At 47.3% G+C, this 115324-nt stretch carries 98 protein-coding genes and 9 tRNA genes; 51 read left to right on the plus strand and 56 right to left on the minus strand.

Going from position 1 to position 115324, the window contains the following annotated elements:
- Positions 1-459: hypothetical protein (locus SP90_RS16800; RefSeq protein ID WP_231895544.1), on the plus strand; the 459-nt coding region annotated here is incomplete at its 5' end.
- A 326-nt stretch (positions 460-785) separates the two neighbouring features.
- Here the strand turns inward: SP90_RS16800 and ald are convergent.
- From ald to SP90_RS07245, 4 genes are all read right to left on the minus strand, one after another.
- Positions 786-1898, minus strand: coding sequence for an alanine dehydrogenase (gene ald, locus SP90_RS07230; RefSeq protein WP_066854084.1), 1113 nt, complete (start codon positions 1896-1898; stop codon positions 786-788).
- Between the two features lie 34 nt (positions 1899-1932).
- Positions 1933-3309 carry an aminotransferase family protein gene (locus SP90_RS07235; protein WP_066854086.1) on the minus strand — a complete coding sequence of 459 codons (1377 nt, stop codon included), beginning with the start codon at positions 3307-3309 and terminating at the stop codon, positions 1933-1935.
- A 123-nt stretch (positions 3310-3432) separates the two neighbouring features.
- Positions 3433-4584, minus strand: coding sequence for a sulfoacetaldehyde reductase (gene sarD / locus SP90_RS07240; RefSeq protein ID WP_066854088.1), 1152 nt, complete (start codon positions 4582-4584; stop codon positions 3433-3435).
- A gap of 48 nt (positions 4585-4632) precedes the next feature.
- Complete coding sequence (locus SP90_RS07245; RefSeq protein ID WP_066854265.1) at positions 4633-6078, minus strand: APC family permease; 1446 nt, start codon at positions 6076-6078, stop codon at positions 4633-4635.
- A gap of 335 nt (positions 6079-6413) precedes the next feature.
- Here SP90_RS07245 and SP90_RS07250 point away from each other — a divergent pair, with 335 nt between their 5' ends.
- The 4 genes from SP90_RS07250 (at position 6414) to SP90_RS07265 (ending at position 12096) form a co-directional block, all read left to right on the plus strand.
- Complete coding sequence (locus SP90_RS07250) at positions 6414-8153, plus strand: sigma-54 interaction domain-containing protein (protein ID WP_066854090.1); 1740 nt, start codon at positions 6414-6416, stop codon at positions 8151-8153.
- A gap of 332 nt (positions 8154-8485) precedes the next feature.
- Positions 8486-9574, plus strand: a complete 1089-nt coding sequence (locus SP90_RS07255; RefSeq protein WP_066854092.1) for a S1 family peptidase — start codon at positions 8486-8488, stop codon at positions 9572-9574.
- 19 nt (positions 9575-9593) lie between these two features.
- Complete coding sequence (locus SP90_RS07260; protein WP_066854094.1) at positions 9594-10406, plus strand: HAD-IIA family hydrolase; 813 nt, start codon at positions 9594-9596, stop codon at positions 10404-10406.
- Between the two features lie 124 nt (positions 10407-10530).
- The gene (locus SP90_RS07265; RefSeq protein ID WP_066854096.1) at positions 10531-12096 is read left to right on the plus strand and encodes an NAD(P)/FAD-dependent oxidoreductase; all 1566 of its coding nucleotides are present in this window, start codon (positions 10531-10533) and stop codon (positions 12094-12096) included.
- Positions 12097-12573: 477 nt separating this feature from the next.
- Here SP90_RS07265 and SP90_RS07270 read toward each other — a convergent pair whose 3' ends face one another.
- Complete coding sequence (locus SP90_RS07270) at positions 12574-12912, minus strand: PilZ domain-containing protein (protein ID WP_066854098.1); 339 nt, start codon at positions 12910-12912, stop codon at positions 12574-12576.
- A gap of 41 nt (positions 12913-12953) precedes the next feature.
- Between SP90_RS07270 and SP90_RS16875 the strand changes: the two genes are divergently transcribed.
- Positions 12954-13076: a hypothetical protein gene (locus SP90_RS16875; protein ID WP_269449354.1), complete on the plus strand. Its 123-nt coding sequence runs from the start codon at positions 12954-12956 to the stop codon at positions 13074-13076.
- A gap of 432 nt (positions 13077-13508) precedes the next feature.
- Here SP90_RS16875 and alr read toward each other — a convergent pair whose 3' ends face one another.
- The 3 genes from alr to SP90_RS07290 form a co-directional block, all read right to left on the minus strand.
- Positions 13509-14648, minus strand: coding sequence for an alanine racemase (gene alr, locus SP90_RS07275; protein WP_066854100.1), 1140 nt, complete (start codon positions 14646-14648; stop codon positions 13509-13511).
- A 295-nt stretch (positions 14649-14943) separates the two neighbouring features.
- Positions 14944-16767 carry a glutamine--fructose-6-phosphate transaminase (isomerizing) gene (gene glmS, locus SP90_RS07285; RefSeq protein WP_066854104.1) on the minus strand — a complete coding sequence of 608 codons (1824 nt, stop codon included), beginning with the start codon at positions 16765-16767 and terminating at the stop codon, positions 14944-14946.
- Positions 16768-16854: 87 nt separating this feature from the next.
- On the minus strand, positions 16855-17244 hold the full coding sequence (locus SP90_RS07290) for a rhodanese-like domain-containing protein (RefSeq protein WP_066854106.1): 390 nt from the start codon (positions 17242-17244) through the stop codon (positions 16855-16857).
- 130 nt (positions 17245-17374) lie between these two features.
- Here SP90_RS07290 and SP90_RS07295 point away from each other — a divergent pair, with 130 nt between their 5' ends.
- The 5 genes from SP90_RS07295 to SP90_RS07315 all read left to right on the plus strand — a co-directional run bounded on the left by SP90_RS07295 (position 17375) and on the right by SP90_RS07315 (position 21118).
- On the plus strand, positions 17375-17680 hold the full coding sequence (locus SP90_RS07295) for a hypothetical protein (protein WP_066854108.1): 306 nt from the start codon (positions 17375-17377) through the stop codon (positions 17678-17680).
- 252 nt (positions 17681-17932) lie between these two features.
- The gene (gene ilvN / locus SP90_RS07300; RefSeq protein WP_066854110.1) at positions 17933-18412 is read left to right on the plus strand and encodes an acetolactate synthase small subunit; all 480 of its coding nucleotides are present in this window, start codon (positions 17933-17935) and stop codon (positions 18410-18412) included.
- Positions 18413-18430: 18 nt separating this feature from the next.
- Positions 18431-19351: a bifunctional enoyl-CoA hydratase/phosphate acetyltransferase gene (locus SP90_RS07305; protein WP_066854112.1), complete on the plus strand. Its 921-nt coding sequence runs from the start codon at positions 18431-18433 to the stop codon at positions 19349-19351.
- 5 nt (positions 19352-19356) lie between these two features.
- On the plus strand, positions 19357-20475 hold the full coding sequence (gene buk / locus SP90_RS07310) for a butyrate kinase (RefSeq protein ID WP_066854114.1): 1119 nt from the start codon (positions 19357-19359) through the stop codon (positions 20473-20475).
- A gap of 79 nt (positions 20476-20554) precedes the next feature.
- Positions 20555-21118 carry a TetR/AcrR family transcriptional regulator gene (locus tag SP90_RS07315; RefSeq protein ID WP_066854116.1) on the plus strand — a complete coding sequence of 188 codons (564 nt, stop codon included), beginning with the start codon at positions 20555-20557 and terminating at the stop codon, positions 21116-21118.
- Between the two features lie 294 nt (positions 21119-21412).
- On the opposite strand, the gene SP90_RS07320 is transcribed toward SP90_RS07315, so the two are convergent.
- A complete protein-coding gene (locus SP90_RS07320; RefSeq protein WP_066854118.1) occupies positions 21413-21796 on the minus strand; it encodes a Spy/CpxP family protein refolding chaperone in 384 nt (127 codons plus the stop codon).
- A 103-nt stretch (positions 21797-21899) separates the two neighbouring features.
- Positions 21900-22955, minus strand: coding sequence for a glycosyltransferase family 9 protein (locus SP90_RS07325; RefSeq protein ID WP_082936343.1), 1056 nt, complete (start codon positions 22953-22955; stop codon positions 21900-21902).
- A 382-nt stretch (positions 22956-23337) separates the two neighbouring features.
- On the opposite strand from SP90_RS07325, the gene SP90_RS07330 reads away from it, so the two are divergent.
- Genes SP90_RS07330 through SP90_RS07340 form a run of 3 tightly spaced genes read left to right on the plus strand, consistent with a single transcriptional unit; the run spans position 23338 to position 29222 of the window.
- Positions 23338-24780 (plus strand): efflux transporter outer membrane subunit, encoded by a 1443-nt coding sequence (locus SP90_RS07330; protein ID WP_066854119.1) that lies wholly within the window; start codon positions 23338-23340, stop codon positions 24778-24780.
- Between the two features lie 5 nt (positions 24781-24785).
- Positions 24786-26054, plus strand: a complete 1269-nt coding sequence (locus SP90_RS07335; RefSeq protein ID WP_066854120.1) for an efflux RND transporter periplasmic adaptor subunit — start codon at positions 24786-24788, stop codon at positions 26052-26054.
- Between the two features lie 3 nt (positions 26055-26057).
- Complete coding sequence (locus SP90_RS07340) at positions 26058-29222, plus strand: efflux RND transporter permease subunit (protein ID WP_066854122.1); 3165 nt, start codon at positions 26058-26060, stop codon at positions 29220-29222.
- Between the two features lie 508 nt (positions 29223-29730).
- Here the strand turns inward: SP90_RS07340 and SP90_RS07345 are convergent.
- Positions 29731-30537, minus strand: a complete 807-nt coding sequence (locus SP90_RS07345; RefSeq protein WP_157471217.1) for a sugar phosphate isomerase/epimerase family protein — start codon at positions 30535-30537, stop codon at positions 29731-29733.
- A 541-nt stretch (positions 30538-31078) separates the two neighbouring features.
- Here SP90_RS07345 and hmcA point away from each other — a divergent pair.
- From hmcA to SP90_RS07425, 18 genes are all read left to right on the plus strand, one after another.
- The gene (gene hmcA / locus SP90_RS07350) at positions 31079-32635 is read left to right on the plus strand and encodes a sulfate respiration complex hexadecaheme cytochrome HmcA (protein ID WP_066854124.1); all 1557 of its coding nucleotides are present in this window, start codon (positions 31079-31081) and stop codon (positions 32633-32635) included.
- Positions 32636-32651: 16 nt separating this feature from the next.
- Entirely contained in the window at positions 32652-33758 is a 1107-nt protein-coding gene (hmcB, locus tag SP90_RS07355) for a sulfate respiration complex iron-sulfur protein HmcB (RefSeq protein ID WP_066854126.1), read from the plus strand.
- On the plus strand, positions 33758-34918 hold the full coding sequence (gene hmcC / locus SP90_RS07360) for a sulfate respiration complex protein HmcC (RefSeq protein WP_066854131.1): 1161 nt from the start codon (positions 33758-33760) through the stop codon (positions 34916-34918). The genes hmcB and hmcC overlap by 1 nt, the downstream gene beginning before the upstream one ends.
- A gap of 16 nt (positions 34919-34934) precedes the next feature.
- Entirely contained in the window at positions 34935-35078 is a 144-nt protein-coding gene (hmcD, locus tag SP90_RS16710) for a sulfate respiration complex protein HmcD (protein WP_197498777.1), read from the plus strand.
- Positions 35079-35120: 42 nt separating this feature from the next.
- Positions 35121-35801 (plus strand): sulfate respiration complex protein HmcE, encoded by a 681-nt coding sequence (hmcE, locus tag SP90_RS07365; protein ID WP_066854133.1) that lies wholly within the window; start codon positions 35121-35123, stop codon positions 35799-35801.
- Between the two features lie 23 nt (positions 35802-35824).
- The gene (gene hmcF / locus SP90_RS07370; RefSeq protein ID WP_066854135.1) at positions 35825-37210 is read left to right on the plus strand and encodes a sulfate respiration complex iron-sulfur protein HmcF; all 1386 of its coding nucleotides are present in this window, start codon (positions 35825-35827) and stop codon (positions 37208-37210) included.
- Between the two features lie 169 nt (positions 37211-37379).
- Positions 37380-37736, plus strand: a complete 357-nt coding sequence (locus tag SP90_RS07375; RefSeq protein WP_066854137.1) for a response regulator — start codon at positions 37380-37382, stop codon at positions 37734-37736.
- A gap of 20 nt (positions 37737-37756) precedes the next feature.
- Positions 37757-38206, plus strand: coding sequence for an RrF2 family transcriptional regulator (locus tag SP90_RS07380; RefSeq protein WP_066854139.1), 450 nt, complete (start codon positions 37757-37759; stop codon positions 38204-38206).
- A 337-nt stretch (positions 38207-38543) separates the two neighbouring features.
- Positions 38544-39047, plus strand: coding sequence for an LSm family protein (locus tag SP90_RS07385; protein WP_066854141.1), 504 nt, complete (start codon positions 38544-38546; stop codon positions 39045-39047).
- A gap of 36 nt (positions 39048-39083) precedes the next feature.
- Positions 39084-40475, plus strand: a complete 1392-nt coding sequence (gene nusA / locus SP90_RS07390) for a transcription termination factor NusA (RefSeq protein ID WP_066854143.1) — start codon at positions 39084-39086, stop codon at positions 40473-40475.
- Positions 40476-40481: 6 nt separating this feature from the next.
- A complete protein-coding gene (locus SP90_RS16475; protein WP_082936344.1) occupies positions 40482-40709 on the plus strand; it encodes a YlxR family protein in 228 nt (75 codons plus the stop codon).
- Positions 40710-40725: 16 nt separating this feature from the next.
- Positions 40726-43728, plus strand: a complete 3003-nt coding sequence (gene infB, locus SP90_RS07395; RefSeq protein WP_066854149.1) for a translation initiation factor IF-2 — start codon at positions 40726-40728, stop codon at positions 43726-43728.
- Between the two features lie 112 nt (positions 43729-43840).
- Positions 43841-44131, plus strand: coding sequence for a DUF503 domain-containing protein (locus tag SP90_RS07400; protein ID WP_066854271.1), 291 nt, complete (start codon positions 43841-43843; stop codon positions 44129-44131).
- 179 nt (positions 44132-44310) lie between these two features.
- Positions 44311-45297, plus strand: coding sequence for a DHH family phosphoesterase (locus SP90_RS07405; RefSeq protein WP_066854151.1), 987 nt, complete (start codon positions 44311-44313; stop codon positions 45295-45297).
- Between the two features lie 6 nt (positions 45298-45303).
- Entirely contained in the window at positions 45304-46227 is a 924-nt protein-coding gene (gene truB, locus SP90_RS07410; protein WP_066854153.1) for a tRNA pseudouridine(55) synthase TruB, read from the plus strand.
- 30 nt (positions 46228-46257) lie between these two features.
- Positions 46258-46527 (plus strand): 30S ribosomal protein S15, encoded by a 270-nt coding sequence (gene rpsO, locus SP90_RS07415; RefSeq protein WP_066854159.1) that lies wholly within the window; start codon positions 46258-46260, stop codon positions 46525-46527.
- Positions 46528-46782: 255 nt separating this feature from the next.
- Positions 46783-49026 (plus strand): polyribonucleotide nucleotidyltransferase, encoded by a 2244-nt coding sequence (gene pnp / locus SP90_RS07420; RefSeq protein WP_066854161.1) that lies wholly within the window; start codon positions 46783-46785, stop codon positions 49024-49026.
- A 329-nt stretch (positions 49027-49355) separates the two neighbouring features.
- Positions 49356-49586, plus strand: a complete 231-nt coding sequence (locus SP90_RS07425) for a hypothetical protein (RefSeq protein WP_066854163.1) — start codon at positions 49356-49358, stop codon at positions 49584-49586.
- A gap of 141 nt (positions 49587-49727) precedes the next feature.
- Here SP90_RS07425 and SP90_RS07430 read toward each other — a convergent pair whose 3' ends face one another.
- The 6 genes from SP90_RS07430 to SP90_RS07455 form a co-directional block, all read right to left on the minus strand.
- Positions 49728-50309: a hypothetical protein gene (locus SP90_RS07430; protein ID WP_066854165.1), complete on the minus strand. Its 582-nt coding sequence runs from the start codon at positions 50307-50309 to the stop codon at positions 49728-49730.
- 81 nt (positions 50310-50390) lie between these two features.
- A complete protein-coding gene (locus SP90_RS07435; protein ID WP_066854167.1) occupies positions 50391-51026 on the minus strand; it encodes a hypothetical protein in 636 nt (211 codons plus the stop codon).
- Between the two features lie 77 nt (positions 51027-51103).
- A complete protein-coding gene (locus SP90_RS07440) occupies positions 51104-51697 on the minus strand; it encodes a hypothetical protein (RefSeq protein WP_066854169.1) in 594 nt (197 codons plus the stop codon).
- A 618-nt stretch (positions 51698-52315) separates the two neighbouring features.
- Positions 52316-52669 carry a hypothetical protein gene (locus tag SP90_RS07445; protein ID WP_066854171.1) on the minus strand — a complete coding sequence of 118 codons (354 nt, stop codon included), beginning with the start codon at positions 52667-52669 and terminating at the stop codon, positions 52316-52318.
- Between the two features lie 5 nt (positions 52670-52674).
- The gene (locus tag SP90_RS07450; protein WP_066854172.1) at positions 52675-53277 is read right to left on the minus strand and encodes a hypothetical protein; all 603 of its coding nucleotides are present in this window, start codon (positions 53275-53277) and stop codon (positions 52675-52677) included.
- 426 nt (positions 53278-53703) lie between these two features.
- Complete coding sequence (locus SP90_RS07455) at positions 53704-55035, minus strand: TrkH family potassium uptake protein (protein ID WP_066854173.1); 1332 nt, start codon at positions 55033-55035, stop codon at positions 53704-53706.
- Positions 55036-55299: 264 nt separating this feature from the next.
- Here SP90_RS07455 and SP90_RS07460 point away from each other — a divergent pair, with 264 nt between their 5' ends.
- The 7 genes from SP90_RS07460 (at position 55300) to speB (ending at position 64889) form a co-directional block, all read left to right on the plus strand.
- Positions 55300-56619 carry a malic enzyme-like NAD(P)-binding protein gene (locus SP90_RS07460; protein WP_066854174.1) on the plus strand — a complete coding sequence of 440 codons (1320 nt, stop codon included), beginning with the start codon at positions 55300-55302 and terminating at the stop codon, positions 56617-56619.
- A 153-nt stretch (positions 56620-56772) separates the two neighbouring features.
- Positions 56773-58257, plus strand: a complete 1485-nt coding sequence (locus SP90_RS07465; RefSeq protein ID WP_066854175.1) for a leucyl aminopeptidase — start codon at positions 56773-56775, stop codon at positions 58255-58257.
- 164 nt (positions 58258-58421) lie between these two features.
- Positions 58422-58829: a VOC family protein gene (locus SP90_RS07470; RefSeq protein ID WP_066854177.1), complete on the plus strand. Its 408-nt coding sequence runs from the start codon at positions 58422-58424 to the stop codon at positions 58827-58829.
- Positions 58830-59028: 199 nt separating this feature from the next.
- Positions 59029-60966 carry a biosynthetic arginine decarboxylase gene (gene speA, locus SP90_RS07475; RefSeq protein ID WP_066854179.1) on the plus strand — a complete coding sequence of 646 codons (1938 nt, stop codon included), beginning with the start codon at positions 59029-59031 and terminating at the stop codon, positions 60964-60966.
- Positions 60967-61104: 138 nt separating this feature from the next.
- Entirely contained in the window at positions 61105-62301 is a 1197-nt protein-coding gene (locus SP90_RS07480) for a saccharopine dehydrogenase family protein (RefSeq protein WP_066854181.1), read from the plus strand.
- On the plus strand, positions 62274-63431 hold the full coding sequence (nspC, locus tag SP90_RS07485; RefSeq protein WP_066854183.1) for a carboxynorspermidine decarboxylase: 1158 nt from the start codon (positions 62274-62276) through the stop codon (positions 63429-63431). The genes SP90_RS07480 and nspC overlap by 28 nt, the downstream gene beginning before the upstream one ends.
- A 588-nt stretch (positions 63432-64019) precedes the next feature.
- A complete protein-coding gene (gene speB / locus SP90_RS07490) occupies positions 64020-64889 on the plus strand; it encodes an agmatinase (protein ID WP_066854273.1) in 870 nt (289 codons plus the stop codon).
- A 158-nt stretch (positions 64890-65047) separates the two neighbouring features.
- Here speB and leuB read toward each other — a convergent pair whose 3' ends face one another.
- From leuB to SP90_RS07525, 7 genes are all read right to left on the minus strand, one after another.
- Positions 65048-66121: a 3-isopropylmalate dehydrogenase gene (leuB, locus tag SP90_RS07495; protein WP_066854185.1), complete on the minus strand. Its 1074-nt coding sequence runs from the start codon at positions 66119-66121 to the stop codon at positions 65048-65050.
- 194 nt (positions 66122-66315) lie between these two features.
- Positions 66316-66813 (minus strand): 3-isopropylmalate dehydratase small subunit, encoded by a 498-nt coding sequence (locus tag SP90_RS07500; RefSeq protein WP_066854275.1) that lies wholly within the window; start codon positions 66811-66813, stop codon positions 66316-66318.
- A gap of 179 nt (positions 66814-66992) precedes the next feature.
- Positions 66993-68249 carry a 3-isopropylmalate dehydratase large subunit gene (gene leuC / locus SP90_RS07505; RefSeq protein WP_066854187.1) on the minus strand — a complete coding sequence of 419 codons (1257 nt, stop codon included), beginning with the start codon at positions 68247-68249 and terminating at the stop codon, positions 66993-66995.
- 5 nt (positions 68250-68254) lie between these two features.
- Positions 68255-69775, minus strand: a complete 1521-nt coding sequence (locus tag SP90_RS07510; protein WP_066854189.1) for a 2-isopropylmalate synthase — start codon at positions 69773-69775, stop codon at positions 68255-68257.
- Positions 69776-70089: 314 nt separating this feature from the next.
- Positions 70090-70839 (minus strand): CDP-diacylglycerol--serine O-phosphatidyltransferase, encoded by a 750-nt coding sequence (pssA, locus tag SP90_RS07515; RefSeq protein WP_066854191.1) that lies wholly within the window; start codon positions 70837-70839, stop codon positions 70090-70092.
- Positions 70840-70886: 47 nt separating this feature from the next.
- Positions 70887-71546 carry a phosphatidylserine decarboxylase family protein gene (locus tag SP90_RS07520; protein ID WP_066854277.1) on the minus strand — a complete coding sequence of 220 codons (660 nt, stop codon included), beginning with the start codon at positions 71544-71546 and terminating at the stop codon, positions 70887-70889.
- Positions 71547-71682: 136 nt separating this feature from the next.
- The gene (locus SP90_RS07525) at positions 71683-72321 is read right to left on the minus strand and encodes an HAD family hydrolase (RefSeq protein ID WP_066854193.1); all 639 of its coding nucleotides are present in this window, start codon (positions 72319-72321) and stop codon (positions 71683-71685) included.
- A 122-nt stretch (positions 72322-72443) separates the two neighbouring features.
- Here SP90_RS07525 and SP90_RS07530 point away from each other — a divergent pair, with 122 nt between their 5' ends.
- Positions 72444-73424, plus strand: coding sequence for a YbgA family protein (locus SP90_RS07530; protein ID WP_066854195.1), 981 nt, complete (start codon positions 72444-72446; stop codon positions 73422-73424).
- A 297-nt stretch (positions 73425-73721) separates the two neighbouring features.
- The gene (locus SP90_RS07535; RefSeq protein ID WP_066854197.1) at positions 73722-73997 is read left to right on the plus strand and encodes an HU family DNA-binding protein; all 276 of its coding nucleotides are present in this window, start codon (positions 73722-73724) and stop codon (positions 73995-73997) included.
- Between the two features lie 253 nt (positions 73998-74250).
- On the opposite strand, the gene SP90_RS07540 is transcribed toward SP90_RS07535, so the two are convergent.
- Positions 74251-76983 carry a bifunctional acetate--CoA ligase family protein/GNAT family N-acetyltransferase gene (locus SP90_RS07540; protein ID WP_066854200.1) on the minus strand — a complete coding sequence of 911 codons (2733 nt, stop codon included), beginning with the start codon at positions 76981-76983 and terminating at the stop codon, positions 74251-74253.
- 462 nt (positions 76984-77445) lie between these two features.
- On the opposite strand from SP90_RS07540, the gene acs reads away from it, so the two are divergent.
- The gene (acs, locus tag SP90_RS07545) at positions 77446-79443 is read left to right on the plus strand and encodes an acetate--CoA ligase (protein WP_066854202.1); all 1998 of its coding nucleotides are present in this window, start codon (positions 77446-77448) and stop codon (positions 79441-79443) included.
- Positions 79444-80427: 984 nt separating this feature from the next.
- Here the strand turns inward: acs and SP90_RS07550 are convergent.
- Entirely contained in the window at positions 80428-82479 is a 2052-nt protein-coding gene (locus SP90_RS07550; RefSeq protein WP_066854204.1) for a sigma-54 interaction domain-containing protein, read from the minus strand.
- A 157-nt stretch (positions 82480-82636) separates the two neighbouring features.
- Entirely contained in the window at positions 82637-83899 is a 1263-nt protein-coding gene (locus tag SP90_RS07555) for an HDOD domain-containing protein (protein WP_066854206.1), read from the minus strand.
- Between the two features lie 204 nt (positions 83900-84103).
- Here SP90_RS07555 and SP90_RS07560 point away from each other — a divergent pair, with 204 nt between their 5' ends.
- Both SP90_RS07560 and SP90_RS07565 read left to right on the plus strand, forming a co-directional pair.
- Positions 84104-85459 (plus strand): NAD(P)/FAD-dependent oxidoreductase, encoded by a 1356-nt coding sequence (locus tag SP90_RS07560; protein WP_066854208.1) that lies wholly within the window; start codon positions 84104-84106, stop codon positions 85457-85459.
- Between the two features lie 247 nt (positions 85460-85706).
- A complete protein-coding gene (locus SP90_RS07565; protein WP_066854210.1) occupies positions 85707-85925 on the plus strand; it encodes a hypothetical protein in 219 nt (72 codons plus the stop codon).
- 53 nt (positions 85926-85978) lie between these two features.
- Here SP90_RS07565 and SP90_RS07570 read toward each other — a convergent pair whose 3' ends face one another.
- The 20 genes from SP90_RS07570 to SP90_RS07665 form a co-directional block, all read right to left on the minus strand.
- On the minus strand, positions 85979-86215 hold the full coding sequence (locus SP90_RS07570) for a hypothetical protein (protein WP_066854211.1): 237 nt from the start codon (positions 86213-86215) through the stop codon (positions 85979-85981).
- A 64-nt stretch (positions 86216-86279) separates the two neighbouring features.
- Complete coding sequence (locus tag SP90_RS07575) at positions 86280-86939, minus strand: RluA family pseudouridine synthase (RefSeq protein WP_066854213.1); 660 nt, start codon at positions 86937-86939, stop codon at positions 86280-86282.
- Between the two features lie 3 nt (positions 86940-86942).
- Positions 86943-87776 carry a hypothetical protein gene (locus SP90_RS07580; protein WP_082936345.1) on the minus strand — a complete coding sequence of 278 codons (834 nt, stop codon included), beginning with the start codon at positions 87774-87776 and terminating at the stop codon, positions 86943-86945.
- A gap of 454 nt (positions 87777-88230) precedes the next feature.
- Entirely contained in the window at positions 88231-88629 is a 399-nt protein-coding gene (locus tag SP90_RS07585) for a NifB/NifX family molybdenum-iron cluster-binding protein (RefSeq protein WP_066854215.1), read from the minus strand.
- A gap of 44 nt (positions 88630-88673) precedes the next feature.
- Positions 88674-89537: an ATP-binding protein gene (locus tag SP90_RS07590; RefSeq protein ID WP_066854217.1), complete on the minus strand. Its 864-nt coding sequence runs from the start codon at positions 89535-89537 to the stop codon at positions 88674-88676.
- Positions 89530-90384: a nucleotide-binding protein gene (locus SP90_RS07595; RefSeq protein ID WP_066854219.1), complete on the minus strand. Its 855-nt coding sequence runs from the start codon at positions 90382-90384 to the stop codon at positions 89530-89532. Before SP90_RS07595 ends, SP90_RS07590 begins: the two co-directional genes overlap by 8 nt.
- A complete protein-coding gene (locus SP90_RS07600) occupies positions 90384-90962 on the minus strand; it encodes a NifB/NifX family molybdenum-iron cluster-binding protein (protein WP_066854221.1) in 579 nt (192 codons plus the stop codon). Before SP90_RS07600 ends, SP90_RS07595 begins: the two co-directional genes overlap by 1 nt.
- Before the next feature lie 75 nt (positions 90963-91037).
- Positions 91038-91397 (minus strand): DUF134 domain-containing protein, encoded by a 360-nt coding sequence (locus SP90_RS07605; RefSeq protein ID WP_066854223.1) that lies wholly within the window; start codon positions 91395-91397, stop codon positions 91038-91040.
- Between the two features lie 260 nt (positions 91398-91657).
- Positions 91658-91993: a zinc ribbon domain-containing protein YjdM gene (locus SP90_RS07610; RefSeq protein ID WP_066854225.1), complete on the minus strand. Its 336-nt coding sequence runs from the start codon at positions 91991-91993 to the stop codon at positions 91658-91660.
- A 260-nt stretch (positions 91994-92253) separates the two neighbouring features.
- Complete coding sequence (locus SP90_RS07615) at positions 92254-93582, minus strand: sensor domain-containing diguanylate cyclase (protein ID WP_197498778.1); 1329 nt, start codon at positions 93580-93582, stop codon at positions 92254-92256.
- A 408-nt stretch (positions 93583-93990) separates the two neighbouring features.
- Positions 93991-94067 (minus strand) — tRNA-Asp (locus tag SP90_RS07620).
- Between the two features lie 5 nt (positions 94068-94072).
- A tRNA-Val gene (locus tag SP90_RS07625) sits at positions 94073-94148 on the minus strand.
- A gap of 255 nt (positions 94149-94403) precedes the next feature.
- Positions 94404-94479, minus strand: a tRNA-Val gene (locus SP90_RS07630).
- 255 nt (positions 94480-94734) lie between these two features.
- Positions 94735-94810, minus strand: a tRNA-Val gene (locus tag SP90_RS07635).
- A gap of 47 nt (positions 94811-94857) precedes the next feature.
- A tRNA-Asp gene (locus SP90_RS07640) sits at positions 94858-94934 on the minus strand.
- Positions 94935-94996: 62 nt separating this feature from the next.
- Positions 94997-95073, minus strand: a tRNA-Asp gene (locus tag SP90_RS07645).
- Between the two features lie 12 nt (positions 95074-95085).
- Positions 95086-95161 (minus strand) — tRNA-Val (locus tag SP90_RS07650).
- A gap of 183 nt (positions 95162-95344) precedes the next feature.
- Positions 95345-95974 carry an RluA family pseudouridine synthase gene (locus tag SP90_RS07655; protein ID WP_066854229.1) on the minus strand — a complete coding sequence of 210 codons (630 nt, stop codon included), beginning with the start codon at positions 95972-95974 and terminating at the stop codon, positions 95345-95347.
- 369 nt (positions 95975-96343) lie between these two features.
- A tRNA-Asp gene (locus tag SP90_RS07660) sits at positions 96344-96420 on the minus strand.
- Between the two features lie 6 nt (positions 96421-96426).
- Positions 96427-96502, minus strand: a tRNA-Val gene (locus SP90_RS07665).
- Between the two features lie 455 nt (positions 96503-96957).
- Here SP90_RS07665 and SP90_RS07670 point away from each other — a divergent pair.
- A complete protein-coding gene (locus SP90_RS07670; protein WP_066854231.1) occupies positions 96958-98295 on the plus strand; it encodes an outer membrane homotrimeric porin in 1338 nt (445 codons plus the stop codon).
- Between the two features lie 155 nt (positions 98296-98450).
- Here SP90_RS07670 and SP90_RS07675 read toward each other — a convergent pair whose 3' ends face one another.
- Positions 98451-99461 carry an elongator complex protein 3 gene (locus tag SP90_RS07675; protein WP_066854233.1) on the minus strand — a complete coding sequence of 337 codons (1011 nt, stop codon included), beginning with the start codon at positions 99459-99461 and terminating at the stop codon, positions 98451-98453.
- A 288-nt stretch (positions 99462-99749) separates the two neighbouring features.
- On the opposite strand from SP90_RS07675, the gene SP90_RS07680 reads away from it, so the two are divergent.
- Both SP90_RS07680 and SP90_RS07685 read left to right on the plus strand, forming a co-directional pair.
- A complete protein-coding gene (locus SP90_RS07680) occupies positions 99750-100166 on the plus strand; it encodes an HIT family protein (protein ID WP_066854236.1) in 417 nt (138 codons plus the stop codon).
- Positions 100167-100198: 32 nt separating this feature from the next.
- A complete protein-coding gene (locus tag SP90_RS07685; RefSeq protein ID WP_020000871.1) occupies positions 100199-100489 on the plus strand; it encodes an integration host factor subunit alpha in 291 nt (96 codons plus the stop codon).
- Between the two features lie 74 nt (positions 100490-100563).
- On the opposite strand, the gene SP90_RS07690 is transcribed toward SP90_RS07685, so the two are convergent.
- From SP90_RS07690 to SP90_RS07710, 4 genes are all read right to left on the minus strand, one after another.
- A complete protein-coding gene (locus tag SP90_RS07690; RefSeq protein WP_066854238.1) occupies positions 100564-101292 on the minus strand; it encodes a septal ring lytic transglycosylase RlpA family protein in 729 nt (242 codons plus the stop codon).
- A gap of 111 nt (positions 101293-101403) precedes the next feature.
- Positions 101404-103227 (minus strand): triose-phosphate isomerase, encoded by a 1824-nt coding sequence (locus tag SP90_RS07695; protein ID WP_066854240.1) that lies wholly within the window; start codon positions 103225-103227, stop codon positions 101404-101406.
- Positions 103187-104011 (minus strand): hypothetical protein, encoded by an 825-nt coding sequence (locus SP90_RS07700; RefSeq protein WP_066854245.1) that lies wholly within the window; start codon positions 104009-104011, stop codon positions 103187-103189. The genes SP90_RS07695 and SP90_RS07700 overlap by 41 nt, the downstream gene beginning before the upstream one ends.
- Before the next feature lie 338 nt (positions 104012-104349).
- Positions 104350-104607 carry a hypothetical protein gene (locus SP90_RS07710; RefSeq protein ID WP_066854249.1) on the minus strand — a complete coding sequence of 86 codons (258 nt, stop codon included), beginning with the start codon at positions 104605-104607 and terminating at the stop codon, positions 104350-104352.
- Between the two features lie 524 nt (positions 104608-105131).
- On the opposite strand from SP90_RS07710, the gene dsrA reads away from it, so the two are divergent.
- The 4 genes from dsrA (at position 105132) to SP90_RS07730 (ending at position 109503) form a co-directional block, all read left to right on the plus strand.
- Positions 105132-106445, plus strand: coding sequence for a dissimilatory-type sulfite reductase subunit alpha (gene dsrA / locus SP90_RS07715; protein WP_066854251.1), 1314 nt, complete (start codon positions 105132-105134; stop codon positions 106443-106445).
- An 18-nt stretch (positions 106446-106463) separates the two neighbouring features.
- Positions 106464-107609 (plus strand): dissimilatory-type sulfite reductase subunit beta, encoded by a 1146-nt coding sequence (gene dsrB, locus SP90_RS07720; RefSeq protein ID WP_066854252.1) that lies wholly within the window; start codon positions 106464-106466, stop codon positions 107607-107609.
- A gap of 80 nt (positions 107610-107689) precedes the next feature.
- Positions 107690-107926, plus strand: coding sequence for a dissimilatory sulfite reductase D family protein (locus tag SP90_RS07725; RefSeq protein ID WP_066854254.1), 237 nt, complete (start codon positions 107690-107692; stop codon positions 107924-107926).
- A 95-nt stretch (positions 107927-108021) separates the two neighbouring features.
- Positions 108022-109503 carry a cobyrinate a,c-diamide synthase gene (locus SP90_RS07730; protein ID WP_066854256.1) on the plus strand — a complete coding sequence of 494 codons (1482 nt, stop codon included), beginning with the start codon at positions 108022-108024 and terminating at the stop codon, positions 109501-109503.
- 181 nt (positions 109504-109684) lie between these two features.
- Here the strand turns inward: SP90_RS07730 and SP90_RS07735 are convergent, their stop codons facing one another.
- From SP90_RS07735 to SP90_RS07750, 4 genes are all read right to left on the minus strand, one after another.
- Positions 109685-110155, minus strand: a complete 471-nt coding sequence (locus SP90_RS07735; protein WP_066854257.1) for a DUF721 domain-containing protein — start codon at positions 110153-110155, stop codon at positions 109685-109687.
- A 183-nt stretch (positions 110156-110338) separates the two neighbouring features.
- Positions 110339-111385, minus strand: a complete 1047-nt coding sequence (locus tag SP90_RS07740) for an FUSC family protein (protein WP_066854259.1) — start codon at positions 111383-111385, stop codon at positions 110339-110341.
- Between the two features lie 226 nt (positions 111386-111611).
- The gene (locus tag SP90_RS07745) at positions 111612-113174 is read right to left on the minus strand and encodes a flavin-containing monooxygenase (protein WP_066854261.1); all 1563 of its coding nucleotides are present in this window, start codon (positions 113172-113174) and stop codon (positions 111612-111614) included.
- On the minus strand, positions 113161-114765 hold the full coding sequence (locus SP90_RS07750; RefSeq protein WP_066854263.1) for a flavin-containing monooxygenase: 1605 nt from the start codon (positions 114763-114765) through the stop codon (positions 113161-113163). Before SP90_RS07750 ends, SP90_RS07745 begins: the two co-directional genes overlap by 14 nt.
- Between the last annotated feature and the right edge of the window lie 559 nt (positions 114766-115324).

Raw genomic sequence — 115324 nt, forward strand, 5'->3', positions numbered from 1 at the left:
CAAAGCATGCAGGGGGCTTATATATGGAAAACAATGAAGGGAGTAGAAACGCCCTTCTACTCCCTTCCACAAGGATATGCAGTCCAACCCAGCGGACGCATCAGCGATACAGGTACAGCCCACACTGTACCAACCAACCCTACCCAGAGTGGCTACAAAAGCACCCTACATGCCTTTGCCGCTTCCTTATCTTGTTTACCATTGCGACAACGATGCAAAGCATCTCATCACGTGGTTCCCGGCTGCCCTATGCTAAAAGCAGGCGGTTTGAAATATACTATTCTGCGAAATCAAAAAAACTGTAGTAGCCAAAGGACTATTTCACATTCCTCGCAGCAATACACTAGAACAGAAAAAAACTCACCCTCGAATCAAGCGTGCTTTTATGCAAAAATAAAAACAAAAAATCAACATGTTAGACAAGTAAAAACTCACTTAAAAAACAAAAAACAGCAATAGGTTTTTACCCAAAAACACTCTTTTCCTCGCTCGTGAGCGCTCACAGTAACATGCTAATTTCTTTTGAAAACGTTTTATAAAATGTAACTATTTGCTTATCTATAGCAGGGAGCCTTGCAGTTCGTCCAGCTTCAATTTCTAATAGTGTCAATCATTACAGTGCATAACTAAAAAAGCAGCAGCATGAAATCATGCTGCTGCTTATATGACCCAAATAGCTTGTGCTACTTAGACGCGTATATACGCTTGCAAGGAGTTATCCTTACTTGTCATTCACTTCCGGATATAAGAGTTATGCTGAGCCGAAAGCGGATTGACAATCAAACTTATAATACGTCTTCAACAGGGGTGTATTCAAGGCCGAATGCGTCGCAAACAGCTTTGTATGTGAGTTTGCCTTCGTGAACGTTAAGACCGAGTTTGATCTCTTCGTTTTCCTGACAAGCTTTTTTCCAGCCTTTGTCAGCGATTTCGAGAGCGTAAGGAAGAGTTGCGTTAGTAAGAGCCATGGTGGAAGTCATAGGAACAGCACCAGGGATGTTAGCTACGCAGTAGTGAACAACGCCTTCTACTTCGTAAGTTGGGTTCTCATGAGTAGTAGCTTTAGAAGTTTCGAAGCAACCACCCTGGTCGATAGCAACGTCAACGAGTGCAGAACCTTTCTTCATGAGTTTGAGGTCTTCACGAGTGATAACTGCAGGAGCTTTAGCACCTGGGATAAGTACAGCACCAACAACCATATCCATTTCTGGAAGGAGTTCCTGGATTGCACCTTTAGAAGACATGAGAGTTGTGCAGTTAGCAGGCATTACGTCAGCGAGGTAACGGAGACGATCAAGGTTGATGTCCATGAGGTAAACCTGTGCGCCGAGGCCACAAGCCATTTTAGCAGCCTGAACACCTACAACACCGCCACCGATAACCATAACTTTAGCTGGTGCTACACCAGGAACGCCGCCGAGGAGTTTACCGAGGCCACCGTTGGTTTTTTCGAGAGCTTTAGCACCCTGCTGAATAGCCATACGGCCAGCAACTTCAGACATAGGAGTAAGAAGCGGGAGGGAACGGTCAGCTTTCTGAACGGTTTCGTATGCGATACAAGTAGCGCCGGATTCCATGAGACCTTTGGTCTGTGGCTCGTCAGCTGCAAGGTGGAGGTAAGTAAAGAGGATCTGGCCTTTACGGAGCATGCCGTATTCGGAAGGCTGAGGTTCTTTAACGTGCATTACCATTTCAGCTTTGTCGCAGATTTCCTGCGGAGTATCGATGATGGTTGCACCTGCTGCTACGTATTCTTCGTCAGCGAAACCGGAGCCAACACCAGCATTTTTCTCAACGAGAACTTCGTGACCACGGGATACCATAGTGGTAACGCCAGCTGGAGTCATACAAACACGGTTTTCTTTAACTTTAATTTCTTTAAGTACGCCTACGATCATTGTCTTATCTCCTAAGAATATCGAATTATTTTACTTATGCAGAAACAGATGCAAAGGATTTATCAAGTGCATCAATAATTTCATCAATTTCAGATTTGCCAGCAATCAGTGCAGGGCTGAAGCAAAGAGTGTTGTTGAATTCTTTGAAGGAACGGTTGGTACGACCGATGATAACGCCTTCTTTTGCACAACCGCCTGCAACAGCTGCTGCAACAGATTCTTCAACAGGCTCTTTAGTAGCACGATCTTTAACGAGTTCCAGACCCTGGAAGAGGCCTTTACCGCGAACATCGCCGATGATGGAGTACTTGTCTTTCAGTTCAAAGAGACGATCCTGGAAGTAGTCACCCATTTTAACAACGTTTTCGAGAAGGTTTTCTCTCTGGATGATTTCCATGTTTGCAAGTGCAGCTGCTGGACCTGCGGTACAACCACCGAAAGTGGAGATATCGCGGAAGTAGTGCATGCGATCGGAAGGATCTGCTTTGAACTGCTCAAAAACTTTATCAGTAGTTACAGTACAGGAAATGCCTGCGTAACCGGATGCAACACCTTTAGCCATGGTTACCATGTCTGGGGTGAAGTCAAAGTGCTGGTAGCCGAACCATTTACCTGTACGACCAAGACCACATACAACTTCGTCGATGTGGAGAAGTACATCGTACTTGTCACAGATCTGACGAATGATTGGGAAGTACTCAGGAACAGGTACGATTACGCCACCACCAGCGGTGATTGGTTCGAGAACAACGCCACCAACGGTTTCAGGACCTTCATTCTGGATGAGAGTCTCAAGAGCGTGAGCACATTCAATGCCACAGCTGCCGTATTCTTTACCGAACGGACAGCGGTAACAGTTACAGTTTGCAAGCTCGATAAAGCCAGGTGCAAACGGACCGTACTGGTTTTTACGCTCGAACTGACCAGTGGAGGAAAGTGCACCAATGGTAGTACCGTGGTAGTCGCGGTCACGGAAAATAATTTTGTGTTTAGAGCCGTCACCTTTGAGGTGTGCAAGCTGACGTACAATTTTGTATGCTTTTTCGTTAGCTTCGGAACCGGAGTTTGAGTAGTACACACGGCCCATACCAGGCATTTTGTCAATGAGAGCGTCAGCGAACTGAGCACCAGGAATGCTGCCGGCAGTACCAGCGAAGTAACAAAGAGTTTTCAGCTGTTCGTAAACTGCTTTAGCAATTTCTTCACGACCGTAGCCTACGTTAACAGTCCATACGCCACCGGAAACAGCGTCGAGGAACTCATTACCGTTTGCATCTTTGATACGCATGCCTTTACCTTCAACAACAACCATCGGGCTTGCATCGCCATCGAAAGCTTTGTGCTGGGTGAGGTGGTGCCAAACATTTTCTTTATTCTGCTGTACAGCGTTTGTTACTTCTGCATTGCTCATTTTTTTACCCTTCTACTAAAATCAAAGTATAATAATAAAATATATAGTCAGCTTTTAGGAGGGGGAACCCCTTAGTCGCGACGGTGATAACGGCTCCGGCGCTGCTAAGGGGGCCCCTATGCGCTAAAACGTTTTCTGTAAGTGGTCGAGAAGCTGCTTCTCAGTACACTGGCGCGGGTTGTTGTCCATAAGACGTTTTGCAGCCATTGCACGGGTAGCGATACCCTCGAGATCAGATTCCTGCACACCGTAAGGAGCGAGACCAACTTTAATGTCGAGGTCTTCGAGCATTGCGATGAATGCGTCTGCACAACCTTCTGCACGCTCAAGAACAGGACCGAAAGTTTCTTCGCCGTTCAGGATGTCAGCTACGATTGCATATTTCTCAGGGTTAGCCATGTAGTTGAAGCTAATACCAACTGGTGCGAAACATGCCATCAAAAGGCCGTGAGGCAGTTTGTATTTTGCAGGAACAGAGGTACCTACTGCGTGGATAACACCGTTCTGAGTGTTACCGAAGCCGAGACCTGCGAGAGCGGAACCGTAAAGCATTGCTTCACGTGCTTCGAGGTTGGAACCGTTGGTGTAAGCTTTGCGGATGTTCGCTGCGATCATCTTCATAGCTGCAAGGTTCTGAGCATCGGTAAATGGAGTAGCACGCAGACCTACGAAAGATTCCATAGCGTGAACAAATGCGTCTACACCTGTCATTGCGGTAACGTGAGCTGGAAGACCAGTTGTGATTGCTGGATCAAGGATTACTGTGTTCGCGTACAGGTAATCACTCACAACACCCATTTTGGCACCAGTTTCGTTGTTGGTCAGTACGGAAATGGAAGTCATTTCAGAACCGGTACCCGCAGTAGTAGGAACTGCGATCATCGGCATACATGGACCAGGAACAACGTTTACGCCGAAGTACTTGGAGATAGGACCTTCGTGTACTGCGAGAACAGAAGCTGCTTTTGCAGTATCGAGTGCACTACCGCCACCGAAACCGATCATAACGTCAGCTTTGAATTCGGTTGCTGCGCTGGCGCAATCCTGGATAGAGTCAGCATTTGGCTCGAGTTCTGCTTTTGCGTAGAGAACAAACTCAACACCTGCAGCTTCGAGAGCCTCTTCTACCGGCTTGTGAAGGCCGAGAGAAGCAAGACCCGGGTCAGTTACGATAATTGCACGTTTACCACCGAGGTTTTTAACTTCGTCGCCAGCCTGTGCAATAGAACCTACGCCGTGTACAGTTTTGCTTACTGAATGGAATGTGTGATGCATCACTTTCTATCCTTTTTATTTGTTTAGTACCTTGAAATTATGATTCTTCTATTTTTTGAAGAATACCGGAAGATCTACGCCGCCCATCATCAGTGAACGCTGTGTCTTAAGATCAAGGCCTTTGAATTCGCTCATTTTCATTTTGTAGAAAAACGCGCCGAGAAGGGTCCAGAGTACCAGCGCAACCCAGGATTCAGTACCGATGGAACCAGGGGAACCAGGAACGGTAAGAAGCAGGATACAGATGATAGAGCTCACAGAGCCAATCGCCGCAAAAATAATCTTCTTAGAGGTTGTCTCTTCACTGCGGAACGCTACAGCAACTTTGTATGCAGCAAGGCAGGTAAAGAGGTAACCAATAACAGTACCAACCGCGGACATGTCTACTACCCAGTTGAGTACCTCACGACCGAAGAACGGTGCGATGATGGTAAGCAGGGTTACAAACACAATGGATTTATGCGGAGTACCGTGCTGTGGATGAATGTCTCCGAACCATGCAGGGAGGATTCTTGCGCGGCCGATGCTGAAGAGCAGTCGGGAAGATGCGATAAAGAAGCCGTTAATGCCGGTGAAGATCGCTGCGGATACTGCGATTGCGAGAATCACACTACCTGCTTTACCAAGGGAAATGTGAGCAACATGGCCCGTAGCCCAAGGTACATCCAGAGCTAAAAGTTCTTTGTAAGGCATGAGACCGGCTACAGCGAGAGTAACCATTGAGTAGAGAACTACACCACAGATGATTGCTGTCACCATCAGTTTAGTTGCCATCTCATGCGGAAAATCAAATTCTTCAGCAGCCTGTGGAATGGTATCAAAGCCAACGTAGAGCCAAGGTGCAATAGCTACGATTGCCATGATAGATGCCATAGGACTGCGTCCTTCTGCGTACAGAGGGAACAAGTTGGAAAGTGAAGAGGTTTCGTGCATTGTTGTACCGGCGAAGAGCGCGAAAACGCCGCCCACGAGTGCAATTGCCAAGAAAACCTGAATCTTACCAACAAGATCCGCACCGCGGTAGTTGATCCAGCCACAGCCTACGAGGATAGCAACAAGCATTGCCAGTTCGCCGGCGTAAACATCCCAACCCACGATTGTGTACAGATATCCAACTTCAAATACCCCTGGAAGGAGGAATCTAAAGAGCAGCGCAAGCGCTGACGCGTTAAGTGCAATAATACAAATATAACCAAGCGCTAATGCCCAGCCGCATATAAATGCCGCTGTAGGGCCGAATCCGACATATGCAAATACAAATTCGCCACCAGCTACTGGGTACTTGCCAATCATGTCACCATAGCTCATGGCAACAAACAGAAGCATAATTCCGCCGAGTGCGAAACCGATGCATGAAGCAAGTGGCCCCGCTGTAGGCAAAAATCGTAATGCAGGCAGTACAAACGCGCCCCAACCCAAAATTGCGCCAAGCGCTAACGCCCAAGCCTGACTAGGCTTAATTGTCTTTTTTAATGTAGTCTGTGTTTCAGCCATGTAGTTTTGCCCTCCAAAACCTTTCGGCAGCAGCGTAACGCTGCATAATCTCACTTTTTTTGACGTAATAAGATACGTCAAACCTATAGAGTAGTATGTAACCTGTCCCACGAAGTTCATTCTACTGCTTTGCAACACTTCTCTTAGAGCAAGCCTTGTGCCAATAATCACATTTTACACAACCTCTCGCATTATAAGGATTTTTACTGAACGCCCGATGAACACCATCTAACAGGCAAGTCATTCTTGCATTGCTTTTAAAAAAAACTTAATGAGATGTATAAATTTTCTGAAAAAACGATGCAGAAATGCATTAACTAGAAATGAGGGACCCAATGCCAACATCTCGAACAACTCTTTCCAACTCGCCAAATGAGAATTTTTTCTCAACCGTACTTTGTAAAGGAGAAGAGTGGGTTATAGAAAAATTTACTAACAACCTACGTACACTTTTCCCTACTTTTTCACAAACTGAGACTCCTAAGTCATTTTTGAATCACATGCAACAGTACGCACTTCCTGCGGACCTTTTGCAACTTACAAATATGCCAGAAGGAGGAACAATTTTTGTAAAAATTCACAATGTTAACTACGGGGTCACCTGGCACTGGATTGATGACTCAACCAAGTTTCGTGCTGTTACTATCTACAGCATTGCAGATGAAGGCTTCCAAAACGCTGCGCTGCACAAAGAGGAACTGGATGTTCTGTTTGAGTCCATGCACGACGGCATCTGGGTTATTGATGGCGACGGTATTACCCAGCGAGTAAACAAAGCGATGGAGCGTATTGCCGGAATTAAGGCAGAAGGGGTGATAGGCAAGCATGTTTCGGAAGCGGTAGAAATGGGCTACACAACCACGTGTGTAACCTTGCGAGCTCTTGAAGCAGGTCACTCTGTAACAATGTTTGACGACTACAGCAACGGTGTGCGCTGCCTGAACACCAGTACCCCTATCTTTGACGCAAATGGTGAAGCATGGCGAGCCATTGCGTGTATCCGAGACATCAGTGAACTGAAGTCATTGCAAAGCAAGCTCAGTAAATATGAGCTGGAAGCACAGGTATATAAAGATAAGCTTAAAACGTTGGAAAAAGGACAAACTGAGGGTGTACTTGGCAACAGCCCTGCCATGCTGCAACTTTCGCAGGATATCCAGCGCGCTGCGCAGGTCGATGCTCCTGTGCTGCTGCTTGGGGAAACTGGTACAGGTAAGACCCTTACAGCGGACACGATCCACAACAAAAGTGGACGAGGAGAAGGTGCCTTCATTTCCATCAACTGTGGTGCTATCCCGAGTGAACTGCTTGAAGCCGAACTCTTCGGCTATGAACCGGGGGCGTTCTCCGGTGCTTCCGATAAAGGTAAAGCCGGTATGTTCGAACTGGCAGACGGCGGCACTCTCTTTCTTGATGAAGTTGCGGAACTCCCTTTGCTCATGCAGGTAAAACTGCTGCACGTTCTGGATGGAGACGGCTACCGGAAAGTTGGCGGTACAACACAGCTGAAACCGAACGTGCGAATCATTGCCGCTACCAACAAGTCGTTTGAACAGCTCCTTGCCTCCGGCAAATTCAGGGAAGACCTCTACTACCGTTTGCGTGTTCTCATTGTTTCCATCCCGCCGTTACGCGAACGTGCAGAAGATATCCCACTTCTGGTGCAGCACTTCCTTACCAGCGCAAATCTTAAATACAACCTGCGTAAAACCCTGTCACCGGATCTGCTGACAACACTTTCTCAAAACACATGGCCGGGTAACGTGCGAGAACTCCGAGCTGCTGTCGTCTACCTCGTTGCCATGTGTGATCAGGATCTCATTACTCCTGATTATCTTCCGCCCCACTTCATTTCTGGAAATGATGAAAACATGGCTGCCATGTCCAGCGCAACGCGCATCAATATGAAAGACGAAGTAGAAACTCTTGAGCGGAAACTCATTAAGCAAGCATTAATTGAAGGCAAAAGCACCTATAAGGCTGCAAAATTGCTCGGAACAAGTCAGTCCACCATTGTACGCAAAGCACAACGGTATAAAATCGGTCTGGTGGAAGTCAGCCACGACCTTACGTAACATTATATATGGAGTCCCTGCTTAAGACTTCTTTATCTCCCAGATTGAGACAAATCTGTGCAGTGTAAGGCGCGAGAGAAACTCAAGGGCGAAGCATCGTATGTTCTATGAGGGCGTTTGAGTTTTTCGAAGCAACGCCACAATGTGCGGGTTTGTCATCAATCTGAGAAAACCTCTGCATTCGTATGCAGAGGTTTTCTTTCGACTTTCTTTCCGACATCCTATACAAATTTACCCACTATTTTATATAAATGGATATGAGTCTATCCATTTTACAACAACCACTGATCGCTATTCGCATACAGAATCACCCGCCCTACCGGAGTCTCACTATGCCTTATCGCTATCGTTCTGTTTTCTTGTGCATGACCCTGGCACTGCTTACGCTCATTTGCGGATGCTCTAATCGACAGTTTATTTCTGGTACCCGTACTTACCAGAGTCGTAACTGCATAAACGTGTTGGATGTATCTGAGAATGAAGCATGGAAAATAGGTATAGCTGCTGCTTCCAATGCCTTCGATAAGGTTTCCGCAACACCGGGAACAAACCAGATCCACATAAACCACTATGGTATCATCGCCGGACAAGCCCGTGCGACGATTGAACCTGTGGAAATGCGATCTAAAAGCAACAAACATGCTTCCGGTTTTGTCTATGATGTCTACGCAAAAGGCGCTGGCCTTAACCGTACACTCATGCCCGGATATGTAGCCAAGGACTTTGCCAAGGAACTGGAAAGCTACATTGCAATCCAAAAAGTTCGTCGCAAGGTGCTCTGCGGATTTGAGAAAAGCATGGTACAAGGTTCGCTTAGCAGATCATCCGGTACATGCTGGCTTGTGGATTCCCGAGGGTATCTTGTCACCTGTGAACATGTTGCTGGAAACAAAAAAACACTCGAGGTGATTCTTCCCGATGGGACAACACATCCCGCGGCAGTGGTTATTACGGATAAGGCAAACGATCTTGCTATCTTAAAAATAAACCCGCTTCCTGAAAAATACCGCCCTATCCCTGTTGCGTTGAGCGGTATCAGCAATACCGGTGAAAAAATCTATGTACTCGGTTTCCCTGAAGGGGAGCGCATAGGCAATGCCCTGAAAATGTCTGACGGCATTATCAGTTCCAACCTCGGTTTTAAAAACAACATCACAGAATATCAGGTTAATGCTTCCATAAACGGCGGAAACAGTGGAGGCCCTGTACTCGACGCGCATGGTAAAGCTATCGGCGTTGTCAGCGCCAAACTTGTCAGCCTCGAACTTGAAGGAATCGGATATATTAAGAAGTCAACCGCACTTGCACTTCTGTTTGCGCAAGTCGGTATATCTCCGATGCCTACCATCACAGAAGAATTCTCTTCTGAAGAAATTTATTCCCAATACCGTAATTCTGTTTTTCTTATCAAGCGGTATTAACCCCTGCACGGATACCCTAATGAAATCTTCCCCTACGCAATTGATTGACTATTCGACATATATTTTTGATCTGGACGGCTGTATCCATTTTGGAAACACCGTTGCAGAAGGTGCTCCTGAACTTATTCATTTTTTGCGCAAACGAAAAAAACGCGTGTTATTTTTAAGTAACAACTCAACTCATTCACCAGAATCCATCAACCTGATGCTTAACGGAATGGGAATTACGGCTGCACCTGAAGACATTTATCTGGCATCATCCATCACTGCCCGATTTATTATGGAGGCACATGGAGAAAGCACCTTGTGTGTTGCCGGAACCGACGACCTGATCGAAACCTTGCGCGCACAAGGCCATAGTATTGTTCCTCCTGAGTCTGACACGGAAACCGATATTTTCGTACTCGGACGCGACCTGACCTTTTCATTTTCACGGTTAAAAGCCTGTGCGAACCGTATTCTTCGCGGAGCCACATTTTACGCATGTAACTGCGACAATACGCATCCATCACTGGACGGTGGCAAAGAACCGGAAACAGGAGCCATTGCCGCTGCTATTACGGCAATGACCGGCAACAGTCCCCGCACGTTCGGAAAACCCGAACGGTATGCATATGAATGCATCATGGAAGACTTTGCGCTTGAACCGGATGAATGCCTGATGATTGGCGACAACCCTTCAACAGATATACAAGGCGCACACGCCGCAGGTATCGACGCATGCTGGCTCATGCTGGCTGCGCAACCGGAAATTTTACCGGACGGCACAACGCACACGTATCGCACAATTACTGATGTTTACATTGCCATGCAAAAACAGGCATCCGAATAACTCCACAATTACAGAGCGCTACACGCGCTCTTTCCTTTTTGACGAACCAACCATGATGATTATATAGAGAGCTGCGTTATTGTAACGACAACCAGCACTATACATTTCATAGAAAGAGTACCGAATGAAACCAGTAACCGAACAACAAACGGTTGAGGTCAAAATTGACCCGCGCGACATCCATAATCCGAAAGCTGTACGCAAAGCTGCCCTGCGAAAGGCAGGACTTCCGGATACACGGGAAATAAAACTGCACATTGTGCGGCGCTCTATTGATGCGCGCTCAAGAAGCCCGAAGTATGTATGCCAGATACAGCTTGGAGAAGCCCCGCAAGAAGAAAGTGGCTCCGTTTTTTGTCCGGTAAAGCTGACCGGTAAGCGTGTTGTTATTGTCGGCGCCGGCCCTGCCGGATACTTTGCCGCCCTGACACTTCTTGAAAAAGGGATTAAACCGATCATCCTTGAACGCGGTAAAGATGTGACAACACGCAGATATGACCTGAAGAAAATTCAGGCAGACGGTGTGGTTGATCCTCACTCAAACTACTGCTTCGGGGAAGGCGGTGCCGGAACGTATTCTGACGGCAAGCTTTACACACGCGCCACTAAACGTGGAAACGTGAAACGCATTCTGAACCTGTTTATTGAAAACGGTGCCGATGCAGACATCCGCATCGACGCGCATCCTCATCTTGGTTCAAACATGCTGCCGCGTATTGTGAGCAGCATGCGTGAAGCTATTCTCGCAGCAGGCGGAGAAATCCACTTCGGTGCTCATGTGGCAGACCTGGTAAAAAACGGGGATACTGTGACCGGCGCTGTACTCGCATCAGGAGAACGTATCGATGCTGATGCGGTAATTCTTGCAACAGGCCACTCTGCCCGCGACATTTTTCATATGCTGGTTCGCAACAACATTCCTGTTGAAGCAAAGCCGTTTGCGCTGGGTGTGCGCATTGAGCACCCTCAGCCATTGATTGACCAGATTTTTTATCACCAATCACCACGCCATGAAAACCTGCCTGCGGCCAGCTACCGCATTACTACGCAAGTTGAAGAACGCGGAGTATTCTCGTTCTGCATGTGCCCTGGCGGATTCGTTGTCCCTGCGTCCACAGCTCCGGGCGAGCTTGTGCTCAACGGCATGAGCATGTCCAGCCGCAGTGCACCGTTTGCCAACGCAGGACTGGTTGTGGAAATCCGCCTTGATGATGTTGGCGGTGATCCTTCAGATCCTCTGGCAGCACTTGCGTTTCAGGCTGCTGTAGAAAAAACCATGTTTGAAGCAGGAGACGGTGTTTCCCAAAAAGCACCTGCACAACGTGTAGGAGACTTTATCGAAGGAAAGCTCTCCAGCTCATTGCCGGACTCATCCTATGTTCCGGGGCTGTACTCAGCGCCGCTCAACGAGCTGCTCCCGCACACTGTTGCTGACCGTCTGGCCAAAGCGCTGCCTGTATTCGGCAAAAAATATAAGGGATTTGATTCCAACGAAGCAAAAATGATGGCAGTTGAATCCCGCACCAGCTCACCGGTTCGCGTTCTGCGTGACCGCCAGACACTTGAGCATCCTTCTGTGCAGGGATTGTTCCCATGCGGGGAAGGTGCAGGCTATGCAGGTGGCATCGTTTCTGCCGCAATTGACGGCGAACGCGTAGCAGCAGCAGTCGCTACTAAGCTTTGCGCATAATTCAACATCTGAATTTACCAATCATCACAATAAGCCGTTATCTTTCAGGATAGCGGCTTTTTTCATGTTTTCGTATTTTTTCGTTGACAGGGCTCTCAAGAGTTACTACCTACTTAACTACTGATTGAGTAATCAATCCAAGGCACACGATGCGATTCCGCAAGCATCACTGCTCCACCACCACTGGCAGGTGCCGCACTCATAAAATTTTCTTTATGAAACGCTCTTCAAAGCCCCCTTTTCTCACCAGAAGGGGGCTTTACCTTTGCACAAGCTTCTGAAGCAGAGCTTCTACCAGCATTGAGAACCACACAAAAGAGAAAGCGCTTGCTGTTACGCAAACGCTTTCTCAAACAAAGACTGACAAAAAATAGCATACAGATTGTACGCACCACTGGACACTACTTCTGTCAAAAAATGGTTCTACAAATACAATGTGTTGTATCAGAAAATCTGTAAAAAATCGTATAACAACCCTTAGCAGGCATGCATAAACTCGGAGAACAATTCTCTGTGCTCTCCACGCTGACTCATGTGGACACCAAGGGTGACCGCACCGTCATCTGTCACGATTCTCTTAATGACTGCATCGATCATCACAGAGCGCGTTGCGCCAAACTGTGTGATATCCAGCATGATCTTCTGATCCTCCATAAACGCAAACTGCTGCGCCTCACCAGTAACTGAAGACGTTGCGAGCAAGATTCTACCACCATTTCCAGAGATGTTAATTAACATCCCCTCTTTAGTGCTATCACCATGACGCACAGCTACCGGACAAAAGCAGTTATAGCTAGACTCATTTCGTAATTGCATCCGTTCTACTTCCTGTGGGAAATGCAGGACTACTTGCGAGAATGGCTCAGTCAGGTGCTACATTACTTCTTTCTACCCGCACCGGAGGTTCTTCCGCCGATCTTCATCGCCGTACACTTAAGAACTCCATGGCAGAAAAGAGAGAGTTGCGATTTACCGGTTAATACAAAGGCATCATATCCTCTGTAAAAATCCAAACACTCCCCCCCAGCAACATTGCCCCATGCTAGCTAACTGGATAAAAAACTATTTACCGATGTCTACTCTTACAAATTAACGGTACACCTACTGTTCTCAGCAATAACATCAACCGAGATTGTTAGCGGCAACACTACTAAATTGTTTAAAAAAAATAAAGTACGTTAACAATTTTTATTGAAGACCTTGGACACGAAGAATCTCGCAGTTCACTAGGAGAAAATAGTGTTCACCAATTCATGTAAATTTTTTTTACATTTCATTTTGCCCTGCACACAACAGTAGTGCCACTCTATTATGCGCTTTTTTACAATATGTTATCAGCCTTCTTTGTATCACTAAATAAAAAAGCCGGAACACTGCATGTTCCGGCTTTCGTTTTACAAATGTCATGCGGGCTATACATATACCCTGCGAACCCGAGCCATAAGGCGGGCAACGATTTCATAATTGATGGTTCCAAGCATCCGTGCTGTTTCGTCTGCAGTAATGGAGCTTTCACCCTGTGTTCCAAGAATGACAACTTCATCGCCGCAATCAGCACCAGCCACTTCACCAAGATCAATCATTGTCTGATCCATGCAGACCCTGCCGACAACCGGAACACGCTTACCATGAACAAGCATTATTCCTTTAGAAGAAAGAAGTCGGTCGTAGCCGTCTGCATAACCGATAGGGACAACACCTATCCGCGTGTCATTGTCACACACATGTGTATGCCCGTAACTTACAGTAGTACCACACGGCGCCTCTTTAACACTCACTAATGACGCTTTCACGGTCATGGCAGGTTTAAGATCAAAGATATTCCGGTCAACAACATCGGACGGATACAAACCATACGTCACTATCCCCGGACGCACCATATTGAAATGGGATTCCGGCATAGTCATAATGGCTGCACTGTTAGCAGCATGAATGAGCGGGAATTCATATCCGGCGGCTTTTAATGAATCAATCGTCTGTGTAAACAGCGCAAGCTGTTTATAGGCATTCTCCAGACATTCAGCATCACTTGCCGCAAAATGCGTACAGATACCTTCCAGTTCAAACACCCCGTGGCGATTGATGCTCTCAATCCTGTCCACAATGGATGACTGCCCCGGAGAACAATCAGGCAATAACCCTAACCGTCCCATACCTGTATCTATCTTGATATGAACAGTAAGTTTTGCATTGGCGCAGTGTAAAAAAGAAGCGAGGCGATCTGCATATTCGCATGAATGCACAGTCTGCGTCAGTTTAAGATCAACAAGACGCGGTGCACAATCCGGCGGAGTATAGCCAAGAATAAGAATAGGCGCCTTAATGCCCGCATTGCGTAAAACAATAGCCTCACTTAACCGGGCAACGCCGAGGTACTCTACCCCTTCACGCACAACAGCGTTGGCCACCTGAATAGCTCCATGCCCGTAAGCATTGCCTTTTACAACAACAAGCATAGACTTCTGGCTGCCAACCACCCGTCTGATCTCACGTATGTTGTGACGAATTGCAGAAAGATCAATTTCAGCCCATAACGGTTCTGAATGCAGCATGTTTCCTTCCTTAGATGTCAAACAGCTCTCTCTTTCCCCCATATGTAATCCATACGGATACACGGCAACGCAGAATACAGGCCAGCACCGTTCTGATTATGCAGTAACAAACCGAGGTTCTGGCAAAATCAAAACACCTGTTCGCAAAGGCTATAAAAAGCGCAGCAGCCTTCGCAGTTCCAACGCAGCAGACTATCCGTTTTTCTCAACCATTATGTATAAATAAAAAACCTTCCTTAATTTGTTACCAAAGCAGGAAGGCTTTTCTCTCCGATTACCAATAAAAACTGACCTGCTACTCTACAGTAACACTCTTCGCAAGGTTACGCGGTTGATCCACGTCTTTACCAAGATAGTCAGCAGATTCGTAGCTGAACAGCTGTAATGCCGGAAGCACCATAAACGATGAAAGCGGGTAGGTAACATCCGGAAGAACCCATTTATGTTTCACAGAAAGATCCGAGTTCGGGTTCGTAAGAGCAATAACATCACCGGCGCGAGCCTGTACTTCTTCGAGGTTTGATTTAACCTTGGCAAAGAACTGGTCATTCAGCGCAATGGCAAATGTTGGAAACTCGGGATCAATAAGGGCGATAGGACCGTGTTTCATTTCACCGGCGGCATACCCTTCAGCATGAATATAGGAAAGTTCTTTAAGCTTAAGAGCCCCTTCCATAGCGAGCGGGTATCCTACACCGCGACCAAGGAAGAAAAAGCTGCGAGCTGATGAATATTCACGGGCAAGGCGTTTCGCATCTTCGCGGATACGCGGTAATTCCGCTTCAAGTAAATTAGGAAGCTTGCGAAGGCCGTCAAACATTTCAGTCCGCAATGAGGCATCGAGAAGATTCTTTCTTTCAGCCCATGAAAGCCCCATAAGCAGCAGCACAGCCATCTGGGAACACATTGCTTTTGTAGAGGCTACGGAAATCTCAGGGCCAGCCTGTGTGTATACTGTGACATTGGATTCACGTGCGATGGATGACCCCACCACATTACACAGTCCGACAACCGGAATACCCTGTTCTTTAGCAATACGAAGTGCTGCCAGAGTATCCGCAGTCTCCCCTGACTGACTGATAACCAGTACCATATCCCCTTCTTCGAGGATAACGTCGCGGTATCTGAACTCAGAGGCGATTTCCATGGAAACAGGAATACGTGCCCAGCTTTCAAAAAGATGCTGCGCCCACATACCTGCGTTAAAACTTGTACCACATGCAACAATGTGCAGACGTTTCGGAACAGGCAAGGTTCCCAGTTCCGGTAACAGTACTTCCTGCTTCTGCCAGTCAACGCGACCAGCTAAACAATCTGTTACAACACGCGGCTGTTCAAAAATCTCTTTAAGCATAAAATGCTTGTATCCATCTTTCTGCGCAGCCTGCACATCCCATTCAATATGGTGTACTTCTTTCTCAATAGGTTCCAGTGTGCGCGCGTTCTTTACTTCCCAGCTGTTTGCATCAATACGCACAAGTTCACCGTCATCAAGGAAAACAACATTACGTGTGTATGCAAGAAACGCTGGAACATCGGAAGCAACAAAGTTTTCACCCTGTCCTACACCCAGTACAAACGGGCACGCACAACGGGCACCGTAAATAACATTCGGGTTGCTTTCTTCCATAACAAGAACAGAATACGCGCCTTCCGCCTGAGTAACAGCCCAGCTTAACCCTTTTTCAAGAGAACCGGTCTGCTTAACCCCTTCAGCAATGAGGTTACAAAATACTTCAGAATCAGTTTCAGAACGGAAGCCATACCCTTTGGAGCTCAACTGGTCTTTCAGTTCCTGATAGTTCTCAATAATGCCGTTGTGAACAATGGCAAGAGACTCGTCCCAGGACTTATGCGGATGAGCGTTGCGCTCAATCGGCGCACCGTGTGTTGCCCAACGGGTATGTCCCATGCAGGAAGTGGCTATCGAGATATTCATGGTTTCAAGCTTGGACTCGAGGTTTCCGAGCTTGCCTTCCGCACGGACTGTTGTGAGCTTATTGTTCTGCACAAAAGCCACACCGGCGGAATCATATCCACGATATTCAAGACTCTTAAGTCCTTTCACAGCAAGGGGAACAGCAGGCCTGTGGCCTGTATACCCAATAATTCCACACATATAATACGTCTCCTAATCTAGAGAGATTCAAGTCTTTTTACGGTTATGTATATGCTTTCCGAGTATTAGGCAAGAAAAGCGCCCTGACTACTCAACCACTGGAAATCGTAAACGTTTCCACTCTTCTATGCCGCCATCCATGTGTATGACCTCATACCCCATATCCTGAAGCATACGGGCAGTTCGGATACTTCGATAGCCGGTGGCGCAGAAGACAATGTATGTAACATCCCGTGGTAATGCGGCAAGATTTTGCTCAAAATCCTCATCATGGTAATCAAGTAATGTTGATCCGGTTAGATGCGCCTGTTCATATTCTTCAGGGGTTCGGACATCCAGAAGAACTACATGTCCATCTGTTTTCATCAAAAACTGACGTACTTCTTCTGCTGAATAATGCTTCAAAACAGCCGCTAAAGACAAGCAAACTGTTCCTGCCCACAACAGCAGAAAAAACACCATGCTTTTTTGCTTCATCCTGTTCTCCTTATTAGATCTTTCAGTATACATATTCCAGCAAAAGAAACAATAATTGTTCCTAACGTGGCCGGGTGGCAGAAATATATGATGGGAAATCCCCACTTTTTAGTGAAAACGAGGTGATGATATGGGCCAGCGAGTACCGGATATTGATTTCCAACTCATCCGTCGCGGCGATTTAGCCATTGAATCGATGGATCGGGCTGTAAAAGCCACAGGTGTCAAACAATGCTACCCGTACCGGGCACGGTGGCAGTGGATGCGGCGTCTCTACCTGCAAGGACGAGCCACGTCCTCGCTTCTGCGGACATTCATCATCCGTCTTTCAAGGCACACACCATACTCCTTGCGGACGCTGATGGATCTTCATATTCGTTCCGGGGTAGATCTGGTGTGTCCTGTGATGGATGAAAAAGGGCGCTTTGACTTATAATATTCCAGCATAATAGAATTTCAGACAGGGCTATCGTTCTAACGGTAGCCCTGTTATTATGTTGAGCAGGTGAACATTGTGCACCCTTGTTTGTAATAACTAACTTGTGTACTTTGCTTGACTCAAGCTTTCCTATCGTTGTTGAATATATTAGGAACAAGAGGCCTGCGCGGGTACTTTTATTCACAATATTCCATTTATTCCCATATTAAGTACAAGATATATACGCTACAGGTAGTTAAGGAGTGTTACATGATTTATACAATCTCAGCGTTGGTTAACAACCAGCCGGGTGTTGTTGCGGATGTCACCGCTGTCTTCCGTGACCGCAACATAAATTTTAAATCTATTTCCTGTGCCGAGACTGAAGAATTTGAAGTGTCCAGACTTGTAATCACACTCGATTGCGAATCTGCCATCATCAAATCTCTTCTCGAAGAGATCGCTAATCTTTCCGCGGTTTCCGAAGTCGACACACTTGAGCGAAACGACTTTGTTGATCGTCAGATGGCGCTTATCAAAGTAGGTTTCACAAAAGACACCATGACTCAGGTCATGCAAATTTTTGAAGTATTCCGTGCAGACGTTGTCAGCATGGGGCAGGAGACTATCACTGTAGAAATTACAGGTGATGAAGATAAAGTTGACGGTCTCATTAAGATGCTCCGCCCGCATGGAATCCGCAGCTTATGCAGAACCGGCGTTGTCGCCCTTAAACGTGGTGACGAATAACAGGCCGGAGTACGCACTATGCCTATTAATTCCCTTCAGTCCCTTGCAGAGTACATTATAGAAGGCCACGCAAACACCAAACTCGCTGTTGCGGCTTGTGCGGAAGGTTTTGTTTTGCGTGCATGTGTGGAAGCACACGCCAAAGGTATTGCCGAGCCAATTCTGGTCGGCGACATTGAACTTGCTGAAAAACTTGCTGCTGAACGTGGTCTTGATCTTTCCCCATTTGAGAAATATCACGTTCCCGAACCTGCTGAAGCTGTTGCAAAATGTATCACTTTAGTTAAAGAAGGCCATGCCAGTGCTATTATGAAAGGTAAGGTCAACACCGACGTACTGCTGCGCGGTGTCCTTAACAAAGAGTCCGGCATGCCTCCAAAGGGCGTTCTCTCTCATATCGGTGTGTTTAATGCGCCTAATGAAGAGCGTCTGATGCTTATTACAGATGCAGGTATCAACATTGCGCCGAACATGCAGCGCAAAGTGGACATTGTAAAAAACGCATTGCGTGTTGCAAAGGTACTCAAGATTGAAGAACCTAAAGTTGCAATGCTCGCTGCGACAGAAAAAGTTATTTACCCTGCTATGCCGGCAACCCTTGATGCTCAGATGGTTGCTAAAATGGCAGAACAGGGTGAATTCGGCGATGCAAAAGTCGCTGGCCCGTTTGCACTCGACCTTGCAGTTTCAAAACGTGCAGTCGAATGTAAAGGTGTTGAAAATCCGGTTGCAGGCAAGGCCGATATCCTTGTTGCGCCGGACATTGAGAGCGGTAACATTCTTTACAAATCCCTTACCGCACTTATGAATCTGGATATGGCCGGTATGGTAGCCGGCAGCGAAGTACCTATTGTACTTCCATCTCGTGGTGACACTGATCGTACTAAATTCTATTCGATTGCTCTGGCCATTGCTATGGCCATGGAAGAAAAGGAGTAGCCTTAATGGCTGAGCATATTCTGGTTATCAATCCAGGTTCTACCTCTACCAAAGTTGCTGTATTCGACGGGGAAAAAGAGCTCTTTTCCCACACCGTTGAACATGACAAGCAAGAGACCCTTGCTTTTAACACTGCCGCAGAACAGATGGGTATGCGCCACAATACCATTAAAGCAGTGCTGAAAGAACACGGTATGGATGCGATCAAATTTGACGGCATCGCAGGCCGGGGCGGTCTACTTGCACCAATGCAGGGCGGTACATGGAATGTAACCCCTGCCATGCTTGATGATCTGAATTCTGCCAGATACGGAGAGCACCCTTGCAACCTTGGTGCCCCGATAGCACTTGAATTTGCGAAAGAGCACGGTGTTCAGGCATACATTGTTGATCCTGTCGTTACCGACGAGATGGACAGTCGTGCCAGAATCACCGGACTACCGGAACTTCCACGCCGCAGCGTATTTCATGCTCTGTCTCAACGAGCAGCTGCACGAAAAGCGGCAGAACAGCTTGGAAAAGAATATGCAGAATGCCGTTTTCTCGTATGCCACATGGGTGGCGGCGTATCTGTAGCAGCTCACCGTAACGGTAAAATCTGCGATGTGGTCAATGCGCTGGAAGGCGACGGACCATTTTCTCCGGAACGTACCGGCCGCCTTACTGCACTGGGAGTGCTCGACCTGGTCAAAGACGGTACCTTTACGTACGAAGAGCTGCGGTCACGCATCATCAAAACCGGAGGTATCTGGGCACACCTGGGTACTAACGACCTGCGAGTTGTTGAAAAACGTATGGCCGAAGGCGATGCAAAAGCACAGCTCGTATTCGATGCTCTTGCGTACAATATTGCGAAAGAGCTTTCAGGTCTTACTCCGGCACTTATGCACCTTGAAGAAGGTGAATGTGCTCCTGTTGTCATCGACGGCATTGTCCTTACCGGTGGCATGGCAAACAGCAAGAAACTTGTTGAAACTATCATTAACAATTTACCTCCGCTTGCTCCGGCAATTATCTTTCCTGCTGTGGAAGAGATGCATGCGCTTGCAGGCGGTGTTTTACGCGTACTTCGGGGCAAAGAAAGTGCCCGTGATTACACAGGAACTCCAAAGGATTTGCTGTAACATCACAACGCATTGATTATCCTTCCTTTTTCCACAATCTGGCAGGATAATTTCCATCATTTAACATTGTGGGGCAGATATGGGTTCATCCAAAGAACTAATCCTTAATAACGCTCGCCAACTCTTTGCAGAGAAAGGTTTTAAGGGCACTACAGTTGCGCTTATAGCTCAACTTTCTCATGTAACAGACGCTGCTATCTACAGACACTACAAGTCCAAGCAGCAAATCTTCGATCAGATTATTGAAGAGCTTCTGACAGAATACAAAAGCATGCTTGATGAGATCAAAGCTCGCCAAAAGTCCGGCTATTGTCTGTTGGAAACCCTCATTCAGGACGTTGTTGTCTTCGTAAACGACCATGAAACAGGGTACAAAGTAATCTTGACGACACACGCCACTATTCCAAGCGCCAAAATCGCTATGGAAAATATGACCGACGCACTGAAAGGAACCATCGTGGCCTGTCTTGAGCGAGGCATCACCGACGGTACTGTGCGCGAGGATGTTGAGGTAGATAATACCGCAGAAATCATCACATGGCTCATTGCCGGTCTTAATCGACGTCGCATTTTCTGGCCTGAAAGCAAGGAAATTACCGACGCCGCGGTTACCTTCTGCCTTAATTCCATCAAAGGCTTCTAAGCCGCACTTTTTGAGATCGCACTGCGCGGTCTCCACTGGCAGATGGGCATTTAGTCTGTCCAGTGCACACAATTTGAAAAAGCCGGATGCATGCATAACAAACCTTATGCGCATCCGGCTTTTTCCTATTGAACATTTCCACTGTACTGCACCTGTCGCGTTTTGCAATCTACCCTGCCGTTCCACGAAACAGATTCGAACGGACATAAAAAAAGCTCCCCCCGCACTTCATGTTTCGGAGAGAGCTTATTCTCGCTATGCTAAGGGAGAGCGACCTGCTTTCCCCTGTTTGCTTCACTTCTTTTTATGCATTTTCCGCTGTTCCATTTTACTGCGGATAAATTCCTGATATTTCTTTTGCTGCTCTTCTGTCAGCACAGTATTCAATTCGTCTCTGAAACGTTTATGCTGCTCCAGAATCTCCATTTTTATTTCCCGCTGCTCTTCTTTATCGGTTGCTTTGCTTAACGATACAAAGAGCGGCTCCATTTCTGCGTCCCTACGGGTTATTATATCTTTCACCTTTGTCTGTTGCTCAGGAGTCAGATCAAGCAACTTATTCATACGCTGCATACGCTCTTCAGGAGATTTTTTCTGATACTTGTAGTCATGAGCTAAAGCAGAAGTGCATAGCACCGCAGTCAACAAAGCTACCCATACCATTACCAGTCTGTTCATATCCGCCTCTCACTCTAAAAAGTTCATGCAGCAAAAGCACTGCACGAGGGATTCAGACTAGTATGTAAGTATAGCGGTATGTTGTCATAGTATATTCATCAGACTAATCAGTCACCACATCCAGATGTTTTAAAAGCTGACCTGCCACATACTCCGGATCAAGGCCGGTCAAACATGTGTAGCCCACAGGACATGTGCTTTTGTTACATGGGCGACAGTCAATATCTGAATTAACTGTAGTGTGAGCATCTGACGGGAACCGCCACGCATCGCTGCTGGAACCAAGTGTAACAAACGTCGGCGTACCCACAGCCACGGCCATATGACGCGGCGCAGAGCAGTTGCCGAAATGCATAACACACCGCTCCTGACAGGCAGCAACTTCACGAAGCTGTAAACTCGGAGTTGGAACAATCACTGCGTCCGGCGTGTCGCAGTCATCCAGAATTTCGGCAAAAATACCTTCTTCACCAGGCCCTGCCAGTAAAACAAACCGCAATTCAGGATGTTTTTTTGCCAGAATGCTGATGACCTTGGCGTAATTCTTTGCAGGGTATTTACGTCCAAGATCATGATGGGTGGCATCAACGGTAATAAGCTTATGTTCATCTGTTACACCCCACTCCTGCATGCGTGCTGACATGGCATCGCGTTCAGCATCTGTCAGGAACAGCTTTGGAGTCGTGCAGTCCCACTCAATACCAAGCGGAGCAAGGATTGCCGCTTTGGACTCAGATGCATATCCATCTTTAGCAGGCGTTAAATGGGTGTAGCCTATATCGTTAATCCACGAGGAATGGTAACTCAGCTTAACCGGTGCATCCGTAAGATAGGATATCCACCGGATTCTTGGCAGGTGCTGTAACCCCACCATCAAATCAAATCCTTGCCGTGCCACCTTTCTGTAGAAGGCAAATTCTTTAATCGGGTTGGACAACTCTTTCTTGTCCAACGCCCATATCTTCGAAATATATGGATTGTTCTCCAGCACAGCTACACACTTCTTTTCTGTGAAGTAATGAATCTGCGCATCAGGAAATTTTTTGGCAAGCAATTCCGCCACAGGGGTGGAAAGCATTACGTCCCCAATCTGCCTGAGCTGGCAGACCAGAATTTTTTTTACGTTGGCAGGGTCAAGGGTAATCGTGGTGTCAGTCACAGGTACTCCGAATAATCTTGCAATAGTATTGGTGCGACCAACGAGCATAATGCGCCATGCAACACTCGTCAACGCGCGCCATATTACAACTTAGTAACGCTACTATAGAAGATTTGTTAGCGAAACACTGCAAAAATCTGCCATTCGTTATGCCTGCTCAACAAAAATTGTATAAAATCAATACAGTTTTCGGCTTTAAAAAACGACAGCTTCTCTATAAAGTTTTGTAAAACTCAATCGTGCATTATTGACATGACAACAACAAACAGACTACACAACTATTGACATGACAACAAAACAAAAAATCCAGTTTTATTACTTTCAAATCAACACGTTAAAATAAAAAAACGTCTGTCATCACACCTAGTTTTAGAAGGACTGTATGCCGAAATTTTATTTCCCTGCGCTATTATTGAGCATTGTACTGTGCTCTGCATGCGCTCCTTTTGCACCGACAAAAACAATGCAACCTGAAGTACCACTTGATAAGCCGTACTCAATTCAAGTGATTGACGAACCCTCTAACGTACTCTGGTGGAAAAACTTCCAAAGTAATGAGCTGAATGCACTCATTGCGGAAGCACTTTCGGATAACTTCACCATTAATGCTGCTTACGCCCGTGTAAAACAGGCAAGCGCTAATTTAGAACGCGCCGGAGCTGCGCAGTACCCGACACTGAATCTTACCGGTGACGCCAAAGCCGGAAGAACCGGTTCAAAAGCAGATTCCGGTTCCCCTTCCATATACGATGATACCCAGCGCTACAGTCTGGCTGCCGCCGCTGCGTATGAAGTCGATTTATGGGGACGCATCGAAGCTCAACGAAGTGCCAGTGAACAGCAGTTTTATGCCACACAGGCAGACCTTGATGCTGCAGCAGTTACCGTAGCGGCCTCTGTTGCAAGCACATGGGTGGATCTGCTGCGCGTTCGGCAAGAGATAAGCATCTTAACGTCCCAGATTGAAACAAACAAAAAACAGCTCGGTTTTCAGGAGCTGCGGTTTGCCAACGGTCTTGCTCAATCTGTCGACGTACTTCAACAACGTCAGATTCTCGCATCCAGCCAATCGGAACTTCCGTTACTGGTTGCACGGGAGCAGGTGCTGTTAAACGCACTGGCAGTTCTGATCGGGCGCACTCCGCTTGATACGCCTGAAGTTCAGGAACAGACACTGCCTGTACTCATCAATCTTCCACCTACAGGGCTTCCTACAGACCTGCTTGTAAACAGGCCAGATGTCCGCGCCTCAGGCTTCCAGCTGTTCTCAGCCAAGTGGAGCGTAGCCGAAGCCAGAGCGAACAGACTGCCCCAGTTTTCCATAAACGCTGATGCTGCCCTGACCAGCAGTGTCGCGGCCGTACTCTTCAATAACTGGGCAGCAACGCTGGCTGGCAAAATTATGCAGCCTGTTCTGGACGGCGGCCTGCGTGCCGCAGAAGTGGAACGAACCCGTGCCGTTGTTGAAGAGCGCTCAGCCCTTTACAGCGACACCGTGGCAAAAGCCATTCAAGAAGTTGAAGATGCTCTTATCAATGAAGAGCAGCAACAAAAGTACATCACACTGCTTTCTGCACAACGCGACGCTACAGCTAAAACTCTTGAAGATGCGCAATTGCGCTATCTCCAAGGACAAAGCGGCTATCTTCCGTTATTACAGGAAGTTTTGAATGTACAAAGTCTGGAACGGAAAATGATCCAGCAGCAGGCTGAACTCATTAAATTCAGAATTTCGTTGTACCGCGCACTGGGAGGCAGTTGGACCTACGACCTTGCAGATGTCCGGAGTACAGCTTCAACCGATGCTAACAATAAAGGGATTTAAACAGCATGCAGACCCATTCTTCATCCCGCAAAAAAATATTCATCAACGGTGGCATATTCATCCTCACGCTTCTCATTGGTGTTGGCGGCTACAAATACTTCATGACCTCAAAGCCGAAAGTAACCAAGAAAGCACCTGTTCAAAAAGTCACTACCGTTGCTGTTACACACATATCAAAAGAAAACGTACCTGTTGAAATCCAAGGAACAGGTACGGTCATTGCTGCCCAAAAAGTAGAGCTCAAGCCTGATGTATCAGGTACCGTTGCCTGGATTTCACCGCAGTTTGCTGCAGGTGGCATCATCAAACAAGGTGATGTCATTCTACGCATCGACACAAGCGATTATGAAATTGCTCTACGTAAGAGCGTCAGCGCACTCGACAGCGCACAGGCAGAACTCATGCTTGAAGAAGGGCAGCAGCGAGTTGCCAAGGAAAGCGTGCGTCTTCTGGATGCCAATAAAAGTTCAGGGAAATACAGTACCGAGCTGGCACTGCGTAAGCCACAGCTTATGAAAGCACAGGCAGCGCTGGACAAGGCCAAGGCGGATGTTGAACAGGCTGAATTGAATCTTTCACGGTGTACGCTGCGTGCCCCGTTTGACATCATGGTACAGACTACCGGCGTCAATCTGGGATCACGCGTTACCGCTTCCACCACTCTGGCAACCCTTGTCGGTATCGAAGAATACTGGGTTGAAACCGCCCTGCCTGTTGACCGCCTTGAATATCTCGGTCTCTCACGCACTGGCGTTAAAGCAACAATCGTGCGCCAAGGCGGCACATCCAAATGGAAAGGCGAAGTTCTCAGACTTACAGGAACACTCACTGAATCCACCCGTCTTGCTCGTGTTGTTGTCGCCATCAAAGACCCGCGCGGTCTTGAATCCAGTGACTTTTCCATGCCGCTCATGCTTGGAGACTATGTGGATGTAACCATTCAGGGTAAGACTCTTGAATCTGTATACAGAATCCCGCGCGATCTCGTGCGTAATGACGATGAAGTATGGGTCTACAAGAATGGCGCACTGAAAGTGAACAGGCTCAATATTGTGTGGAAATCTAATGACGCAGTCTATGCTTCAAACGGTGTCTCTGAGTCTGATGCAGTAATCCGCTCCTACCTCAGCAACGCTTACTCAGGTATGTCACTGGCACTCGAAGGTGACACCACTCCGAACGTTGCTGGTGAACCGGTCAAAAACAACTCGTCCGGTCAAAATAATAAATCTGGCAAGAACGCTGCAAAAAGCAATGTGGCAAGCGCGGAGTAATACATGGGAACATCACCGCTTGCATCAAAACACAAAAAACCACGTACTCCTGAACCAGAAAAACCACGCGGAGCTGTTGCATGGATGGCCGGCAACTCAGTTGCAGCCAACTTGCTCATGTTTATCTTTCTCATAGGCGGCTTAGTTCTAAGCTCTCAAGTTACTCAAGAAGTTTTTCCCGAAATCACACTCGATTCTGTTACTATTTCTGTTTCCTACCCCGGTGCAAGCCCCGAGGAAATTGAACGTTCTATTGTTCAGGCCGTTGAGGAATCTATTCAGGGCATCGAAGGCATCAAGGACATCACCTCCACCGCCAATGAAAATCTGGCAACCGTCAGAGCAGAGCTGCTGGACGGGGCAGATGTTGATCGCGTGTGGCAGGATATACAGACAGAAGTCGACAGAATTTCCACATTCCCTGACGAAGCGGAAGACCCGCGCATAACCATTGATTCCAAAAAGCGAAGTGTACTGACGCTGGTGATCAGCGGAAATGTATCTGAACTAGCGCTACGCGACTATGCGAACCAGCTTGAGGACGCCCTGCTGAGAAGCCCGGGAATTACACAGGCTGAAGTTGCAGGTGTCAGGGATCTGGAAACCCATATTGAAATATCCCGTAACACGTTACGTAAATACAATCTCACCCTCACTGACGTGGCTGGAAAGATACGAAAAGCCTCTGTAGAGCTTGGCGGCGGTAGCCTGAAAACGACTCAAGGAGAAATCCTTGTGCGGGTAGCAGACCGTAAGCTTGTTGCCAAAGATTTTGAACGGATTCCTGTCCTTACCGACAAGGACGGCGGTTCCATTTACCTTGGCGAGATTGCAACTATCTGGGACGGGTTTGAGGACACAGACACTTGGGGCAGTTTTGACAGTAACAGAGCAGCTTCAGTAAACGTGTACCGTGTCGGTTCCCAGACTCCTATGAGTATTGCAACCGCTGCCCTCGAAGTAGTGGAAGAGTTTAAACAGGATCTTCCTCCGGGGATCAAAATCGGTTCGCACCATAACCGCTACATCATGTTCAAAGACCGTACTGAGCTGCTTCTCAACAACGCCTATCTAGGTCTTGCGCTTGTATTTATCTTCCTTGCTCTGTTTTTGGAAATCCGTCTTGCCTTCTGGGTAAGTCTCGGTATCCCGATATCGTTCCTTGGTGCCTTTGTGTTTTTGCCGTTCACTGACTTCAGCATCAACATGATTACCATGTTTGCGTTTATCATTACGCTGGGTATTGTTGTGGACGATGCCATTGTTGTGGGCGAAAACATCTACTACCACCGCAATCTTGGTAAAAGCAGGCTGCAAGCAGCTATTGACGGTGCAAAGGAAGTTATGGTGCCGGTAACATTCAGTGTTATTACCAACATCATCACCTTCCTTCCGCTCTATTTTGTTCCGGGAACCATGGGAAAAATTTTCAAATACATTCCGGTAGTTGTCGGCATTGTATTTGCCATTTCCCTTATTGAAAGTGTCTTCATTCTTCCGGCACACCTTGCGCACGGGAGCAACCGAACCAATCTGCCGGGACTCAACTGGCTTGTGGCATTCCAGCAGCGATTCAGTCACCGGTTCGAAGCGTTTATTGCCCATCGCTACGGTAACTTTATTCAAAAACTTATCGGCTACCGATATGCGGTTCTCGGCACTGCCATTGCTATCCTTCTCCTGACAGTGGGTTTTGCAATGTCAGGTCGACTCGGCATGGTTCTTTTCCCGACCGTTGAATCCGACTACGCCTACGGCTCTGTAACAATGCCGTACGGCACACCGGTACACCGCATCAAAGAAGTAGAAGACCAGCTTTTCGACGCAGCATACAAAGTTATTGAAAAGCACGGCGGCGACAAGCTCAGTACCGGTGTGTTCACAAGCATCTCAAACAATGAGCTTTCTGCACGCATTTACCTTACACCACCGGATGTACGCCCTGCATCAACCTCTACAGTCACAGCCGAATGGCGTGACGCAGTAGGCACTGTTGCAGGAGCGGAGACAGTTGATTTTCTTGCAGACAAAGGCGGCCCTGGCTCCGGTAAAGGGGTTACTATTCAGCTTGCGCACCGTGACAACAAAGTTCTGGAAAAAGCAGCAGAAGATCTGGCCTACGCCCTGTCACTACTCAAAGGCGTCAGCGATGTTGACGACGGAACCGCACGCGGCAAACGTCAGTTTGACATCACCCTCCTGCCAGCAGGCGAAGCAGCAGGCTTAACCTCCCGCGAAATCGCAAACCAGCTGCGTAACGCCTTCTACGGTGCAGAAGCAGTCAAGCAGCAGGTTGGACAGGACGAAGTTACCGTGCGCGTGCGTCTGCCAGAAGCAGAACGAGCCTCCGTGGCAGCCTTTGATGATCTCATCCTCAAATTACCATCCGGTGGTGAGATGCTGCTGCGCGATGCTGCCCGCATTTCCCGAGGCTATGCAGATACCTCTATTAAACGTGAAGACGGCAGACGCGTACGAAGCGTCACAGGCAACGTAACACCGCGTAAGCTCTCCGAGCAGGTAGTCAACACTGTTACAGCTGATATTCTACCGGAGCTCATGAACAAGTACCCCGGCCTCAGCTACTCCTTAAAAGGAAAGCAAGCCGATATGCGCGACAGCACAAACAGCCTGATATCAGGCTTGCTGCTTACGCTGCTGGCTATCTATGCCCTGCTGGCTATTCCGTTTAAAAGCTATACCCAGCCGCTCATTGTTCTGTTGGCTATCCCGTTCGGCATGGTCGGTGCCGTTATCGGACACTTACTTATGGGCTACTCGCTCAGCCTCATGAGTATGTTCGGTCTGGTTGCACTGGCAGGGGTTGTTGTGAACGATTCCCTCGTGCTTGTTGACTTTACCAACAGGCTACGCCGCGAAGGCTATTCACCGGAAGAAGCAGTTGTCGCCGGTGCAATCAAGCGCTTCAGACCAATCCTGCTGACCACCATCACCACATGCGGTGGACTGGCTCCGATGATTCTGGAAACATCGCGACAAGCCCGTTTCCTTATCCCGATGGCAATCTCACTCGGATTCGGTATCCTGTTCGCAACAATCATTACGCTAGTGCTGGTGCCATGCTTCTACCTTGTCTTTGACGACGCAGGGCAGCTTATTTCGTCCAAAAAGAAACAACCAGAAGGAATGGAAGAACATCCAGTGTAGGGTTAAGTTGATTAGGTAATTTTAGTTATGGAAGAAATGCAGGCGGGCTTTGCCCCCTGGACACCGTCCCCTTGACCCCAAGTATACGCGTCCCCAGCACGTTTATTACAGCGCTGGAAGCCGCGAACACACTACCTTGCAAAATAACAAAAACGGCTTGTCCTAAGTACAAGGACAAGCCGTTTTTTGTGTAAAAGATATGGGTATTCCATCATTCATCATAAATACCACGACATTTTATTACACCAGCACCTAGCGATCAAATCAGGCAAGTCTCTAGCGTACTAAGAAGATAAAAGAGATTTGAGGTGACACGTAGACAACATATGTGTCACTTCTGACCTCTTTCATAATAACGTCGCATTATACAGAAATGACATTACTCTAATAAAGTTTTTAGGAAGGGGGTCTGGGGGAAAGCCCTTTTTGCAAAAAGGGTTTCCCCCAGCCGTCGGAGACATCTAAAAAAAGCGTCGCAGACCAGTCAAAGACAACCGCATCCCCCTTGCTACTCACTCACAAGAAAGCAGACAGAGGTACTGTGCGCTTCTAAAAATTCAATAGATGCGGGGAAGGCATCTTCGGTATGCGGTTCCAGTGTTGCTGACGGGGTAAGGTCTTGTGTCTGAATATAGTCAAACAGGTCGTAGAGAGGGATGGTTCCTGCGCCGAGAGCCAGATGCTGGTCTGCTGTTCCGTCATTATCATGCAGATGCAGATGTCCCAGACGCGGTGCAAAAGCTTCCAGCCACTCAGTAAGATTGTTCTTTTGTGAACCTTTGGCAAAAGAATACCAGTGCCCCACATCAAAACAGAGCCCCACTTTTTCCACAGGGAGCATCTGAACAAGATCTACAATTGGTTTTGGAGAAAGTTCAAACGTATTTTCCAGAAAGAACGGAGCAGTTCCGCCATACTCTTTAATAAGTAGTGACCATGTCACTTCGGAGCGTGAAAGCCATTCTTCGTAATATGGTTCATGCTGACCGGCATCATAATGAGGATGTCCGACAAAATGGTCAGGTTCATACGCTTGTGAAAGTTCGAGCGCTTGCAAAAGGCTTTCGCGTGTTGCTGTGAGAATACGGTTGTTCAGGCTACCCGCTGCCAGATCAAAAAAAGGCAGATGAATACCACAGGAAAGTCCTGCATCTTTGAACCGCGCAGCGGTTTCCTTATGCCACTCCATAGGCAGCTCCTGAATTGCGTATGTATCCATCCCTAATTCAGGCGACACACCCTGCTCTATCAACATCTCGATATACCGTGGTTCCTTGGCGGCAAAGCTCAACGGTAAATTAACATACAGGCTCATACGTTCAATCCTTCCATATCGGCTTCTTGATAATGCGTGTTGATTAGGCTGTTCCTCTCAGAGCAGCCTATTTGGTTGTATGCATGATACACGTTTTCAGCGCAGGACACTACGTTCCGCACCTGCCATTTTGATTGTCTACTCAAGAGTGAGAAAATAAATCCTACTTTTTTTGTATATTTTTGAACAAAAGTTTTTATCCTTATTTTTCAAACAGATAAATACAAAAACATTCCACCTTCACTCTTCTCCCTCTCTTGACGAAACCTGACAAATACCCTACCCCGTCGGTATGATAATAACTCATACCGAATCGGTAGGTTTTAAAATCGCCGAATAAACGATGAGTTACGGAGCAATGCAGACTTTTTTGCGGCGCTCGTGCAACCGCATACATATCCAGACTGCCACAGTGCCCTTGGGCCGCATGGCTAGTTCTGCGCGGTTCTGCTTTTTCTCTTGAGGTTGGGGAACTTTCAAGAGGCTGATGGCTAAGGGGTGTCTGAGGACGAGTTAATATTTCATCGAAAGGACTGCCACTATGATGAAGGGAAGATCACTGCTTCGCGGGGCGGGCATGCTGATGGTTGTAGCGCTTGTATCGATTGTCGGTATCAAAGCACACAGCTCAAATGTTACAGCTGCACCTGCTAAGCAACATGCTGATGTCATTACAATTGATGTTATCGGCAAGTTGGGTGATATGGAATTGCCAGCCGTTACGTATCGTCACGATCTGCATACGGACGCGCTGAGAGAAATGAATAAAGACTGTGCTAGCTGTCACGAAAACAAAGACGGCAACATGGATCTTATGTTTAAGCGAACCGGTGAGATGTCTGCAAAAGAATTGCAGAATCTGTATCACCAAAACTGTGTAGGTTGTCATGCCGACATGGCTAAAGCCGGTCAGGACACTGGCCCGCTGGAAAGCGAATGTCGTACATGTCACAATCCAAACCCTGACGTGAAAGCTTCTGCGCTTCCTGTCAACATGGATAAATCCCTGCACTACAAACATATTTCTTCTAAAAAAATTATTGTCCCTCAGCAGGACAAAAACTGTGGCGCCTGTCATATGCAGGTTGATGCAGCTAAAGGTACTGCGACTTACGTGCCTGACACAGAAGACGCTGACAACGGCTACGGCAAAGGACCTCTTGAGTACAAGAACCCACGTGCTGCTGCCCACTCCAGCTGTATTAGCTGTCACATGACAGAAGCGAAAAAAGATTCCGCATTCACAGGTCCTGTTACCTGTGGTGGCTGTCACAGTGTAAAAACTGAAAAAGAAATGAATGCTGTTGCTCCTGAGCGTCTCTTCCGCGGACAGCCGGACACAACACTCATCGTACCTGCCACTTCCGCTAAGAGTGACATTGCACCTGTGGCATTTGACCACAAACTTCACGAAGCAAACGTAGAAGAGTGCAGCACTTGTCACATCAACGGTATCGGTAATAAAAAAGACGGCTTCAAGCCGCTTTACAGCGACATGCACGATGCAAAGTCCACAGCAAGCTGTGTTGGTTGTCACGCTAAGCGTATTACCAAAGACGCATCCTGTGCAGGCTGTCACACCATGATTCCAGTTCAGAACTTCAACGAACAGTCTTGTGCTACCTGTCACAACGCTAACGGCGTTACTGCAGAACAGGCTGCAAACATGAGCAAAGAAGAACGCACCGCTGTTGCGAATGCTGTTATCGCTGCCCGTGAAGCAGGCACAGTGACCTACACCGCTGATGAAATTCCTGAATTCGTGAAAATTGACGCTATTGCTGACAAATACGAAGCATCCAACATGCCGCACCGCAAGATCGTAGAGTCTATGCTTAAGGGTACTGTGAACAGCAAACTTGCTGGCAGCTTCCACGCTGAAAAAGGCAAAGTTTGTCAGGCTTGTCACCACCAGAGCCCTGCGAGCATCAAGCCTCCGAAATGTCAGAGCTGTCATAACAAAGCATTCACTACCGGTGACCGTCCGGGTCTTAAAGCTGCTTTCCATCAGCAGTGCATGACCTGTCACACCGAAATGAATATTCAGAAGCCAAAGAACACTGAGTGCGCAGGCTGCCACGCCGCACGCGCTAACTAGGAATCAAGGAGCAATTATGCATCGCAGAAAATTCCTAAGCCTGCTTGGCGGCGCCGGTATTGCTTCCACCTTGGGAACTACTAAGGCGAAGGCTGCCAGCAACGCTTCATTTGACGGATATCCCGACGCAATGGGCGTACTTCATGACAGCAGCCGTTGTATCGGTTGTCGTAAATGTGAAGAAGGCTGTAACACTGTAAACCATCTGCCTAAACCAGAGAAAAGCTTTGACGACCTCTCTGTTTTAGACACAAAACGCAGAACCTCCGCCACCGTGCACACTGTAGTGAACAAGTACAATGTTGCCGGTCTGGATCACCCTATCTTCCGTAAACAGCAGTGTAACCACTGTATGGAACCTGCATGTGCGTCTGCATGTTTTGTTAAAGCGTTCACCAAAAACTCTGACGGCTCCGTTACTTACAACGGCGACGTTTGTGTTGGTTGTCGCTACTGCATGATCGCATGTCCGTACTCTGTTCCTACTTTTGAATACGATGATCCATTAGATCCACTCATTCAAAAATGTACTATGTGTCACCCGCTCATCAAAGAAGGCAAACTCCCGGGCTGTGTTCAGTCATGTCCTAAGGAAGCTCTTACCTTCGGTAAGCGTTCTGACCTTATTGAAATCGCACGCGAACGTATCCGCAAGTACCCTGAACGCTACGTAAATAAAATTTACGGCGAAACAGAAGCTGGCGGAACCAACTGGCTCTACCTTGCTCCGGTTAAACACACCGAACTCGGTCAGCCTGTAGTTGGTAAAAAGTCCGCTCCAGAGCTTACCGCTGGTGCTCTTGGTGCTGTTCCTATGGTAGTAGGCATCTGGCCTGTACTCCTCACCGGTGCATATGCAATCAGCAAGCGTAAAGAAAAAATCGCTGCTGAAGACCAGAAAGCCGCTGTAGCACAGGCTATCAACGAAACTCAGTCCGCTGCTGACGACAAGCTCAAAGCTGCAATGGAAAAAGCTGCTAAAGATAAAGAAGCTTCCATTGAGCGTGAAACTAAGAAAGCTGTCGCTAACGCTGAGAAAGAGTTTGAAGCAAAGCTTGCTGCACTCCAGAACCCTGAGAGCGAAGAAGTAGAAGAAAGCTCCAAGCCTGAGGGAGATGCATAATGAGTCACGATCAGAAAAAATTCTGGCATGCAGGAAACATCCTTACCGCTATCATTCTTGCCGGCGGTCTGGTTCTTACCTTCCTGCGTTTTTATAAAGGCATCGGCGCTGTATCCAACCTTGATGATAACAACCCTTGGGGTCTCTGGATCGGCTTCGACCTTATGTGTGGCGTAGCACTGGCTGCTGGTGGTTATGTAACCTCCGCTTCCTGCTACCTCTTCGGCATGAAGCACTACCACTCTGCAGTGCGTCCTGCTATCACCACAGCATTTCTTGGCTACTTCTTCGTAGTTGTAGCTCTTCTGTACGATCTGGGTCACCCATGGAGACTCCCGTACCCGCTGGTATACTCTCAGGGCACCACTTCCCTTCTTTTCGAAGTTGGTCTGTGTGTATCCCTGTACGTATCCGTTCTTTTCATTGAGTGGTCTCCTGCAGCATTCGAATGGCTCGGCATGCGCAAGCTCCGCAACATTGCGGTTAAGCTTACCCTGCCTCTCACCATCATGGGTGTTGTACTTTCCACCATGCACCAGAGCTCCCTTGGCGCGCTGTTCCTCATCGCTCCTGGCAAGCTCCACCCACTTTGGTACTCCAGCTTTATGCCGGTGTTCTTCTTCATCTCTTCCATGGTAGCTGGAACATCCATGGTAATTTTTGAGGGCACGTTAGCGCATAAAGGTCTGCACCGTATGATGGACGAAACACACCTGAAAGAAGCAAACGGCGTTGCGTTCGGCTTTGCTAAAGCCGCCTCCTTCATTCTTGCCGGTTACTTCTTCATCAAAGTGTTCGACATCACTATGGATGACGACTGGAAATACCTTGCTACCGGTTACGGTGCTATCTTCCTCGTTGAAATGTTCGGTTTTGTACTGCTGCCTTCTTTCCTCTACGCAATCGGCGTACGTGAAAAGAACCTCAAGATTGTACGTATCGCATCCGTGCTAGGCGTACTCGGCATTGTAGTAAACCGCTTCAACGTAAGCATGGTTGCGTTCAACTGGCAGCTTCCTGCTGCTGAGCGCTACTTCCCGAGCCTCATGGAAGTCGGCATTTCTATCTTTGTTGTAACTCTTATTATTACAACTTACCGCTTCATCACTACCCGTATGCCTGTATTGTTCGAGCATCCGGAGTACAAAGACGCTCATTAGTCCGGAGGATATTACTATGGAAAACCTTATCTATACTCTCCACGACTTCATGCTCCACACAAAAACCATCACATACGTTTTGATGGGTGTGGCACTGGTCAGCTTTGTCGGTTACTGGAAGTTCCTGACCGGCAGAGAAGAAAAAATGAGAAAGTACTAGTCAGGAAGGGAGGGCAACCTCCCTCTAGACAAGGAGATAACAATGATAGCATTTCTTACCGGACCGATGCTGTGGGTATCACTGCTGGTATTCTTTGGCGGTCTTACAGTTCGTGCCGTAATGTACGTACGCGGTCTCAGCTGGCAGCTCGACCGTGTTGCATATAAGCCGCATATGGCTCGTGGCCTTCGCGGTGCAGTTCACTCCATCCGCATGTGGCTCATTCCGGGCGGCACATACGGATGGCGTCAGCAGCCGTTCATGGCAGCAGGCTTCTTCCTGTTCCATATCGGCGCAATCCTGCTTCCGCTGTTCCTGATCGGCCATCAGGAACTTCTTCAGATGGCATTCGGCTTCAGCTTGCCGACATTACCTTCCAGCGTTGCAGATACACTTACAGTACTCGCAATCATCGGTGGCCTTATGCTTGCCATCCGTCGCATTGCGCTTCCTGAAGTACGTATTCTCACAACTACTTACGACTGGTTTATTCTTGCCATTTCCGTAGCTCCGTTTGTGACCGGCTTCATTGCCCGTCTGCACCTCGGCAACTACGATTTCTGGCTCACATGCCACATCCTTACCGGTGAAGCTGTATTGATTCTGGCACCATTCACCAAGCTGTCCCACATCGTTCTGTTCTTCATGTCCCGTGGTCAGCTCGGCATGGATTACAACATCAAGCGCGGTGGCGCTAAACGCGAAACCGCATTCCCGTGGTAACAGCAAGTCGCTAGGAGAAACCAATGCCTCAAGGTACTTTTTGTAACACCACACCTATTGGTACCGAAGATGAGCTCAAAGCTCTGCTCGGTGACAAAGGTGGCGCTCAGTACTACGAAGAAATGAAAGAGCTTGACGTTGATTCCGACGCCATTGCTGCTTTACTTGAAAAAACATGTCAGTCCCGTATCCGTACGTGGCTTGAAATATGTGCCCACTGTGGCATGTGTGCAGATTCCTGCTTCCTGTACCGCGTAAACGATCGCGATCCTAAACAGGTTCCTGCATACAAAATCCAGTCTACCCTTGGTGAACTGGTTAAGAAAAAAGGTAAAGTGACCAACGAGTTTATGCGCCACTGCGTAGACGTTGCATGGTCACAGTGTACCTGTTGTAACCGCTGCGGCATGTACTGCCCGCACGGCATCGACATGGGTGTCATGTTCAGCTACCTGCGCGGTATTCTCAACTCTCAGGGTTTTGTGCCTTGGGAAATGAAAATCGGCTCCGGTATGCACCGTGTGTACAACGCCCAGATGGACGTTACCACCGAGGACTGGATTGATACCTGTGAGTGGATGGCTGAAGAGTACGAAGAAGAGTGGCCGGGTCTTGAGATTCCTATTGATAAGGAAGACGCGGACATCATGTACACTCTGAACGCTCGCGAGCCTAAGCACTACCCGGAAGACCTTGCTGAAGCTGCTATCCTGTTCCACCTCGCCGGAGAAAACTGGACTGTGCCGAGCACAGGTTGGGAGCAGACCTCCCTTTCCATGTTTGCCGGTGACTGGGCAGCATGTAAGATGCAGGTTGAATCCGTATACAACGCTATCGAAAAACTTCGTCCAAAGCGTGTTATCGGTACCGAGTGCGGCCACGCACACCGCGCAACCGTAATCGAAGGTCCTTACTGGGCCGGTCGTGAAGACGGTCTTCCGCCAGCACCGTACATTCACTACGTTGAATGGGTTGCTGAAGCACTGCGCACAGGCAAGATTAAAATCGACCCTGAGAAAAAGATTAAAGAACCTGTTACTCTTCAGGACTCCTGTAACTACGTGCGTAACCACGGCTTAGCAAAAGCTACCCGTGAAATCATGAGTTACATTGCTGAAGACTTCCGTGAAATGGGTCCTAACCGTGAGCACAACTACTGCTGTGGCGGTGGTGGCGGCTTTAACGGTATCGGTAAATACCGTAAAGAGCGTAACAAAGCGCTCCAGACCAAACGCGACCAGATTCTTGCTACAGGCTGTAAGCTCGTTATTGCTCCTTGTCACAACTGCTGGGACGCAATCCGTGACCTCGAAGAGGAATACGAAATCGGCATCCGCTGGTCATTCCTCAAGCCGTTACTCATCAAAATGGCAATTGTTCCGGATCACCTTAAGCTTCCGGAAGAATAGTCCATGTTTCTTGAAGGCCATCCCTGCTCCTCTTGCATAAAGAGGTTTCAGTCTATGTCGTCTTCAAGTTAGCTGGTTATGCAACCGGAGCGGAGAGCTACCGCTATCCGCTCCGGTTTTTATCTTGGTGCCCTGCCGGTGCCCGCAACGTCTATCCAAAGAGTACGGTATGAGAAAGCGTATCCTTGTTATTGAGGATGATCCTAATGTCCTCGAGTACATGATCAATTTTCTACAGTCTGGTGATTACGATGCAGTGGGTGCCCAAAACGGGAATACTGCCCTTGATCTTGCTTCAGGAACTCCGTTTGATTTAATCACACTGAATATGGAAATGCGGCACGATTCCGGTGCAGTCGTCTATAAGCAGCTTTGTTCCGGCAACTGTAACAAGGAAACCCCGTTTATTTTTGTGGGCGGGCCACAGGAAATCCATCAGGCCATTCCCAATGCAGTGGCAACCGTAAATAAGCCTTTTGACCCCGATCGAATGCTCAACATCATTCGACAGACTCTCGGCGAATAGCTTTAACGTCTGGTCCGGTTATGAAATTCACCACACGAAGCCGTTACGCAACCCGTATGCTCCTCGACATTGCCATGAACGAGGAAGATGGTCCCGTATCCATTAAGGACGTGGCCATGCGGCAGGAAATCTCCATTAAATACCTTGAAAAACTGATGCGTGACCTCAAAAAAGAGGGCTACCTCACCAGCACTCTGGGTGCAAAGGGCGGGTATCATTTAGCACGTAATCCTTCCAGAATACGCCTCGGCGAACTTGTTCAGGCCTTGGAAAAAACAGAACCATGCTACGGCTGTGATGAAAATCACTCCTGCTGCCCTAGAGTACATGTATGCCTTACCCGCACCATGTGGGAAGAAGCATCCAAGGCCATGTATCAAAAGCTGAACCAGTTCTCTCTGGCTGATCTTATCCGCGACACATCCTTGTGCCCGAAAAACCAGCCGGACTCTGTTCCGCCACGGGTGTAACACCTGCCTGTACATTATAATGCATTGGCATTATAATCTTCTGCCAGATACCTATTTATAAAAGCCAGAAACCGCTTACATTTATAAAAAAACAGCTTGACAGGTTATCAAAAACTTTCTGCCCCATCCCTTGACTTTGGATACGTAAGGGCATAGTTAGTACCAGTTCAGCGCTTGCTGTCGTGCTATTGTTGCGCGCCAAGATAGAGCATAAGGGTTCGCCCTGCGCACTGTTTGCTGAAAACATCCTGTGGCCGTGAGGCCGTCGTTTACGGGGTGGCCTTTGTTCAGGGGCCTCCTTTTTTTTATTTGAGCGACAGGAAATAAGGAAGCAAAAATGACCGGAAACGGACTGTACCAGCAGATCAAAGATATTATCACACCACTCGTGGAAGATGCGGAACTCACCCTTTGGGGTTTCGAGCTCGGCTCCGGACAGCGCATGGTGGTTAGAATTTATGTAGAAGGCTCTGACGGTGTCACCATCGATCAGTGCGCAAAGCTTTCCAGACACATTGGCTTGACGCTCGAAGTTGAAGACGTCCTTTCTGATGCATACACACTGGAAGTTTCTTCCCCGGGGCTTGAACGACCATTTTTCACCGCCGAGCAGGTTTCACAGTATGTAGGAAAACCTGTGGCGATTGTATTGCGCGACCCGCATGACGAGTTCCCGGGACGCCGTAAATTCCAAGGCGAAGTCAAGTCCGTAACAGACAACACTATTGTCCTCTCCCTTCCGGATGATGAGGGCGACCTGACTGTCGATTGGAACGATCTGAAAAAAGCACACTTGGTACATATTTTTCCTGATACCAGCAAAGGCAAGAAAAAGAAGTAGGCAGACTTAGCGCAAGAGCGAGTCGGAGGAATTCAAATGAGCATGGATATTAAAAAAGCCATCGATCAGATCAGCAAAGACCGCGGCCTTGACCGTGACATGCTGATCGACACTTTAGAAGAAGCGGTTCGCACATCTGTTATTCGCAAATACGGCGAAGACCTTGATGTGGAAGTAAGCTTTAACGAAGACACCGGCGAAATTGAGGTGTTCCAGTTTAAAGTTGTTACCCGCGACGAAGATATCGAAAACGATATTACCCAAATTTCTATTGATGAGGCTCGTGAACACGACCCTTCAGTACAGCTCGACGACGAGATGGGCTTCCGCCTCAAGGTAGAAGACCTCGGCCGTATTGCGGCGCAGTCTGCCAAGCAGGTAATTATCCAGCGTATGCGTGATGCTGAACAGGAAATTATCTACGAAGAATTCAAAGACAGACAAGGTGAGATCCTCAGCGGTATTATCCAGCGCCGTGACAAAGCGGGTTGGATCATCAACCTTGGCCGTACTGAAGCTCTGCTGCCGAAAGACGAGCAAATCCCGCGCGAACACTACAAACGCGGTGACCGTGTTCAGGCACTGGTTATCGACGTTCGCAAAGAAGGCCGCGGCCCTCAGGTTATTGTTTCCCGCTCCCACCCGGACTACATGGCTATGCTCTTCAAGCGTGAAGTACCGGAAGTTGACGACGGCACCGTTGTTATCATGAACATTGCACGTGATCCGGGCAGCCGCGCAAAAGCTGCTGTAATGACCCGCGATCGTGATGTTGATCCTGTAGGTGCATGTGTTGGTATCCGTGGCTCCCGTATCCAGAACATTGTTCAGGAACTGCGCGGCGAACGCATCGACATCGTTGTCTGGAGCCCTGAGATCGCAACTTACGCGCGTAATGCATTATCTCCTGCTGTTATCACCCGCATTGTTGTGGATGAAGAAGAAAACATGCTGGAAGTAATCGTACCAGATAACCAGCTGACCAACGCCATCGGCCGTAAAGGTCAGAACGTTAAGCTTGCATCCAAGCTTCTCGGCTGGAAAATCGATATATTTACTGAAACCCGCTACAACGAAGGTCATGCTATCGGCAAAGGTCTCGACCAGCTTGCAAGTGTTGCAGAAGTTCCGCTTCAGGCATTTGTTGACGCCGGATTCCAGACCATTGAAAAACTGCAGGAAGCTTCTGATGAAGAACTTCTCACAGTTGAGGGACTTACTGAGTCTAAGATTACCGACCTTCGTACTGCCATCAACTTCCTTTCCTCTGCAATTGAAGGAACCCTTTCCACAGAGGACATTGATGAATCTGTAGTTGAAGATGACGCTGCCGAAGCTCCTGTAGCAGCTGAAGAAGCACCTGCAGAAGAAGTTGAAGAAGCAGAAGAGACTGAGGAAGACGTAACCGGTAAGAAAGAAACGGAATAATACCGGATGCACAAAGCCATCCGGAAACACCATACACCCGTCCGCAGATGTGTAATATGCCGCACAAACTTTCCTAAGAGTGAGCTTAGGCGGTATGTTTGCACACAGACAGAATCCGGTGATACAGTACCAGTCTTCGACGATAAGCAAGTAATGCCGGGTAGAGGTTACTATATCTGCAGCAGCCAGGAATGCGAAAAACGTTTCGCAAAGTTCAAAGGCTGGCGGAAGTAAAGGGGGTTTTTGCTACATGAGTGATAAGAAAATTAAAGTTAAAGAATTAAAAACAGAGCTGGGTGTTCCTACCAAGGATATCCTCTCAGCTCTGCGCGAGCTTGGGGTCTCCGCTAAAAGCGGTGAAACCTCTATACCGACTGAAATGATAGAGCAGGTTCGCGAACACATTACAAACGGTCCGGCTAAAAAAGAAGTAATGCGCAAGGAGACCTCCTCCGGCGTTATTGTTCGTCGCCGTAAAAAGGCTGATAAGCCGGCCGCCGCTAAGCCTGCAGAAGAAAAACAGGCAGCCGACGCAGAAAAGGTTCAGGAAGAAGTGAAAGAAGCTCCTGCTAAAAAAGAAGCTCCTAACGCTAAAGTTGTTACCCCTAAAAAGGAAACAAAGCCTGCTCCTGCTGCTGAAAGTGCCAAACCTGCTAAAGATGAGGCACCAAAGGTGCGCGTAGTGAAACCTGAAGAACTTGAAAAGCCTGCAGCTAAAGAAAAGACAGCTGATACCCCCCAGCAGTCCGCTAAAGCTGAGGCTCCTAAAAAAGAGCAGCCAGCTACTGAAGCTAAAAAAGAAGCAGCCCCGAAAGCTGAAGCTAAGAAAGTTGAAAAAGCAGAAAAGGTGGAACAGGCTGAACCTGCTCCGAAAAAAGCCGCTCCTGCTAAAGCTGCTGCTAAAGAAAAAGCTGAAGCACCTGCAGATGCAGATGCTAAGAAAAAGAAAAAGCCAGCTAAAAAACGTGAGGAAGCACCGGCTGCTCCGGCTGCACCTCAGGTTCGAATTATTTCCCGTCCTGACCCTGCTGTAGCTGCAGCAGAGGCCAGAGAACGCGAACAGCGTGCTGCTCGTCCGCAACAGCGTCGTGATGATCGTGGTGGTCGCCCTAACGGCGGCGGTCGTCCAAACGGAGGCCAAGGTCGTCCGGGTGGCGGTCAAGGTCGTCCAGGCGGTGGTCAGGGTCGCCCAGGTGGCGCTCAGGGTCGTCCGGGTGGCGGACAGGGTCGTCCTGCTGGCGGTGCTCCGCGTCCAGGTGGCGGCGGTGGTCGTCCAGCTCCAAACTTTACCGACGCTCCTTCACCGGATAAAAGCGGCGCACGTAATAAGAAACGCGGTGGTAAGAACAAACGCACCGTAGATTTCAACCAGCGTGACGGTTTCGATAAGAAAAAACGCGGTGGTAAGGATGCTTTTGCTTCTGATGAATGGCAGCGCAGTAAGCGTAAGCGTAAGAAGCAGGAACAGGCTCCTTCTACCCAGCCTCTGAAGGCTGCAAAGCGTAAAATTAAAGTGGATGACCACATTCGTGTATCCGACCTTGCTCACCAGATGGGTATTAAAGGTTCCGAGATCATTAAAGTGCTCATGCAGCTGGGCGTTATGGCTACTATCAACCAGTCACTCGACTTTGACACTGCGATTGTTGTAGCTGGCGAATTCCAGTACGAAATCGAAAAAGTAGGTTTCTCTGAAGAAGATTACCTCACTCCACGTGAAAATGATAAAGCGGAAGATCTGGAAATCAGACCTCCAGTTGTTACTATCATGGGTCACGTTGACCACGGTAAAACTTCTTTGCTTGATGCTATCCGCAAATCCAGCATTACCGACCGTGAAGCAGGTGGTATTACCCAGCACATCGGTGCGTACCACGTATCCACCCCTAACGGTGACCTCTGCTTCCTCGATACTCCTGGTCACGAAGCGTTTACCGCAATGCGTGCCCGTGGTGCTAAGGTAACGGATATTGTTATCCTTGTTGTTGCTGCTGACGACGGTGTAATGGAACAGACCCGTGAGGCTGTATCCCACGCCAAAGCTGCTGAAGTACCTATTATCGTAGCAGTTAACAAAATGGATAAAGAAGGTGCCAACCCTGACCGTGTAATGCGCGAACTTTCCGAAATCGGACTCGTTGCAGAATCATGGGGCGGTGACACCATCTTCGCTAACGTATCTGCAAAAACCGGCCTCGGTCTGGAAGAACTCCTTGAGATTCTTGCACTGCAGGCTGAAGTACTTGAACTGAAAGCTAACCCGAACAAGCCTGCTCGCGGTCACATTGTTGAAGCTAAGCTCGACAAAGGTCGCGGTGCGGTAGCTACCGTTCTTGTTCAGGAAGGTACCCTGAAACAGAGCGACATCTTCGTATGTGGCACCTTCTCAGGTCGTGTTCGTGCAATGTTCAACGATCAGGGCAAGAAAGTTCAAAAAGCTGGTCCTTCTACTCCGGTAGAAGTACAGGGCTTTGACGGTGTACCGGAAGCTGGTGAAGAGTTCGTAGCTCTTGATGACGAAAAAGTAGCACGCCGCATTGCGGATCAGCGTTCCATTAAAGAACGTGAACGTGCGCTTGCCCGTGAGTCTAAAGTTACTCTCGAAACCTTCCTTGCAAGCCGTGCTGATGCTGAAGAAGCTCAGGTTCTGAACGTTGTTGTTAAAGCTGACGTACAGGGCTCTGTAGAAGCAATCATTGATGCGCTTAAGAAGCAGGCAACTGAGAAAGTTAAGGTTGATGTAATCCACTCCGGTGCTGGTTCCATTACCGAATCTGATATTCTCCTCGCTTCTGCTTCCAACGCTGTTATCATCGGCTTTAACGTTCGCCCTACAGTGAAAGTTAAAGAGGTTGCTGAACAGGAAGGCGTAGACATCCGCTTCTACGACATCATCTACAAGCTCGTGGAAGAAGTTCGCGCAGCTATGGCCGGTATTCTTGCTCCTATCGTTAAGGAACAGTACCTCGGTCAGGCAACAGTTCGTGAAACATTCAGCGTACCGAAAATCGGTGTTATTGCCGGTTGTCACGTTGATGACGGTAAAATCAGCCGTAACGCTGGTGTTCGTCTGCTTCGCGACGGTGTGGTTATCTATACTGGTACTATCTCTTCCCTCAAACGCTTCAAAGACGATGCTAAAGAAGTAATGAAGGGCTACGAGTGTGGTATCGGACTCGAACGCTTTAACGACATCAAAATTGGTGACGCTATCGAAGCATTCGAAGAAGTTGAAGAAGCCGCAACTCTGTAAGCAATGCTAGTATGAGCGGAACCGGATGTTTCGTCCGGTTCCGCTATTTATATTTATTTTCTGTATCCACGCGAGACAGAAAAAGCATGATCAAACGTTTTTTGGTGCTGTTATGATTATCGGAGTCCTGCGAGTTGAATACGCGTTGCATGGCAATGAATCGTTGAAAGACAAACGGCGTGTAGCCAACAGTCTGAAAACAAAAGTTCGTAACAAATTCAATGTGTCCATTGCTGAAGTCGGCTCGGAAAATTCAATGTCGACTCTGGCACTCAGCCTTGTCAGCGTGAGCAATAGTGAAAAGCACCTGCAAAGCAGACTCACAAAATGTCTGAGCATGATGGAAGCAGTGTGCCACGAAGAAATGACATACAGTGACATGGAATTTTTTGGTGTTGAGTAGCCAAACACGAAAAGTATGCGTTCCCAACTCAACTCCATCCAACACCATCACTTGCGGACATAGTAGTCCAACATAATTTTTTACACCTTTCCGCGGTCACAGGGCGCGCCCCCTGCGGGTACAGGGCAGAGCCCTTACCCGTCGAAGATTCGCCAAAGGCACTCAACAAAGAATAGTACATGCCAAACACAGTATCACAAATTGCACAGGCGATTCACGCCAATGAAGCGTTTCTTCTGACAGCCCACATCAATCCGGATGGTGACGCTGTCGGTTCTGTTGCTGCTATGGCATGGCTGCTTACCAAGCTTGATAAAAAGCCGATTATTTTTCTTGAGTCAGGCATTCCTGCGTATCTTGACTGGGTAGAACTTCCATGTGCTGTTCTCTCCACAGCAGGAGAGCTTGCAACCTGCAAACCGGAACAGATTATTGTAATGGACTGCGGCGACGCAGAACGTTCCGGCGAAATCATGACCAGCTACCTTGCTGAAACGGAAGCTTCCGTCATCAACATAGACCATCACCTGCATAACCCTATGTTCGGTGCAATCAATCTTGTTGATACAGCAGTCAGTTCCACAGGTGAACTGGTTGCGAACATTGCAGAAGAGCTTGGTCTTGCCTTTGAAGGATTTCTCGGAGAAGGACTGTATCTTGCGATCAGTTCCGACACAGGGCGTTTTGCATTCAACAACACAACTGCTCGCGCGCATGAAATTGCATCTCAAGTTGTACGTTCCGGATTAAGAGCCGGTGATTTCAACGAAAAACTGGACAGTGACTGGAGTGTAAACAAAATCAGACTCTGGGCTGAACTCTTTTCAAATATTGAAATTGCGCTTAACGGAAAAGTAGCATATCTGACACTTCCCAAAGCACTTTTCGAACGTACCGGTACTGAATATTCTGACATAGAATTAATCATCAACTATCTCCGTAAAATAGAGAATGTTGACGTGGCTATGACCGTGCGTGAAACAGAGACAGGTTCCAAGGCAAGCCTGCGTTCTCACGGTGCTGTGGATGTACAGAAAATGGCAGCAAGCCTTGGCGGCGGCGGGCATAAAAATGCTGCCGGTATCAGCCTGGATCTTCCGCTGGATGCAGCAGTAGAAACCCTGCTTGCCACTATTGATCAGAATCTGGTATTAAACGAGGCATAAATTTTCATGGCACAAGTACCACAACAGCACGGTATTCTGCTTCTCAATAAGCCCAAAGGTCCTTCTTCCGGTGGATGTATCGGAAAGATTAAACGCCTCGGGCAAAAAAAGATCGGTCACGCTGGTACTCTCGACCCTATGGCACAAGGGGTACTGATCGTTTTACTCGGACAGGGCACTAAACTGTCCAACTACCTTATGGCCGGCGGTGAAAAAGTGTATTCCGGTACCATTAAACTTGGTGAAACTACGGATACATGGGATGCCGAAGGTCAGGTTACAGCCACTGCGGACTGGCAGCACATCACTGAAGAAGATGTGCGTAATGAAGTAGCGCACTGGCTTGAAATTACCGAGCAGGAAGTTCCTGCATTCTCAGCGGCAAAGCACAAAGGGAAATCCTTGTATAAGCTGGCGAGAGAGGGTAAAGAAACACCGGTTAAGATAAAAACCGTTAAAATTTCTGAAGCAGCAACTCTATCGGTTGAGTTGCCGTTTCTCCGTTTCCGGGTTCGGTGCAGCTCCGGCACATATATTCGGTCCCTGGCCCACAGCTTGGGGATTCGATTGCAGTGCGGGGCGGTACTCACCGAGCTTATCCGGGAATACAGCCATCCGTTCTCGCTGGACAATGCCTGCGAGCCCGATGAACTGGTTGAGAACCCAGAACTGCTTGCATCAAAGATTATTCCTTTGGAGCAGGCACTGCCTACATGGCCTAAGATTGTCCTCAGCGATGAGGAAACTGCTTTGGTCAAAAACGGCAACCCGATTCCGTATGATCCGGAAAAAGTTGCGCAGATGCCGTTTTCTATCGGTATTAACGCAATGCTTCTGGATGCAGACAGAACGCCTCTGGCTCTTGCTGAAACCAACATCGTGCAACGTCAGCCTGTATGGTCCATCCTGCGCGGCCTTTGGCAATCTTAATTAACCTTATTATCCTTGGAGGATATCGCTGTGGTAATGACACCTGAAACCAAGCAGGCAGTTATTAATGAATTTGCTCAGAAAGAAGGAGACACCGGTTCTCCAGAAGTACAGGTAGCTCTTCTGACTGCCCGTATCAAATACCTTACCGAGCACTTCAAAGAGCACAAACACGACTACCACTCCCGTACTGGTCTGTTGAAGCTCGTAGGTCAGCGTCGTAAGCTTCTGAAGTACCTTGCTAACAAGGACGTTCAGCGCTACCGTGATCTCATCAAAAGACTTGGCCTCCGTAAGTAGGCAACTTTACAGGGGAATCTTAACGATTCCCCTGTTCTCATATATTTATTGTATCCGTTGAGTATACTGAACCGAAAGGTCAGTCTGAAACCGCAGTACACTCTGCGAAGTAATCAGCGAGATACCTATGCAGTATCGCGAAAGGGGGGTCCGGGAAGAAGGTTTTTCCCAGCCTGCCGAATGACGGCATGTAGTTGCTTGCTAAAAGCACTCTCCCCGGAATCCCCTTCGCTAATAAACGATGAGGATTTTATAATGGAAAATAAATTTGGCGCACAGCGCCTCAGCGCCACCATCGGCGGCAAAGAAATTACTATTGAGACAGGCCGCCTTGCCAATCAGGCTGACGGTTCTATCTGGATTCAGTGCGGCGGCACAGTAGTTCTCGTAACTGCTTGTACACAGCCAACTGACCGCGATCTCGGCTTCTTCCCGCTCACTGTTGAGTACACTGAAAAAATGTACGCAGCAGGCCGTATCCCGGGTTCTTTCTTCCGTCGTGAAATGGGTCGTCCATCCGAGCGTGAAACTCTTTGCGCACGTGTAATTGACCGCCCTATCCGTCCAATGTTCCCTAAAGGCTTCCGCGACGAAGTTCAGGTTCTTGCAAACGTTATCTCTTCTGACCAGCTCAACGAGTCTGACGTTCTTGCTCTTACCGGTGCTTCTGCAGCACTTACCATCTCTTCCATTCCATTCGACGGCCCGATTGCAGGTGCACGTGTTTGTCGAGTTAACGGCGAGTTCGTACTGAACCCGACTGTTAAAGAACAGGAAGGTGCTGACCTTAACCTCGTATTCGCAGCATCCCGTGACGCTGTAGTAATGGTAGAAGGTGAAGCTAACTTCGTTCCTGAAGCTGTTATTGCTGACGCACTCAGCTGGGGTCACAAAGAAATCGAACCTCTCTTTGACCTGCAGGACGAACTTCGCAAACTTTGCGGTAAAGAAAAGCTCGAATTTACTCCACCTGTTCCAAACGAAGAGCTCAAAGCGCGCGTTGAAGAACTGGCAACTGAAGACCTCAAAGCAGCGCTTCAGGTTGCAGACAAAATGGAACGTAAAGAAGCTCGCAAAGCTGTTAAAGTTAAGGTTATGGAAACTCTTTCTGCTGAAGAACAGTACGAAGAAGATCCTTCCCCGCTTGCAGAAGTTGGCGATATTCTCGGCGCACTTGAAAAAGATATTGTACGTACCCGTATCCACAAAGAAGGCCTGCGTATTGACGGTCGTGACGTAAGCACTGTACGTCCGATTGTTATTGAAACCGGCGTCCTTCCTCGTGCACACGGTTCTTCTATTTTTGCACGTGGCGAAACCAAGTCCATGGTAGTTGCTACCCTTGGTTCAACCACAGACGAGCAGCGTATGGACTCCCTCATGGGTGATGTAACCAAACGCTTTATGCTCCACTACAACTTTGCTCCGTACTGCGTTGGCGAAGTTAAAATGGTTCGTGTATCCCGCCGCGAAATCGGTCACGGTGCACTTGCTGAAAAAGCTCTCCGTCCAATCCTTCCTTCCAGCGAAGACTTCCCGTTCACTGTTCGCGTAGTTTCTGAAACTATGGAATCCAACGGTTCTTCTTCCATGGCAGCGGTAACCGGCGGTTGTATGTCCCTTATGGACGCAGGTATCCCTGTTAAAGCTCCTGTTGCTGGTATTGCAATGGGTCTTATCAAAGAAGGCGACGACTACATCGTTCTTACCGACATTCTCGGTGACGAAGACGCTCTCGGCGATATGGACTTTAAAATTGCCGGTACAGCTGAAGGTATCACCGCAGTTCAGATGGATATCAAAATTTCCGGTATCCCTTCTGAGGTTATGGTACGCGCTCTTGAACAGGCTCGTGACGCTCGTCTGCACATCCTTGATGAAATGGCAAAAGAGCTTCCTGCTTCCCGCGAAGAGCTTTCCAAATACGCTCCGCAGATTGCAACTCTTGAAGTTAACCCGGACGTTATCCGCGTTATCATCGGCCCTGGTGGTAAGAACATCAAAGCTATTACTGCTGCAACCGATGCTTCCATTGATATTGAAGACAGCGGTAAAGTAACCATCTTTGCTCCTACTCTCGAATCCCTTGAACAGGCACGTGAGATGGTTCAGTACTACGACCAGCGCGCAGAGCTTGGCAAAGACTACATGGGTAAAGTTAAGAAAATTCTCGAAATCGGTGCGATTGTAGAGATTCTTCCTAACGTTGAAGCTCTTGTACACATTTCCCAGCTCGATATCGCTCGTATCGAAAAAGTTGAAGACCTCGTGTCCCTCGGTGAAGACATGAAAGTTAAAGTCATCGAAATTAATGATGGCCGTGTTCGTGCTTCCCGCAAAGCAGTACTTCTCGAAGCTCAGGGTACCCCTTGGACTCCGGAATCCACTGCACGCCCGCAGCGTCGCCCGGGTGGTCGTGATGATCGCCGTGGTGGCGGCCGTGATGACCGTCGCAATGGTGGTCGCCGCGATGACCGTCGTGGTGGCGGACGCCGCTAGTATACAAAACGTCAAAGAGCGGAAGCACAGCTTCCGCTCTTTTTTTATATCCTGTTCACAACCTGCACATGCACTTTTCCATAAAAACATCTATCCAGATGTTCTGTTCTCCCACTTTTTTTGCATAAAACATGGCAAAACAACACTCCGCAGTAAGCCGTAACTTCCCTACATGAAACGAAAAAAATGCGTTAATAACGGAAATCCAATTGACATAAGTTATATCTGCTAGATAATGTGCCTCTGGCATCGTGTCCGGTAGGGGCGGACACATATCGCGTTCAGATTCAACACGCCGTTACCGGGGGGCAACGGTAAGAGAGAAGACTATGTACACAGTGGATCACCTTCAGGCTCAGCATCTTGAGACAATGCAGCGCCTTTCCAAGGATCAGGAAAAAAGTGCTCGAAAATTACAGCACCAGCTTGATCAGATCAATGAAGCATTCGGCGAATTAAACGAGGCACTCATGGCAAGCTTTACTTCTGCTTCTCCGGCAAACGTAAAAGCTCCTCGTATCGGTGGCTTTTTCTCACAGGTTAAAGGCTTGTTTCTGTAGTCTTCCTGCTGGCTATCAGCCACTTTCTATCAACATTTTCCCCATCAAATTTTCTAGAAAAAACATCCTGCCCGAACTTGCTCGGACAGGATGTTTTTTCTGTTTTTGTACGACTGCTCGCTTTCAAATGACTGCTGGCAGTTAGCGGGATCGGAAATCATCTCTATCAAGCGTATACAAATCTCTGGCTTCCGGAGCCGGAGGTCTGCCGCTTACCTTATCCGGACTGAGTACCATGACACGGGCAATCACTTTTCGGCCTATCAAACGGTCATACACATCAACCTTGTAGCCCGGTGCGACAGGGTGACCTGTACTTTTGATGTAATCTAGATATCTGCGATATTCCAGACTGGTATTCCCTGTATCAAGTTGATAGGAACCGCTACGCCAACCTGTCCCCCATCTTGAGGCAGTTGAGCCTTTTAATGGGCGGACAAAGTATCTGTTACCGGAAACATTCATTGTCTGGGATAAAATATACGATTCGCCTTGTCCAAACACTGTTGTGTTAAATGTCTGATACGGGAATGCCCCGCTTTCCCATGTTTGCGGTTCTACATTAACACTGACATTGCCTACCTTCTCATATCCTTCAGGCAACTTGAACTTGGAAGTACCATAGACAGTGTACATCCGTGTTTCAGGATTCAATCTGGAACCACAACCTACAACAATTACTGCAGTAACGAGCAGCAGCAATATTTTGCCCAGTTTAACCATTACGCACCTCATCTCTTTTTATGACCTGAATACCGGGTCGAAAAATTGTCATTATTAATACAGCTTGTACCGTTCCCAGCGTCACTCAACTGTTCTGTATGTTCTGACTGGATATAATTCGGGAAATTGCGGCACAAGCACACTTGCACCTGTTGCAGGACGTAACTCAAGAACACGAATAATCACGCGACCGGAAAAACGTTTTGCATATACATTTATAGCGAACGAGTCCGAAAGCTCTTCATCTTGTTGCTGTAAAAAATTGAAATATTGAGAATACTCAGAATTAGCTGTATCTGCAGGAACTGTAAATGTTGTGAGCTGCCATGTGGTGCCCCAACGCTCAACATCCTCATTGACTAGTGGTTCAAAATAATATTTATCACTTCCGAGACGTGTCCACTGGGTAAAATAATACGTACCGTTATACGCATACACTGTTGTAGATAAATATTGCGGAACGGTCAGATCCGGTATGGGTACAGATGGCTGCCATGCAACCTCAACTGTGCCAAGGTTAGAATATGTTGATGGAATATCTATAAAGACATGACCATAAACTACCTTGCGCACATCCTCTGCTTTTTGACCGATAGCAACTTCTTCTCCGAAGGTGCCCGGGTATATGGTAGACATAACATTGCTTGAACAACCTGCCGCAATCAGGCTGAACAGCCCCACAATAAGCCGCACCGCTATTGTATAACTTTTGTCCACAATTACTTCCCCCTAAAAAAAGAATGCCCTCGAAGTATACTCCGAGGGCATTTTTTACTTATATGATTACCTGACAGCTAAGATCTGCCGCCACCGAAACCGTTTCCGTAGTCGTAGTACTGGTATAAATCGTTGAATGAAGGCATTGCCGCCACGCCACCAACGTCAGTCGGGGTAAGGCTGATAACACGTGCAACTACATTCGGTGTAACCTTCTGGTCGTACATGGCAACTCTGTATAATGGAGCCAGCTGACCGCCTTTTTCGCGGATGCAGGAGAAGTATCGTGCATACTCTTTATCAGTAGTTCCTGATGAAAGGGAGTAATTTCCTTTTCTCCAGCCGCTTCCCCACATCTCTGCTGTGGAGCCTTGAAGGGCTTTAACATGATAGTATGGAGTTTTGAAAATCATCTTCTGTACAAGAACGTAGCACTGTCCCTGTCCATAAATTTCTGTGTCCCACCATTGGTACGGGTACAGACCTTCAATCGGGATATTAATGGTATCAGGCAATACACCAACGGTTGTGGTGCCAACTAATGAATACCCAACAGGTACAACAGTCTTTGCACTACCGTACACTCGCATCGGCTCACCAGCCTGAGTTTGAGCGCAGCCTGCAAGCACCATAAGGGCGATCACAACAAACAAGCAACGTGTTAATTTCATAGCATTCCTCACTAGAGTTATGTGAAAATACTGCTTAACAAGAATAATCATTATAATTCTTTGCCAAGGGACTCTGCTCTATTCAGCATTTCAACAATAGCGGATACCAAATCGATTGCCATAATATTTTCAAATAACATCATTCTTTATAACAACTTACTACACTTCTGGCTTGTTCATTTTTTCATACGCACAAAGGAATACTTTTTTACCGTCCGACATGTTTGATTGTTTTTATATCCACTGTTGTTGAATACGTTAATCTGATTATATCGCTGTCACAACAGTCTTTTTTTTTATCTACGCATGATGATTTCAATACTCTTTTGCACTTTACAATTCTTTTTCGATCCTCATTGCGCAATAGTACAGTATCTTTCATGCTAAATTTCAAAATGTAACGTACTTTTTCCTTGTTAAACTGATATGTTCACTACCAATATCAAACCAAACTTGGTCAACAGCGTGACATCATCAAAAAATAAAAAACGCGGTATACTCTCATAGAAATCTGAGAATATACCGCGTACCAAACGCATTATTCGGACACTCGGTCTGAACTATATACTTTAGGTCATCAGCAATATGCAGCAAAGCGTATGCAATAGCACACAGCCGCTACCCTTGCTTGTCCACATAATGGGATATTGAAGCTTCCGGGATAGTAACCGACTTCTGGTACCCGTTATAACCTGATGACTTTTGTTTGCTTGCTAAAAGTTGAGACTTCAATGAGGCGTGCAGTTTTTTCAATTCATCTGTTAATAACAGTTGAACATTCTGCATTTTCAGCAATTTTTGCCGAAGTTCACTCTCAATATCACCTGTGCGAAGAGCCCACGCCTCTGAGATAAGACGTTCACGCTCCACAGCAGCCTCGTCAGCAACATCCATGTCACCATTTTTTAAGGCTTCCAGTTCTTGCTCTCCAATCCGGAGGGCTTCGTCAAGCAATGTAAGGCTGTTTGCCATACCAGTTATCCCTCGCAGACGATCTCCAGTTTTTCACGCATAAAAGCAACAAGCCCTTTCCAATTGGAAACTGCTGCTGCAAAGTCACCGTCAAGAATAGCGGCAAGAGCCTGCCAGTCTTCGCTACCGGTAGCTTCACTCATGGCTTCAAACTGAGAAGAAACTTCTTCTACAATCTTTTCGAACATATCTTCATTACCTTCTACATATTCAGCACGCAGAACAGCGAGCATGCCCATAAAGTCATGAAGAACGTTGAGTAATTCTGTAAACAGTGCCAGAGCTTCGCCTTCCTGACCATTGCGGAACATACCGGCAATGTGGCGGGAGCTGTTTTCCATAAGGACAACAACTTTTTCAAGCTCATCTACAATACCGAGAGCAAACTCGTTCACAGGAACGCTTTTGATCTCTACGCGGTCAAAGGAACTGGTTTCCAGTTCGCCAGCCTGATTCGGGTATTCTTCCTGAAACTGTGCTTCATCTACAAGCACATCAGTAACAATCCTGTTTTCAAGCTCGTCTTCCATAACCTTAACGAGTAATTCCTCAAGGTTAGCAAAGGTGTTTACATTATATTCTGCTGCATTACCGTCAATAACAATCATTATTGAGCCTCCTGATGCCTGTTAGGGCGATTTTTTCCTTTGCCCCTCTTAGTACAAGTTCTGTGCCACGTAATATTCACTAATTGCAGAAAAAATGAATAAACACTCAAAAACATATTTCTTCCGACACCAAAAACACCCTATAACCAATTAATTTACATGACTTTATTCAAAAAAAAAGCTTTTTGGTTTTTTTCTCAATCAAGAGAGCATGTTACCTGTTCAGGACATGATACAATGCAACAAATTCCTGTCTCGTCAACTTACTGACGTAACATGCTGCCAAACAACAGACATAAAAAAACGTAAGTCTGCTTCTGCATTCCTTACGTCATAATACCCAACTGTTATATAGTACGATACAGTGTCACAACGAATCGCTTTTACGGGTAATGAATACTCCACAAGCAACCAAGTTCACCAAGCCTATCCCACAGGCAGATCCACCTCCGGCACCTGATACCGCACATCTGACCGAATATTATGCATAGCGGTCAGCACCCAGACAGGGCCTACGCGCCCCACAAACATAATAAACATAATGATGCCCTTACCTGCTGTAGTGAGCTTTGCGGTAAACCCTACACTCAACCCTACTGTCGTAAACGCAGAAACAACTTCAAAGAAGATCTCTACCAACTGCCCGCGCACTTCAAACTGTGACAAGTTTTTGCCTTCTGTTAATGTCAGCGCAAACGTTGCTAAAAAAATCAGCAGAACAGAGCCGGACACCAGCATCAAAACCTTATGAATGGTCTTTTGCCCAAGCGCCCTGCCGTTCATTACTACCTGCTCACGCCCTCTGAATTGTGCCGCCAGAAAAGCCAAAAAACCACGAAACGTCGTCACTTTTATACCGCCGGCACATGATCCGGGTGCTCCGCCGACAAACATCAAAAACAACAAAATCAGCAGAGACATGTTTGTCATTTCTTCAAGGCGAATCGTACTGAAACCGGTAGTACGCGCAGATACGGAGAAAAAGAGCGATGTAAGAAATGAAGTTGAGATTTCCTCCCCGGATGCAACTACGATCAGGTTTACCCCGTACAAGGCAACGGCGCCCCCTAAAACGAGCCAGAAGGATGTCTCAAGCACTATTCGCACAGAGTATCTCATACGCTTACGCCTGTAACCACGAAGCCACAAAAAGCCTTCATCCAGAACAGAAAATCCCAGAGCTCCCGCCAAAATAAGTCCCATAAAAATACAAGTAATACCTGTGTCTGTCCTAAATTGCATAAGGCTGTCCGGGAAAAGGGATATTCCGGCATTACAAAAAGCTGACACAGCATGGAACACTGCTGTAAAGGGTGAAAATCGACCATTGCCCAGCACATAGAGCAGCACCGCACCAACGGTTTCAAGCCCCAGTACGATAACCAGAAGACGCTGCAAAAACATTCCAAGATGGAACGTATTGTCGTGCAGTAGCGCAGCTCCCACGGCAAGCCTGTCCGTGAGAGATACCTTTTTTCTCCATAAATAAAAGGCGAGCGTGGAGTATGTCATTACCCCCAGACCGCCTAACTGCATCAGACAAAGAATAATCCAATGCCCCTCGCGGGAAAATCCTGTTTCCCACGAAACAACGCCCAGTCCGGTAACACACAGAGCTGACGTTGCCGTGAACATGGCATCAATCCACGACAATTTACCATCAGCCGATGTTTCATGCAGCAACACCGTTCCGATAAGAATGGTCATAACAAAGACCAAAAGAGGAAGCACAAAAGGCAGATAGCTTCGTTTAGCCATACTCCCAAAGTACCGTTCACGGTTTTTTATAACAAGTATCTATCCGAAGTTGTTCCTACTTGTCTCATAAGGATTTTCTTGATTTCACCGGACAAGACGCTTAAAGCCATCTCGCAAGCAATTTTCAACGCATTCTATAAGCAGTGTAACGGCTCCGGTAACTGACCTTACGAACAGAGAGCTTATGCCCTGCTAGCCAGTTCCGCCTCCGAACACAACTTACAGCGTGCGCGATTCGCCCAACGTAAACAAAGGTTCAAAATAATGGCGTTATTCACTAAAGAAGAAGCGCTGGAGTACCACAAGTCTCCTCGCTGCGGTAAAGTTGAAGTTGTTACGGTAAAACCTTGCAGCTCACAAAAAGACCTCTCTCTGGCTTACTCGCCCGGCGTAGCAGAAGCATGTAAGGAAATTCATGCTGCCCCCGAAACTGCCGCTCTGTACACCAACCGCTCGAACCTTGTCGGCGTAATTACTGACGGCACAGCAGTGCTCGGCCTCGGTAACATTGGCCCTCTTGCAGCAAAGCCTGTAATGGAAGGCAAAGGCGTTCTGTTTAAAACATTTGCAGACATTGATGTGTTTGACATCAACCTCGCCACTGACAATGCCGACCAGTTCATTGCAACTGTAAAGGCAATGGAGCCAACCTTCGGCGGCATCAATCTGGAAGATATCAAAGCTCCTGAGTGTTTCCACATTGAAGAAACACTGAAGCGTGAAATGGACATTCCGGTATTTCATGACGACCAGCACGGAACAGCAGTTATTTCCGGTGCTGCCATCATTAATGCCTGCGAAATCACCAACCGTGAAATCAGCAACTTGAAAGTTGTGGTGGTAGGTGCCGGAGCAGCGGGCATTGCCTGTTCAAAATTCTACGTAGAGCTTGGTGTAAAGCGCGAGAACATCTTTATGTTCGACTCCCGCGGTCTCATCCACACCGGCAGAGAAGGCTTGAACAAATACAAAGCCGAATTTGCGCAAGACCAAGATCACGGCACACTTGAAGAAGTCCTCAAAGGTGCTGACTGCTTCCTCGGACTTTCCGTCAAAAACCTGCTCTCCAAAGAGATGGTTGCCTCCATGGCTGACAATCCTATTATTTTTGCCATGGCAAACCCTGATCCGGAAATTCCGTACCCGGATGCAAAAGAAGCTTCTCCTGACTGTATTATGGGCACTGGCCGTTCAGACTTCCCTAACCAGATCAACAACGTTTCCGGCTTCCCGTATATTTTCCGTGGCGCACTGGATACATGCGCAACCGAAATCAACGAAGCAATGAAGATTGCTGCAGCACATGCGCTTGCTAAACTTGCTAAAGAGCCAGTTCCGCAAACCATCTGTGAAGCCTATGGTGTTGAGTCTCTGGAATTTGGTGTAGACTATGTCATCCCGAAGCCGCTCGACCCGCGTATTCTTGAATGGGTTGTGCCGGAAGTAGCCAAAGCCGCTATGGATACCAATGTTGCCCGCTTCCAGATTGCCGACCTTGATGCTTACAAAAGCGAGCTTACAGCTCGACTCAAAGCATCGCATAACCGTGTTGATACATTCGTAAAAAGCTATTATTCCAAGTAAGTTTACGTATAGCATCTGGACTCCGGCTCATTCCAGCCTTATACTGCCGGATAGATTTAAAAAGCGGCGCGTTCTGTCATACATTTCGCGCCGCTCTTACACATAGACGTATCAACTACCGGTCATTCCGGATAATCTGCTGTGGAGACAAACATGGATCTTCGATTTCAACAGGCACCAGCCGCAGAGTGGCAGGCAAACACAGTTCTTCTTTTTAACTTCAAAGACGAACCGATTACTGAAAGTATCCCGAACCTTCGTGATTCTATTCCGTGGATTACCATCACTCCGGCAATTCAGGATGCAAAAGGCGAAAAAAATCAGGTTGTCGTGGCGTACGGTCACCCGTCTGTTCCAATGCCACGCGCTGTCATTGTCGGCCTTGGTGAACGTAAGAAATTTAAGCTTGAAGTTCTGCGCGACGCAGTAAAAACTGCGGTTCTTAAATGCAGAGAACTTAAAACAGACACCTGCGCTATTCCTGTTGAAACTCTGGATACCATCGAAGAAGAAAATGCCGTGCTTATCGAAGAGGCAGTTGCTTCTGCATTAATCAGCCTGCACACCTACGATGAGCTTAAAACAACCCAGAAAGAACCAGCACATACACCTCGCTGGATGGGTCTGCTTTCCACAGAAGACAATTTCCCTGATGACCTCCACGTAGCAGCCCGCCGCGGTGAAGCTGCAGCAGCTGGCGTAAACTACACCCGCGATCTTGTTAACGCACCTGCCAACATTATCACTCCAGCAGCACTGGCTGAAAAAGCTGAACAACTCGGCAAAAAATACAATTTCAAACGCACCATCCTCGGTCGTGAAGAAATCATCGAAGCAGGCATGGGTGCATTCATGTCTGTTGCTGCCGGCTCAGATGCGGAACCAAAATTTATTGTACTGGAACACGCACCTAAAGGGACAGAAAAAGACGACCCTATCGTAGTAGTAGGTAAAGGTGTTACCTTTGACACAGGCGGAATCTCCTTAAAGCCGTCCCTCGGTATGCAGGACATGAAATGCGACATGGGTGGCGCAGGTGCCGTGTTCGGTCTGTTCGAAGCACTTGGCAACTCAGATATTGAGCGTCGCGTCATCGGCATTACTCCGTGCACCGACAACATGCCAAGCTCCACAGCAACTCATCCGGGTGATGTGGTAACGTCCCTCAACGGCAAAACTATTGAAGTTATCAACACTGATGCAGAAGGAAGACTCATCCTTGTGGATGCCCTCACCTACGCACAGAAAGAATACAAGCCAGCAGCTATTATCGATCTTGCAACCTTAACCGGTGCCTGCATCGTCGCCCTTGGTCAGCACGCTGCCGCAGTCTTTTCAAATGATGACGAACTCTCCAAAGAAATCAATGCTACAGGCGATCAAGTTGGCGATCTTTACTGGCCTATGCCTATGTGGGATTCCTACTTTGAGACACTCAAATCTGATGTTGCGGACATGAAAAACGTAGGCTCCCGCGAAGGTGGTTCCATCCACGCAGCACTCTTCCTCAAGCAGTTCATTGAAGAAGATGTACGCTGGGCACACCTTGATATTGCAGGCCCTGCATACAACGCAAAAGGCGGTGCAACAGGCTTTGGTGTCCGTACTCTGCTTGAGCTTGTTCGCAAGGGTGTGTAACACCAACTCTTACCAAGATATCTTACTACAATTAAAAGGTTGTACTCCTGATGGAGTACAACCTTTTTTTGTACACAGAATCTGCCTTCCAACTATACTGCCGCCGAAACTGACGGTGTGATACCGTAGAGGCCATAAACCGCTTTGCACAGAGGAGCAGCACTATGAATATTGAGATAGATCACCTTACGCTCAATGTAGAAAGCGCAGAAGTATGTGTACAATTTTACAGTACTATTTTAGGGCTCACGCCGGAAAATCATGATGCATGGAAAGAAGGAAACGCCAAATTTCCTTCTGTACGAATTAATGCCCGCAACATGATTCATTTTTTCCCTCCCGATATGTGGGAAGACATGGGCGACCTTATCTGTTCTCCGGGGAAAGCAAACCATGTATGCCTTGCATACACTCGTAATGAATGGGAAAAACTGCTTCAACGCCTCAATGAGCATGACATTACCATCAACGGCCCGTTCATCATGACTGGGTCACGCGGAAAAGGTACTTCCATATACATTACTGACCCTGAAGGATTTACTGTAGAATTGAAGACTTACGAACTTATTTAAAAGTTTTCTTCCACCACGCTTTATAGTAGACATTTTATATATTGACAGGACTGGCTAATGCCCACTAAAAATTCGCACGCGTATAGTATGAAATATGCGTGTTCGTGTGCCTTCCGTCCGACGGGATAGCGCACATCTGTAGCGGTTACGGCAGCTGAATAATATATGGTGCTGCCGGTGGTCACACCATTAATGGAGTATGTATGAGGTACGACAGTTGGCAAACAAGAACGCCCTCCAGCAGTGGAGTATTGATGACTCTGCTGAACTGTATGGCATCCGCAATTGGGGTGCCGGCTACTTTGACATTACTGAAAATGGCGACGTTGCCATCCACCCGTTTGGACGTGGCAGCAACGTAGCTGTCAGTATTCCTGAGGTTATTAGAGAACTGAAAGAGCGCGGTCTTGAACTTCCTGTTCTTCTGCGCATTGAAAATATTCTCGATTCACAGATTTCCTCTCTGCACAATTCCTTCCGCGACGCCATCAGCACCCTTGAATATAAAGGGGAATACCGGGGCGTTTTTCCTATTAAAGTTAATCAGCAACAGCAGGTGCTTGAAGAAATAGCCAACTTCGGCTCTTCCTTCCATCACGGTTTTGAAGTGGGCAGCAAAGCAGAGCTTATTGCCGCCATCTCTCAAATGCGTGACCATAAAGCATGCCTTGTCTGTAACGGCTACAAAGATGAAGAGTTCATTGACCTTGGCCTCCACGCCATGCGCATGGGCTTTAACTGCATCTTCGTTATGGAAATGGGCTGGGAGCTGTCTACACTGTTGGAACGTGCCGCGTTACTCGGCGTTGAGCCGCAGATAGGTGTTCGTGTAAAACTTTCCGCACAAGGTGGCGGTCACTGGACTGCATCCGGCGGCGAGCGTTCCTCCTTCGGCCTTTCTATGTCGCAGATAACTGACATTATTGATACGCTGAAGGCACAGGATAAACTTCACTGCCTCAAGTTACTGCACTACCACCTCGGTTCACAGATTCCTAACATCCGCAGCATCCGCTCCGCTGTTCAGGAAGCCTCCCGTGTATATGCCGAGCTGGTAAAAGAAGGCGCGCCAATGGGCTACATCGACCTTGGTGGCGGGCTTGCAGTCGACTATGACGGTTCACATACAAACTACGTCTCCAGCCGAAACTACAGCGTCAATGAATATGCAATGGACGTTGTGGAAGCGGTCATGACAACCCTCGATAAGCAGGATATTCCGCATCCGCACATCATCACCGAATCCGGTCGTGCTGTGGTTGCCTACTATTCTGTCCTGCTGTTCAACATCCTCGACGTAAGCAAAATTGAAGACGGCTGTGTTCCTGAAGAAATTCCAGAAGACACGCCTGAAGCTATTGCTAACATGTACGAGGCATACAAGTCTCTCACTCTGCGTAACCTTCAGGAAGCATACAACGACGCACTGTTCTACCGTGACGAAGTGCGCCGCATGTTCCTTGACGGAAGAGTCAACCTTCGCCAGCGTACTTTGGCGGATAACCTCTTCTGGGCGATAACTAAAGCCGTTGCCAAACTGAAAGACAAACTGAAAATAGTTCCCAAAGAGCTGGAAGAAATTGATACAGCTCTTGCAGACATATATTACGCGAACTTCAGTGTATTCCAGTCCCTTCCGGACGCATGGGCCATTGATCAGCTGTTCCCGTTGATGCCGCTGCATCGGCTGAAGGAAGAGCCTACCCGCCACGCCATTATTTCAGACATCACATGTGATTCTGACGGCAAGCTGGATACCTTCATTGACCCTAAAGGTGAAAAGCCCCTGCTCGACCTGCACCCAATGAAAAACGGCGATGAGTACTACCTCGGTGCGTTCCTTGTCGGTGCATATCAGGAGACCCTTGGCGACCTGCATAACCTCTTCGGCGATACAAATGTTGTCAGCGTGCGCATGTACGAAGACGGCAGCTATGAGTTTGTCAGGGAGATTGAAGGCGATACAGTGGGCGAATTGCTCGAATACGTTGAGTACGATCAGCGCAGAATCATGGAAGACCTGCGCTCTATGGCTGAACAAGCTGTGCGCGAAGGCCGTATCACCGCTGCGGAACGGTACGATCTTCTTCAGGCATTCTATGCCGGTTTGCGCGGCTACACATATTTTGAAAGATAATTTCTGCGGACAGAACCTGCGGTAACAGCACAATGCCGTGCGTGTCGTAATGTCTTCTACTTCCTGCAAAGTACGAAGCCTGCTGACTCTCGCACACCGTTACTACACGTTCCACCCGCTCATGCAAGGAGTACAATTATGTCCAAAGTGTTGATCATCGGCGCTGGCGGCGTCGGCGGCGTATGTGTACACAAGTGTGCACAGGTTCCTGAAGTATTCTCTGAGATTGTTCTCGCATCCCGTACCATTGAAAAATGCGATGCAATTGCAGCTTCCGTAAAAGAAAGAACAGGTCGCGATATCGTGACCGACACCGTTGATGCGGATAACGTACCTGAGCTTGTTGAGCTTATTAACAAACACAAGCCGGTTCTCGTTATCAACCTTGCCCTGCCGTATCAGGATCTCACCATCATGGACGCATGTCTCGAAACTGGCGTTCATTACCTTGATACTGCCAACTACGAGCCGCTCGACGAAGCAAAGTTCGAATACAAATGGCAGTGGGAGTATCAGGATCGCTTTAAAGAAAAAGGCCTGATGGCGCTCCTCGGTTCCGGTTTTGATCCAGGCGTAACCAACGTTTTCTGCGCACACGCAATGAAGCACCAGTTTGATGAAATTCATCAGCTTGATATCATCGACTGCAACGCAGGCGACCACGGTCATCCGTTTGCAACCAACTTCAACCCGGAAATCAACATCCGTGAAGTAACCGCAAACGGCCGTTACTGGGAACACGGCGAATGGATTGAAACTGACCCGCTCAGCTTCTCCATGAACTATGACTTCCCTGAAGGCATCGGCCCTAAAAAGTGTTTCCTCATGTACCACGAAGAGCTTGAGTCTCTCGTCAAACACCTGAAAGGTCTTAAACGTGCACGTTTCTGGATGACCTTCTCAGACCAGTACCTGAACCACCTTAAAGTGCTCGAAAACGTAGGCATGACCCGTATCGACACTGTTAAGTATAACGGTCAGGACATTGTACCGCTCAAGTTTCTCAAAGAAGTTCTTCCAGAGCCTGCAGGGCTTGGCGAACGCACTAAAGGGCGTACATGCATTGGTTGCCGCATTAAAGGTATGAAAGACGGTGAACCGAAAGATTACTACATCTACAACATTTGCGACCACGAAGAAGCATTCAAAGAAGTTGCTTCTCAGGCTGTTTCCTACACCACAGGTGTACCAGCCATGATCGGCGCAATGCTTATGCTCACCGGCAAATGGACAGGCGAAGGCGTATTCAATATGGAAGAGCTTGACCCAGATCCATTCATGGAAAAACTCAACATTCACGGTCTCCCATGGACAGAAGTTACCTTCAAAAATTAGACCTGACCCGCCTGCCTTCTCCATGCTTTGTTGTGGATGAAGCAAAGCTTGCGGATAACGCGGCGATACTGGATTCCGTTCAACAGCGTACAGGAGCTAAAATCCTCCTCGCGCTCAAAGGATTTGCAACCTACAGCACTTTCCCTGTGCTCAAGGGCATCCTGCACGGAACCTGCGCCAGCTCTCCGCACGAGGCGAGACTGGGACGTGAAGAATTTGGCGGCGAAGTGCACAGCTTCGCCGCTGCATATTCTGATGACGATATGGCAGAGCTTATCCAATACTCTGACCACATCGTATTCAACTCCTTTGCGCAACTTCGCAAATACCGTCCACTCATTCAGGCAGCAGAACGCACCATCAAAATTGGGGTGCGCGTTAACCCGCAGCATTCAGAAGGCACAACGCCTATCTATGACCCATGCTCTCCGGGTTCACGCCTTGGTGTACGCCTTGAAAACTTTGATGAACACGACCTCGAAGGAGTGTCCGGTCTGCACTTCCACACGCTGTGTGAACAAGATGCCGATGCACTCGACCGTACCCTCGAAGCCGTTGAAAAGCAGTTCGGGCATCTCCTCCACAACATGGAGTGGCTTAACTTTGGCGGCGGACATCACATCACTCGTGAAGGATACGACATTGAACGCCTCTGCGCCTGCATAGAGCGCGCAAAAAACCGTTACAATGTTCAGGTATACCTTGAACCGGGAGAAGCCGTAGCGCTCGACGCAGGCATCCTCGTAGCCACCGTCCTCGACGTAATCAAAGCAGACATGGATATCGCCATCCTTGATGCATCCGCTGCATGCCACATGCCGGATGTGCTCGAAATGCCGTACCGTCCATTCGTCATTGATTCCGCTGAAAAAGGTGGCAAAACCCACTCCTACCGCTTTGCCGGAAAATCCTGCCTTGCAGGAGACGTTATCGGAGAATATTCCTTCGATACTCCGCTCAAAGCCGGAGACAGGCTCGCTTTCACAGACATGGCAATCTACTCCATGGTGAAAACAAACACCTTTAACGGGCTGCAGCTTCCTGCAATCGCTCGATACAACCCGAACTCTGATGAACTGCACATCGTCCGCGAATTTGGATACGACGATTTCAAGTGCCGCTTATCGTAGGTTGTTTTGTCGGCGTAGTTCTTATTTTTCTTTTTTTTTGCCTTCGGCGACCAGAGAACCTTTTTTGAAAAAAAGGTCCTCTGGACTCTCCAAAAAACTTTACCTGCGATTCAATCCCGTTTTTTCCCCCACCTCGCGGCTTTTGCGCCACGACCTTTCATCCCTCACGTCTCTTTATTCAGTATAACATTTCCTTTTAAAATCTTGCTGCACTCCCCCTGTTACTCAATCCGCTTACGCTTCCAACTCAATTCATTCTCTCTCCCATCTTTCTTCATATCTTCCACCAAATTCTCAGTTCCTCTTTATTACTATCTGACCATCTCAAGACAATAGCATTTCCCTCGTAATTCCATCAGTCCGACTCACGCAGCGAAGTGTCGCTGGTGTTTTCAACGTAAGACCCTCGCGCTGTTTTTCGTACCTAACGCTGTCTGTACACTGAACTGTGTGATTCCGCGAATAGCCCGAGGGACTGAAGATGAAAACACCAGCAACATTTCGCGCTGCTTCCCCCATCCCCAACAGTATTCCTGTGTTGGCACCAGCAGTATTGCCAACAAATTCGACACAACGTATAATTTTTCTATGAATAGATTTTTAGCATCAGAACTTGAAGAAACAACACCGGAACAATGCACTTTTCAAATTGTTCCGGTTCCTTTTGAAGCAACGGTTTCCTATGGCGGGGGTACTGCGGAAGGCCCACAAGCTATTCTTGAAGCGTCCGACCAACTCGAATTATGGGATGGTGAATCCATTCCTGCAGATGAGGGTATTTTCACTCACGAACCGGTTGACTGTACTGGCCCTGCAGAACAGATTCTTGCCCGTATTGAAGCAGCAGTAACATCTGCTTCTGCGCATGGTATTCCTGTCATGCTTGGTGGCGAACATTCTGTCACTCTGGGTGCCTTACGTGCGTTAAAAAAGAAGCACGGCACATTCGGCATAGTCCAGTTTGATGCCCATGCTGACTTACGTAAAGCGTACGAAGGCGATCCATATAGCCATGCATCAGTTATGCACCGTGCACTTGAACTGGAACTTCCTGTATTTCAGCTTGGTGTACGCGCTTTTTGTACAGAAGAACGCGAAGTTCGCGCTAAGCATAATATCCCGCATATTGATGCGAAAGACCTGGCACTTAAACCACTGCCGGAAAATTTGCTGCCTGAAAATTTTCCTGAGAACATATACATTACGTTTGATGTAGACGGGCTTGACCCTTCTGTTATCCGTGCAACCGGCACGCCTGTTCCAGGTGGAATTCAATGGTGGCAGGCTATCACCTTACTTGAGAAAGCTGTTGAAAAAAGAAATGTTATCGGATGCGATGTGGTTGAACTTGCACCGCAGGAAGGCGATCATGCTTCTGATTTTGCTGCTGCTCAACTCACCTACTCAATGATGGGTATTATTCAGCGTTCCCGCAAGGCAGCAGAAGATAACAGCTAGTAACCTAACTCATTTCAAGCCGTATAAAAAACACAAAAAAGCCAAACTCGAACACGCAAGGATGTGTTGAGTTTGGCTTTTTCGTCATGACGCACTAATTGTGCAAAGTATCATCAAGCTATCTGCTCTACTATAGAAAGAGCAGACTCTGTTTTTTTCTACAAACGCTCTACTACAAGGTTACCCATGGTGTTACAGCCAACAAGGGTTCCACCGTCAGACATGATGTCTCCGGTTCTGTAGCCTTCACGAAGCACTTTCTGTACAGCGTCTTCGATTGCGTTTGCCTCTTTAATGAGGTTGAAGGAATGACGCAGCATCATTGCCATGGAAAGGATGGATGCAAGCGGGTTTGCTTTATTCTGACCTGCGATGTCCGGTGCTGAACCGTGGATAGGCTCAAAAAGGCCGGAGCCTGATTTATTCAAAGAAGCAGACGGAAGCATACCGATAGAGCCGGTGATTACTGCCGCTTCATCAGAAAGGATGTCACCGAAGAGGTTGCCTGTCACAACAACGTCGAACTGGTTCGGATCGCGAACCAACTGCATTGCAGCGTTATCAACGTACATGTGGGAAAGCTCAACTTCAGGGTATTCTGCTGCCACTTCTTCAACTACAGCTCTCCAGAGACGGGACACTTCAAGCACGTTTGCTTTGTCCACAGAACACACACGCTTGTCACGCTTCATGGCTGCTTCAAATGCAGTACGTGCAATGCGGCGTACTTCGTCTTCATTGTATACCATTGTGTTATAGCCGTAGCGGATGCCGTCACGCACTTCCTGTCCCTGAGGCTGACCGAAGTAAATACCACCGGTAAGTTCACGGACAACCATCACATCAATACCGTTTTCTACGATATCAGGACGAAGGAAGCATGCGCTTGAAAGCTCAGGGAACAACTTTGCAGGACGAAGGTTAGCAAATAAGCCAAGTTCCTTACGGATACCGAGCAAACCAGCTTCCGGACGGGTAGCACCATCAAGGTTATCCCATTTAGGGCCACCAACAGCACCAAGGAATACTGCGTCAGCTTTCTTACACGCGTCTACAGTCTCCTGCGGTAACGGCTTGCCAGTCGCATCAATAGCGCAACCGCCGATTAACTCTTCAGTCAATGTTACGTTGTGACCAAACTTGTCTGCGACTTTTTTTAAGACTGCAACTGCCTGCTCGGTGATTTCCGGCCCGATGCCGTCACCCGGCAATAACACGATGTTCATATCCATTTGTCTTTCCTCGATGAAACTTTTCGTAATTTAGCAGGAGAAGTAAGCCTCGGGTGGCTAGAGCCCCCTTTTCAAAAAGGCTTCTCTTAAACTCTCCTAAAACTTTTATATGCGAGCTGTACGTATATTCGGTACACACTCAGCGGCTCATACTCCATCATTCATTAATTTCAGGAGTAGTTGTCGTAACATTCTTACTTGTTTTTCAGCTTTTCGCTTACGTATGGAATGAGTCCACCGTTATCAACGAAGTCACGCATAAACTGTGGAAGCGGCGGGAATTCGATAACTTTACCTGTAGTGACGTTCACTACGGTACCTGCTTCGATATCTACGGAAACAACATGCCCGTCTTCAATGTGAACAATCTCTTCACCGATTTCGATGAGAAGGAGTCCCATGTTGAAGCTGTTACGGTAGAAAATACGGGCAAAAGAGTGTGCCACAACAACTTTCATACCTGCACCGAGGATAGAAATCGGTGCGTGTTCACGTGATGAACCACAACCGAAGTTCTCACCGGCAACCATGATGTCGCCTTCTGTTACACGCTCTACCCAGCCTTCTTCGAGGCCTTCCATGCAGTTTTCACCAAGTTCTTTCTCGTCAGTTGTTACGAGAAAACGCGCCGGAATGATGGCATCTGTATCTATGTGATCGCCCACTTTGTGAGCTTTACCTTGTAAGGTCATGGTCATTTCTCCCAAAAAAGAATCAAATCGTTTGTGATTGAACCCAAGAACCACCAGCTGACTGGCGTACTCTTGTTCTCCAATCACCACTCACCTATTCGCGGTCAAGGGGGCGTCCCCCTTGTGGGGTGCAGGGGCAAAGCCCCGCCCGCCGGAGGCAGCAAGCCTCCATATATCCGCTACAACTTGCGTGGGTCTGCAATTTCACCAGCCAACGCACTTGCTGCTGCTACAGCAGGGCTGGAGAGGTAAACTTCAGACTCAAGGCTGCCCATGCGTCCTTTGAAGTTACGGTTTGTAGTAGCTACTGCCACTTCACCGTCAGCAAGGATGCCCATGTGACCGCCAAGGCAAGGACCACAGGTTGCAGGACCAACGATACAACCGGAATCCATAAAGGTTTCAATCAACCCTTCACGTAATGCCTGCTTCCAGATGTTTGGTGTTGCAGGAAGTACGATTGCGCGGGTGTGGGAAGCCACTTTACGGCCTTTAAGCACTGCTGCTGCTTCACGTAAGTCGCTGATACGACCGTTGGTACAGGAGCCGATAACGACCTGATCAACTTTTTTCGGATCTACATTTTCTACTGGATGCACGTTATCCGGTAAATGCGGGCATGCAACCATTGGAGACATGTTTGAGACATCAAAGGTAATAACCTGTTCGTACTCTGCGCCTTCATCCGGTGTGAGTGCTTCGTCGTTACGACCACGTGCAGCGGTGTACTCGAGTGTTTTTGCGTCTACAGGGAAGAGACCGCACTTACCACCAGCTTCAATTGCCATGTTGGCAATAGTCATACGACCTTCTACGTCGAGAGCATCCACAGTGGAGCCACCGAATTCGAGTGCTTTGTAAAGAGCACCGGAAACGCCGATTTCACCGATGAGACGGAGGATAAGATCCTTTGCACCGACAAACTCAGGAAGCTCACCATTGAAGATTGCACGGATTGTAGGAGGAACTTTGAACCATGTGGAACCAAGTGCCATACCGCCAGCTACGTCAGTAGAACCAAGACCGGTAGCAAATGCGCCAAGACCGCCGTAAGTACAGGTGTGGGAGTCTGCACCAATTACGATGTCACCAGGGCCTACGAGTCCAAGCTCAGGCAAAAGTGCATGTTCTACGCCGCAATCACCACCTTCGTAGTAGTGAGTAATGTTCTGTTCCTGCGCAAATTCACGGGTGTTTTTTACCTGAATTGCGGATGCGATGTCTTTTTGCGGAGTAAAGTGGTCCATTACGAGAGCCACTTTGTCTTTATCAAACACAGATTTTGCGCCCATTGCCTTGAAAGATTTAATGGCAAGCGGTGCAGTAATATCGTTTGCAAGAACCAAAGATACGTCACACTGAACGATCTGTCCGGTTCCTTCGATTTTTTGATCTGTGTGTCTCTGTAAGATTTTTTGTGCGAGTGTGTGCGCCATGACTGTTAGCCCTCCGAGTTCATTTTATCGAGTCTGTTTAAAGCGTTCAGGAATGCTCTTGCGCTAGCTGCAATGATGTCAGGATCGGATCCACGACCAACTGAGCTGCATCCATTTTCTTCGAGGCGCACGGTTACCTCGCCCTGTGCATCTCCGCCACTGGTGATGGCGTTTACACTGTATCGTTTCAGCTTTGGTGAGCGGCCAACGATCTGGGAAATGGTTTTAAATACAGCGTCAATCGGCCCTGCGCCGAATGTAGTGTGCTCTCTGCGGATACCGTTGATTTCCATTACCACGGCAGCGGACGGAGGCACTCCCACATCACTGGACTGAACGGAGAGATGTACCAGTCTGTATTTGTCCGGGATACGGTAGACTTCTTCAAGGATAATCGCCTCGATGTCTGCGTCGTATACCTTCTCTTTTTTATCTGCGAGGCGCTTAACTGCCTCAAAAACAATCTGTAATTCGTCATCTTCCAACGGGTAGCCGAGTTCGGTTGTTTTGCCTTTAATGGCGTTACGACCGGAGTGCTTGCCGAGGATAATATCTGTTTTTTCGCGTCCTACGGATTCAGGTGTCATGATCTCATAGGTTTCACGGTTCTTGAGCATACCGTCCTGATGGATACCGGACTCGTGAGCAAAAGCGTTTGCGCCGACGATTGCCTTGTTCGCAGGAATCGGCTGGCCAATGATCATGGAGAGCAAACGACAAGTCGGGAACAACTGTTCAGACTTAACGTTGGTATCGATACCGTAGTAATCAGCACGGGTGCGTAAAGCCATAATGAGTTCTTCGAGCGCTGCGTTACCTGCCCGTTCACCAATACCGGAAATAGTCACTTCTGCCTGTCTGGCACCGGCATTGATCGCAGCGAGAGTGTTAGCCACGGCGAGGCCGAGGTCATTATGACAATGCACGCTGAATACAGCCTTGTGGCTGTTGCTGGCGTTCTCAATCACGTGGCGAACCATGTCGCCGAATTCCTGAGGCTGTGCATACCCCACAGTGTCAGGAATGTTGATGGTAGTAGCACCAGCGTTGATTGCTGTTTCTGCAACTTTTGCGAGGAAGTCCCAGTCGGAACGGGAAGCATCTTCAGCAGAAAATTCGATGTTGGATGTGTACTTGGCTGCATGCTTCACAGCCGCTTCAGTCATTTCCAAAACCTGTTCCGGTGTTTTGCGGAGTTTGTACTCCATGTGCACCGGACTGGTTGCTAAGAAGGTATGAATTCGTGGATGCTCCGCGTCTTTAATTGCATCCCAGCACCTGTCAATATCCGCCGCCATCGCACGACACAAACCAGCTACCTGTGAGTGTTTGATGGTTTGTGCGATTTTGCGTACTGCCTCAAAATCCCCTTGGCTTGCAGCAGGAAAACCTGCTTCCATAATATCGACACCCAGACTCTCGAGCTCACGCGCAAGACGAATCTTTTCGTTCTGGTTCATGGTTGCGCCTGGAGACTGTTCTCCATCTCTCAAAGTGGTATCGAAAATGTATAAGCGATCGGACATTGTTTTCTCCTGTGGAGTTACTTTTTTATTCTAATTCATAAACTAATTTCACATAAACCTCTCTTAGTTCGCTAGTAGGATGCATAGTAGTGGACCATGAGGACGATATTCTTTCATTTTTGTAATAAAATGCGTCGTTACGTCGACTGATTTCATGATCTTGGCTCCTTTTTATAACATATTTGTTAAGTTTTTTTCAGGGTATAAAAAAATCCGGTTCCTTCTGTGTAGAAGAAACCGGAGCTTTGGTTTGCTTGTACTTTATGGGTAAAGGCTGTGTGGCGATTTGTTACTCACCGTGCCTTCCCTTTTTCTTAGCTCTCGGAAAGGTCACCCAGTAACTTTGTGGACCTGCGTGATAGAAATAGGAATGTATACACAGGTCCGCTAATAATGTAGCCGCCAATAATAATGAAGCCTAGTAGCTTCGGCTCGCTAATAATTAGGGTAAAGATAAGGATAGCAGATACGAGAGTGCTGAATGGACGAGCCTTTACGAAACCGTACTCTTTGAAAGAGAAGTAACGTACACGGCTGACCATTGAAAATGCTGCAACAAAGGTAAGAGCCAACGCGAACGCTGGGAGCATACCGTTGAATTCAGCAGGAATGTACTGAGTAAAGAAAACGAAAGCGGCAAGAGCGCAGCCACCAGCAGGTGAAGGAAGCCCGATAAAGAACTTCTTAGGAACCACTGCAGTGGATACGTTAAAACGCGCTAATCTGAGGGCAGCACACGCTGCAAACAAGAAAGCTACGGCAATGCCGAGGCGGTTGTACTGATGAAGATACATTGAGTACATCATGAAGGATGGCACGAGACCAAACGCCACGAGGTCGCACAATGAGTCGTACTGTACACCAAATTCGCTGGCTGTACCGGTAAGACGCGCAACCTTACCATCTAAACCGTCCATGAGGGCGGAAAACAAGATAGCGGCAGCACACAATTCAAATTTTCCCGCAGATGCCCACACCAATCCCATAAACCCTGCAAAGAGACTCGCAGTGGTAAAGAGGTTAGGCAAAATGTAGATTCCCTTGCGGGCTTTTGATTGATGCATGTTTATGTGCTTCCTTGTTAAAATCGAAAAACTGCCGGTGACGAGTTCTATTTAGAATCTTCGTTTTCAGCTTGGCTGGCAATTACAGTTTCACCTGCAAATACCTGTTCACCTACAGTAACAGCCGGAGCATAGTCCTCTGGAAGATAAAGGTCAACCCGAGAACCAAACTTGATCATTCCGTAACGTTCTCCGCGGGTTAAGGCATCACCTTCATCTACGCGGCAAACAATTCTGCGTGCAATAAGTCCGGCGATTTGTACCATTGTCCAGCGGCTTCCGTCAGCCTGCTCGAGGTCGTAGGCACAACGTTCGTTATCGGTAGAAGCTTTGTCCCATGCTGCATTCAAGTACTTACCGGAGAAGTATTTAATGCCGCGAACAGTTGCAGCCACAGGGGAACGGTTCACATGTACGCTGAACACGTTCATGAAAATGCAGATGCACATGCGACGTTCACCGGTAAACGGATCTTCCATCGGATTAATTTTAATCACCTTACCGTCCGCAGGGCTCACTGCGAGTCCTTTTCCAGTCGGCGTTACACGTTCCGGATCACGGAAGAAATGTAAGCTGAACCAGAAAAGAATAAAGAATACAGTGGAAAGTACCCAGCATCCCATCATTGCAAATGCAAAGGTACCGAGACCGGTTAACAGAAGGGAAGGAATACCTTCCGGTGTAAGACCGCTTGAAGCTTTTCTCATAAATATCTTTGCCGAAATTCTCATTCCGGACTTGCTTGTTTGTTTAAATCAGCGCGCACGTTATTCAATTTTTATATAAAACGCAACTTTTCCATAAAGTAGCGCTCTCATACGCAATGTTATTTCCTGTAATAACTTACATTGTAGGAAATATCAGATCAGGAAATGCAGCTTGCAGACGCTCAAGCACCTTCTCATGCTCATCATACAACAGAGTCTGCATGCCTATTTCCCCTGCCCGCAGCAAATTGGACGGGTTGTCATCTACAAATAATGCATGTTCTGGTTTCACATCCATTGCGCGCAAAGCATGATGGAAGTAGTCGTGTGAACGCTTGGAGATGCCTTCCCGGTAGGAATTAAACACTCTGTCAAAATGAGCGTAGATGGAATGTTCAAAATCAAGATCTTCGAGCCAGTTAGTATGATCACTTAAGATAGCTGTTTTCACTCCGCTGGCACGGATAACATCCACAACTTCGAGCATCCACAACCGTACAGCAAAGCCCGTGAGAATCTCCAGATGCAGCAACTCACTCTGCTCTACCAGTCCGGTTTTCTTGCGTACCTCTTCCCAAAATTCTGCTTCCGTAGCCTTTCCTGTTGCATAGCCGCCCTCGTAGCAGATTTCAGTTGCTACGGACTGAAATTCGTCAGGATCAAACCCATTGCGGACAGCAATTTTACGCAATCCGTCTACAAAGCCCTCATCGGCCAGTACGCCGCTGAAATCAAAAAAAACAACATCAATCTGTTTAGGCTGTTCAGTTTTCATAAGGCTGCTCCCAATATGCAAACGTTGCGTTTCAAAAGTTTATATTTGCCTTGCTACGGCAACTCAGCCACTCTGAAAGAAGTAGACCTTCTTATAGTATGGCTCAGAAAGGAAAGGGCAACATGCAGAGTACAAAAAAAATCCGAATCGGTATTTCTTCCTGCCTTCTTGGCAACAAAGTGCGCTTTGACGGTGGACACAAAAAAGACAACTGGCTTGTAAATATACTCGGTGAGTATGTCGAATACGTGCCTGTCTGTCCCGAAGTTGAAATCGGCCTGCCCATACCGCGTGAAACACTGCGGCTGGTTGGTGATCCTGACAATCCGCGTCTTGTGACGACCAAAACATATCAGGACATGACACCAAGAATGAAAGAGTACTCTGCAAAGCGGGTTAACGAGCTTGAAAAAGAAAACCTGTGCGGCTTTGTCTTCAAACGCGCTTCACCTTCCAGCGGAATGGAGCGGGTCAAAGTGTATAAGGACGTTGATCCAAGCACAGTTAAAGATACAGGTGCCCCAAGTCAAAAAGGTATCGGCATTTTTGCCAGAGCCTTTATGGAACATTTTCCACTGCTTCCTGTTGAAGAAGAAGGGAGACTTGGTGATGCCGGTCTGCGGGAAAATTTCATTGAACGCATTTTTGCCATGCAACGGTGGCGGGAATTACTTGATCAACCGTTTTCACTGCATAACCTACTGGAATTTCATACCAGACATAAGTTACTTATTATGTCACACAGCGTTGTTCACTACCGTTCAATGGGAAAACTTATTGCTCACGGCAAAGAAATTGATCCAAAAGAACTCATACAACAGTATCAGACCGAATTTCTCACTGCATTAAAGATGAAAGCAACTGTAAAAAAACATACTAATGTATTACAGCATATTGCAGGGTATTTCAAAAAAGTTCTCTCTGCTGATGAGAAGCAGGAGTTTCAAGAAGTGATTAAGCAGTATCACTCTCAACTCGTTCCACTTATTGTTCCACTGACATTGTGTAATCACTATGTTCGCAAATACGATGAAAAATACCTTCGCTCACAGTGGTATCTTAATCCGCACCCTATAGAATTGAAACTGCGAAACCACGTTTAAACATTACTACGTCCGGTTATTATCATCATAGATACAGTCTATACACCGCATTTTTGCTTAGTTCTAATGGTACTTTTAATTATATATTGCAACATACACTATAAATTGAATTAATTTTTCACTGTTCAAATGTACAAACATTACACTTTATTGCTCACTCCCATTATACTTTTATAAACAAAACCCCTTTGAATAACAGAAGAAATAACCATCACCCTCTTGTCACAAACATGGTGAATAGGTACTACTCTAATATCGTGGACTAAATTACGAATTGATATTCCATAGGGGGTTCTTGTGAATAAAAGCGAACTTGTTAAAGTAATGGCTGAGGAACACAACCTGTCCAAAGATGAAGCAGTAATGCTTGTTAACGTCTTTTTTGACAGTATCCGCGAAGCTCTGGTCGAAGAAGGCAGAGTAGAAATCCGTGGATTTGGCTCTTTTAAAGTAAAAGAATACAAAGGGTACAAGGGACGTAACCCTAAAACAGGCGAGAGCGTGAAAGTATCTCCAAAAAGATTGCCTGTTTTCCGTGCAGGAAAAGAACTCAAGGAACTGGTCAACAAATAAAGTATCTTTTCCCAACAGACTTATAACTTTGCAATTTGAGACACACGCTCCGGTTTCATTGCGCCGTGCAAGATGCGCGTGGTGGTGCGGTACCCAGCAATACTCCGGACCTCATCTCATATTCGTATGAGCGGTCGCCTTCCTGTGGAATTCGCAAGTATACGATGCAAAGAAATAAAAAGAGTGAGCATACGCCCGCTCTTTTTTTTGTTTGAAAAACAAGGAAGAAGCACAAAGTCTTCGGCGCTCCTGCCTACTCTTCCTGATGATTCTCCACGGCTGTGCCCTCTTCAGACTCTTCACGCAAATCCAAGGTGAAATGATAGGTATCGTCGTTGAAGTCTTTTGAAACAACAAACCCGAGTGAGCGCGCCAGCTCAACCATGTTTTTGTTATCCCCGAGTGCTTCCCCTGTAATCTGAAGGGTATTTCTGGAGCGCAGATATTCAACAAGATGTGACATCAGCATGCGCCCAAGTCCTTTACGTTTCCAGTCGCTTCGCACAACAACGGCAAATTCAGAAGTGGCGTTATCAGGAGAAATCATCGCCCTTGCTGACCCGACAGTAAGCGGTTCTTCGCCTTCTTCAGGAATTGTCTGTGCTATGAAAGCCATTTCCCTGTCATAGTCAATCTGAGTCAGCTTTACCATCTCAGAACGCGGCAGTTCGCCCACATTACCAAAGAAACGGAACCTTCTGTCCTGCGGGCTCAGGTGTTCAATAAAATCCCAATGCGCTTTTTCATCTTCAGGCCTGATCGGGCGCAACAGAACGGTCAAATTCTCGCCGACAGTCACTACTTTTTCCAACTCGGCAGGGTATGGACAAATGGCAAGCTGCTCTGCCCCGCCTACATCCGTCCATGCCACACGGATAGCTGCATCCAATGCGAATGCTCCGTCCACAGTAGCCTGAACAGGGTTAATTTCCAGTTCAAAAATTTCCGGAATATCAATCAGCATCTGAGAAATCGCTACCAGCATTTCATATACAGCCTGAATATCAACACCTGCAACGGTATCGCTTCCCATAAGCTGCTTGCTTACCCGTGTTGTCGCAACCAGCTCTTTGGCAAGACTCATATTCAACGGAAGCAACTCTGTCTGCTTGTCATGCAACAGTGACGCCATAGAGCCACCATGCCCGAAGCGGATAACCGGCCCAAATTGCGGATCTGTTTCCACTTCAACAGAAAGCTCAACACCACGCTGACGTCTTGTCATTCGTTGAACAGCAAAGCCGTTAATACGCGCAGAAGGCTGATACTGGGCAACGTTCATTAGAATAGACTCCGCAGCAGCCATGGCTTCCGTGCTGTTACGGATATCAAGTTTTACACCGCCAGCCTGTGACTTTCTGAAGATGTCAGGTGAAATGACTTTAATCGCCAGTGGATAGCCCACCTCATCTGCAATGGCTGCCACTTCACAGGCAGACTCCGCGCTACGAGTGGTAATGCAGTGAATACCGTAGGCACCCAAAATTGCTTCCGACTCCTCCACCGTGAGCATCTGGCGCTTTTCTTCCAGTGCCTGCAATACAACAGAACGGCTTTTGAGAACATCTATCGTACTGTCCGGTCTCGACTCAGGAGCTTCTGCAAGCTTAATCTGGTTGCTTCTGTACTGCACGAGATTAAGAAATGTGCGCACCGCACTGTCCGGTGTGAAATACGACGGAATTTTGGCCTTGAAAAATGAATTACGGGCAAGCTCAGCATCACCGGCACCAAGCCAGCTGGTTAAAATCACCTTCTTGCTCCGCTTGCATGTTTTTATGACCTGATCTGCAATGGCTGCACTATCCACTCCTGCCGCCGGAACATGTAAAATAAGGATTCCGTCCACGGAGCTGTCCCGAAGCAAAGGCTTGATTGCCGCTGCGTACATGTCTCCATCCGCTTTGGCATCAATCACGAGAGGATTCCAGTATGACCAGCCGCTGCCCAAGGCTGTATCAAGGTGCAGACAAGCTTCCTCTGTCAGCTCCGCCAGTTCGCCGCCGCCCTGTAACAGCAGATCTGTTGCAATAAATGCAGGTGCACCGCCATTTGTCACAATTGCCAGTCTGTTGCCTTTCAACGGCTTTGACCATGCAAGCGCCTGAATGGTGTCAAACACGGAATCAATAGAATCCATACGCAGCATACCAGCACGTTTGAATGCGGCTTCATACACATCATCAGCACCGAGAATCATACCTGTATGCGCAGCCACAGCTTGTTCCGCAGCGGCAGATTTCCCTGCTTTAACCACAAGTACAGGTTTTGACCGTGAAAGAGCTCTGGCTGCGGACATAAACTCACGTGCATTGGCAACTGACTCTAGATACAGCAGCACAGCACGGGTATTCATATCACGATGCAGATAGTCCAGCACTTCGCTGAATCCCACATCCAGCATGTCCCCTAAGGAGATCACATGAGAAAACCCAATGGATTTTGACACAGCCCAGTCCAGCACTGAAGTGAACAAAGAATCTGACTGGGTGATGAAGGCAACTTTACCTGTGGAGAAAGAGGAAGAAGCAAGACTGGCATTAATACCAAGGGAAGGATTGATGAATCCGAGGCCATTTGGCCCCAGCAGGCGGACTGAAAATTTACGGGCAAGTTCGAATAATCGCTCACGTTTTCGCGTAGCTTCCTTGGTGCTGAACCGCGAAAAGCCGCTGGAAAAAAGAATAGCGTTTTGTGTCCCGCGCTTTCCCAATTCTTCAATATAGAACGGAACATCATCTGCATCGACACAGACAATGGCAAGATCCGGAGTAATAGGAAGAGTATCAATAGCCGAATATACCGGCTGTCCGAAAATTGTATCCGGCGAATCAGCTCCGGTCACAACCGGTAGTACCGGTCCGAGAAACGTACCGCCGAGCAGGTTTTGCATACACTCACAAGCGGGCGTACCTGCCTCTTCAGTAGCACCGATTATCACCACAGAGGTCGGTTGAAACATCTGTTTCAGCGTCGAATGGCTCACACAGACTCCTACGATTGGTTCCGGTTGGTATTATGCAACAGTATGTATGAAATACTGTAGTGGAAACTCAACGTAAGTTCAAACACTTGTGCTGTATTTCCTTTTGCCGAAAATCCCCCTCAAGAAAGTGCACGTGCCTGCCGTTCATGGGGGACAATTCAACCGTTCACCGCAAGCCTTGCTATTCACCCCCTGATTTGTGCCGTTCACCGAAAATGAGTGTTCTTTTTCTTGCAGGTGGTTGCATAGTGCAGTTGTTCATTAACAAACCGAGACTGCTCTCGCAGGAACCATGCAACATGTTTCCACCTTTCCCTTATGGTTTGTTTGCGGTTGTGGCGTGCACTATTCCTTGCAGCACCAGTGCATGCCACAACCGGAACACACTTTTTTACGGTTCAGCACGTGGCAAAAGCCCTGAGTCAAGACCACGGACTGCCAATTTATTTCGAGGAGAACACAATGAGTCAACACAACATCATTTCCATGCAAGATGAGCAACGTCTGTTCACCCCTTCCCCTTCCGGCGTCACTGGTACTCATATCCAGTCCCTGAAAGAATATGAGACGCAGTACAAGCGTTCAATGGAAGACAATGAAGGATTCTGGGCAGAACGTACGAATGAGTTACTCGACTGGTTTTCCCCGTTCACCAGTGTGCTGGATGCAGATATGGACACACCGGATATCCGCTGGTTCAGCGGAGGAACACTTAATGTTGCCCATAACTGTCTTGACCGGCATCTGGAGCTTGGCCGCAAGGATAAAACAGCCCTTATCTGGCAAGGGGAGCCGGAAGAAGATGTTGTGACATACACGTATGAAGAACTTTACGAAGAAGTATGTCGTTTCGCCAACGTATTAAAAAAGTACGGAATCAATAAAGGTGACCGTGTAGCCTTATACATGCCCATGATTCCGGAATTAACCATTGCCATGCTTGCCTGTGTCCGCATAGGCGCCGTTCATTCCATCGTTTTTGCAGGCTTCTCTGCCCTCAGCTTGCAAAGTCGCGTAATGGATTGCGAAGCTAAAGTGCTTGTTACCGCAGATGCAGTATTACGTTCCGGTCGCGTAATTCCCCTGAAAGCAAATGCGGATGAAGCACTCAAATCCTGCCCGAGCGTAGAACACGTTGTTGTTGTCGACCGTGCAGGGCTTGCGGAACAGGATAAGCTGGAATGGCACAATGAACGCGATCTCTGGTGGCATCAGGAAATGCGCCAGAATGACATTGCACCATACTGCGAATGTGTACCTATGGAATCTGAAGATCCGTTATTCATTCTGTACACAAGCGGTTCTACAGGTAAGCCAAAAGGTGTAGTTCATACAACCGGAGGCTACCTTACCTATGCCGCCCATAGTGCGCAGTGGGTTTTTGATATTCAGGAATCCGATGTCTACTGGTGCACCGCAGATATTGGCTGGATCACCGGACATTCATACATTGTCTACGGCCCGATGGCTCTGGGAGCCACCACCGTTATGTTCGAAGGTGTACCAAGCTACCCTAGCCCTGACCGTTTCTGGAATATTGTAGAAAAATTTGGTGTCACCATCTTCTACACCGCACCTACTGTAATCCGTGCTCTTATGCGTGAAGGCCTTGAATGGACACAGCGCCATGATCTTTCATCCCTGCGCGTACTGGGAACCGTAGGTGAGCCGATCAACCCTGAAGCATGGATGTGGTATCACGAAAACATCGGCAAAGGTGAAAGACCTATCGTCGATACATGGTGGCAGACTGAGACAGGTGGCATTATGATTGCGGCTCTGCCTTTTGCAACACCGCTGAAACCAGGTTCAGCCACCTTACCATTGCCGGGAATTGATGCCCGTATTGTACGGGCTGACGGCACGGATGCTGAGCCGAATGAAGGCGGCCACCTAATCATCCGTAAACCATGGCCGGGAATGCTCCGAGGGGTATTTAATGACCCTGAACGATACAAAAGCACCTATTTTGAACGCTTCCCGAAAATGTATGAATCCGGTGACGGAGCGCGCGTAGACGATGACGGGTATTTCTGGATCATGGGACGCCTTGATGACGTGATTAACGTTTCCGGCCACCGCATGGGTACTGCTGAAATAGAATCAGCACTTGTTGCCCACCCAACAGTTGCGGAAGCTGCGGTTGTCGGAATGCCGCACCCTATCAAAGGCGAAAGTATTTATGCCTACGTTACCTTAAAGGCAGAAGAGGAAGAGACAGAAGAATTACGCGGACAACTTCGTACATGGGTTCGTAAAGAAATCGGCCCCATTGCAACGCCGGAGATTTTGCAGTTTGCAGAAGAACTGCCAAAAACCCGAAGCGGTAAAATTATGCGAAGAATCTTACGTAAAATTGCTTCTGGAAGTACAGGAGATTTCGGTGACACTTCCACTTTGGCCGACCCAAGTGTCATCTCGGAACTCGTTGAAGGACGAACTGAACTGACAGGAAGTTAATCTTTTCCACTTTGCCGGTCTTCTTGAAACCAGAGGCAAACAGGGCGCCACGGTGAAGCTTATCCACAAGGCAGCAATGTTTCCTCTGGTTTCTTCAAAAAGCACGTACTACCTTCGGGATTCCTCCCCCCGATAACACAGAAAAAAGCACTGAACATATATATGTTCAGTGCTTTTTTCTTCGGTAACAGCCTGTATACAAAATGAGACGCTCTTGCATACAGGCTGTTATCAACCAGGAGCACTCCTGCGGGCGTAACGCAGGGATATGCTCAAAATCACCAGCGATAAGCGTGATGAAAATCATGAGCCTTTCAGGCTTACTTTCCCATTTTTTTCTCATAGAAAAGGCTGAGTATCGAGACAGATACCCAGCCTTTTCTATAGCACTCACTTGCGGCTGTTCAGCCGAATAACAATCTCAGTAAGATGCGCTCACTGTTTCAGGCTATGCCATCTGTCAGCTTTTCCCCCGCATTTACAAATCTAAAGACTTTCCTGCGAAGCCAAAAGAGGCATACCTGTTTAATTTTCGGTATAGTCCTTGGAGTACTATACCCCCCAAACCTGATGAAGCATTTGCTTCAACCGGCTTCCCCCCAAGCTGACCAACGGTCAGTTTAAGTATGCAAAATCTCCCGGAAGCCTTAACTATTCCCCAGCGGGCTTCATAAAACCTTTTCCCCGAGGTTATCGGAAGATTTTGCATCATGTAGGCGTAGTACAACATCGTATTGATGTTGTGACCAAAATTTTTCTCACTGACTTTTCATCGCGTTCATGAAGAGCAGTTAGCTACGTTAGTTGCTTTTACTATAGCAAACAGGATGCCAACTTTTTAAAAACAAAAAAATGTTAAATTTCAATTAATTATAGACTTAGGTAAAAATGAGACAAAACAAAAAGTGTCTCGTGAGACGTATCACGAGACACTTTGAGACAATTTGAGACAATTCGCATGTGACACTGATGTCTCACTCAACGTTAAGCCAGCCCGAGCTCCTTAAGCTTGCGATACAATGTAGCGCGTCCCATTCCTAACAATTTAGCTGCAGCTGTTTTGTTTCCATTAGCGGATGCAATAGCAGCCTGAACCTCTTCAGCAGTAACAGTATGACATGGCACACGCACCTGCTGCATTGATGCAGGCATATATGCATTAGGACTGATAAGCGGTTGAGGAGAATAGTTGGAACCATACGAACCTGTATACCCGCCATATGGAGGATGACGAACGACATCCGAACTGGAAAGAGGATCTGCTCCAAGAATCTGAACAGGGAGATGATCAGGAGTGATACGACCGGTGCGTGCAAGAATAGCTGCATGTTCAATAGTATGCTTCAGTTCGCGAATGTTTCCCGGCCACGGATGATTCATAAAAATCTGCATAGCCTGTTCAGAAACACCGGAGATTGAAACACCAAGCGTATCATTAAACATATCGATGAAAAATTGTACGAGCAGCGCCATATCATCCAGACGCTCACGCAACGGCGGCAGATGAACGTTCATAACATTCAAGCGATAGAACAAGTCTGAACGGAAAACACCCTGAGCTACGCGCTGCTGCAAGTCAGCATTTGTTGCAGCTACAATGCGGACATTTGCCTTACGTGTCACGGTATCACCAACACGCTCGAATTCGTGCGATTCCAGGAATCTGAGTAGAAGTACCTGAATACGCAATGAAATGTCACCAATTTCATCAAGGAAAATTGTACCGCCTTCCGCGGCTTCAAAGCGACCGACCTTATCTTTGGTAGCACCGGTAAATGCACCACGCACATGCCCGAACAACTCGCTTTCCAGCAGGTTTTCTGACAGGGCAGAACAGTTTACGCGCACAAGCGGCCCGTTTGCGCGGGCACCATTATGGTGCAGTGCTTCCGCAACCAGTTCCTTACCGGTACCGGACTCACCAGTGACAAGAACGGTGGTATCAAGATCAACAAGGTTTTCCAGCATAGAGTACAGATTGAGCATACTCTTGCTTGTACCGATGATATTTTTAAACGAACGTCGTTCCTGAAGTTGTTCTTCTAAAGATACAAGTCGGGTAATATCGCGCAGCATGAGCATTGCCCCGCGTTGCCCGCTTCCACCGGATTCAAACGGAGAGCAGTTGATCATGAAGATATGACGCGCGTCAGAGTCCATCAGCAACTCAACACGCTCTTCAACAATTCGTTCCCCATATGAAAGAACGTCATGGAAAAACTCATCACAGCGCAGTGCAAGATCAGGCATAACCTGCGGTAACAATTTACCGACAACCTCATCCTGCATAACACCGAACAGCTCTTCACCTGCACGGTTGATACTTTGCACAGTAAGCTCCGGATCAACAGAAATCATCACATCCTGCATGGATGAGAAGAGGAGCTCCAAATGCTGCTTGTACGTTTCTTTTTCCTGAAGAGTTCGTCTGAGCTGCATGTTGGATGCGCTCAATTCTTCTGTACGGCTGGCAACTTTTTCTTCCAGAGCGCTGTTACTTTCTGACAGCTGTTTGTAAAGAAAGAAGTTTTCGATTGCGATGCTTGCCGCAACCAGCGTCATGGAGAGGAGATAATAGGAAACATCTTCTGCGGGCTTATCATCTGGCAGGACACCAACAAACATGCCGACAGGGCCTGAGGAAGTCTGCAACGGATGCAGCAGTACATCTCCAAGACCTTCTGAGGTCACAGTTGTAGGGTGATTTCGACGCAATGCCCATGAAAACATGTGGTCTTCCATGAGCTGTCGGCACTCTTTCGTAATACGATCTTCTTCCTCACGGGAAGAGCACCACGTCATCACAAAATCATGCGACTCTTCATCCACCAGTAAAAAAGCCATCGTCTTGAACGGATGGATAGCCTCTACGTTGGCAGCAATCTCTGAGAGCATGCTTGAAACATCGGCAGCTTCACTGAGCCGATATCCAAAATGCCCCATACCAGTTGCAGCCTCCAGTATCTTCAACAGCGCCTGTCTGTTTTCCGGCGTATTCTTTTTGTCTGGAGAACCGAGTGCTTCATGCTCTAGCATTTCACCCAACTTTACTTTTTAAGTACGATGTAACAGCCCGAAGAGGTAACCTCTCCGGCTCATTTCCCACGGCAACTCGTAAACTGCACAGACGCAGCCCGCTGCCTTTCTCCTCTTGAATTACACCAGCAAGAACAAGGCTGCAACACCCGCAAACCTACAAGCCGTCGGTCAGGATTTCATACGTCTCTGCAACTTGCCTATCATATTGGGAAAGAATAGGCACCAGCGCAGATGGAGAAATTTCAGTGTACTCTAAAGAATCAGGAAAAAAGTCCGGCAAATGGTAGGTGCAGAAATCCTTTCTGCGTAATCCCATTGCCATAACGGTTGCCAAATGCACGACACTGGTATCCACCGGAGATGGCGAAGCAGACGGAGTGTAACAGTAACGTACAATATTGGTAAGTGTTTCTGGAATATTCCATGACTCCAGTAATGCGGCACCGACTTCAGCATGGTTAAAACCAAACACAGCCCGTTCCGCAGTTGGAAGCGGCACACCTTTTTTTCGGCTGATCAAAACAGCTTTACACATGGAAGCCGGATCATAGCTGATCATCAGCAACATACCTACAGGCTGCAACAATCCACCTACAAACAAGCGTTCTTCCATCAGTCCCTGACACTGTGAGCCGAGCAAGCGGGAAAGAATACCGCAAGAAATGGCATATTCCCAAAAATCCTGAACATTAAAGACCAGATCAGGAATACCTGAAAAGTTATGCACCACACTCAACCCAAGGGTAAGTGTAGTCAACTCATTCGATCCCAAAATAGTCAACGCACGTTCAATACTCTCAATACGAGCCGGAAAGCCGTAAAAAGGGCTGTTAACGAGCTTCAATATTCGTGCAGCTAGTCCTGTGTCTTTGGAAACAATGTTGGCGAGTCTACGAGACGTTGTGAATGCATAGTTCAATTCACGAACAATTTCATAGTAAATGTTCGGAAACGAAATAAGCTCCAACTCTTTTTCAACAACTGTTTCCGGCGTAATGACACCCGGCTTAAGTGTACTTTTTGATGCACGTTCATACAAATCACGCATAGTTTCTGCGGTCATTACAGAAAATCTGCGCCGGCGAATGGCATTTGTTGTGCGCTTCACACACTGAGACTTAAACTGGCGTAAAAAACTTGAACCATTCTCCTGTTCGCGAAAAGCCTGAGTCACATACCGTTTGGCGAGCAGCTGTGCCTCATCCACAACAGACTCTTTCTCCTTTTGAGCCTGTCTGGCGCTTGTTCCCGTTCCTGCAACAATGTCGGCTTCAACCACGCCCCATGCTTTCAGAATGGTTATTTTTTGGTCATCCAGCGTCATTCCGGCAGGAAAGAGACGCTTTCCCATCATGCCCAGAACTTCTGTTTGAAGCACCATGCCGGATTCTAGCTGGTCAATTCGTAATTTTCCCACAACCAACTCCTGCTATAACTAATCATAATGCAACACTAACTATCTATCTAAAATGTGATGTAATTCATAGTCCTCATTGCACTAAAAAAATCTATACACTGATAGCGAAATCATACATAACTATAAAAGAAAGCACCTTGTAACTTTTGTGCTACAATTCAGACTTCAATAGTACAGTAACCAATCACTCATGGTGGTGTGCCTATGTCAAAACACAATAGTAATACAAAGCAAATAATAGTTCTCGGCGGTGGCTTCGCCGGACTTTGGGCTGCAAAAGAGTTCAGTAAAAAAGATGGCTACCAAATAACAGTAATAGACCGTAATAACTACCATCTCTTCCAGCCGTTGCTATATCAAGTTGCGTCCGCCGGGCTTGAACCGGAACAAATTTCATACCCGCTTCGCGGCACCTTTCGCAAAATGCCGAATGTGAAATTCCGCATGGCAGAAATCACCGGACTGGATTTAGACAACAAAACGCTTCACAGCGACGTAGGGCCAATTCAGTACGACGGGCTGATTATTGCTCTTGGAAGCGTCACCAGCTATTTCGGTGTTCCCGGAGCCAGTGAATTCGCCTTTTCACTCAAAAACGCAGAAGAAGCCATCGACATCCGCAACCATATTCTTTCCTGCTTTGAATACGCACAATATGAGCCAGATCCCAAAGTACGCGAAGAGCTCCTCACGTTCGTAATTGTAGGCGGCGGCCCAACTGGTGTGGAATACGTCGGAGCGCTCTCCGAGCTCGTCAACAACTCACTCCACAGAGACTTTAAGGGGCTTCACCACGAAGACGTCCGAATAATGCTCGTTGAAGGTGAAGACGGTCCGTTAAACGGATATCCCGAAAAGCTCCGAAACTACGCCAATAAACGACTGGAAAATCTTAATGTTCGCGGCCTGTATAAACAGCACGTAGTGCAAGTGGAAGCTGACAAAGTCACCCTGAAGAACGGTGACGAAATTTCCACCCGTACAGTTCTCTGGACAGCCGGAATTCGCGGCAACAGGGTTGCAGAAAACATGGGCGTCCCTTTGGGACATGCCAACCGTATTATTACGACTCCGACACTCCAGCTTGAAGATCATCCTGAAGTATTTGTTGCAGGGGATATTGCCCTGCCAATGGATGGTGACAAGCCTGTTACCGGCCCTACTGTTGCACCAAATGCTATCCAGCAAGGAGCCCTTGCTGCAAAAAATTTACAAGATCACTTTGAAGGAAAAGAACTCAAGCCATTCATATACTTTGACAAAGGATCACTTGCCACAATCGGTCGCTCAAGCGCGGTTGTGCATCTGGGAAAATTCCAGTTTACCGGTTTTTTTGCATGGATCACATGGTTGGTAGTGCATCTGCTTTACCTTATTGGATTCCGCAACCGGACTATTGTGTTCATTAACTGGGCGTTTGAGTATTTTCTTTTCGAACGCGGCGTACGGTTAATTATGCCAAAGGCAAAAGATACTATCCCGCACGGGAAAGCTGATGAATACTCAACAGAAGGTACGGAGGGCACTGCACTTAACAAACGCTCCGTAAAAGAAGAGTAAAGGTGGTCTGTTAAGGTTGATTAGTATCAAAAGTACAGGCAGTATATATACACAATGATGATTTTCTGGAGGCATCGTCACCACATGCTGCCCCGATCACAGTACCGGAAGACACTGGTGTCAGGACAAATCAGTCTGAATGGCTGAAACGAACCTGCACTAACTATCGGCTAAAAAAACTCAACCATAAGTAAGTTTGGAATTATTTTCGCTGATTGAACAGTCTTCAAGCTGAGAGGATGTGCTTATGATTTTGAATGCAAGTCAACTGAAGGCATTGCGTCAGCGCAATGATGAGGAGCTGCGCAAAGAGCAGCCAAGCTATGGATACCCTGCACAGACTATCCGCGATTTACTGCATACAATTGAAGCTGCAAAGAAAGAAAAGAAAAAGTGGCAACGTCTCGCGCAGGAGCGCGGAAGTGTTATTGAAATCATGAAAAAGACGCTTGAAAAAGAAGCGTAATGTACTGAACAAACAAGAAGGAAAGGGAGGCATTAAGCAACCCTTTCCTTTTTCTACTTTTTAGGATCTTTTGTACCGGAGTAGGTGCACGCATTACGGATCATCCGAAAGTGTCCTTCCTTATCCACGCCAATTGGACGCCCGCATAGACAAAAGACCTTTCCGTCACGCTCATCTATCTCGAAAATCTTTGTGATGCGCTCCTTGTGACACCGCACTACTTCGCCTTTACCTATCTTATAATATTTCCAGAGCTTTCTACGACAGGCAGCACATTTGAATGTCAGCATAACAATCCTCCGAATCTCTGATTGCAGAACACAGCTACAGTAACCTTACTATCTACAGATACCGTTAAAAATCCGGTGCCCTGTCAAACTCCAGCATCTCGCCGGAAACTGGATGCGCTATCTTCAAGTACCGTGAGTGCAGCATCAATCGTTCACCGGGATTACGGGTTCCGTACAGATTATCCCCTACAATCGGACATCCCAGACCAAATTTGTGGGACGAATGAACACGAAGCTGATGCGTACGACCGGTAATAAGATCAAAGGCTATTCGGGTTTTTCCATCCTGATAATCCAATTTTTCCCACAAGGTAATGCACCGCTTTCCCTGAAGAGGATCATAAATACGTATAGGGCTGTTGAACCAGTCCAAACGAAGAGGCAGGTCAATAGTACCGCTCGCTCCGCGGACTTCTCCATCCAGAATGGCTTCGTACTTTTTCCCCACACGGCGCTCACGAAATTCTGTAGACAAGTTCCGTTTTGCTTCTATTGTCAATCCAAGAATCAACAGGCCGGAAGTGGACATATCCAGACGGTGTGCCTCTGGATGCTCAATGCATTCAGGATACATTTCACGCACACGGCTTACCACGCAGTCAGCTTTCTCCGGCCCTTTTCCCGGAACAGACAACAAACCGGCAGGCTTATATACCACTACACAGTGCTCATCTTCGTATAAAACATCTATAGAAAGATGCGATGCATCGTATTTATCAAACATTCATTATTCCGAATTGTGATCTAGTCCGCAGAGCATGAAGCCGAGAATCGGCTGGCATTTTTCTTCGCATGCTTCATAAAATTTTCCATGCTGCCGTGTCTGCGATTTATTTTCTGCACCATAAAAGAATTCAGCAATCCCCAACGGGATAAGCCGGTTCTCCTGTGCATAATGAATCAATTTAGGAGCGCAGCAGTCTGCTGTGCCTGTTCGCATTCCCTGTGTGCTGTGGAACACTTCTTTAAGCGGCTTCTTTTCACCCTTAAAGTTACCCAGAATATACAGGGCATATAATTCATCCATAAGCGCGCGGGAACAGGCCTTGCGTTCTTTCTTCAATTGCTGCAGCAGCTCCTTTTCATGAGCCGCCAGGGAATCTATGCGGTCTGAATACTCATTCACCACCTTGCTTCCCGCAGCATTCACCGCATTGTATCGGGGAAGATTCATAACAGGCGGAGCCCATCCGGGGATGTCGTATATCCGATCATACTGACCAGAAAACGCACGGACAATCCCCACAGTGCCATCCTGCTTTTTGCAGACCATAACGCCGAGCATCTGTCCTAACGCCTTTCCCCACAAGTAATCCATGCTGTAACGAGGGTTCCCTTCTAGAGAATCAAGCTGCGCCTGTAGCTCCTGCCGTCCTTCAACGCCTTCAGGAACAGCAAGCAGCATATCGCCTTTAGCCTCCAGCTCTGCCAGCAGCGTACGGGCATAATATTGCGCACTTCCGTACGGCAGTGAATGCGTTTTTCCGCATGCTGTACAATAACCAAATGCGGCTGCGTCTTCTGAAAATTCTTCAGCACAACTATCCAACGGGATAAACACTCTGAACTCCTTGGGTCTGAATGGCAGAATTCATCACTCTGCACCGCAAGGTATATAGGCACTGAACGCCAGAACGGCAAGAAAAGATCAGGTGGGGGGGGCACGCTAAAACAAGTTTGTCTGCTAAACAAAAAAAACGAGATGATACACATCTCGTTTTTTTGTTGCAAACCTGCCGGGGGGAACCACAATATCCAAATAAAGAGCCTCTGGTTTACGGGCACAACCTGCGTGGCGGAAAGCCTACAGTAACACCGTCAGGAGAGAATATCTGTTTATCAAATGAACATCCGGCAGTTTTACGGTGTTCCCACCGCTTGCGTTGCAGGTAGGCGTGGAGGCTTTGATAATGTACTCTGGGTCAATGGAATGCAAGAACGGCTAAAGCCGTGCTCACAGCGCTGTTTCCAATATTCAGGTACACTACCGTTCCGTCACCGCTGCAAAACTAATCCTAGTGGTTGCCACAACCGCCTGTGCTGCCGCCACCACAAGTAAATTCCTGAGAGAAACGCGGGAGAGAACCTGCAATAAAGCCGTTCACTGCGTCCTGAACACTCTGGGCACCATTGCCATGAAGAACATCAATACCGACCTGACGGAAGCCCATAAGAGGCCGCATACCCATACCGCCGGAAATGATTGCCTGTACTTTATGTTCTGCAAGGTAGTTAACCGGAGCCATACATCCGCCTTGTTCGTGCGGGATGTTAGGAATAACTTCCACGTTGCCGACCTTACCGTCTTCTACAGAAATAAGAGTGTACATCTGGCAATGACCAAAGTGTGCGTCCACGCCTGCTTCCAGTCCACCTGGTGCTGCAGAAGGAACTGCTACGAGAGTTGAAGACATATTTTCTCCTTGTAACATGTCAAATTTTCTTTGCTGATAGTATATTACAGCTGTGAAAGTACGTTTTTCCATATACCGTCAAAGGCAGCGTACATAGTCGAATCAAATTCTGTAACAGCCTTGCGTTCCACCATTGCCGCTGTCACGGCGTCGGCATGCGGAACTCGTCCTGCAACCGGATAGCCCTGCTGCGCACAGAAGGATTCGATCTTTTCTGTCATGTCGGTATTTAAATCATATTTATTGATGACCACGCATCCCTTAACACGGAAGTGGTCACACAAAGCCGCAACGCGTTCCAGATCATGCAGACCTGAAGGAGTAGGCTCCGTTACAAACACTGCCAGATCAGTTCCGGAAAGTGAGCTGATAACAGGACATCCAATTCCCGGTGCGCCGTCGGCCAACAAAATATCGTGCCCGTGTTCCCGTGCTGTTTTGCGTGCTTCGTCCTTAAGCAGCGCAACCAGTCTGCCGGAGTTTTCTTCTCCGGGATACAGCTGCGCATGGACAAGGTGCCCGAAACGTGTCTCTGACCTGTACCATTCACCACAGTTTTTTAAGGTAAAATCAACAGCTTCAGCAGGACATAATGCGACACAGACCTTACAGCCCTCACATTTCATCGGGTCAACAGCAAACGTTCCATTTTCATGGGTAATTGCATCAAAACGGCAACGTTCAAAGCATTCACCACACTGCGTACAGTCTTCCTGACGAATTTTTGCCTCATACCCTGACCAGAATTCATGATGCTGGTATTGTTCGGGCTGGCTTATCAGGTGGAAATCCGGTGCATCCACATCCAGATCACATAAAATTGTATTTTCAGAAAGATGGGCAAATGCTCCGGTAACTGTTGTCTTGCCGGCTCCGCCCTTTCCGCTGATTACGAGGATCTCATGCATGGACGGACTCCTGAATAGACTGGCGTAACGTTTCAAACACTGGCTGTAATGTTGGAACTGCCTGTGTGATCACCGCACCGGTGGAATAAGCTTCTGCAATATGCCTTTCAAACGGAATTTCCGCCCAAATAGGAATATTGTGTTCTGCGCAGAAATCATACACCTGCCTGTCCCCTATGCCAGCCTTGTTAACAACAACGCCCATAGGTTTTTCGAATACGGAAAAGGCTTCGTATGCGATTTTGAAATCATAGAATCCAAACGGGGTAGGCTCCGTAACCAGCACAACACAGTCTGCATCTGAAACAGCACAGACTGCTGGGCAACTCGCACCGGGAGGAGAATCTAGAATAATATCACGAGAATCATCTTCATATGCTGAAAAGACATCGTGCTTAACCAACTTCATTAGTGGAGGACACATCGCCTCACCGATGCGGAGTCTACCCATATGGAACGCAATATTACCGGAAGTGCCATGGCACAGCTCGCCCAGCTCGCGAGAATCGACTGTTAACGCGCCGGTTGGACACACAGCAATACAACCGCCACAACCATGACACATATCAGGAAAGGTTAATAAGGTATCCCCTATTAATGCAATTGCCTTAAACTGGCACAACTCAGCACAGGCTCCACAAGAGGTGCACATCCCCTCGTCTGCTTTAGGAATCTCGATATATCCTTTCTCTGTTCCGGTAATTGCAGGATGTAAAAATAGATGAAGATTAGGCTCTTCAACATCCAGATCAACCGCAGCAACAGGGGCATTCCAGTTTGCTGCCAATGCAGCAGTAACTGTTGTTTTACCGGTGCCGCCTTTACCGCTGGCTACTGCAATAATCACTAGAAGCGACCTCCGCCTCTTCTGCCGCCTTGTCCGCCACAGCGTCCGCTGCCCTGACCTCCGCGTTGCCCTTGGCCTCGACCAGCACCACCCTGTCCTCGACCGGCACCGCCTTGTCCGCGTCCAGCACCTTGTCCCTGTTGACAGGATTGTTCCGCCTGAGCTGTCGGAGCTGGCTGGCTGGCCTGAGCAGTTCCACCACCCATTCCGCTCTTACCTTGCGAATTAGGGGAGGAAGCAATTGTGATATTGCCTTTATTAAATTCTTCTATTGCCTGACGCACAGTCATGTTTTCAACATCCTGTCCGACCTGAACATTCGCAGCTTCCAGTGCAGTAAAAGCCTTAGGACCAACATACCCTGTCAGTACGACTTTGGCTCCACTTCCGGCTACATTCTGAGCAGCTTGAATACCCGCACCCTGTGCCATTGTCTGAGAAAGGCCGTTATCAAGGTAGGAAAATTCAAGGCTCTGAGAATCAACAATCAAGAACCCCGGCGCTCGTCCGAAACGAGGATTAACAGTATCATCCAATGTTGGGCCGTTGGTACTGATTGCTAATGTAGTTGATTCCATGTTGGACTCCTTGGTGATGTCGTTGCATCAGAAAATGGTCATCATTACGATTCACACACACTTCGTGCGCCGAATCTACCTCTCTGTCTGCTTACCACCTGAACAACAAGGTTGTCCGGCTTTCCGCTTGCCTTGTACGTCTGCTTCGAATGTATAGTCTCCACCTTCAACTCGAATCGCGCATCCTTGTGAAAGTGCAGTTGCCACTGTTTTACGTGCCCCTGCTAATATGCGCCCAAGAGTAGGACGGGAAACCCCCATCTGTGCGGCTGCTTCTTCTTGTAGCAATCCCTCTGCATCTATCAGCTGCAGTGCTTCCAATTCGTCCACAGATAACTCAACGGTTGTTAAGTCCATCATAGGTATTCCTTGCGGCTTATAAAAAACCACATGTGGCATCTTCCTGATGACGCGAGGGATTTTTCGTCTACCCACAGATTCTCCTGTTCGGTTAGTAAGTGTTTACACTTTATGTATCTACCCCTCAAAGTCAATACAAAAAATGAGCACAGGCTCAAAAAAACGAATAACAATCTAATTTATTTAGTAAAATTTTATTCATTATTTCACCTCAAAAACGCAACTGATACGCACTAATTTATCAATTTGAACGTTCTTTCCGTGCCATAATAAAAAAGCCTCCGCACACAATGTGCGAAGGCTTTTCTCTTTCTATCCAGCAGGTGATTAAAAAACTACGCTTTTTTCACCACAGAAGTTTTAAGGAACATGGAGCCAAATCCCGGAATCTTACAGGAGATATCGTGAACTCCATCCTCAGGCTCAACCAAGGTAATGTTCTTCACCTTAGTCCCTTTTTTAATAGCACCAGAGCCGCCCTTTATCTTCAAGTCCTGAATAACAATAACAGTGTCACCGGTAACAAGCACGTTACCATTAGCATCCTTGTATACCCGTTCCGCTACATCTTCAGCGGTAAACTCATGGCTACATTCAGGACAGATAAGCATGCTGCCATCATCATACACATATTCAGAGCCACACTGAGGGCAATTCGGTAAGTTTTCCATATCATTTCCAATGTATTGTTTATTTCTCCCCATTCGGGAAGAATAGTATTACAGGCATGCGCCATTCAAGTTCTCAATCAAGAACCAGTTCACCCTATCAGGACATCAAAAAAGAAAAAAGCTCCCCCTGAGCACCTATAACACACCAGAATGAAGCCTATAACTAGCTATACGACCGGGCAACAAGGAACACCTGACGAAAAGCAAGACAAGAAAAAAGCCTTCGCTCTATACGCTGAAGGCTTTTTACCATTCACTTGCTAAAAACAAATGGTATTACGACCACTTTCTTTTGCCTCATAAAGCTTCATATCCACACGGTTAAGAAGCGACTCCATTGTCTCGCCTTCACGGTATTCAGCTATCCCGATGGACGAACTGACTGAAAGCTCTTCCCCGTCATAGGTAACTGGCATTTTATCTAAAAAGGCCTGAACCTTTCGGGCACCGGAAATTGCGCCCGCGACATCTGTTCCAGGAAACAGCATCAAAAACTCATCTCCCCCGATCCTAAAAACCAAGTCTGTCTGTCGCACAGCAGCGTTCAAACAAAATGCTGAATGCTTTAAGATACTATCTCCTGCAGGATGCCCGTACTGGTCATTGACCTGCTTAAACAGATCTAAATCAAACATCAAAACAGACAGCTTCTCATTATGCATTTTTGCATGCTGAATATGCTCTTCAAGCGCCTGCATACCGGCCCTGCGGTTACCAATATCCGTCAGATCATCTTTCAAAGAAAGCTTAGTAAGCCTTTCATTCAAAAAGGTAATTTGTTCCTGCTTCACGCTTACCATGCATTGCTGGATAAAGATGAACGCTGAAATGATGAATGAAAAAAGAATCGTGAAAATACGAGCAAGGCCATAATATTTGTTCTCTATTGGATCATATCCAAGCTGCAGCTTCCATACCCCGTTGGGAACCTGAATATCCATATCCACAGCAGTTGCACTTTTATGCCCTTTGGAAGCAAACAATACAGGTCTGTTTTTCGAGTCCGGATTATCCCCCTCAAGCGCAATATACAGCCCCTGTTCTTCGAGCCTGCGTATTCTTTCCGGCAAAATTTGATCAACTGAAAGAATCGCAATAGTAAATCCCCAAAACTCTTTTATTCCGTTGGCAACACGAAAAACAGGTTTTCGGGCAATCACAGCATACGCACCATTTTGAATAAGCTTGAGCGGCCCTACAAATGTGACTTTACCGCTGCGTAACGCCCGAACCGCGCCTGCGCTGCGCTGCGCATCAGCTAACAAGTTATGCCCTAACGCCTTTTCATGCCCAGAAAGCGGATATATATTGGAAACAATACCTTTTTTTGCGAGTTGAACAACTGATGACCCGTTCTTTTCTTGCACTAAGAGTTCTGCCCATTCTTGAAAGTCAGCTGTATTATAGTCAGTAGCTTTAAGAAGGGCATGTAATGATTCTGTCAGAACTCTTCCGTCCGATATCTTACGCTGTATTTCCTGCCCTATTATAGAGCCTGTATTAAGCAAAGTATCACGCAACAATCTTTCTTCATGCTCTGCATCCCAACGAATTAATGCTTCAACAAAACCAATTGTCAGAAGATTCATTGCTATACAAAGCACAGCAGTGCATATAATTTTTATTTTATTGCCTTCCTGCATCTCACCCCACAGTATTCAGCACAGCTTACGCAGCATTACCATACGAATATAACACATAGTATTTAGTCGGTGTATACTGGCAATACCGCAACGTCACACTACTGCTACATTAGTAACTATTCCCATATCAAGTAAGATTCTTCAAAATTACTACTTAGATGTGTCCACAATACATAGTGATACAAACAGCCTGTACTGCAGCACATTGATTCGAGCCTTACTACATACCCATATACAAATCAGTTAGTAATAGGAGCATGGCAAACTTTTTTACTTAAACGAGTTGCGCACTTGAAAGCTACACAGAAGGCAAAAAAAAAGTCCTCATACTTTCGTATGAGGACTAGATTTGCGTGGCGGAGCCGACGAGACTCGAACTCGCGGCCTCCGGCGTGACAGGCCGGCGTTATAACCGACTTAACTACGGCTCCGCAAATGGTGGGCGGTACAAGGCTCGAACTTGTGACCCTCGGCTTGTAAGGCCGATGCTCTCCCAACTGAGCTAACCGCCCGATGGAACAGTTTCTATATGCACTACCTCCTGAAGTCAACAGAAAATCAGGCTTTCATGCATTTTTTCTCAGAACTTCAGTATGTACTAAAATATGCCGCGCTAACACATTATAAACTACGAGGTTCAATTATCACGTCAACGCTGCAAAATCGTCACAACAATCGGGCATGGTAGATATTTGTGCCACAGCAAAAAACCAACTCCCGAAAGTAATGCACAAAAAAAAGGACTGGAAAAAATCCAGTCCTAACAATGGTGGGCGGTACAAGGCTCGAACTTGTGACCCTCGGCTTGTAAGGCCGATGCTCTCCCAACTGAGCTAACCGCCCGATGGAACAGTTTCTATATGCACTACCTCCTGAAGTCAACAGAAAATCAGGCTTTCATGCATTTTTTCTCAGAACTTCAGTATGTACTAAAATATGCCGCGCTAACACATTATAAACTACGAGGTTCAATTATCACGTCAACGCTGCAAAATCGTCACAACAATCGGGCATGGTAGATATTTGTGCCACAGCAAAAAACCAACTCCCGAAAGTAATGCACAAAAAAAAGGACTGGAAAAAATCCAGTCCTAACAATGGTGGGCGGTACAAGGCTCGAACTTGTGACCCTCGGCTTGTAAGGCCGATGCTCTCCCAACTGAGCTAACCGCCCAAAATACATTCGCACCACAAGATGATATATCCGCGATACTAAAAAAGTGGCGGAGCCGACGAGACTCGAACTCGCGGCCTCCGGCGTGACAGGCCGGCGTTATAACCGACTTAACTACGGCTCCGCATTCTCTTACGAGAAAAATATATATTCAATTGTATGAAGCTTGCGCCTCTTGATTTCAAGTGGCGGAGCCGACGAGACTCGAACTCGCGGCCTCCGGCGTGACAGGCCGGCGTTATAACCGACTTAACTACGGCTCCGCAGGTATTGAATGGTGGGCGGTACAAGGCTCGAACTTGTGACCCTCGGCTTGTAAGGCCGATGCTCTCCCAACTGAGCTAACCGCCCGTTCAACGAGGACACGTTTTAGGGAAAACCCGCTCAGGTGTCAACAGGAAAGCTTCAAAAATTTACTTTTTTTTATTTTCACTGCTGAATCGCTAATATCAGACAGCGCTTTCTTCTAAAAAACAGACTAAACACAAGACAGCATACACAACACAACTATCTATAATTACAGCCTCTATTTATTTAAAAACTCGGCTCACTCTCGAATTCCAAAATTTCTTTTGTCTTCGGGTGCATAAAACGCAGATAAGCTGCATGCAATTTCATCTGCCCCGGCTCAGTACCATTTCCATACAACCTGTCACCGACAATCGGATACCCAAGCCCATATAAGGCATGCAGTCTAAGCTGGTGTGTTCTGCCGGTATGCAAAACAAACTCAACCCTTGTACATCCGTTTTCTACTCCAAGATTCCGCCATTCCGTATGTGCCGGTCTCCCCTGTTCAGGATCAACAACACTGTACGGCCTGTTGTCCAAATCCATACGCAACGGTAAAGAAATAGAACCACCTTGATCCGCAAGCTCTCCTTCGATCAAGGCAACATATCGCTTGCTCACTTCTCTGTTTTGAAACTGTTCCGAAAGCTCACGCTTTGCACGCTTTGTCAAAGCCAGCACCAACAAGCCGGAAGTATCCATATCCAGCCTATGCACAGTAGGTATTTTAGTACAGGCCGGATACCGTTCCTTAATGCGAGTCTCAACAGAGTCCTGATTCTCCTCTCCCTTTCCAGGCACAGACAAAAGACCACCGGGTTTATTAACAACCACAAGCTTGGTGTCTTCATAAATAATAGAAAGAAAATACACAGGCGCTCCGAATAAAAATTTGTATAGCCTTATTAATAAGGAACGAGCCAAGAGGCAAGCCACGCATACGAGCGCATACTGACAGCAACGTGACGCAACGTAATATCAGAACGCGCTGTGAGTACAGCATGTGTTGAGAGAGAGGATAAGAAAGATAGCAGGCAGCAAATTATGTCCCGAACCTCAAGGAGAGGGACAATATAACAACATGAATTTCAAAAAGAAAAAGCGCAAAAAATGATAGTAAGCGCTACCTCTTCGTGACAGGCTCGGTGGAACTAAAGCCCAAAGCGACCAATAAACGCGGCTGCGCGTCTAGGTGGCAGACGCAAAAAAAGGGTGTAGTTTTCACTACACCCTTTGCTCGCATGGCGGAGCCGACGAGACTCGAACTCGCGGCCTCCGGCGTGACAGGCCGGCGTTATAACCGACTTAACTACGGCTCCGCATAATGGTGGGCGGTACAAGGCTCGAACTTGTGACCCTCGGCTTGTAAGGCCGATGCTCTCCCAACTGAGCTAACCGCCCGATATGAAGAAACACTATTTAGTGAATCCTACCTGAGTAGTCAATACTTTTCCAACCACTGTTGTGTTTGCAGAAAGCAGTTCCGCTCAAGAGAAAGAGCTTCTACGTAATTTCAAAACACCGCGCAAGTCTTTTTTTAACAATTCTTTCAATAAACATTATATATATTGCAAATTCAGCACATTACAACACTTTCAACCAACTTGGTTTAAGCGCTCAATCAAAGCACTCAATCTAGCTTCGTTTAATTTTTTTTACCGTCCAAAAGCCCCGAAAACTCACGCCCGAGAGATTAGAGAGGTGTTATAATTACTTAAAATAATGAGAAAAAACTTGTGCGCATTCCTTTTTTTACGCTACAACATCTGCAGACCTGCATTGAGATTACTGACCACAATCTCGAAAAAGACTACTGACCACAGTCTTTTGCAGTAAAAAAAGAAGGATTTACACACATGAAACGCATTATTATCCTGATGCTTGCTTGTACTATGGTGCTTGGCGCTGTTGCTACAAGCTCAGCTACCGAATTTAAGGCAGCCGGTACACTCGACATGGCATTCCAGTGGCTGGACAACCCTGATCCAAAATCTGCTAACAACGGCGACTACTTCAACGCTATCCAGCGTCTGCGTACCAAAATCGACATCATCGCCAACGAATCACTCAAGGGTGTTTACTACCTTGAAGTTGGTACAATCCGTTGGGGTGACCCAATCACTTTAGGCCGCGGAAGCGGTGGTGCACTTGGCGCTGACGGCGTTAACGTTGAAACCAAACGTCTCTACCTTGACTTCCAGGTACCTGACACTGAGCTTCAGTTACGTATGGGTATCCAGGGTCTCGCACTTCCTTCCCTTGCTAACAACAACCCTGTTCTTGATGATGACGTAGCAGCTATCGTAGCTAACTACTCTTTCACAGATCAGTACAACATCGTAGCAGCTTGGGCACGTGCAGCTGACACTGAAAACTACAGCACTAACGGTAGCCCAACCAGCAAAACTAAATACGACGTATTCACCGTTATCTTGGGTCTCAACTTTGAGCCTGTAACTCTCGTTCCTTACATCGCTTACGGTGCAATCGGCCGTAACGCTGACGTAAACTCCCGTGCTGGCGGCATCATCACCGCTACTGCTGACCGTGATGCATGGTGGCTCGGTCTTTCTGCTAAGTCCAATTACTGGGAAAACCTCAACTTAGCATTCGACTTCGTTTGGGGCTGGTCTGATGGTTCCGATATGGCTGTCGGCGCTGCTGGCAACCCTAACAGCCGTGACCAGAGTGGCTTCTACGCTCTCCTCCACGCTGATTACAAAATGGAATACTTCACTCCTACTCTCGACCTCTGGTACTCATCTGGTGATGACGACAGCGTAACAGGCGACGGCGAATTCATGCCTGAAATCTCTGCTGGCGGTCTTGCTCTTACCAACCTCGGTACTGACGGTGGCTTCTTTGATACCACTGACAACGCATTCACAACTTCCGGTATCGGTACCTTTGGTGCAGTACTTGGATTCACAGACTTCTCCTTTATTGAAGACGTAACTCACGATTTCAAAGTTGCTTACATGCAGGGTACTTCTGAGTACTCAAGCTCAAGCCTTGTTAACACTTTCCCAACTGACGAAGACCGTGCTTGGGAATTCAACCTCGATACTAACTGGCAGATGTACGAAAACCTCGCAGCTATCGTAGAACTCGGTTACCTCAACCCTGACTACAAAGGTGTTGACGGTGAAGAAGCTGTTTGGAAAGCTGCAATCGGCTTCCAGTACTCTTACTAGTTAATGTATCCGTGGTCAGGCGCATAACAGGCGCACACAATGCAGTCCCAGCCGGAGAGCACATGCTCTCCGGCTTTTTTATGCTAAAAAAAAACCGTGCATCATGTTCAACCACAATACACGGTAACTGTTGCGATCAGTTCAACAGCTCAAAATCAATCAAGTTGAAAGATCGGCAGCTTCCAATGAACAACTTTTTCAGGAAGCACTCCATGCTCTGCCCAAAAATGTTTGTGCACTCCTTTGTAGCCCCAAAGCTCACCCTGATATTTCTGCGGAAGAAACAGCCGTGAAAATGGTTTCTGGAGCTGCTGTATTTTCTCCATAAGCAACAGGCGCAACGCTTCACTGCGCACCATATTACCCATAGCCGGATGAAATGAGCCAGCAATCAGATTCTCGTTAAGCCCATCCTCCTGAGCAACACCAATACGTATAACACGAATTCCATGCTGCCATAACGACAATAGCCCTTCTCCAAGCGCAGTAACTGTTTCTTCAAGAGTCCACGGCTGAAATTTACCCTGCGAAAACCAATGCGCCAGTACAGTATTCTTAAAAACGAGGCATGGATACAAGCGAACAACATCAGGAGAAAGCGCACAAGTTTTCGCAATATCATTCGTAAAAATTTCTGCATTCATTCCGGGAAGCCCGGGAAGAAGCTGAATACCGAGAGTGACATTAGCATTTTTGACAGTATTGCAAGCACTTACTATCACCTCTTCAGTATAACCGCGCTTGCTATTCGCTAATACTTTGTTATTATACGTTTGTACGCCCAATTCTACCGTGCGCAGACCTCCATCACGCAGTTCAGACAACTCCTCCTGATTAATCGCGTCAGGACGCGTTGAACAGCGCACACCGCTCACTACGCCAGATTCTGTAAATTGTGCAGCAAGAGCAACAAAACGTTTTTGCCACACAAACGGAAGAGCGGTGAAGGTTCCACCGTAGAATGCAACCTCATATCCGGCTCCGGACTCCGCACCTTCAAGAGTGGCTTGTAACGCACTGTAAACATGCTCTAATTGCGCCTTAGCTCTTCCTGTCTGGACTGTCTGAGCACAATACACGCATCGTGTTTTACAACCTGCAAATGGCATGAACACAGGTAAAATGCGGATTTTTCGACCGGCAGGTTCCGGGTGAGAAAAAATCATTTAGGACGTAACCACCTTTATGTATTAATCTTTTTTGATTTTATTTTACATTCTTTTGTTCTGAACAACATATTTCACACTGCCAGACGTCAGGAAACACCTCAAAACTGCGGTTTTCCCCTGAAACAGAAGGTTTCGTCAGTTCAATATTGTAAACACATAAAATTACGTAAAAAAACTTGATTGCTTACATAAATTGAGTATATACACAGCCCGACACACGTCTGGAAAAGATAAAATCATCCAGACGATTACCTGAACAATGTAACAAAAAATCATTACTGCACTATGAGTACTCAAGATTGTATTTTTTGCAAGATTATCAAAGGCGAGATTCCGTGCGCGGAAATTTACTCAGACGACAACGTACTGGCTTTTCTCGACATTGGTCCGGTAAGCAAAGGTCATACGCTAATTATTCCTAAACAGCATTTTCCGAATATCTTTGATATTCCTGCTGAACTTGCCCCTGCCATCATGCATGCACAGAAGATTGTAGGCAAAGCTATACTTGCCACTACGGGGGCAACAGGGTTGAATATATTCATGAACAACCACTCTGATGCCGGCCAGCTTGTTTTTCATGCTCACTGGCATCTGATTCCTCGCTTCAGTAATGATGGGCTGAAGCATTGGCCACAGGCAGCATACGACTCTATTGAAGAGGCACAGCATTTAGCCACCAGCATTCGGCAGCACATATAAGAGCCGTTACCCCACGAAAATGGGAGGATAATATGGAAGGGAAAACCCTTACAAAAGCTGATATTGTAGATTCTATCTACGAGAAAACTGACAGGAACCGTGCAGAGGTTAAAAACCTCGTAGAATCCTTGTTAGATATTATGAAAAGTGCAATCAAAAAAGATCACGCACTTCTTATCAGCGGATTCGGTAAACTCGAAGCTTATGACAAAAAAGCTCGTAAAGGCCGCAACCCGCAGACCGACGAAACTATCACTCTGCCTCCGCGCAAAGTAGTAGTATTCCGTCTGTCCCGCAAATTCCGCGCTGAACTTAACGGTTAAGCCCGGTTTGTCAGGCGCAGCAGCGCCTGTGCAGCTAATAAAAAAAACCCGCATTACGCGGGTTTTTTTTATTACTATCTGCCGGCATAGATAAATGCACCGGAATATTTATTATCAAGAGAATTCCGCGCGCGTTCTGCAGCTCCGTATGTGAAATACGGCCCCACCTGAACCTTCCATATGCCTCTGTTCAAGTCCTGACGCAAACGGCATGATCGCCCTGATTGAACAAGACGCTTGCGAAGTGTCTGGGCATTAAACTTATCATCAAATGACCCCACCTGAACATAGAACGTGCCACTGGTGTTTTTTTTTGCAGATGCAACAACGCTGTGATTGGGTCCCCCGATGGCGACAATCTTGACAGGTGCTGTTCCCGGCCCGAGCATGCCAAGCTTTTTTGCAGCCGTGTATGTCAAATCGATTACGCGCCCTTTCACAAAAGGGCCTCTGTCATTTACGCGGACAACAATAGAGCGTTTATTGGTCTTGTTTGTAACACGCACCATTGTACCGAACGGCAAATTTTTATGCGCAGCAGTCATGCCGTACATATTATACCGTTCACCATTGGCTGTTTTTTTACCGTGAAATTTTTTACCGTACCAGGAAGCTTTGCCATGCTGTACAAAGCCATTCGACGAAGCGAGTTTATGGTACTTTTTCCCCCAGACAGTATACGTACCGGCGCTTTGAGACTTTGATCGTGTAGAGGGGGCATGCGGTGTTCCAATATGACTTTTCCCGCAACCTGCAAGCGAAAACGACAAAGCAATACAAAGCGAAAGAATTACGATTCGCAACGAATACTCCTAAAAAATAAGACATCAGAAAAAGGGTACCCGTTGGCTATAATATTAAAAGAACGCATGCTGCAAGAGGCAACATGCGTTCTTTAATAGTCTTTACGTTATCTAACAAAGAGTATCTGGTTTGCGTTCTTCTTCAAGCTCGCACTCACGCTGGAGCAGCTGCTCGAGCATGATGTCTGCGCCAATGACGCCGGTAATATTATCATCACCGTCTGTAACCGGAGCAGATACCGTCAGGATCAGCTGACCTGTAAAGTGCGATGTATACAGATTGGTAATATGCAGCTTGCCAGTCTGTACCGGCTTCTGGAACCATTCTCGGGATGAGAAATCAAACCCGATTCCAAGCTCGTCGTACTTCTCTTTAAAGCGGGTATCTGTAATTTCAGCAGCAATCAGTCCACCCTCATTATCGGTAAGGTAGAGGTACTGAATAAACGGATACTCTTTTACAAAGTTTGTCAGACAACCGTAGTTTTCTTTTGCAAGAATCACGTTGCAGTCAACGGACAGCTTTGTAATGAGATGCGCAGCAAGAATGTGTGCAACCTCTTTAAGGTTGTCAAAGTCAGTACGGAACATTTCCGGCATATATCTACGAACGAGTCGTTCCATTTCCTTGTTAGAAACAGAGGTTGAACGGCCGTTCTCGTATGCCTCCATGATGCGCTTGTACACCTTGCCTACTGCAGGATGACGCTTGGAAACCTCACTGTCGCCAGTCAGCTTCAGTGTCTGGTTAATCCAGTACGCAACCCCAGCCCTGCCTGACTTATCTGTGATAATGATAGGTACAGGACGATTAAGCAGGCGGGAGGTATCAAAGACGTTGTAGATTTCCTCGTTCTTTGCGAGTCCGTCCACATGAATACCCGCACTGGTTGCGTTAAAGTCACGTCCGACAAACGGATAGTTGTCCGCAACTTTATATTCCAGCTCTTTTTCAAAATATTCACTGATCTCACTGATTACGCGAGTATCGGCTGCTTCATCATCACCGGTAAGTGAAATGTATTCAATAATAAGCGCCTCAATCGGCGAGTTACCGGTTCGTTCACCAAAGCCGAGTAATGTCCCGTTTGCTCCGGCACAGCCATGCAGCCATGCTGTTACTGCATTAACCAGTGTTTTATGAAAATCGTTATGTCCGTGCCATTCAAGCCATTCACTCGGCACACCTACCTCATCCGTAAATGCACGCACAATACGTGGAACAGAACGCGGAAGCGTTGCTCCCGGATACGGCACACCATATCCCATGGTGTCACACATACGGATTTTAACCGGCAACCCGCTCTGACGGGAAAGTTCCATCAGCTTTTCTGCAAACGGCAGGCAGAATCCATAGATATCTGCGCGGGTAATGTCCTCAAAATGACAGCGGGGTGAAATTCCCCATGCAAGAGCCTGCTCAACCACCTCAAGGTAGTTGCGCATTGCCTTTTCACGATCAAGGCCAAGTTTAAGATAAATATGGTAGTCAGAGACCGAGGTCAGCATACCGACCTCTCTGAACTCCATGCTCTTGGCTATTTTCAGGTCATCTTTATGGGCACGTATCCATCCTGTAATTTCAGGATATTTGTAGCCCCTTGACCGGCAGGCATCAATGGCACGTTTATCTTTATCTGAGTACATAAAGAACTCGGAAGCACGGACAAGCCCGCTTCTGCCACCGAGTCTGTGCAGCATGTCAAAGATAGTTTCAATCTGTTTTACCGTGTACGGAGGTCTTGCCTGCTGACCATCCCGAAATGTCGTATCGGTGATGAACATTGGCTCCGCTGGACGCGGCGCCACCAAAACATCATCAAACGCGATACGGCTGATCTGCTTATAGGGATACAGATCGCGGAAATACTCACCTTGTTCAAGGTTCTCAAGTTTAAGTTTCGACGTCGCGCGATTTAGATGAAACAAGGTCACAGTTCTTTACCCTCCTTGGAGACGAGTCCATTAACAATTCTTCAATATGTTGGCGCATTGCGGCAGCTCTGGTACACGCAGAGTTAAGCTGCGCTGCTTCTGTAGCTGCCTCCAACGCCTCATCCAGGCGTCCTCCTTCCGAAAGCCCTTCTGCGGCCAGAATATACATTTCTTCCGGCACCGTTCCGTAGATAGAAGAGATTAACGTGTCATAGTCCTTGCCGAATACGTTACGCACAAGCGTGTTTCTTGAATAAAACAAGCGGGCAAGCAGACGGTTCTGCCTGTGGTGCGCACCATAGATACAAAAGAGAGTCTTGCAGCGTGCAAGTAAAAACGAAATACGCGCAATTTCGCGGGACATACTCTCACGGGTCTCCCCGAGCAGCTGCGAAAAAGGCTCCACGATATCCTGAATGCCATCTTCAGCTGCAGGCTGCTCCATTGCCAGAAACAACGGGGCGTAATGCTGCTGTTGATACGCATCCTCTTTTAACTTGATACATTCATGAAAAACATAGCTGATCGCCCAGTCCAGCGCTTTGGCAACCACAGGCGCCTGTGCATCTGTTCTGAGCAGATGATGAGCGGTATCCTTCAAACGCCAGAGCAACCCTTTGTTCATAGAGCTGCCCAGCAGGTCACGCACTTGTGTAAACGAAACCGCTCCAGAATCTGCAAACCGTGCAAATTGCTCTTCAAGAATGCTCGATACCATACAAAAATCACGCATAATATCGCGCGCAAACTCTTCTCTATTGGCTTCTATCCATCGGCGGGACATGATCACCTCATCTATTGTTGCATCGGTCACAGTACACAATTTTACAAAAAAGGCAAAATTGACAACTCAACAAATTCCTCAGTCTACTTTCCGCAGCTAAAAACAGGTTCAACTGCCAGAGTTCGTTGATTATTCAACTGAACGATTTTCCGCGCAAGATGTTTTTTGATCAACATACGCATGAAAACCATTTTCCATTATTCTTACTGCAACCCATGAGACTAACATTATATATACGCACTGCTCTACACAGGTAGTTAAAAAAATAACGGCAATGCTGAATTCAGCACTGCCGCTAGTTGCATACAAAGCACATGTATACATGCAGCCCAAGGCTGCTAATTTTCGTTAAGTAACACTTTTGCAACAGAAATATCGTAGAAAAGCATAGGGTCAGCATCGCGCCCCATCTCTTTGTACATTTCTGCCGCCTGTTTAATGGCTTCGTACGGCACCCAGCCGTGCTGATCCCATACCTGTTCGTTATCTGCACGCCAGAGACGAAACTCAACATCATCTGCGTTGCGACGAACATACACACGGGTTTTTTTATCATTCGGTGCCGGATAGTAGTAGTGTCCAAGCTGATCTTTCATTGCAAACCTCACATAGTTCTTGAGTGGCTTTGACCTTATTTACGCATTCAGGTCAAGCCTGCTGACAGCCGATTTTTGTAAGTTAACGACAGCTCGTTTGCACAGCAGGATATTTTACATCTTATTACACTTTGTGTTTTTTACTTTTTTCATACAAACGGCGCTTTGTGAAAAAAAGAACTTATAAAAATATGCACTTTCTTTTTATGAAAGTTCGTTATGTTAGCACCCCGCTGCAAACTTAAATTGTCAGCGTATAACGGGCGGTTTGCGTTGTTTTTCTGCAACTTAGAAATAGAGAATGCTATACACAAACTTATGAAATCTCCTTGACAAACCGAGGCGATCTTTCTAGCAAGAGATAACTTTGTCCAAAAAATCACGCCCTTTTTCAGGAACAAAATCTTAGACCAGATTTACTCCTTATAAGGTGCGTCCATCTCGACCGCTCCTCAGATCGCCTGCGGTGGGATGGAAAGTGTCTGGTGTAAAAACACATACCAACTTTTTGTGGAGGTAAGGTAATGGCGAAACACGCAACTCCTATGTTGGATCAGCTCGAAAGCGGCCCATGGCCAAGCTTTGTATCCGACATTAAGCAGGAGGCAGCAAACCGTGCTGCTAACCCTAAAGGTCTTGATTACCAGATCCCTGTAGATTGTCCTGACGATCTCCTCGGTGTTCTGGAACTTTCTTACAACGACGGTGAAACTCACTGGAAACACGGCGGTATCGTAGGCGTATTCGGTTACGGTGGCGGCGTTATTGGTCGTTACTGTGACCAGCCAGAGCAGTTCCCTGGCGTTGCTCATTTCCACACCGTACGTTTGAACCAGCCTGCTGGTAAATACTACACCACTGATTTCCTCCGTCAGCTCTGTGACATCTGGGACCTCCGTGGCTCTGGTCTTACCAACATGCACGGTGCAACAGGTGACATCGTACTTCTCGGTACCACTACTCCTCAGCTCGAGGAAATCTTCTGGGAAGTAACTCACGATCTCAACAACGACCTCGGTGGTTCCGGTTCTAACCTCCGTACTCCAGCAGCGTGTCTCGGTGAGTCCCGTTGTCAGTACGCATGTTACGACACTCAGGCTTGTTCTTACAACCTGACCATGGAATACCAGGACGAACTTCACCGTCCAGCGTTCCCATACAAGTTTAAATTCAAGTTCGACGGCTGTCCTAACGGTTGTGTAGCTGCTATGGCTCGCTCCGACTTCTCAGTTGTTGGTACTTGGAAAGATAGCATCAAAATCGATCAGGAAGCTGTAGCTGCTTACGTTGCTGGCGAATTCAAGCCAAACGCAGGCGCACACTCCGGTAAAGATTGGGGTGCATTCGACATCGAAGCTGAAGTTATTAACCGTTGTCCTTCCGCTGCTATGAAGTGGGAAGGTGGCAAACTCGCTATCGATCGTTCTGAATGTGTTCGTTGTATGCACTGCATCAACACCATGCCTCGTGCTCTGCGTATCGGTGACGAACGTGGCGCTTCCATCCTCTGTGGTGCGAAAGCTCCTATCCTCGACGGTGCTCAGATGTCTTCCCTCGTAGTTCCTTTTGTTGAAGCAAAAGACGACTTTGATGAAATCAAAGAAGTTGTAGAAAACATTTGGGATTGGTGGATGGAAGAAGGTAAGAACCGCGAGCGTCTCGGTGAGACCATGCGTCGTCTTTCCCTCCAGAAGCTCCTCGAAGTTGTTGGTCAGGAACCAACTGCTCGCAACGTACAGGAACCTCGTCACAACCCATACATCTTCTTCAAAGAAGAAGAAGTACCTGGTGGTTGGGACCGTGACATCAACGAATACCGTAAGCGCCACCAGCGCTAAGAAGAGGAGTACAATAACATGGCATTCATCTCTTCTGGTTACAATCCAGCTAAACCAATGGAAGGCCGTATCACAGATATCGGTCCTCGTGAATTTACCGAATTCCTTCCTCCAGTAATCAAGGCTAACAAAGGTAAGTGGGCATACCACGAAATCCTCGAGCCTGGTGTACTGGTTCACGTTGGTGAATCCGGTGATAAAGTATTTACCGTTCGCGTAGGTGCTGCACGTCTTATGTCTGTTACTCACATTCGCGAAATCTGCGAAATTGCTGACAAACATTGTGACGGCTACCTCCGTTTCACTACTCGTAACAACGTTGAATTTATGACTGACAGCGAAGACAAACTCGCTGCTCTCAAAGAAGATCTTGCTTCTCGTAAATTCGACGGTGGTTCTAACAAGTTCCCTGTAGGTGGTACTGGTGCTGGTATTTCCAACATCGTTCACACTCAGGGTTGGATCCACTGCCACACCCCTGCAACTGACGCATCCGGTCCAGTTAAAGCTGTTATGGATACAGTTTTCTCTGACTTCCAGGATCACCGTCTTCCTGCACCAGTTCGTATTGCTCTCGCATGTTGTCTCAACATGTGTGGTGCTGTACACTGCTCCGACATCGGTATCGTAGGTATTCACCGTAAACCACCTATGATCGACCACGAGTGGACTGACCAGCTTTGTGAGATCCCTCTTGCAGTTGCTTCTTGTCCTACCGCTGCTGTTCGTCCTACCAAGGTTGAACTCGACGGTAAGAAAGTTAACACCATCGCTATTAAGAACGAGCGCTGCATGTACTGCGGTAACTGCTACACCATGTGTCCAGCTCTTCCTATCTCCGATGGCGAAGGCGACGGCGTTGTAATCATGGTTGGTGGTAAGGTTTCTAACCGTATCTCCGAGCCTAAGTTCTCTAAAGTAGTAGTAGCATACATTCCTAACGAGACTCCTCGTTGGCCTACTCTTACTAAAGACATCAAGAAGATCGTTGACCTTTACGCTGAACACGCTAACAAATACGAGCGTATCGGTGACTGGATTGAGCGTATCGGTTGGGAAAAATTCTTCGAGCTTACCGGCTTCGAATTCTCCCACCACCTCATCGACGACTTCCGCGACCACGCTTACTACACCTGGCGTCAGACTACCCAGTTCAAGTTCTAAGCACGGTTTATTCTGTATTAATGCCGGGTGGAGGACTCCTCCACCCGGTTTAACGCTTTAACCACCACTAGGGGTTCCCCATGGAAGAAGCAAAAAACATTATTGTAGAATTTATTGAGTCTAAATCTAAGTCTAAATCTAAATTCTACTTCAATGACTTTCTCCCTCTTTTCCCTGACATGAAGCCACGTGAAGTGAAGAAAATTCTTTCTGCTCTCGTAAAAGAAGAAGTAATGGAATACTGGTCTTCCGGTTCCACTACTATGTACGGTCTCAAAGGCGCTGGTAAACAGGCTGCTGCTGAGCACGAAGAGTAGGCTTTTTGCTCTCAAAGAGCGTAAGGCGTATGGACTGTTGTTCATACGCCCTTTCTTTTTTCCCCTATAGAATTTAATAAGCAGCAAGACAGATTATGAACTTTCCACGACTCATCATTGCCGGCCTCAACGGCGGAACAGGAAAGACTATCACCAGTCTCGGCACTACCCGTGCGTGGAGCCGCAAAGGCAGAATCATCAAGCCCTGCAAAAAAGGGCCTGACTATATTGATGCCAAATGGCTGGCACTTGCTGCTCAGCACCCTTGCACAAACCTGGACCCGTATCTTCTGGATAATGCAACGCTCCTTTCCCTGTTTGCCACAGCAACAAAAGGATATGAAGGCGCATTAATCGAAGGGAACCGCGGTCTGTTTGACGGAAAAGATGTAACAGGCACCTGTTCAACAGCAGAGCTTGCACGCATCCTCAACGCACCGGTTATCCTCGCTATGGACTGTACCAAAATGACCCGTACAGCCGCTGCAATCCTTACAGGCATGCTGAACTTTGAAGAAGGGGTACACATCGCAGGCGTTGTTCTCAACCGCACTGCAACAGATCGCCACCGCTCAATCCTGCGTGAAACGATTGAGCACTACACAGATGTTCCTGTCCTTGGCTGTCTGCCAAAGATCAAGCAGAACCCGATCCCTGAACGACATATGGGACTTATCTCCAACGCTGAGTATGAAGGGACAAATACCGCCCTTGAACAGGTCGCAGACATCATCGAAGAACATCTTGATGTAGAAGCCATGTGGCAAATCGCCACAGCCGCTTCAAACCTTCCAGAACAGCCAGACGTGTGGGACATGACAGAAAAGATTGTGACAGGGGCAAATGCAGCGCCGCACATCGAGTCTCAATGCGCAACCACCATGCCACAATGTCCTGAAGTGCAAGCAACAGCAACCGCAGCTCCGCGTATCGGCTACGTTCATGATGATGCACTCTGGTTCTACTACGACGAAAACCTGCAAGCCCTGCAACACGCAGGCGCGCAGCTCATTCGCCTTTCAGTGACTTCAGATGCAGACTGGCCTGAGATTGATGCGCTCTATCTTGGTGGCGGCTTTCCAGAAACTCTGCACGAATCCATAACTGCAAACAAAAAAATCTGCGAACATGTTCATGCGCTCGCAGAAAAAAATATGCCTATCTACGCTGAATGCGGTGGCTTCATGTACCTGTGCAAAGCTCTTGTTCAAGAAGGAGCAACCTCACCAATGTCAGGCGTGCTTCCTGTAAAGACAGAACTTTGTAAGCGTCCTCAAGGACTAGGCTATATTGATGCAGAAGTCATAGAACCCAACCCGTATCACCCTGTTGGCTCCATAGTCAGAGGGCACGAGTTCCACTACTCAAAGTGCATAGTAGAAGACGAACAGCCTACCTTCGGCTTCCGTATGTCAAAGGGATTTGGAATGGGTGAGCGACTTGACGGTCTCATCTACAAAAACGTGTTTGCATCCTACACCCACCTCTTTGCATTAGGCGAACCGCACTGGGCAGTGAACTTTGTTCGAGCTGCCCGCGAGTTCAAGACTGGCAGATCCATTTCTATCGCAGAATAAGTAAATGGGTCAGTAGGCTGCTCCGGCGGATCTACGACGCTTTTATTTTTTGCCTCCGGCGGGCAGGCTCTGCCTTGCATCCGCAGGGGGGAATCCCCCTTGACCCTTTTAAGGGATACCGTAATGGGTACTCATTGCCGAAGTCAGAGTATGAGCAAGGTTCTTCTTTTTACGAGACAAATTACTTGTCTTCTGAATCCTCTTTCTTTCCGTCATACATTGCTACATACTTCTTATAGCACTTGGTTACCGGCGAATCAGGATCAAGAATATGCTCCAGATTCCCCAAATCCTTAGGGCGTGGTGGAATTTTCGGACGCGCCTGCTTAAATACAGGCATAGTCATATTATCCAGAGACTCGCGTCCCTGCATCAATTCGACCTGCACGGTATCAAACATATCTTTGCCTAAAAACGCGTTAACACGCTCCAGTACTTCATACGTCTGTGCAGAAAGCTCATATTGCGCCATGTTATCGTCAGCACCGATGATGATGGTACGGTCTTTATGACCCAAAGGACGACCAAGCTCAGCCAGCTCCTCTCCCATCACCATATCCCAGTTCTGCCACAACGGCACAAGCGGCATATGTCTGTCGCCACCTTTTTCATACAACAGCTTACCCAGCATTTTACTTGCGCGGTGTTCCATAGTTCCTCACTGCCCTGATGTGCATCCTTTGAAAGGGTGTCCATATTAACAAGACACCACACCATACCTTCAGTTTGCAGCAATGCCCAGAGTTCTTACTCTTTTTACAGAGACTTCATAACTAAGGGAAATCAAAACACTACTTCACCCATAGGTAGTGACATTCTCGATACGTAAAAGGTATTACACTCGTTTGTATTTATTTTGGCGCGTAACAGAAAGAAGCAAATCTTCACCCAACTGCTGAGCGCTGTGGTAAAAACTGACAATCTGCATCATATCCCGCATGGAAACTCGTTGAAAACCGTCAGCCCTCAACGAATCAAGACGCCTGTCAGCGCTGTACAGCGCCTGCTCAAGCTTACGGGTATCAGGTATCACATTTCGCCCGATTGCCCGCATGACTCCCTGCGATTCCTTCACAAGCTTACGAATCTCTGTTTCCATCACAATACAATAATTACTGTCATGCAGTTCATGCACCACATGCAGCATGGCATGAAGGTGCTCTATACTCTGCACCAGCGTCTCAATCTTAATATCAAGCATCGCGGAATCATCATCAACAAACAAACGTTCATGACGAAGATAGCCACGGAATAATTCACGATTATAGTGAATCTCGTCTTCCAGATCGATTAGCAGCTCTTTGCAGGGATCACACTTAAGCGCCATGAACGAGTTCACGATAATATCGTACTTATCAGCACAGCGCGTAAACTGCTCCTGCAAGCGCTCTTTCAGTTCCGCACTCGCATGGTGCGGCCAGATCAGCAGCGCAACAATAAAGGTAGAGCACACGCCTATGCCGATCTCTAAAACGCGGTACAGCGCATAATGAATGTAATCACCGGAAGCTTGGGGGGCGAGCATAACAATGGTCACGGTTATCGCTGCCATTGAAAAACGGTTGGTATAGCGCTTCAAATACCCGCACAGTGCCACTGTCACAAGAAATCCGGCCAAACGCCAGTGCTCGGTTTCAGGGATAAGAAATAGTGCTGTCATACCCATTACAGCGCCGATAGCCGTACCCACAAGACGGTACATGCACATCTGAATAGACGCAGCAACATTTCGCTGCATAACAATCACAGCGCTGATGACTGCCCAGAACCCTAAGTCCGGAGCGGTGAGGGAGGCAAAAAAATAGGAAAGAAGTGCGGCAAGTGCGGTTTTTATCCCGTACTTGATGTAGTCCGTTCGCTGGCGCGAACCTGATAACAGCATTGTAAAACGCTCCTGTTGAACAGCCAGTCTGTACGGATTGTCCTAAAAAACAGGATGGACGCGTAATCCGAATTAAAAATGTGCAAAAGTTACAGCCTGCCTGCTTTCGCAAGAACTATAGTAACGAGTACACACTTGCAAGATTTTTTATATTTCAAAAATGGCACTCTGCGGCACATGCCTTTTGATAAATTAGCATGTTATGAATATCTGCCCTCCAGCAACATCAGTTATTATTCCGTATCACCTTGCGGACAAAGGCAGAAAATGTGCCATCGTTTTTTCTTACCGCCAGCTGCTCCAACTTCTGCTTTTCCTCTTCAGTAAACTGTCCACTTGTCATCACAGAAAATTTCGCTGCTTCTTCTATAATCCGTTGTGGTGCATCCGTCAGCGCATCTACGCCACTCAGCCTGTACGTCACTGGTGTTATGGGCCCGAAAAGAAGATAACGTGCAAGCTCAGGGTGCGCATACATATCCGGAGCAAATCCCCCAAGTTCGGAAAGCAGATACGAAAAGGTAAACAAATTAACCTTAGCGTGTTGCTGTGGCGCTGCCATATATTTTGTAAAATCTGCAAGACGCGCTGCACGAGTTGTTGGCTTATTCACTCCGCACAATTCATATGCAATCATTCGTGCCTGCTGCTCTGTGGAAACAAAGACAGAACCGGAATGAAACCAGAACCCGATAAATGCTAACGTAGAAATATCTGGATGGAAGGTATGCCACGCCAAAGGAATATGCTTACGGGTTGGCTGAATAATCTGCTGCAATGGCTCACTCAAAAACGGAAGCTCAAGATCATACCCAGTGCAAAAAATCAGCGCATCCACATCGTGTACACAGCTTCCATCACTAAAATAGACAGTTCTACCGTCAATACGTGAAATCCATGGCTTTGGAAAAATATATCCCTCAGCAACCAGTGAAAGAAATGTTTCGCTGGTGGAAGTACCTGCAACAACCGGATCAGGGTCAGGCTTGATCGAATTATACCGTTCCGGTCTCCCCATTGTTTCAAGCAACAATGTTTTAGTACGCTCAACATTCTCTTTTTTCGACAACGTCTCACTCAGCAAGCGTTCATACCGTGTATGCTTGAAATATTCGAGAGAGCGTCCCTGATACAAACGTCCTGCAAGATATTTTGCACGTCTGCTTGCTGTAATAATCTGTTCAGCCCCTTCCATTGCCAGTGACGTGGATATCTCATAAGCGCTGATACTTCCTCCTGCTACCAGCACGCGCATGCCACGAAATTGCCGTGGAATTTTATACCGATACGAATGTGAAACACCACCCTTTCCCGTAAACGCATAGAGGCCATCCACATCAGGTATATACGGTCTGGTAAACCTTCCTGAGGCAACCACCACAGCATCAAACTCCTCACAAATTACTGTTTGCTCTTTATGGAGCGCTGTTATTCGCCAACGGTCTTCTGCATATTCCAACAAGGTGACACGCGTATTAAATCGTATATTTTCAAGGAGACAATAGGTTGCAGCATATTTTTGGAGATAGGAAAGAATAGACTGATTACGCGGATACAATGGAATATCCTGCGGGTGCTCAAGATCACTGAACTTTGTGGTTACAGAACACGTATTAGTACGCATGGAAGGCCAGACCCCGCTGTAGGGTGAAGCAGAATCCCATTGCCCGCCTACACCAGAGTATCGCTCAAAAACAACAACCTCAGCCCCATGTTTTTTCAGATAGCGTGCAGTGACAAGACCGGATGCTCCAGCACCGATTACAGCTACTCTTTTACGCCCAGACATCGCGCCCCCGTACTGTTTTTTGCACACGCAATATATTGTGTACAAGGGCTGTAAACGCTGTACTGTTCTTCCGTGCAGCCAGTTCCTTCAGCAATTCACGCTCTGTACTGGTCAATACAGGGCTTGTCATTTGCTCAAACGTACCTGCTTCACGGACTATCCTCGCAGGCGCATCAGGTAATGCATCAATGCCGGTCAGACGAAATGAAGCCGGAGTTAACGGGCCGAAAAGTAAATATCTGGCAAGCTCAGGATATGCGCTAATATCAGCTTCGAATCCACATAACCGGGCATGCTGTATTGTTAAGCGGTTTATCTGGAGCATACCATGCAGCTTTGGAGTTACCATATATTCTTTCAAAGCACGCTCAACGGCAGCTTCAGACACAGGCGGCACTACACCACAGCACTGATAAGCTATAAACCGTGCTTGCTGTTCTGCCACAAGGAACATGGAACCATTAGGCAACCCGAATCCCGTAAAATACAGTTCCGGCAATTGAGGATGAAGCGTGAACCACGCAAGAGGAATATGGTGTTTTTGCGGTTGCAGAACTTCGCGGATCGATTCACTGAGAAAAGGCACATCCAAATCAAATCCAGTGCAGAATACCAGAGCATCGACATTTTCCTCGGATGTTCCATCAACAAAATAGATTGTCTGCCCTGCAACATGCTTAATGCGTGGCTTTTGCCTGATCCTGTCCTCAGCAATGAACAATAAATATTCCTGACTCATAGTTGCACCGGCATCAGCGATATTCTCTGACGGCTTTATACCGCCATACTGTTCAGGGCTGCCGCAACGGGAGGTAATGAACGTTTTGAACTCATCCAAATCCTGTTCAAGAGAATTCAATTCGCTATGCAATGCACCGTATCGTGTAAGATTTATGTATTCCGCAGGTCTTCCGCACATAATTTTTTGAAAAACGTAGCGGGAATTACGCACGGAAGAAACCACAGTTGTTTCAAGCTTGGCTATATCTGAAGCAACTTCGCATCCACTGGTGCTTCCCCCCACGACAACAACACGTTTCCCTTCATAGTCTTCTTTTCCTGAATATCTGCTGGAATGGATTACACCGCCCGTGCCCGAAAAAGATGCTAATCCTGAGATGTCGGGCATTGCAGGAATTGAGCAACGTCCGGTTGCCACAACAACCGCATCAAAATAGCTGCTTTCTTCACGGTCATGACGGCTCCTCCACGTAAGCAGCCAATTCCCTCTTCCATGTTCGTCTGCTGAGGCAGGTTCCACTTGGAGTACTTCTGTCCCCAACTCAGTGACGTCAAGTACACCTAACTGCTGAGCGTATTGCTTCAAGTAGGAAAAAATAGATGTGTTTTCTGGAAACATGGAAACATCAGCGGGATATTCCATATCGCTGAACCGCGTTGTTAGGGAGCATGTATTGGAATGCATAGAAGGCCAGACGGCACTGTAGGGAGAGGAACAATCCCATTGGCCACCAATATCAACATGCCGCTCAAAGACCGTCACTTCTGCTCCATGAAGCAATAAATATCGCGCGCAGGCAATACCGGATGGCCCTGCCCCGATAACTGCCACTTTTTTCGAACCCGCCATACCATTTCTCATTAGTCGAGCTTACTGTTCCTGACGTAAGCAAGAAATTATAGCTGGTCAGCAACCTTGCCTCCCACTGCAAACCGCCTTCGAAAAATGCAGCGGTAACATACCAAACCAATTATGAATCACCGGATTTTTCTAAAAACGCTAATGAAAAATGCAAGTTTTTCTCTAAATTTTACGTTAATTCATTTTTTTTGCATAAAATAATACCGGCTTATTCATATTCAAAAACAAACTAAAAAAAATGACATCAACACTCTCAGCTCCAAACACAAGCCGTATCCCACTGCATAGAACATCAAAAACTCCTCTGGTTACTGATGTTTTACCAAGAGCACTCCACAAAAATAGTCTTATTACTCTGCATTATAAGAAAATCTAAACTCAACAAGAGACGTATCAAGAAGTATTACAGCATAGAACAACATACAGTTTTTCCTTTGCCCCATTGTACTGTTGAATTAGATTCAACTAAGTTACTATCTGTTTTAAATATATATTTCTAATAACACTCATTAAAAACGCATTTCCAATACCCCTCATCACGTACCCC

Origin of the sequence: Halodesulfovibrio spirochaetisodalis (genome assembly GCF_001672295.1) — a bacterium.
Taxonomy (GTDB): domain Bacteria; phylum Desulfobacterota; class Desulfovibrionia; order Desulfovibrionales; family Desulfovibrionaceae; genus Halodesulfovibrio; species Halodesulfovibrio spirochaetisodalis.

What these genes read in the sequence shown, in the direction of transcription:
- SP90_RS07405 (WP_066854151.1), top strand. Translation starts at nt 44,311, where the DNA reads ATGCCAAACACAGTATCACAAATTGCACAGGCGATTCACGCCAATGAA.
- SP90_RS07340 (WP_066854122.1), top strand. Translation starts at nt 26,058, where the DNA reads ATGGGAACATCACCGCTTGCATCAAAACACAAAAAACCACGTACTCCT.
- SP90_RS07375 (WP_066854137.1), top strand. Translation starts at nt 37,380, where the DNA reads ATGAGAAAGCGTATCCTTGTTATTGAGGATGATCCTAATGTCCTCGAG.
- SP90_RS16875 (WP_269449354.1), top strand. Translation starts at nt 12,954, where the DNA reads ATGGCTCAGTCAGGTGCTACATTACTTCTTTCTACCCGCACCGGAGGT.
- SP90_RS07570 (WP_066854211.1), bottom strand. Translation starts at nt 86,215, where the DNA reads ATGCTGACATTCAAATGTGCTGCCTGTCGTAGAAAGCTCTGGAAATAT.
- SP90_RS07600 (WP_066854221.1), bottom strand. Translation starts at nt 90,962, where the DNA reads ATGGAATCAACTACATTAGCAATCAGTACCAACGGCCCAACATTGGAT.
- SP90_RS07700 (WP_066854245.1), bottom strand. Translation starts at nt 104,011, where the DNA reads ATGTCCCGCCGATGGATAGAAGCCAATAGAGAAGAGTTTGCGCGCGAT.
- SP90_RS07290 (WP_066854106.1), bottom strand. Translation starts at nt 17,244, where the DNA reads ATGAAGCAAAAAAGCATGGTGTTTTTTCTGCTGTTGTGGGCAGGAACA.
- SP90_RS07500 (WP_066854275.1), bottom strand. Translation starts at nt 66,813, where the DNA reads ATGACCTTACAAGGTAAAGCTCACAAAGTGGGCGATCACATAGATACA.
- SP90_RS07735 (WP_066854257.1), bottom strand. Translation starts at nt 110,155, where the DNA reads ATGGAACACCGCGCAAGTAAAATGCTGGGTAAGCTGTTGTATGAAAAA.
- pssA (WP_066854191.1), bottom strand. Translation starts at nt 70,839, where the DNA reads ATGCATCAATCAAAAGCCCGCAAGGGAATCTACATTTTGCCTAACCTC.
- dsrB (WP_066854252.1), top strand. Translation starts at nt 106,464, where the DNA reads ATGGCATTCATCTCTTCTGGTTACAATCCAGCTAAACCAATGGAAGGC.
- SP90_RS07330 (WP_066854119.1), top strand. Translation starts at nt 23,338, where the DNA reads ATGCCGAAATTTTATTTCCCTGCGCTATTATTGAGCATTGTACTGTGC.
- SP90_RS07335 (WP_066854120.1), top strand. Translation starts at nt 24,786, where the DNA reads ATGCAGACCCATTCTTCATCCCGCAAAAAAATATTCATCAACGGTGGC.
- SP90_RS07730 (WP_066854256.1), top strand. Translation starts at nt 108,022, where the DNA reads ATGAACTTTCCACGACTCATCATTGCCGGCCTCAACGGCGGAACAGGA.
- SP90_RS07560 (WP_066854208.1), top strand. Translation starts at nt 84,104, where the DNA reads ATGTCAAAACACAATAGTAATACAAAGCAAATAATAGTTCTCGGCGGT.
- speA (WP_066854179.1), top strand. Translation starts at nt 59,029, where the DNA reads ATGTATGAGGTACGACAGTTGGCAAACAAGAACGCCCTCCAGCAGTGG.
- SP90_RS07425 (WP_066854163.1), top strand. Translation starts at nt 49,356, where the DNA reads ATGTACACAGTGGATCACCTTCAGGCTCAGCATCTTGAGACAATGCAG.
- SP90_RS07385 (WP_066854141.1), top strand. Translation starts at nt 38,544, where the DNA reads ATGACCGGAAACGGACTGTACCAGCAGATCAAAGATATTATCACACCA.
- SP90_RS07430 (WP_066854165.1), bottom strand. Translation starts at nt 50,309, where the DNA reads ATGGTTAAACTGGGCAAAATATTGCTGCTGCTCGTTACTGCAGTAATT.
- SP90_RS07510 (WP_066854189.1), bottom strand. Translation starts at nt 69,775, where the DNA reads ATGTCCGATCGCTTATACATTTTCGATACCACTTTGAGAGATGGAGAA.
- SP90_RS07245 (WP_066854265.1), bottom strand. Translation starts at nt 6,078, where the DNA reads ATGGCTGAAACACAGACTACATTAAAAAAGACAATTAAGCCTAGTCAG.
- speB (WP_066854273.1), top strand. Translation starts at nt 64,020, where the DNA reads ATGAATAGATTTTTAGCATCAGAACTTGAAGAAACAACACCGGAACAA.
- acs (WP_066854202.1), top strand. Translation starts at nt 77,446, where the DNA reads ATGAGTCAACACAACATCATTTCCATGCAAGATGAGCAACGTCTGTTC.
- SP90_RS07465 (WP_066854175.1), top strand. Translation starts at nt 56,773, where the DNA reads ATGGATCTTCGATTTCAACAGGCACCAGCCGCAGAGTGGCAGGCAAAC.
- leuC (WP_066854187.1), bottom strand. Translation starts at nt 68,249, where the DNA reads ATGGCGCACACACTCGCACAAAAAATCTTACAGAGACACACAGATCAA.
- pnp (WP_066854161.1), top strand. Translation starts at nt 46,783, where the DNA reads ATGGAAAATAAATTTGGCGCACAGCGCCTCAGCGCCACCATCGGCGGC.
- SP90_RS07615 (WP_197498778.1), bottom strand. Translation starts at nt 93,582, where the DNA reads ATGAATCTTCTGACAATTGGTTTTGTTGAAGCATTAATTCGTTGGGAT.
- SP90_RS07610 (WP_066854225.1), bottom strand. Translation starts at nt 91,993, where the DNA reads ATGGAAAACTTACCGAATTGCCCTCAGTGTGGCTCTGAATATGTGTAT.
- SP90_RS07380 (WP_066854139.1), top strand. Translation starts at nt 37,757, where the DNA reads ATGAAATTCACCACACGAAGCCGTTACGCAACCCGTATGCTCCTCGAC.
- nspC (WP_066854183.1), top strand. Translation starts at nt 62,274, where the DNA reads ATGGACAGAAGTTACCTTCAAAAATTAGACCTGACCCGCCTGCCTTCT.
- nusA (WP_066854143.1), top strand. Translation starts at nt 39,084, where the DNA reads ATGAGCATGGATATTAAAAAAGCCATCGATCAGATCAGCAAAGACCGC.
- glmS (WP_066854104.1), bottom strand. Translation starts at nt 16,767, where the DNA reads ATGTGTGGAATTATTGGGTATACAGGCCACAGGCCTGCTGTTCCCCTT.
- SP90_RS07255 (WP_066854092.1), top strand. Translation starts at nt 8,486, where the DNA reads ATGCCTTATCGCTATCGTTCTGTTTTCTTGTGCATGACCCTGGCACTG.
- ilvN (WP_066854110.1), top strand. Translation starts at nt 17,933, where the DNA reads ATGATTTATACAATCTCAGCGTTGGTTAACAACCAGCCGGGTGTTGTT.
- SP90_RS07525 (WP_066854193.1), bottom strand. Translation starts at nt 72,321, where the DNA reads ATGAAAACTGAACAGCCTAAACAGATTGATGTTGTTTTTTTTGATTTC.
- SP90_RS07270 (WP_066854098.1), bottom strand. Translation starts at nt 12,912, where the DNA reads ATGCAATTACGAAATGAGTCTAGCTATAACTGCTTTTGTCCGGTAGCT.
- hmcC (WP_066854131.1), top strand. Translation starts at nt 33,758, where the DNA reads ATGAGTCACGATCAGAAAAAATTCTGGCATGCAGGAAACATCCTTACC.
- buk (WP_066854114.1), top strand. Translation starts at nt 19,357, where the DNA reads ATGGCTGAGCATATTCTGGTTATCAATCCAGGTTCTACCTCTACCAAA.
- leuB (WP_066854185.1), bottom strand. Translation starts at nt 66,121, where the DNA reads ATGGATATGAACATCGTGTTATTGCCGGGTGACGGCATCGGGCCGGAA.
- SP90_RS07520 (WP_066854277.1), bottom strand. Translation starts at nt 71,546, where the DNA reads ATGAGAAAAGCTTCAAGCGGTCTTACACCGGAAGGTATTCCTTCCCTT.
- SP90_RS07295 (WP_066854108.1), top strand. Translation starts at nt 17,375, where the DNA reads ATGGGCCAGCGAGTACCGGATATTGATTTCCAACTCATCCGTCGCGGC.
- SP90_RS16475 (WP_082936344.1), top strand. Translation starts at nt 40,482, where the DNA reads ATGCACAAAGCCATCCGGAAACACCATACACCCGTCCGCAGATGTGTA.
- SP90_RS07725 (WP_066854254.1), top strand. Translation starts at nt 107,690, where the DNA reads ATGGAAGAAGCAAAAAACATTATTGTAGAATTTATTGAGTCTAAATCT.
- SP90_RS07585 (WP_066854215.1), bottom strand. Translation starts at nt 88,629, where the DNA reads ATGTCTTCAACTCTCGTAGCAGTTCCTTCTGCAGCACCAGGTGGACTG.
- SP90_RS07750 (WP_066854263.1), bottom strand. Translation starts at nt 114,765, where the DNA reads ATGGCGGGTTCGAAAAAAGTGGCAGTTATCGGGGCAGGGCCATCCGGT.
- SP90_RS07440 (WP_066854169.1), bottom strand. Translation starts at nt 51,697, where the DNA reads ATGAAATTAACACGTTGCTTGTTTGTTGTGATCGCCCTTATGGTGCTT.
- SP90_RS07575 (WP_066854213.1), bottom strand. Translation starts at nt 86,939, where the DNA reads ATGTTTGATAAATACGATGCATCGCATCTTTCTATAGATGTTTTATAC.
- SP90_RS07550 (WP_066854204.1), bottom strand. Translation starts at nt 82,479, where the DNA reads ATGCTAGAGCATGAAGCACTCGGTTCTCCAGACAAAAAGAATACGCCG.
- SP90_RS07260 (WP_066854094.1), top strand. Translation starts at nt 9,594, where the DNA reads ATGAAATCTTCCCCTACGCAATTGATTGACTATTCGACATATATTTTT.
- sarD (WP_066854088.1), bottom strand. Translation starts at nt 4,584, where the DNA reads ATGCATCACACATTCCATTCAGTAAGCAAAACTGTACACGGCGTAGGT.
- SP90_RS07710 (WP_066854249.1), bottom strand. Translation starts at nt 104,607, where the DNA reads ATGAAAGATCAGCTTGGACACTACTACTATCCGGCACCGAATGATAAA.
- SP90_RS07740 (WP_066854259.1), bottom strand. Translation starts at nt 111,385, where the DNA reads ATGCTGTTATCAGGTTCGCGCCAGCGAACGGACTACATCAAGTACGGG.
- SP90_RS07460 (WP_066854174.1), top strand. Translation starts at nt 55,300, where the DNA reads ATGGCGTTATTCACTAAAGAAGAAGCGCTGGAGTACCACAAGTCTCCT.
- ald (WP_066854084.1), bottom strand. Translation starts at nt 1,898, where the DNA reads ATGATCGTAGGCGTACTTAAAGAAATTAAAGTTAAAGAAAACCGTGTT.
- SP90_RS07250 (WP_066854090.1), top strand. Translation starts at nt 6,414, where the DNA reads ATGCCAACATCTCGAACAACTCTTTCCAACTCGCCAAATGAGAATTTT.
- SP90_RS07345 (WP_157471217.1), bottom strand. Translation starts at nt 30,537, where the DNA reads ATGAGCCTGTATGTTAATTTACCGTTGAGCTTTGCCGCCAAGGAACCA.
- SP90_RS07305 (WP_066854112.1), top strand. Translation starts at nt 18,431, where the DNA reads ATGCCTATTAATTCCCTTCAGTCCCTTGCAGAGTACATTATAGAAGGC.
- SP90_RS07400 (WP_066854271.1), top strand. Translation starts at nt 43,841, where the DNA reads ATGATTATCGGAGTCCTGCGAGTTGAATACGCGTTGCATGGCAATGAA.
- SP90_RS07685 (WP_020000871.1), top strand. Translation starts at nt 100,199, where the DNA reads ATGGAAGGGAAAACCCTTACAAAAGCTGATATTGTAGATTCTATCTAC.
- SP90_RS07565 (WP_066854210.1), top strand. Translation starts at nt 85,707, where the DNA reads ATGATTTTGAATGCAAGTCAACTGAAGGCATTGCGTCAGCGCAATGAT.
- hmcE (WP_066854133.1), top strand. Translation starts at nt 35,121, where the DNA reads ATGATAGCATTTCTTACCGGACCGATGCTGTGGGTATCACTGCTGGTA.
- SP90_RS07320 (WP_066854118.1), bottom strand. Translation starts at nt 21,796, where the DNA reads ATGAACAGACTGGTAATGGTATGGGTAGCTTTGTTGACTGCGGTGCTA.
- SP90_RS07265 (WP_066854096.1), top strand. Translation starts at nt 10,531, where the DNA reads ATGAAACCAGTAACCGAACAACAAACGGTTGAGGTCAAAATTGACCCG.
- truB (WP_066854153.1), top strand. Translation starts at nt 45,304, where the DNA reads ATGGCACAAGTACCACAACAGCACGGTATTCTGCTTCTCAATAAGCCC.
- hmcA (WP_066854124.1), top strand. Translation starts at nt 31,079, where the DNA reads ATGATGAAGGGAAGATCACTGCTTCGCGGGGCGGGCATGCTGATGGTT.
- SP90_RS07675 (WP_066854233.1), bottom strand. Translation starts at nt 99,461, where the DNA reads ATGATTTTTTCTCACCCGGAACCTGCCGGTCGAAAAATCCGCATTTTA.
- SP90_RS07235 (WP_066854086.1), bottom strand. Translation starts at nt 3,309, where the DNA reads ATGAGCAATGCAGAAGTAACAAACGCTGTACAGCAGAATAAAGAAAAT.
- SP90_RS07315 (WP_066854116.1), top strand. Translation starts at nt 20,555, where the DNA reads ATGGGTTCATCCAAAGAACTAATCCTTAATAACGCTCGCCAACTCTTT.
- SP90_RS07450 (WP_066854172.1), bottom strand. Translation starts at nt 53,277, where the DNA reads ATGATTGTTATTGACGGTAATGCAGCAGAATATAATGTAAACACCTTT.
- hmcD (WP_197498777.1), top strand. Translation starts at nt 34,935, where the DNA reads ATGGAAAACCTTATCTATACTCTCCACGACTTCATGCTCCACACAAAA.
- SP90_RS07455 (WP_066854173.1), bottom strand. Translation starts at nt 55,035, where the DNA reads ATGGCTAAACGAAGCTATCTGCCTTTTGTGCTTCCTCTTTTGGTCTTT.
- SP90_RS07680 (WP_066854236.1), top strand. Translation starts at nt 99,750, where the DNA reads ATGAGTACTCAAGATTGTATTTTTTGCAAGATTATCAAAGGCGAGATT.
- SP90_RS07530 (WP_066854195.1), top strand. Translation starts at nt 72,444, where the DNA reads ATGCAGAGTACAAAAAAAATCCGAATCGGTATTTCTTCCTGCCTTCTT.
- hmcF (WP_066854135.1), top strand. Translation starts at nt 35,825, where the DNA reads ATGCCTCAAGGTACTTTTTGTAACACCACACCTATTGGTACCGAAGAT.
- SP90_RS07590 (WP_066854217.1), bottom strand. Translation starts at nt 89,537, where the DNA reads ATGCATGAGATCCTCGTAATCAGCGGAAAGGGCGGAGCCGGCAAGACA.
- SP90_RS07480 (WP_066854181.1), top strand. Translation starts at nt 61,105, where the DNA reads ATGTCCAAAGTGTTGATCATCGGCGCTGGCGGCGTCGGCGGCGTATGT.
- infB (WP_066854149.1), top strand. Translation starts at nt 40,726, where the DNA reads ATGAGTGATAAGAAAATTAAAGTTAAAGAATTAAAAACAGAGCTGGGT.
- dsrA (WP_066854251.1), top strand. Translation starts at nt 105,132, where the DNA reads ATGGCGAAACACGCAACTCCTATGTTGGATCAGCTCGAAAGCGGCCCA.
- SP90_RS07670 (WP_066854231.1), top strand. Translation starts at nt 96,958, where the DNA reads ATGAAACGCATTATTATCCTGATGCTTGCTTGTACTATGGTGCTTGGC.
- SP90_RS07445 (WP_066854171.1), bottom strand. Translation starts at nt 52,669, where the DNA reads ATGGCAAACAGCCTTACATTGCTTGACGAAGCCCTCCGGATTGGAGAG.
- SP90_RS07745 (WP_066854261.1), bottom strand. Translation starts at nt 113,174, where the DNA reads ATGTCTGGGCGTAAAAGAGTAGCTGTAATCGGTGCTGGAGCATCCGGT.
- SP90_RS07470 (WP_066854177.1), top strand. Translation starts at nt 58,422, where the DNA reads ATGAATATTGAGATAGATCACCTTACGCTCAATGTAGAAAGCGCAGAA.
- hmcB (WP_066854126.1), top strand. Translation starts at nt 32,652, where the DNA reads ATGCATCGCAGAAAATTCCTAAGCCTGCTTGGCGGCGCCGGTATTGCT.
- alr (WP_066854100.1), bottom strand. Translation starts at nt 14,648, where the DNA reads ATGCTGCATTCAGAACCGTTATGGGCTGAAATTGATCTTTCTGCAATT.